The organism is Streptomyces sp. M41(2017) (assembly GCF_002078175.1).
In the GTDB taxonomy this organism is placed as follows: Bacteria; Actinomycetota; Actinomycetes; order Streptomycetales; family Streptomycetaceae; genus Streptomyces.
Window position 1 is genome coordinate 1,888,304 of sequence record NZ_MWFK01000001.1, and the last position, 115,343, is coordinate 2,003,646.

Annotated in this window: 92 protein-coding genes, 14 tRNA genes, 1 other RNA gene, 1 pseudogene and 1 riboswitch (2 of these 109 running past the window's edge); of the genes and pseudogenes, 52 read left to right on the forward strand and 56 right to left on the reverse strand. The window is 71.7% G+C overall.

Annotation, left to right across the window (positions count from 1 at the left end; all coding sequences use genetic code 11):
* Positions 1-1,369: the 5' portion of an asparagine synthase-related protein gene (locus B0675_RS08255; RefSeq protein ID WP_081218178.1), read on the reverse strand. Its footprint begins 737 nt before the window's first position; the window shows 1,369 of its 2,106 coding nt (coding positions 1-1,369); the start codon lies at positions 1,367-1,369; its stop codon lies beyond the left edge, outside the window.
* A gap of 875 nt (positions 1,370-2,244) precedes the next feature.
* Here B0675_RS08255 and B0675_RS08260 point away from each other — a divergent pair.
* The 4 genes from B0675_RS08260 to B0675_RS08275 all read left to right on the forward strand — a co-directional run bounded on the left by B0675_RS08260 (position 2,245) and on the right by B0675_RS08275 (position 7,356).
* Entirely contained in the window at positions 2,245-3,669 is a 1,425-nt protein-coding gene (locus tag B0675_RS08260) for an MFS transporter (protein WP_081218179.1), read from the forward strand.
* A gap of 92 nt (positions 3,670-3,761) precedes the next feature.
* Entirely contained in the window at positions 3,762-4,997 is a 1,236-nt protein-coding gene (gene lhgO / locus B0675_RS08265) for an L-2-hydroxyglutarate oxidase (protein WP_241539735.1), read from the forward strand.
* Positions 4,998-5,088: 91 nt separating this feature from the next.
* Positions 5,089-5,925 carry a tRNA (guanosine(46)-N7)-methyltransferase TrmB gene (trmB, locus tag B0675_RS08270; protein ID WP_081218181.1) on the forward strand — a complete coding sequence of 279 codons (837 nt, stop codon included), beginning with the start codon at positions 5,089-5,091 and terminating at the stop codon, positions 5,923-5,925.
* Positions 5,926-6,021: 96 nt separating this feature from the next.
* Complete coding sequence (locus B0675_RS08275; RefSeq protein ID WP_081218182.1) at positions 6,022-7,356, forward strand: PrsW family intramembrane metalloprotease; 1,335 nt, start codon at positions 6,022-6,024, stop codon at positions 7,354-7,356.
* A gap of 58 nt (positions 7,357-7,414) precedes the next feature.
* Here B0675_RS08275 and B0675_RS08280 read toward each other — a convergent pair whose 3' ends face one another.
* The 5 genes from B0675_RS08280 to B0675_RS08300 form a co-directional block, all read right to left on the reverse strand.
* The gene (locus tag B0675_RS08280; protein ID WP_081218183.1) at positions 7,415-8,359 is read right to left on the reverse strand and encodes an aldo/keto reductase; all 945 of its coding nucleotides are present in this window, start codon (positions 8,357-8,359) and stop codon (positions 7,415-7,417) included.
* Between the two features lie 172 nt (positions 8,360-8,531).
* A complete protein-coding gene (locus B0675_RS08285) occupies positions 8,532-9,569 on the reverse strand; it encodes a M23 family metallopeptidase (protein ID WP_081218184.1) in 1,038 nt (345 codons plus the stop codon).
* A gap of 11 nt (positions 9,570-9,580) precedes the next feature.
* Positions 9,581-9,738: riboswitch (cyclic di-AMP (ydaO/yuaA leader) on the reverse strand.
* 256 nt (positions 9,739-9,994) lie between these two features.
* On the reverse strand, positions 9,995-11,059 hold the full coding sequence (locus B0675_RS08290) for a PP2C family protein-serine/threonine phosphatase (protein WP_081221673.1): 1,065 nt from the start codon (positions 11,057-11,059) through the stop codon (positions 9,995-9,997).
* Between the two features lie 331 nt (positions 11,060-11,390).
* Positions 11,391-11,464 (reverse strand) — tRNA-Met (locus B0675_RS08295).
* A gap of 101 nt (positions 11,465-11,565) precedes the next feature.
* Entirely contained in the window at positions 11,566-12,726 is a 1,161-nt protein-coding gene (locus B0675_RS08300; protein WP_081218185.1) for a dihydrofolate reductase family protein, read from the reverse strand.
* Positions 12,727-12,791: 65 nt separating this feature from the next.
* On the opposite strand from B0675_RS08300, the gene B0675_RS08305 reads away from it, so the two are divergent.
* Positions 12,792-13,301, forward strand: coding sequence for a MarR family transcriptional regulator (locus B0675_RS08305; protein WP_081218186.1), 510 nt, complete (start codon positions 12,792-12,794; stop codon positions 13,299-13,301).
* A 165-nt stretch (positions 13,302-13,466) separates the two neighbouring features.
* Positions 13,467-14,117, forward strand: coding sequence for a GTP cyclohydrolase II (ribA, locus tag B0675_RS08310; RefSeq protein WP_081218187.1), 651 nt, complete (start codon positions 13,467-13,469; stop codon positions 14,115-14,117).
* A gap of 134 nt (positions 14,118-14,251) precedes the next feature.
* Here the strand turns inward: ribA and B0675_RS08315 are convergent, their stop codons facing one another.
* The 6 genes from B0675_RS08315 to B0675_RS08340 all read right to left on the reverse strand — a co-directional run bounded on the left by B0675_RS08315 (position 14,252) and on the right by B0675_RS08340 (position 21,002).
* Positions 14,252-15,232 carry a CU044_5270 family protein gene (locus tag B0675_RS08315; RefSeq protein ID WP_081218188.1) on the reverse strand — a complete coding sequence of 327 codons (981 nt, stop codon included), beginning with the start codon at positions 15,230-15,232 and terminating at the stop codon, positions 14,252-14,254.
* Entirely contained in the window at positions 15,222-15,842 is a 621-nt protein-coding gene (locus B0675_RS08320; protein WP_081218189.1) for an RNA polymerase sigma factor, read from the reverse strand. Before B0675_RS08320 ends, B0675_RS08315 begins: the two co-directional genes overlap by 11 nt.
* Positions 15,843-16,097: 255 nt before the next feature.
* Positions 16,098-16,170 (reverse strand) — tRNA-Lys (locus B0675_RS08325).
* 120 nt (positions 16,171-16,290) lie between these two features.
* Positions 16,291-17,826, reverse strand: coding sequence for an amino acid permease (locus B0675_RS08330; RefSeq protein WP_081218190.1), 1,536 nt, complete (start codon positions 17,824-17,826; stop codon positions 16,291-16,293).
* Positions 17,827-18,057: 231 nt separating this feature from the next.
* Positions 18,058-20,247, reverse strand: a complete 2,190-nt coding sequence (locus B0675_RS08335; protein WP_081218191.1) for a DEAD/DEAH box helicase — start codon at positions 20,245-20,247, stop codon at positions 18,058-18,060.
* Positions 20,248-20,483: 236 nt separating this feature from the next.
* Positions 20,484-21,002 carry a hypothetical protein gene (locus tag B0675_RS08340; protein ID WP_081218192.1) on the reverse strand — a complete coding sequence of 173 codons (519 nt, stop codon included), beginning with the start codon at positions 21,000-21,002 and terminating at the stop codon, positions 20,484-20,486.
* Between the two features lie 313 nt (positions 21,003-21,315).
* Here B0675_RS08340 and B0675_RS08345 point away from each other — a divergent pair, with 313 nt between their 5' ends.
* From B0675_RS08345 to B0675_RS08380, 8 genes are all read left to right on the forward strand, one after another.
* Positions 21,316-21,666, forward strand: coding sequence for a metallopeptidase family protein (locus B0675_RS08345; protein WP_081218193.1), 351 nt, complete (start codon positions 21,316-21,318; stop codon positions 21,664-21,666).
* Positions 21,667-21,765: 99 nt separating this feature from the next.
* Positions 21,766-23,343 (forward strand): metallophosphoesterase, encoded by a 1,578-nt coding sequence (locus B0675_RS08350; RefSeq protein ID WP_081218194.1) that lies wholly within the window; start codon positions 21,766-21,768, stop codon positions 23,341-23,343.
* An 80-nt stretch (positions 23,344-23,423) separates the two neighbouring features.
* Positions 23,424-23,496, forward strand: a tRNA-Glu gene (locus B0675_RS08355).
* Positions 23,497-23,544: 48 nt separating this feature from the next.
* Positions 23,545-23,619: transfer RNA gene (locus tag B0675_RS08360), tRNA-Asp, on the forward strand.
* Between the two features lie 24 nt (positions 23,620-23,643).
* Positions 23,644-23,717: transfer RNA gene (locus B0675_RS08365), tRNA-Phe, on the forward strand.
* 110 nt (positions 23,718-23,827) lie between these two features.
* Positions 23,828-27,805 carry an ATP-dependent RNA helicase HrpA gene (gene hrpA, locus B0675_RS08370; protein WP_081218195.1) on the forward strand — a complete coding sequence of 1,326 codons (3,978 nt, stop codon included), beginning with the start codon at positions 23,828-23,830 and terminating at the stop codon, positions 27,803-27,805.
* Between the two features lie 95 nt (positions 27,806-27,900).
* A tRNA-Asp gene (locus B0675_RS08375) sits at positions 27,901-27,975 on the forward strand.
* A gap of 226 nt (positions 27,976-28,201) precedes the next feature.
* Complete coding sequence (locus tag B0675_RS08380; RefSeq protein WP_081218196.1) at positions 28,202-28,393, forward strand: DUF6274 family protein; 192 nt, start codon at positions 28,202-28,204, stop codon at positions 28,391-28,393.
* Between the two features lie 468 nt (positions 28,394-28,861).
* Here the strand turns inward: B0675_RS08380 and bldC are convergent, their stop codons facing one another.
* On the reverse strand, positions 28,862-29,068 hold the full coding sequence (gene bldC / locus B0675_RS08385) for a developmental transcriptional regulator BldC (RefSeq protein ID WP_003949541.1): 207 nt from the start codon (positions 29,066-29,068) through the stop codon (positions 28,862-28,864).
* Between the two features lie 648 nt (positions 29,069-29,716).
* Positions 29,717-30,565: a hypothetical protein gene (locus tag B0675_RS08390; RefSeq protein WP_081218197.1), complete on the reverse strand. Its 849-nt coding sequence runs from the start codon at positions 30,563-30,565 to the stop codon at positions 29,717-29,719.
* Between the two features lie 222 nt (positions 30,566-30,787).
* Here B0675_RS08390 and B0675_RS08395 point away from each other — a divergent pair, with 222 nt between their 5' ends.
* Together B0675_RS08395 and B0675_RS08400 are read left to right on the forward strand one after the other, a co-directional pair.
* Positions 30,788-31,882 carry a Glu/Leu/Phe/Val dehydrogenase dimerization domain-containing protein gene (locus B0675_RS08395; protein WP_081218198.1) on the forward strand — a complete coding sequence of 365 codons (1,095 nt, stop codon included), beginning with the start codon at positions 30,788-30,790 and terminating at the stop codon, positions 31,880-31,882.
* Positions 31,883-32,183: 301 nt separating this feature from the next.
* Positions 32,184-32,438 (forward strand): DUF3073 domain-containing protein, encoded by a 255-nt coding sequence (locus tag B0675_RS08400; RefSeq protein ID WP_081221674.1) that lies wholly within the window; start codon positions 32,184-32,186, stop codon positions 32,436-32,438.
* Between the two features lie 157 nt (positions 32,439-32,595).
* Here B0675_RS08400 and purM read toward each other — a convergent pair whose 3' ends face one another.
* The 5 genes from purM to B0675_RS08425 all read right to left on the reverse strand — a co-directional run bounded on the left by purM (position 32,596) and on the right by B0675_RS08425 (position 38,099).
* Positions 32,596-33,696, reverse strand: a complete 1,101-nt coding sequence (purM, locus tag B0675_RS08405; RefSeq protein WP_081218199.1) for a phosphoribosylformylglycinamidine cyclo-ligase — start codon at positions 33,694-33,696, stop codon at positions 32,596-32,598.
* 43 nt (positions 33,697-33,739) lie between these two features.
* Positions 33,740-35,266 carry an amidophosphoribosyltransferase gene (purF, locus tag B0675_RS08410; protein ID WP_081218200.1) on the reverse strand — a complete coding sequence of 509 codons (1,527 nt, stop codon included), beginning with the start codon at positions 35,264-35,266 and terminating at the stop codon, positions 33,740-33,742.
* A gap of 61 nt (positions 35,267-35,327) precedes the next feature.
* The gene (locus B0675_RS08415) at positions 35,328-36,116 is read right to left on the reverse strand and encodes an META domain-containing protein (RefSeq protein WP_081218201.1); all 789 of its coding nucleotides are present in this window, start codon (positions 36,114-36,116) and stop codon (positions 35,328-35,330) included.
* A gap of 486 nt (positions 36,117-36,602) precedes the next feature.
* Positions 36,603-37,400 (reverse strand): maleylpyruvate isomerase family mycothiol-dependent enzyme, encoded by a 798-nt coding sequence (locus tag B0675_RS08420; protein ID WP_081218202.1) that lies wholly within the window; start codon positions 37,398-37,400, stop codon positions 36,603-36,605.
* 60 nt (positions 37,401-37,460) lie between these two features.
* Complete coding sequence (locus B0675_RS08425; RefSeq protein ID WP_081218203.1) at positions 37,461-38,099, reverse strand: TetR/AcrR family transcriptional regulator; 639 nt, start codon at positions 38,097-38,099, stop codon at positions 37,461-37,463.
* A gap of 351 nt (positions 38,100-38,450) precedes the next feature.
* On the opposite strand from B0675_RS08425, the gene B0675_RS08430 reads away from it, so the two are divergent.
* Complete coding sequence (locus B0675_RS08430; protein WP_081221675.1) at positions 38,451-39,941, forward strand: MFS transporter; 1,491 nt, start codon at positions 38,451-38,453, stop codon at positions 39,939-39,941.
* A 74-nt stretch (positions 39,942-40,015) separates the two neighbouring features.
* On the opposite strand, the gene purL is transcribed toward B0675_RS08430, so the two are convergent.
* From purL to purS, 3 genes are read right to left on the reverse strand one after another with little or no spacing between them, the layout of a single operon-like run.
* Complete coding sequence (gene purL / locus B0675_RS08435) at positions 40,016-42,274, reverse strand: phosphoribosylformylglycinamidine synthase subunit PurL (protein WP_081218204.1); 2,259 nt, start codon at positions 42,272-42,274, stop codon at positions 40,016-40,018.
* On the reverse strand, positions 42,271-42,951 hold the full coding sequence (purQ, locus tag B0675_RS08440) for a phosphoribosylformylglycinamidine synthase subunit PurQ (protein WP_081218205.1): 681 nt from the start codon (positions 42,949-42,951) through the stop codon (positions 42,271-42,273). The genes purL and purQ overlap by 4 nt, the downstream gene beginning before the upstream one ends.
* The gene (gene purS / locus B0675_RS08445; RefSeq protein WP_060898438.1) at positions 42,948-43,211 is read right to left on the reverse strand and encodes a phosphoribosylformylglycinamidine synthase subunit PurS; all 264 of its coding nucleotides are present in this window, start codon (positions 43,209-43,211) and stop codon (positions 42,948-42,950) included. The genes purQ and purS overlap by 4 nt, the downstream gene beginning before the upstream one ends.
* Before the next feature lie 361 nt (positions 43,212-43,572).
* Here purS and B0675_RS08450 point away from each other — a divergent pair, with 361 nt between their 5' ends.
* From B0675_RS08450 to B0675_RS08485, 8 genes and pseudogenes are all read left to right on the forward strand, one after another.
* The gene (locus tag B0675_RS08450) at positions 43,573-43,890 is read left to right on the forward strand and encodes an Lsr2 family protein (protein WP_081218206.1); all 318 of its coding nucleotides are present in this window, start codon (positions 43,573-43,575) and stop codon (positions 43,888-43,890) included.
* A gap of 144 nt (positions 43,891-44,034) precedes the next feature.
* Positions 44,035-44,106, forward strand: a tRNA-Gly gene (locus tag B0675_RS08455).
* 79 nt (positions 44,107-44,185) lie between these two features.
* A tRNA-Gly gene (locus B0675_RS08460) sits at positions 44,186-44,258 on the forward strand.
* A 327-nt stretch (positions 44,259-44,585) separates the two neighbouring features.
* Positions 44,586-45,629: an ABC transporter ATP-binding protein gene (locus B0675_RS08465; RefSeq protein WP_081218207.1), complete on the forward strand. Its 1,044-nt coding sequence runs from the start codon at positions 44,586-44,588 to the stop codon at positions 45,627-45,629.
* Positions 45,626-46,429 carry an ABC transporter permease gene (locus B0675_RS08470; RefSeq protein WP_081218208.1) on the forward strand — a complete coding sequence of 268 codons (804 nt, stop codon included), beginning with the start codon at positions 45,626-45,628 and terminating at the stop codon, positions 46,427-46,429. Before B0675_RS08465 ends, B0675_RS08470 begins: the two co-directional genes overlap by 4 nt.
* Before the next feature lie 19 nt (positions 46,430-46,448).
* A pseudogene (locus tag B0675_RS08475) lies at positions 46,449-47,678 on the forward strand (sensor histidine kinase); the annotation flags it as partial.
* Positions 47,679-48,091: 413 nt separating this feature from the next.
* Positions 48,092-48,694, forward strand: a complete 603-nt coding sequence (locus B0675_RS08480; RefSeq protein WP_081221676.1) for a response regulator transcription factor — start codon at positions 48,092-48,094, stop codon at positions 48,692-48,694.
* 22 nt (positions 48,695-48,716) lie between these two features.
* A tRNA-Gly gene (locus B0675_RS08485) sits at positions 48,717-48,789 on the forward strand.
* 98 nt (positions 48,790-48,887) lie between these two features.
* Here the strand turns inward: B0675_RS08485 and B0675_RS08490 are convergent.
* From B0675_RS08490 to ffs, 6 genes are all read right to left on the reverse strand, one after another.
* Positions 48,888-49,787 (reverse strand): phosphoribosylaminoimidazolesuccinocarboxamide synthase, encoded by a 900-nt coding sequence (locus B0675_RS08490; protein ID WP_081218210.1) that lies wholly within the window; start codon positions 49,785-49,787, stop codon positions 48,888-48,890.
* Positions 49,788-49,933: 146 nt separating this feature from the next.
* Entirely contained in the window at positions 49,934-51,463 is a 1,530-nt protein-coding gene (locus B0675_RS08495) for a N,N-dimethylformamidase beta subunit family domain-containing protein (RefSeq protein ID WP_081221677.1), read from the reverse strand.
* Between the two features lie 378 nt (positions 51,464-51,841).
* Positions 51,842-53,692: a hypothetical protein gene (locus B0675_RS08500; protein ID WP_081221678.1), complete on the reverse strand. Its 1,851-nt coding sequence runs from the start codon at positions 53,690-53,692 to the stop codon at positions 51,842-51,844.
* A gap of 368 nt (positions 53,693-54,060) precedes the next feature.
* A complete protein-coding gene (purD, locus tag B0675_RS08505) occupies positions 54,061-55,314 on the reverse strand; it encodes a phosphoribosylamine--glycine ligase (protein WP_081218211.1) in 1,254 nt (417 codons plus the stop codon).
* Between the two features lie 124 nt (positions 55,315-55,438).
* Positions 55,439-57,754 (reverse strand): DNA polymerase III subunit gamma and tau, encoded by a 2,316-nt coding sequence (locus tag B0675_RS08510; protein WP_081218212.1) that lies wholly within the window; start codon positions 57,752-57,754, stop codon positions 55,439-55,441.
* A gap of 143 nt (positions 57,755-57,897) precedes the next feature.
* Positions 57,898-57,996: signal recognition particle sRNA small type (ffs, locus tag B0675_RS08515), an RNA gene on the reverse strand.
* 71 nt (positions 57,997-58,067) lie between these two features.
* Between ffs and B0675_RS08520 the strand changes: the two genes are divergently transcribed.
* Positions 58,068-58,155 (forward strand) — tRNA-Ser (locus B0675_RS08520).
* 196 nt (positions 58,156-58,351) lie between these two features.
* Here B0675_RS08520 and B0675_RS08525 read toward each other — a convergent pair.
* From B0675_RS08525 to B0675_RS08535, 3 genes are all read right to left on the reverse strand, one after another.
* The gene (locus B0675_RS08525) at positions 58,352-60,163 is read right to left on the reverse strand and encodes a copper resistance protein CopC (RefSeq protein ID WP_241539914.1); all 1,812 of its coding nucleotides are present in this window, start codon (positions 60,161-60,163) and stop codon (positions 58,352-58,354) included.
* 132 nt (positions 60,164-60,295) lie between these two features.
* Positions 60,296-60,961: a GNAT family N-acetyltransferase gene (locus B0675_RS08530; protein WP_081218214.1), complete on the reverse strand. Its 666-nt coding sequence runs from the start codon at positions 60,959-60,961 to the stop codon at positions 60,296-60,298.
* Positions 60,948-63,011: a penicillin acylase family protein gene (locus tag B0675_RS08535; RefSeq protein ID WP_081218215.1), complete on the reverse strand. Its 2,064-nt coding sequence runs from the start codon at positions 63,009-63,011 to the stop codon at positions 60,948-60,950. The genes B0675_RS08530 and B0675_RS08535 overlap by 14 nt, the downstream gene beginning before the upstream one ends.
* Before the next feature lie 134 nt (positions 63,012-63,145).
* Between B0675_RS08535 and B0675_RS08540 the strand changes: the two genes are divergently transcribed.
* From B0675_RS08540 to B0675_RS41330, 4 genes are all read left to right on the forward strand, one after another.
* On the forward strand, positions 63,146-63,739 hold the full coding sequence (locus B0675_RS08540; RefSeq protein ID WP_081218216.1) for an HhH-GPD-type base excision DNA repair protein: 594 nt from the start codon (positions 63,146-63,148) through the stop codon (positions 63,737-63,739).
* Positions 63,740-64,011: 272 nt separating this feature from the next.
* Entirely contained in the window at positions 64,012-64,611 is a 600-nt protein-coding gene (locus tag B0675_RS08545; protein ID WP_107482586.1) for an HdeD family acid-resistance protein, read from the forward strand.
* A gap of 63 nt (positions 64,612-64,674) precedes the next feature.
* Positions 64,675-65,100 (forward strand): hypothetical protein, encoded by a 426-nt coding sequence (locus B0675_RS08550; RefSeq protein ID WP_107482587.1) that lies wholly within the window; start codon positions 64,675-64,677, stop codon positions 65,098-65,100.
* A 152-nt stretch (positions 65,101-65,252) separates the two neighbouring features.
* The gene (locus B0675_RS41330; RefSeq protein ID WP_179165266.1) at positions 65,253-65,402 is read left to right on the forward strand and encodes a hypothetical protein; all 150 of its coding nucleotides are present in this window, start codon (positions 65,253-65,255) and stop codon (positions 65,400-65,402) included.
* A 72-nt stretch (positions 65,403-65,474) separates the two neighbouring features.
* Here B0675_RS41330 and B0675_RS08555 read toward each other — a convergent pair whose 3' ends face one another.
* Positions 65,475-67,109, reverse strand: coding sequence for a helicase HerA-like domain-containing protein (locus tag B0675_RS08555; protein ID WP_081218217.1), 1,635 nt, complete (start codon positions 67,107-67,109; stop codon positions 65,475-65,477).
* Positions 67,110-67,214: 105 nt separating this feature from the next.
* Here B0675_RS08555 and B0675_RS08560 point away from each other — a divergent pair, with 105 nt between their 5' ends.
* Positions 67,215-67,511 (forward strand): type II toxin-antitoxin system VapB family antitoxin, encoded by a 297-nt coding sequence (locus tag B0675_RS08560; protein ID WP_003999914.1) that lies wholly within the window; start codon positions 67,215-67,217, stop codon positions 67,509-67,511.
* Between the two features lie 90 nt (positions 67,512-67,601).
* On the forward strand, positions 67,602-68,255 hold the full coding sequence (locus B0675_RS08565; RefSeq protein WP_239155393.1) for a LytR C-terminal domain-containing protein: 654 nt from the start codon (positions 67,602-67,604) through the stop codon (positions 68,253-68,255).
* 78 nt (positions 68,256-68,333) lie between these two features.
* Here the strand turns inward: B0675_RS08565 and upp are convergent, their stop codons facing one another.
* A complete protein-coding gene (gene upp, locus B0675_RS08570) occupies positions 68,334-68,969 on the reverse strand; it encodes a uracil phosphoribosyltransferase (RefSeq protein ID WP_081218219.1) in 636 nt (211 codons plus the stop codon).
* Between the two features lie 139 nt (positions 68,970-69,108).
* Between upp and B0675_RS08575 the strand changes: the two genes are divergently transcribed.
* From B0675_RS08575 to B0675_RS08615, 9 genes are all read left to right on the forward strand, one after another.
* Complete coding sequence (locus B0675_RS08575; protein WP_081218220.1) at positions 69,109-69,291, forward strand: hypothetical protein; 183 nt, start codon at positions 69,109-69,111, stop codon at positions 69,289-69,291.
* A gap of 437 nt (positions 69,292-69,728) precedes the next feature.
* The gene (locus B0675_RS08580; protein ID WP_081218221.1) at positions 69,729-70,271 is read left to right on the forward strand and encodes a hypothetical protein; all 543 of its coding nucleotides are present in this window, start codon (positions 69,729-69,731) and stop codon (positions 70,269-70,271) included.
* A gap of 406 nt (positions 70,272-70,677) precedes the next feature.
* Positions 70,678-71,109: a tRNA adenosine(34) deaminase TadA gene (gene tadA / locus B0675_RS08585; protein ID WP_081218222.1), complete on the forward strand. Its 432-nt coding sequence runs from the start codon at positions 70,678-70,680 to the stop codon at positions 71,107-71,109.
* Between the two features lie 101 nt (positions 71,110-71,210).
* Positions 71,211-71,298: transfer RNA gene (locus B0675_RS08590), tRNA-Ser, on the forward strand.
* Positions 71,299-71,727: 429 nt separating this feature from the next.
* A complete protein-coding gene (locus tag B0675_RS08595) occupies positions 71,728-71,907 on the forward strand; it encodes a hypothetical protein (protein ID WP_081218223.1) in 180 nt (59 codons plus the stop codon).
* Between the two features lie 31 nt (positions 71,908-71,938).
* Positions 71,939-72,232, forward strand: coding sequence for a Dabb family protein (locus tag B0675_RS08600; RefSeq protein WP_081218224.1), 294 nt, complete (start codon positions 71,939-71,941; stop codon positions 72,230-72,232).
* Between the two features lie 263 nt (positions 72,233-72,495).
* Positions 72,496-73,458 (forward strand): RNA polymerase sigma factor SigF, encoded by a 963-nt coding sequence (locus B0675_RS08605; RefSeq protein ID WP_081221680.1) that lies wholly within the window; start codon positions 72,496-72,498, stop codon positions 73,456-73,458.
* A 244-nt stretch (positions 73,459-73,702) separates the two neighbouring features.
* Positions 73,703-74,599, forward strand: coding sequence for an RNA polymerase sigma factor SigF (locus B0675_RS08610; RefSeq protein ID WP_081218225.1), 897 nt, complete (start codon positions 73,703-73,705; stop codon positions 74,597-74,599).
* A gap of 50 nt (positions 74,600-74,649) precedes the next feature.
* Positions 74,650-75,495, forward strand: coding sequence for a hypothetical protein (locus B0675_RS08615; RefSeq protein WP_081218226.1), 846 nt, complete (start codon positions 74,650-74,652; stop codon positions 75,493-75,495).
* Positions 75,496-75,567: 72 nt separating this feature from the next.
* Here the strand turns inward: B0675_RS08615 and B0675_RS08620 are convergent, their stop codons facing one another.
* Positions 75,568-75,768: a hypothetical protein gene (locus B0675_RS08620; protein ID WP_081218227.1), complete on the reverse strand. Its 201-nt coding sequence runs from the start codon at positions 75,766-75,768 to the stop codon at positions 75,568-75,570.
* Between the two features lie 306 nt (positions 75,769-76,074).
* On the opposite strand from B0675_RS08620, the gene B0675_RS08625 reads away from it, so the two are divergent.
* From B0675_RS08625 to B0675_RS08635, 3 genes are all read left to right on the forward strand, one after another.
* A complete protein-coding gene (locus B0675_RS08625) occupies positions 76,075-76,581 on the forward strand; it encodes a MarR family transcriptional regulator (protein WP_081218228.1) in 507 nt (168 codons plus the stop codon).
* 20 nt (positions 76,582-76,601) lie between these two features.
* Positions 76,602-79,133, forward strand: coding sequence for an MFS transporter (locus B0675_RS08630; protein ID WP_081218229.1), 2,532 nt, complete (start codon positions 76,602-76,604; stop codon positions 79,131-79,133).
* 101 nt (positions 79,134-79,234) lie between these two features.
* A complete protein-coding gene (locus B0675_RS08635) occupies positions 79,235-80,056 on the forward strand; it encodes a YceI family protein (RefSeq protein ID WP_081218230.1) in 822 nt (273 codons plus the stop codon).
* Between the two features lie 7 nt (positions 80,057-80,063).
* Here B0675_RS08635 and B0675_RS08640 read toward each other — a convergent pair whose 3' ends face one another.
* Positions 80,064-80,792: an ANTAR domain-containing protein gene (locus B0675_RS08640; protein ID WP_081218231.1), complete on the reverse strand. Its 729-nt coding sequence runs from the start codon at positions 80,790-80,792 to the stop codon at positions 80,064-80,066.
* A gap of 154 nt (positions 80,793-80,946) precedes the next feature.
* Here B0675_RS08640 and B0675_RS08645 point away from each other — a divergent pair, with 154 nt between their 5' ends.
* Positions 80,947-81,417 (forward strand): PPOX class F420-dependent oxidoreductase, encoded by a 471-nt coding sequence (locus B0675_RS08645; protein ID WP_081218232.1) that lies wholly within the window; start codon positions 80,947-80,949, stop codon positions 81,415-81,417.
* 314 nt (positions 81,418-81,731) lie between these two features.
* Here the strand turns inward: B0675_RS08645 and B0675_RS08650 are convergent, their stop codons facing one another.
* The 8 genes from B0675_RS08650 to B0675_RS08685 all read right to left on the reverse strand — a co-directional run bounded on the left by B0675_RS08650 (position 81,732) and on the right by B0675_RS08685 (position 92,697).
* Complete coding sequence (locus B0675_RS08650) at positions 81,732-82,505, reverse strand: TetR/AcrR family transcriptional regulator (RefSeq protein WP_081218233.1); 774 nt, start codon at positions 82,503-82,505, stop codon at positions 81,732-81,734.
* A 173-nt stretch (positions 82,506-82,678) separates the two neighbouring features.
* On the reverse strand, positions 82,679-84,205 hold the full coding sequence (locus B0675_RS08655; RefSeq protein WP_081218234.1) for an MFS transporter: 1,527 nt from the start codon (positions 84,203-84,205) through the stop codon (positions 82,679-82,681).
* A gap of 249 nt (positions 84,206-84,454) precedes the next feature.
* Positions 84,455-86,740 carry a glycosyltransferase family 39 protein gene (locus tag B0675_RS08660; RefSeq protein WP_081218235.1) on the reverse strand — a complete coding sequence of 762 codons (2,286 nt, stop codon included), beginning with the start codon at positions 86,738-86,740 and terminating at the stop codon, positions 84,455-84,457.
* Positions 86,737-88,260, reverse strand: a complete 1,524-nt coding sequence (locus tag B0675_RS08665) for a bifunctional glycosyltransferase family 2/GtrA family protein (RefSeq protein WP_081218236.1) — start codon at positions 88,258-88,260, stop codon at positions 86,737-86,739. The genes B0675_RS08660 and B0675_RS08665 overlap by 4 nt, the downstream gene beginning before the upstream one ends.
* A 13-nt stretch (positions 88,261-88,273) precedes the next feature.
* The gene (locus B0675_RS08670; RefSeq protein ID WP_081218237.1) at positions 88,274-89,869 is read right to left on the reverse strand and encodes a HAMP domain-containing sensor histidine kinase; all 1,596 of its coding nucleotides are present in this window, start codon (positions 89,867-89,869) and stop codon (positions 88,274-88,276) included.
* The gene (locus tag B0675_RS08675; RefSeq protein WP_179165267.1) at positions 89,866-90,606 is read right to left on the reverse strand and encodes a response regulator transcription factor; all 741 of its coding nucleotides are present in this window, start codon (positions 90,604-90,606) and stop codon (positions 89,866-89,868) included. Before B0675_RS08675 ends, B0675_RS08670 begins: the two co-directional genes overlap by 4 nt.
* Before the next feature lie 155 nt (positions 90,607-90,761).
* Positions 90,762-91,706, reverse strand: a complete 945-nt coding sequence (locus B0675_RS08680) for an amidohydrolase family protein (protein WP_081218239.1) — start codon at positions 91,704-91,706, stop codon at positions 90,762-90,764.
* A gap of 115 nt (positions 91,707-91,821) precedes the next feature.
* Positions 91,822-92,697 carry a DUF2797 domain-containing protein gene (locus tag B0675_RS08685; RefSeq protein WP_081218240.1) on the reverse strand — a complete coding sequence of 292 codons (876 nt, stop codon included), beginning with the start codon at positions 92,695-92,697 and terminating at the stop codon, positions 91,822-91,824.
* Between the two features lie 226 nt (positions 92,698-92,923).
* Between B0675_RS08685 and B0675_RS08690 the strand changes: the two genes are divergently transcribed.
* Positions 92,924-93,373: an STAS domain-containing protein gene (locus B0675_RS08690; RefSeq protein ID WP_081218241.1), complete on the forward strand. Its 450-nt coding sequence runs from the start codon at positions 92,924-92,926 to the stop codon at positions 93,371-93,373.
* Between the two features lie 616 nt (positions 93,374-93,989).
* Here B0675_RS08690 and B0675_RS08695 read toward each other — a convergent pair.
* Positions 93,990-94,062 (reverse strand) — tRNA-Arg (locus tag B0675_RS08695).
* A gap of 203 nt (positions 94,063-94,265) precedes the next feature.
* Positions 94,266-94,356: transfer RNA gene (locus tag B0675_RS08700), tRNA-Ser, on the reverse strand.
* Positions 94,357-94,524: 168 nt separating this feature from the next.
* Between B0675_RS08700 and B0675_RS08705 the strand changes: the two genes are divergently transcribed.
* The gene (locus B0675_RS08705; RefSeq protein ID WP_081218242.1) at positions 94,525-95,082 is read left to right on the forward strand and encodes an SSI family serine proteinase inhibitor; all 558 of its coding nucleotides are present in this window, start codon (positions 94,525-94,527) and stop codon (positions 95,080-95,082) included.
* A 234-nt stretch (positions 95,083-95,316) separates the two neighbouring features.
* Positions 95,317-99,663, forward strand: a complete 4,347-nt coding sequence (locus tag B0675_RS08710; protein ID WP_081218243.1) for a PAS domain-containing protein — start codon at positions 95,317-95,319, stop codon at positions 99,661-99,663.
* Positions 99,664-99,857: 194 nt separating this feature from the next.
* On the opposite strand, the gene B0675_RS08715 is transcribed toward B0675_RS08710, so the two are convergent.
* From B0675_RS08715 to B0675_RS08750, 8 genes are all read right to left on the reverse strand, one after another.
* A complete protein-coding gene (locus B0675_RS08715) occupies positions 99,858-101,501 on the reverse strand; it encodes a long-chain fatty acid--CoA ligase (RefSeq protein WP_081221681.1) in 1,644 nt (547 codons plus the stop codon).
* Between the two features lie 197 nt (positions 101,502-101,698).
* Positions 101,699-102,253: a SigE family RNA polymerase sigma factor gene (locus tag B0675_RS08720; RefSeq protein ID WP_081218244.1), complete on the reverse strand. Its 555-nt coding sequence runs from the start codon at positions 102,251-102,253 to the stop codon at positions 101,699-101,701.
* 238 nt (positions 102,254-102,491) lie between these two features.
* A complete protein-coding gene (locus B0675_RS08725; protein WP_081218245.1) occupies positions 102,492-103,658 on the reverse strand; it encodes a lipid-transfer protein in 1,167 nt (388 codons plus the stop codon).
* On the reverse strand, positions 103,655-104,167 hold the full coding sequence (locus tag B0675_RS08730) for a MaoC family dehydratase (RefSeq protein WP_081218246.1): 513 nt from the start codon (positions 104,165-104,167) through the stop codon (positions 103,655-103,657). Before B0675_RS08730 ends, B0675_RS08725 begins: the two co-directional genes overlap by 4 nt.
* A gap of 191 nt (positions 104,168-104,358) precedes the next feature.
* Positions 104,359-105,462, reverse strand: coding sequence for an acyl-CoA dehydrogenase family protein (locus B0675_RS08735; protein WP_081218247.1), 1,104 nt, complete (start codon positions 105,460-105,462; stop codon positions 104,359-104,361).
* Between the two features lies 1 nt (position 105,463).
* A complete protein-coding gene (locus B0675_RS08740) occupies positions 105,464-106,606 on the reverse strand; it encodes a bifunctional MaoC family dehydratase N-terminal/OB-fold nucleic acid binding domain-containing protein (RefSeq protein WP_241539915.1) in 1,143 nt (380 codons plus the stop codon).
* A 344-nt stretch (positions 106,607-106,950) separates the two neighbouring features.
* The gene (locus B0675_RS08745; protein WP_081218249.1) at positions 106,951-108,147 is read right to left on the reverse strand and encodes an acyl-CoA dehydrogenase family protein; all 1,197 of its coding nucleotides are present in this window, start codon (positions 108,145-108,147) and stop codon (positions 106,951-106,953) included.
* Positions 108,148-108,423: 276 nt separating this feature from the next.
* The gene (locus B0675_RS08750; RefSeq protein WP_081218250.1) at positions 108,424-108,732 is read right to left on the reverse strand and encodes a hypothetical protein; all 309 of its coding nucleotides are present in this window, start codon (positions 108,730-108,732) and stop codon (positions 108,424-108,426) included.
* A 382-nt stretch (positions 108,733-109,114) separates the two neighbouring features.
* Between B0675_RS08750 and B0675_RS08755 the strand changes: the two genes are divergently transcribed.
* Positions 109,115-109,990, forward strand: a complete 876-nt coding sequence (locus tag B0675_RS08755; protein ID WP_081218251.1) for a bifunctional DNA primase/polymerase — start codon at positions 109,115-109,117, stop codon at positions 109,988-109,990.
* A 112-nt stretch (positions 109,991-110,102) separates the two neighbouring features.
* On the opposite strand, the gene B0675_RS08760 is transcribed toward B0675_RS08755, so the two are convergent.
* Both B0675_RS08760 and B0675_RS08765 read right to left on the reverse strand, forming a co-directional pair.
* Positions 110,103-110,189, reverse strand: a tRNA-Ser gene (locus tag B0675_RS08760).
* A gap of 63 nt (positions 110,190-110,252) precedes the next feature.
* Positions 110,253-111,770: a trypsin-like peptidase domain-containing protein gene (locus B0675_RS08765; protein WP_081218252.1), complete on the reverse strand. Its 1,518-nt coding sequence runs from the start codon at positions 111,768-111,770 to the stop codon at positions 110,253-110,255.
* Between the two features lie 257 nt (positions 111,771-112,027).
* Here B0675_RS08765 and B0675_RS08775 point away from each other — a divergent pair, with 257 nt between their 5' ends.
* The 3 genes from B0675_RS08775 to B0675_RS08785 all read left to right on the forward strand — a co-directional run bounded on the left by B0675_RS08775 (position 112,028) and on the right by B0675_RS08785 (position 114,686).
* A complete protein-coding gene (locus B0675_RS08775) occupies positions 112,028-112,837 on the forward strand; it encodes a glycerophosphodiester phosphodiesterase (RefSeq protein ID WP_081218253.1) in 810 nt (269 codons plus the stop codon).
* Between the two features lie 125 nt (positions 112,838-112,962).
* Positions 112,963-113,592 (forward strand): ATP-binding protein, encoded by a 630-nt coding sequence (locus B0675_RS08780; RefSeq protein ID WP_081218254.1) that lies wholly within the window; start codon positions 112,963-112,965, stop codon positions 113,590-113,592.
* Positions 113,593-113,720: 128 nt separating this feature from the next.
* On the forward strand, positions 113,721-114,686 hold the full coding sequence (locus tag B0675_RS08785; protein ID WP_081218255.1) for a DUF5926 family protein: 966 nt from the start codon (positions 113,721-113,723) through the stop codon (positions 114,684-114,686).
* Between the two features lie 233 nt (positions 114,687-114,919).
* Here B0675_RS08785 and B0675_RS08790 read toward each other — a convergent pair whose 3' ends face one another.
* A protein-coding gene (locus B0675_RS08790) for a hypothetical protein (RefSeq protein ID WP_179165268.1) crosses the window boundary here: on the reverse strand, positions 114,920-115,343 show its 3' portion. It continues 86 nt past the right edge of the window; 424 of the gene's 510 nt are visible here — the last part of the coding sequence; the start codon falls outside the window, past its right edge; it ends in the stop codon at positions 114,920-114,922.

The following is a 115,343-nucleotide window of genomic DNA, read 5'->3' on the forward strand; positions in this document are numbered from 1 at the left end:
ACCGCCGGTGCAGGAGGCGGTCGGCGAGGGCGTCCACCCCGGTGCGGTACGGAGTCCGGGCGAGTTTGCGGGCGGCGCCGTACACGCGCGCGGGGACCATCACCGAGCCGTCGGCCTTGGTCAACGCGGCGACGGGTCGCACCAGGTGGCGCCGCTTGCGGTCCATCAGGAGGTCGGCGAGCCTCGCGGGATGGGCGTCGAGGACCTGCCGGGCGCCGTATCCGGTGAAGTGGTCGGCGCTGCCGGAGGCGAGCCGTGCCCGGTGCCGGGCCGCCGTCACCAGGGACGGCGCGGGCTCGTCGGTGAGGGGGCCCTCCAGGTCGGCGTAGGGCAGCGTCTCCTCGCCCCCGGCGACGACCACGTGGTGCAGCCGGGGGTTCGCGGCGAGCGTCCCGGCCCGCTCCAGTTCGGCCTCGCGGCCCGGTACGGCGAGGTCGTTGAAGGTCACGGCGAGCAGTCGCTCACCGGCGCCGGTGCCGTGTCCGAGGACCGTGCCGGGCGCGCCGGGAAGTCCGGCGGCGAGCAGGGCGAGGGTCCCCGAGGCGGGCCCCCCGGAGAGGTCGGCGCCGATCCCCGGAACCGGCATCCCCCGCGCGGCACGCCGTTCGGCGGGGCCCATGCCGGGCACGGGTCCGGGGTCCACGTCGGTGCCGGGCACATGGCGGGGTGCCGAGAGCCGTGTACGGACGGCCTCCACGAGGGCGTCCCGTACGGCGTCGACGGCGCGGTCGGGGTCGGCGGTGGGCGCGGCGACGGCGAGCGAGGCGACGGGTTCGTAGCCGGCGATCTCGCGGGCCCCGGCGCGCAGGATCAGGGTGTGACCCGGCGGGATGCGCCGCACGCCCTCGTAGGGGGTGGAGTCGTGCACGGCGGCCGGTACGTCGGGGGCGGCGAGCAGGGCCGCGAGATGTCCGAAGTCGAGGTTGGCCTCGATGAGGTCGGCGAGCGGGAGCGCGGCGGTCGCGTAGGCCGTACCGCCCGCCCAGGGGGTGTAGAACACGGGCCGGGCTCCGGCGAGGTCACCGCAGACGGTGACCCGGCGGCCGACCTGGACGACCGCCGTGTAGCTCCCGGGCCAGTTGGTGAGGTGGCGGAGCGCCCCGCCGCGCGCGGCGAACAGCCCGACCCGGAGTTCCTCGTCGGAGGCGCCGCAGGTGCCGAGGACGGCGATGCGGTTCTCGGGGTCGGCCTTCACGACGCGTACCTCGTCGGGGCGCCAGTCACCCACGGCCCACAGCGGATCGGGGTCTCCCCACAGGAGTTGGGATCCCACCGGGTGCACGGTCTCGCCGTCGTTCCCGGTGGCGCCCGCCGAGCCGATCACAGGCGCTCTGGCGACGGTGCTGCTCCACCCCACCAACCATCGCATCGCCGCCTCCACAGGCTGTGGACAACCAGTGCACGTACGAACTCGGCACCATGCTGCCACGAAGGAGGCGTGGGGGAGGGCCCCTGCGACGGCTTGCGCTCCCCGAAGTGCGCCCCCGTGCCGCCGCTCGCGCCGCCACGGGGTGCCACACTCCCGACAAATGGCCCTCGCAGACGGGCACTTCACAGGGCGCCGCGTGGCCGGACCGCCACGCACCGCCGAATCACCGGCGGCGTCACACCACTTGCCCGCGGCCCGGCCTCGCGCCGCCGTACGCTTCCCGGCACTTCGGTCACCGGACCGACGGCCACCCCGCGGCCTCGCGGGCATCGCCCCGTCCGCACTCCGCACGTCACGCACCCCCGCGGAGTCGACGTGAATGCGCCCCCGATACGCTCCCCCAAGACGCCCTTAGCGCCCTCAACTGTGGTGGTGAGAGGGCTGATCACTCGCAGAACCGACCGTCGATTTTCGGCCAAATCGGCGCTCGATGGACACGTTCGGACACGCTCCGTACAGGCCCTGCGCACCGCTTCGGCAACGCACAGTCCGGGAGGCGGAGTTCGCCTCCCGGACCGGTCCGCCGCCCGCGGGGATGTAGGCGGCGGTGTCCCCCAGCCCACTGGATCCAGTACAGCGGGCCGACCCACGCACGTTCCATGGAAGCGCTCCCCCGATGGCCGGAGAAGAGCGCACGCACAGGCGCACGGCCACACACCAGGAGCACGCCGCGACCGTCCGTACAGTCGTACGGACCACAATCCCGCCAACCGGACCTACGCCCCTTAACGCTGGGGATCGGGCGAACTACGCTGGGTTTACGAATGCCGCGTGGTTATGCCAGTGCGGCAGCCGTCTGTGTCGAGGGGTGGCGCATGTCCAGGGAGCAACGCGGGCCGAACGAAAAACTCGGCGCCGTTCTCGCCCTCGCGGGAATCAGCAACGCAGGACTCGCGCGTCGCGTCAACGATCTTGGCGCTCAACGCGGGTTGACACTTCGCTACGACAAGACGTCGGTGGCGCGCTGGGTGTCGAAAGGCATGGTGCCGCAAGGCGCCGCGCCGCACCTCATCGCGGCCGCCATCGGCCAGAAACTCGGCCGTCCGGTGCCGTTGCACGAGATCGGTCTGGCCGACGCCGATCCGGCGCCGGAGGTGGGTCTCGCCTTCCCCCGTGACGTCGGGCAGGCGGTGCGCTCGGCGACCGAGCTGTACCGCCTCGATCTCGCCGGGCGCCGGGCCGGCGGTGGCGGCATCTGGCAGTCGTTGGCCGGTTCCTTCGCCGTGAGCGCCTATGCGACCCCCGCGTCGCGGTGGCTGATAACCCCGGCCGACAGTTCGGTGGCGCGCGACGTGAGCCCCGGTGAGGACTCGGGCGCACCGCTGAAAGTCGGCCACAGCGACGTGCTGAAGCTGCGCGAGGCAGCCGAGGACGCCAGGCGCTGGGACTCCAAGTACGGGGGCGGCGACTGGCGTTCGTCCATGGTGCCCGAGTGTCTGCGGGTCGAGGCGGCGCCACTGCTGCTCGGCTCCTACTCCGACGAGGTCGGCCGGGCCCTGTTCGGCGCGTCCGCCGAACTCACCCGTCTCGCCGGCTGGATGGCCTTCGACACGGGCCAGCAGGAGGCGGCGCAGCGCTACTACATCCAGGCCCTGCGCCTGGCCCGGGCCGCCGCGGACGTGCCTCTCGGGGGCTATGTGCTGGCCTCCATGTCCCTCCAGGCGACCTACCGGGGCTTCGGCGACGAGGGCGTCGACCTCGCCCAGGCCGCCGTGGAGCGCAATCGCGGCCTCGCCACCGCCCGCACGATGAGCTTCTTCCGGCTCGTCGAGGCACGTGCCCACGCGCGCGCCGGTGACGCCCAGGCGGCCGGCACCGCCCTGAAGGCCGCCGAGGGCTGGCTGGAGCGCGCGCGTGACGGCGACCACGACCCGTCCTGGCTCGGCTTCTACTCCTACGACCGCTTCGCGGCCGACGCGGCCGAGTGCTACCGCGACCTGAAGGCGCCCCGCCAGGTGCGCCGCTTCACGGAGCAGGCACTGTCGCAGCCGACGGAGGAGTTCGTCCGGTCGCACGGACTGCGCCTGGTCGTCTCGGCGGTCGCCGAACTGGAGTCGGGCAACCTCGACGCGGCGTGCGAGCAGGGCGTACGGGCGGTGGAGGTCGCGGGCCGTATCTCGTCCGCGCGCACCACCGAGTACGTGAAGGACCTGCTGCACCGCCTGGAGCCGTACGGCGACGAGCCGCGTGTGGTGGAGCTGCGGGAGCGCGCGCGACCGCTGCTGATGGCTCCGGCGTAGCCGCGGCACCGCGTCCCGCTGCCGCCGCCCCTTCGACCGGGCGAGACGCGCGGGGCGTGAATCTCGGGTTTGAGGGCATTGTCAGTGGCGCAGTGCACTATCGAAGCCGGGAGGTGGTGCAGGTGCGGAGCGCGTACGACTGCGATGTGCTGGTGATCGGCGGCGGAATCGTCGGCCTGTCGACGGCCTATGCCGTCACGCGCGCGGCGCCGGGCACCCGGGTCACGGTGCTGGAGAAGGAACAGGGCCCCGCCCGCCACCAGACGGGCCGCAACAGCGGCGTGATCCACAGCGGTGTCTACTACCGTCCGGGCTCCCTGAAGGCGCGGTACGCGGTGCGGGGCGCCGCCGAGATGGTCAAGTTCTGCGCGGAGTACGACATCCCGCACGCCGTCACCGGCAAGCTGATCGTCGCGACGGAGAAGGCCGAGCTGCCCCGCCTGCACGCCCTGGTCCAGCGCGGCAGGGAGAACGGCATTCCGGTCAGGGAGCTGGGCCCCGCCCAGATCATCGAGGCCGAGCCCGAGGTGCGCGGCCTCGCCGCGATCCACGTGGGCACCACCGGCGTCTGCGACTACGGAGCGGTGGCCCGGCAGCTCGGAGAGGCCTCCGGCGCGGACATCCGGTACGGCGCGGACGTCGTGCGGATCGACCGGCGCCCCGATCTCGGCGCCGCGGTCCGCACGGCCGACGGCACGATCGTCCGCGGCCGGGTCCTGGTGAACTGCGCGGGACTCCACTGCGACGAGACGGCCCGTCTGGCGGGCGACGACCCGGAGATGCGGATCGTCCCCTTCCGCGGCGAGTACTTCACCCTGGCACGGCCGGAGCTGGTGCGCGGCCTGGTGTATCCGGTGCCCGACCCGGCCTTCCCCTTCCTCGGTGTCCATCTCACCCGCGGCATCGACGGCAGCGTCCACGTCGGCCCGAACGCGGTGCCCGCCCTCGCCCGCGAGGGATACGGCTGGGGTGTCGTCCGCCCCCGTGAGCTGGGCGCGACGCTGTCCTGGCCTGGTTCCTGGCGGATAGCCCGCCGCCACTGGCGGTACGGCGCGGGAGAGCTGCGGCGTTCGGTGTCGAAGGCGGCGTTCACCGAGGCGGTCCGCCGGCTGCTGCCCGCGGTCACCCCGGACGACCTGCTGCCGGCCGCGGCCGGTGTCCGCGCCCAGGCCGTCCTGCGGGACGGCACCCTGGTCGACGACTTCCTGATCAAAGAGGGCCCGCGCACGGTGCACGTCCTGAACGCGCCGTCCCCCGCGGCCACGGCGTCCCTCCCCATCGGCCGCGAGGTCGCCCGCCGGGCCCTGGCGGCTCTCGCGGCGAGCTGAGGGCGGCCCGCGCCGGGCCGCACCTCCCGCGGACCGACCCGCCCGGGTCCGGACACACCCCGCCGCGACCCCCCGTAAAATCGACCGCACTGTGTCTGACTTCCTCGACTCCTCCGAAGAGACCCGGCCCGCCTCCGCCGAGGACGGCTCGCCGCGTCACCACCGCTCCCAGCGCGCACCCCGCTTCCCCGACGGGCCGCAGGCCGACCCCGCCGGATCGCACTTCGAGCGGCGGATCCGGAGCTTCCAGCCGCGCCGGAGCCGGGTGACGACCGGACAGGGCGAGGCTCTGCAGCGCCTGTGGCCCACGTGGGGCCTGGACATCGACGGACAGCGCACGCTCGACCTCGCGGAGCTGTTCGGGGCCGACCTGCCCGTCGTGCTGGAGATCGGCTTCGGCATGGGTGAGGCCACCGCACAGATGGCGGCCGAGGACCAGGGGACCGGAATCCTCGCCGTCGACGTGCACACCCCCGGCCAGGGGAATCTGCTGGGCCTCGCGGAGCGCAGCGGCCTGACCAACATCCGGGTCGCGAACGGCGACGCGATCATCCTGCTCCGGGAGATGCTCCCGCCCGCGTCCTTGGACGGCCTGCGGGTCTACTTCCCCGACCCCTGGCCCAAGAAGCGGCACCACAAGCGACGGCTGATCCAGCCGGAGTTCCTGGACCTCGCCGCGACGCGCCTCAAGCCGGGCGCGCTCGTGCACTGCGCGACGGACTGGGAGCCGTACGCCGAACAGATGCTCGAAGTTCTGAGCGCCCACCCCGACTTCGAGAACACGCGGCCGGACGGCGGTTTCGCGCCGCGCCCCGAGTTCCGGCCGCTGACCCGTTTCGAGGGCCAGGGACTGGACAAGGGTCATGTGGTGAACGACCTCCTCTTCCGGCGCGTACAGCATCGAGACCAGCACGCCCCGGGCACCTGACCCGCGCACGGCCCTCCGACGTCCCCGGGATCCCGCACGCCAGGGCGACTCCGGCCACCGTCGCGAGTCCCGCCCTCCCTCGTTAGGGTCAATGCCGTGGCCATCAGTCCCTCGTACCCCCCGCAGCCCGGCGTCCCCGCCGGGCACGCGTTGCGACATCCGCACTGGTGGCAGCGACGATCGGTCCGGTACGGGGCACTGATCACCCTGTTGGTGCTGTCCGGTCTCGTCATCCTCGCGCTCGTCCGCGAACAGACGGGCACCGAGGGCTTCCTGGTCGGCCTCGGCCTCGCCGTGTTCCCCGTGCCGCTGCTCATAGCGGCCTTCCGGTGGCTGGACCGGGTCGAGCCCGGCCCCTGGCGCAACCTGGTCTTCTCGTTCGCCTGGGGCGCCTGCGCGGCCGCGCTCATAGCGATCGTCGCCAACAGCTTCGCCACGCGGTGGATAGCGACCGCGACCGCGGATCCGTCCAGCGCCGACACCCTCGGCGCGACCGTCATCGCTCCCGTCGTGGAGGAGTCGGCGAAGGCGGCGGCCGTCCTGCTGGTCTTCCTCTTCCGCAGACGGGACTTCACCGGGATCGTCGACGGCGTGGTCATAGCCGGAGTCACCGCCACCGGCTTCGCGTTCACCGAGAACATCCTCTACCTCGGCACCGCCTTCGGCACCGACCGGCTCAGCGGGAGCAGCGGGCTGACCTCCGTCACCGCCGCGACCTTCTTCGTCCGCGTGGTGATGTCGCCCTTCGCGCATCCCCTGTTCACCGTGCTGACCGGCATCGGCTTCGGCGTCGCGGCCCTGTCCGCCGAGCACCAGCACGTGCGCCGCGCACTGATCCCGTTCGCCGGGCTGCTGCTCGCGATGGGGATGCACTCGGTGTGGAACAGCTCGTCGGACTTCGGCGAGTACGGCTTCTTCGCGGTCTACGCGGCGTTCATGGTGCCCGCGTTCGGGCTGCTGACCTGGCTGGTCGTGTGGACCCGGCAGCGCGAGCTGCGCACCGTGCGCACGGAACTGCCCGCGTACACCACGGCCGGCTGGCTGGGCACGGCCGAGCCGTACGTCCTCGGCTCGATGCGGGCCCGGCGCCTCGCCCGCGAGTACGCCCGACATCACTGGGGCAAGGCGGCGGGTCGCTCGGTCGCCGAGTACGAGGCGTACGCGACCTCGCTGGCGTTCCTGCGCCACCGGGGGCGCCGGGGCCGCGCGGGCGCCGACTTCGTCGTACGGGAACGCGAGCTGCTGCACGAGCTGTGGCGGCGCCGGGAGATCGCCCGGCCGTCCCTCGCCTACGCGGCCCGCACCACCTCCCCGATCCCCGCACCGCCCCCCTGGCCGGCGCACGGCTACGGGTACGCGGCCCCACCGGCCCAGCCGTACGCGCCGCCGGTGCCGTACCCGACGTACGACTACAACCCCTACCGTTCCTAGCCCTCCGTCCGCGCGAGGCGGCGCATCACGCGGACGGAGGCCCGGGATCACACGGGTGTCAGGCCGACGCCTCGGTCAGGCGCGACAGTTCCGCGTCGGTCAGCGACAGGTCCGCGACACCCAGCAGGGCGGGGAGCTGCTCCACCGTGCGGGCCGAGGCGATCGGCGCGGCCACGGTGGGCTGGGCGGCGAGCCAGGCGAGGGCGACGGTCGCGACGGCGGCGTTGTGGGCCTCGGCGATCTCGTCGAGCGCGGTGAGGACCCGCTGCCCGCGTTCCGTCTCCAGGTGCTTGGACGCACCCGCGGCGCGGGGCGAGTCGACGGTCGCGCCCGGACGGTACTTGCCGGTGAGGAAGCCCGCGGCGAGCGCGAAGTACGGGACGGCGGCCAGTCCGGCGCGGGACGCGACGTCGCGCAGATCGCCCTCGTAGGTGTCGCGCGAGACCAGGTTGTACTGCGGCTGGAGCGCGACGTAGCGGGCGAGGCCCTCGCGGTCGGAGAACTCCAGGGACTCCTGGAGCCGTTCCGGGGAGATGTTGGACGCGGCGATGTTCCGCACCTTGCCGGCCTTCACCAGCTCGTCGAGGGCGCCGATGATCTCGTCGACCGGCACCTCGGTCTTGTCGAAGTGCGTGTAGTAGAGGTCGATGTGGTCGGTGCCCAGGCGACGCAGGGAAGCGTCGGCGGCGGCCTTGATGTTGGCGCCGGAGAGGCCCGGGAAGGCGGGGTGCTGGCTGACCTTGGTCGCGACGACGATGTCCGCGCGGTTGCCGCGGGCCTTCAGCCACTTGCCGATGATGGTCTCGGACTCGCCGCCCTCGTTGCCGTCGACCCACGACGAGTAGGAGTCGGCCGTGTCGAGGAAGTTGCCCCCGGCGGCCGCGTAGGCGTCGAGGACCGCGAAGGACTGGGTCTCGTCCGCCGTCCACCCGAAGACGTTGCCGCCCAGGGAGAGCGGGAAGACCTCGAGGTCGGAGGAGCCGAGCTTGCGAAGAGAAGTCATGTGTCGATTCAACGCCCGGTTCGGATGCCTGTATTCCACATGCGTCCGCACGGCTGCCGCATCCCGCACGGCCGGTACGGCGGACGAAACCGGCCGGTCGCGGAAGTCCCCACGACCGGCCGGCCGGCAATCCGTGCGGATCAGGGGCCGAGCCCCTGGTCCGGAAGACCCGTCAGGGGTTGAGGCCCTTGCCCTGGAGCCACGCCATCGGGTCGATGCCGGTGGCCGCGCCGCCGGGGTGGACCTCCAGGTGCAGGTGCGGCCCGGTGACGTTGCCCGTCGCGCCGACGCGGCCGATGACGTCGCCCGTGGCGACCTTCTGGCCGGCGCTGACACTGATCGACGACTGGTGGCAGAACCAGAGTTCGGTGCCGTCGTCGAGCGTGAGGATCGTGCGGTAGCCGTACGAACCGGCCCAGCCCGCCTCGGTGATGGTGCCGCTGTGGACGGCCTTGATCAGCGTGCCGGTGGGCGCGGCGAAGTCGAGACCCGTGTGGTAGCCCGAGGACCACAGGGCGCCGGCCTCGCCGAAACGCGAGGTCAGGGTGTACGAGGAGGTCGGCAGCGAGTAGCTCTTGGCGAGCTCGGCCAGGCGCTCGGCCTCGGCCTTCGCCTTGGCCTCCTCCTCCGCCTTCTTCTTCGCGGCGTCCGCCTTGGCCTCGGCGGCGTCCTGCTGCTTGGTGGCGAGCGCGACGGCCTGCTTCGCGGCGGCTGTCTCGGCCGCCTGCTGGGCGGCGCTGTCGACCTGGCTCTGCTGCGCTTCGGCCTGCTGCATGATGCGGGCCCGCAGCGCCTCACCGGCGTCCGCGGTGCCCTGGGCGGTGTCGGCGGTGGTCAGCCCCGCGCCGGTGAGCGGCGTCGAGGAGCCCTTGAGGGTCTCGGCGCCGTCACTGATCAGTGCCTTGGCCGAGTGCGTGACCGAGGACAGGTCGGGCAGCGAGATCGAGACCGGCGCCTTGCCGGGCGCTGCGGTGGCCATGCCACCGGCGCCGACGGCGGCGATCACGCCTACGCCGAGGACCGTGGAGCTGCGGGCGAGTCCTCCGCCGCGCTGCTTTCCCACGCGGTGCCGGCCACGAACGGGACGGACGGAATCCTCGGTGGGATTCCACTCCTCCCAGGGTCCCTCGTCCTTGCCGTGGGCGAAACCGAAGGACTGGGTGTCATTCGGTGCGAACGAGGTTGGCTGAGCAGGCCGGTTGGACGCCACGTGGGCGCACTCCTTTCCTTCCTTCTCGCCTACCGGGTTAGCTGACGGGTTCGGAGCAGGAAGGTCTCCTACGCGCGTATACCCACCGTGTCGCCACGGTGGAGGACGCTCGATTCACCCCAAGTTGGTGGTTCCCCGGTTCCCTTGCGGGATTCGGCGCGTGCGCACGGAGCCATCTCTTGTGACGGCTGGGACGACCGCGCTGCGTTATCGAACGTTAATAGACCTGGCCACCTGATTCCAAGCTGTTCAGACTGATCGTTAACGCTTTTTGGCCAGGACTTTGGGGTCATGCGCACTGAAAAACGGGCGAGTTGGCCTCATTCCGTCGCCACGGCCGCATGTGACGGTGTGTCAGTCGTTATGCGGAGGGACACGGTTCGGTCACTCCTCGTGACAGCGGTCGAGAAGGGCCTTCGAGGGTGTCAACCGCGCCGGACGGCGAGCAGCGCCATGTCGTCACTGAGGGCGCCGCCCGTGTGCTTGCGGACCTCGACCGCGAGGGTGTTCAGCAGCGCGTCGGGCCCCGGGAAGACCCGCCCGGCCAGCCGCGCGGCCGGATCGTAGAACTCCCCGCTCACATCCCGGGCCTCGGACAGCCCGTCGGTGTGCAGCAGCAGGATCGCGCCGCGCGGAAAGCGGGCCGGCACCGCCCGGTCGGGTGTGCTGCCCAGGTCGCTCATCCCGAGGGGCAGCGCGCCGGGTCCGCCGGTGAGCGGGACGAGTGTGCCGTCGGGGTGCAGCATCAGGGGCGTCGGATGGCCCCGGTTGACGATGCGGACGGTCTCCCCTTCGTGCGGGATCTCCGCGAGGACGGCGGTGGTGAACCCTTCGACGGCGTCGAGGTTGTCGCGCCGGGTGCCCTCGCGCTTCAGCGCCCGCTCCAGCCGCTGCGCGACCGCCTCCAGGGTCGTCTCCTGCTCCGCCGCCTCCCGGAAGGCACCGATGACCACGGCGACGGCGGCGACCGCGGTCATCCCCTTGCCCCGCACGTCCCCGACGACCAGCCGCACGCCGTACGGGGTGTCCTGCACGGCGTACAGGTCCCCGCCGATGGACGCGTCCGCCTGGGCCGCCTCGTAGCGCGCGGCGACGTCGAGGCCGTCGATGCGTGCCTGGGGTTCGGGCAGCACGGCCCGTTGCGCGAACTCGGCGATCTCTCGCACGGAGGCGAGCCGCTCGTCGCTGCGCCGGACGAGGATGTTGATGAGGATGCCCAGGACGGCCGCCGTGGCGACGGTGACGACCTCGGTGACCGCGTCGACCCGCAGGACGATGCCGAGGCGCAGGTGTAGGAGGATCAGCGCGCCGACGGCGGCGGCGCCGGTGAGGACGGTGCCGCGCAGCGAGTACAGGGGCGCGGCGACCAGGGTGGCGGCGGTGAAGAGGGGGGCGGCGGTGAACTCGCCCGGTGTGAAGTAGTCGTAGAAGGTCCCGCCGACGACCAGCAGCACCGGCAGGGCCCGTACAAGTGCACGCACGGCGGAGATACGGCCCGTCCGCCATCGCGCCGGACCGGTTCCGGGATCGCCCGCGGGTCCGGACGCACCCGAAGGACCGGCACCCCCCGTCGCCCGCGGATCACCGAGGGGCGGGCGGTCGGCCCGGTCGTCGAGTTCTCCGGTCCGCTCCTCACCTCCTGGCTGACCCACCCGTCCAGCAGACCCGGAGCGGGGACGGCGGGCGACCGGTGTGGCCCGACCGAGGGATTCCGCGACCCTCCGGAGCGAACACGGCGACGGGAAGGGCGGACGCTCAAGGCGCCCTGCCAACACCAAGGGCCGGAACTCGTGAATCCGAGTTCCGGCCCTTGGCCTTCAGTAGCGGGGACAGGATTTGAACCTGCGACCTCTGGGTTATGAGCCCAGCGAGCTACCGAGCTGCTCCACCCCGCGTCGTAAGAACCAGTGTACGGCATCCGCGGGGCCCTCGGCACACACGTACACCGGGGCCCCTTCCGTGCGGCCGAACCACGGCTTCGAGGGCCTCGGCCCCCTCAGTCCCTGCCGTGCGCGGCCCCGTCCAGGAGATGGCGGTTGGGTGCCTTGGCGCGCTGCTCGTACTCGGGCAGAAGGACGACGTCGGCGCCCGCGGCGGCGAGGAGTCCGTTGCCGTCGGCGTCGGTGACGAAGGTGTCCGGTTCGCGCCAGGCGGTGACGACCCGCCGCACGCCGGCGTCGAGGATGAGCCGGGCGCAGGGAGCGGGGCGGGAGGCGCGGCGGGCGCACGGCTCCAGGCTGCTGTAGACGGTGGCGGCGGGCAGCCGCGGATCGGCCGGGTCGATCTTGGCGAGGGCGGCCTCCTCCGCGTGCACCACGGGATCGTCGCCCTCGCGGGAGTGGCCGCGGGCCAGCTCGGTCCCGTCCGCGGCGACCACCACGGCGCCGACGCTGAACGCGGTCTCCGAGGGCGGGCAGGAGGCCGCCAGCTCGCAGGCGAGGGCCAGCCACTGCCGGTCGGCGGCGGACGCGGTCCGGCCGGTGCCGGGGGCGGTGGGGACGTAGCGGATGAGGACGACGTCCCCGACGGGCCGGGTCTCGACGAGTCGCAGCCGGCCGGGGGGATAGGCGCCGGGCCCGAACAGCCGCGGCGCGTCCGGCTGCCCGACGAAGAGGGGGGCGACGGCGAGCTGCAGCTCGTCGGCGAGCCCTTCCCGTACGAGCTGGGTGTGGACCCGTCCGCCGCCCTCGACCATCAGCCGGCGGACGCCCCGGACGTCGTGCAGGTGCTCCAGCAGCACGCGCCAGTCCAGCTCGGGTCCGGTCGCGACGATGTCGACGCCGGGCAGGCCGTGCAGCAGACCGGCGGCCCGGCGCGCGCCCTCGTCGGTCGTGTAGACGGCCTTCTCGCCGCCCGTGTGCCAGAACTGCGCCTCCGGGTCGAGGTCGCCGGAGCCGCTGACGGTGACCTTCAGCGGATAGGCCGGGCGCCCGTCGGTGACGCGGGCGGCGCGGCGTTCGGCGGAGTTCACCAGGAGCCGGGGGTTGTCGGCGCGCAGGGTGCCGGCGCCGACCAGGATGGCGTCGCAGGACGCCCGCACCTCGTCGACCCGGTCGAAGTCGGCCGCGCCCGAGAGCAGCAGCCGCTCGGGCCCGGTGTCGTCCAGGAAGCCGTCGAGGGAGACGGCGGCGGACAACAGGACGTGGGGACGGGGCATGGGGGCGTTTCCTCCGGTCGCAGCGCACAGTGGTTCAAGTTTTAAACAATACCTAGACTGACCCCATGACGACCCGCTGGCTCTCCCCCGCCGAACAGCGCGCCTGGCGCTCGTACATCTCCGCGAGCTCCCTCCTGGAGGACACCATCGACCGCGGACTCCAGGCCGAGGCGGGCATGCCCCACCTTTACTACTCCATCCTGGCGAGGTTGTCCGAGGCGCCCGAGCGGCGGCTGCGGATGACGGAGCTGGCCGAGACGCTGAAGATCACGCGCAGCCGCCTCACGTACGCCGTGACGCGACTGGAGAAGGACGGCACGGTGCGCCGTGAGGGCTGCCCGACCGACCGGCGCGGCCATGTGGCCGTGCTCACCGACGACGGCATGGACCTCGTGGAGCGGACCGCGCCCGGGCATGTCGCGACGGTCCGTGCGGCGGTCTTCGACCGGCTGACCCCCGAGCAGGTGGGCCAGCTGGAGGAGATCTGCGGGGCCATCACCCGGGCGATCCAGGACGAGGACTCGGCGGCGCGCGGGGAAGATCTGCCGTGGCGCCGACGTTCCTGCTCGTCATGAGGAGCGCGGACGACAGCACAAGGGCGAGGACGGCAAGGGCGGCCCTCCCCCTTATTGCTTGAACTTTGAAGCAGATGTAGTGTCTCGTCCTGGACGGTGTGCTTCAAATCTGAAGCACAATCCGTGAACGCCGTCCCGTACGAACCCGCTGGACGGAGAGACAACATGCGCGACCACCCCACCGCCACGGTGCGCACCCGTGTCCGCGTACCCCTGCGCTTCGGCGACGGCTACTCCGTCGACGCGGACCTCGTCACCTTCCACGGCCTCGTCGACGGCAAGGAACACCTGGCCGTCGTCCTCGGCGCCCCGGACCCGGGCACCGACCCGCTGGTGCGGCTGCACTCCGAGTGCCTGACCGGCGACGTCTTCGGCTCGGCCCGCTGCGACTGCGGACCGCAGCTGCGCGAGGCGGTGGAGCAGATCGCGGAGCGCGGCGGCGTCCTGCTGTACCTGCGCCAGGAGGGCCGCGGCATCGGCCTCTACAACAAGCTCGACGCGTACGCCCTCCAGGACGAGGGCCTCGACACGTACGCCGCCAACGCCGCCCTCGGCCTGCCCGAGGACGACCGCGACTACACGGCCGCCGCCCAGATGCTCCAGGCCCTCGGCATCGACACCCTCGACCTGCTCTCCAACAACCCCGACAAGGCGGAACAGCTGCGCGACCTCGGCGTCACGGTCGCCCACCGCGTCCCGACGGGCGTCTTCACCACCGCGCACAACGTCCGGTACCTGCGTGCCAAGGTCCTCCAGACCCAGCACACGCTGCCGCTGCCGGAGCTGACCGGCCTCACGGAGCTCTCGGCGGGCTGACCCCGCGCCCGGCAGCGGGAACGCCTCGGTGCCGTACGCCACGGCCGGGGGCGGCGGAACCGCCGCCCCCGATCCATCGGTGGAGACCCTGACCGTGGACGTGGACGTGGCCGTGGCCGAACGGAACGGCGAGGCTAGGGCAGTTGCCTCAGTCGGTCGACGACCGCCCAGTCGACCACGTGCGACAGCTGGATGTACGTCCTGTCTCCGGACGCCGAAGTCCTTTCGTCCCGGAAGCCCAGGAACTCGTAGGACTTCGGCGAGAAGATCAGGTACTTGCCCTGCGCCATCGGGCTCTTGGGGTAGGCGATCCCCACCCCGGTGCGCCCGGCGGAGTCCTTCACCCCCGGAAGCGCCTCGACCCCCGGCACCAGGGCCAGTGCCTCGTACGCCGCGGAACGCAGCCCCTCGGGCAGCACCGGCCACTTCAGGAGTTCGCCGAGCATGAAGTACGCCTGGTACCAGTCCTGAGCCGTGAAGTCACCGGTCGACCGCTTGGACGATCCGACGTCGGTGAGCACCGGGATGAGTTTCTCCGGGGCGGTGGGCAGCTTCTTCAACTCGCTCCATTTCCGGGGCGGCCACACGCCCTCGCCCTTCTTCATGGGCTCTTCCCAGATCACCCGGCCGAGTTCCATGGTCAGGGAGCGCCGGGAGCCGTCCACCGAGTCCCAGTTGACGTCCTCGTACGTCTTCACGGCGCCGGTCCCGCGCTCCGTCTCCCTGATGACCCGCTTCGAATAGATGAACTGGTCGTCGCGCGGTGCCACCCTCGCCTCCTGCCGGCCCGCCCGCGCCGCCGCCGTGTTCAGCACCGTCACGGCACTGACGTTGCTCATCCGCGGTGTCGCCGTGCCCGGTGCGCGGTCGGCACGGTGCGGACGATCGCCGGCGACCCCGTCGGCGATCAGCACCGCCGTTCCCGTGACGGCCACGGCGGCCGCGGCGGCCGTCGCCAGACGGAGCACGTGGCGGCGGCCGGGGCCGGCATCCGGGTGCCGCTCGGCGCGCGCGATCGTGTTGAGCAACCGGTGGCGCGCCCCGGATCGGGCCGGTCCGGTGAGGGGGGCCGCCTCCGCGTCCCAGTCCCGCAGGAGTTCGAGTTCATCGGTCATGGCGGGGTTCCTCTCGCAGAGTTGTCGGATCGGATCCGCCCAATGCCTCGCGCAGCCTGCCGCGCGCCCGGTGCAGCCGTGATCTGACCGTGCCTATGGGGACGTCGAGGGCCTGGGCCACTTCCTCGTAGCCGAGACCGCCCCAGGCCACCAGCAGCAGCACGTCCCGGTGCCGTGCGGGCAGGGCGGCCAGCGCGGCCGCCAGCTCACGGCCCACGGCCTGCGCCCCCGCGCGGGCCGCGGCACGATCGGCCACCGGGTCCTCGTGATCGGCCGGAGCCGGGACGCGGGCCAGCGCCCTGAAGCGGCGGGCCTCGGTCCGCCGGTGCCGTCCGGCCAGGTTGGTCGCGATGCCGAACAGCCAGGGCCGGGCGCCGTCACCCGTGGCACGCGCGGGGTCGTAACGGTGCCGCTGCTGGAACGCGGTGGTGAAGGTGTCCGCCATCAGGTCGTCGGCCGGCTCGCCACCGAGTCTGCGGGCCAGATAGCGGTGCACCTCGTCCGCGTACCGGTCGAAGAGCACGGCGAACGCCTCCGGCTCGTCCCGCGACCGTGCGATGACCGAGGCATCGCTCTCCGGCCCCGCGCGGACGCCTGGCTCCACGGTCATCGGGACTCCTCTCGTCCAAGGGAACAGGCTTCGAAAGCCTGGGCTTTCACCTCTCCTTCGCCGTTCGCCCCGGACGAGTTCCCTCAGGGCTCCGGGCCGCAGCACACGCGGGCCGGCTTCGGACACCGCGCCGCACCAACGGCTGACCCAGCGTTCGCTCAACACCCCGCAGACGAAGAAGTGCCCGAGTCGGCCGATGCCGTCCCGGGCACTTCCCAGCAGGTCAGAGGGGATGCACTTGCTCCCTCGTCCACGTAGACCCTGTGGGACTCGAACCCACAACCAATGGATTAAAAGTCCACTGCTCTGCCAATTGAGCTAAGGGTCCCCGCACCGGCCTACGCCGATGCGGCGCACCGGACGCGCCGATGCATCCCCGAGCATAGCCGGACGTGGCCGGGACGCCGATCGGGTATCGGTGACCCGGCCGCGCCGGATGCGCACAAGGTCAGGGATCCACCGGTTCGGGCGCTCCCTCGCGGAGGGCCTCACGGGCGATGTTGCGCTCGTGTCCGGGGTTGAGGAACCAGTGCCGGGCCGAGGCCAGCCACCAGACCGCGGCGAAGCCGAGTACGACGAGAACCGCGACCGGGGCGTAGTTGAACGTCTCCCAGGTCACCGGGGAGACCTGCGGCAGCATGAACAGGATCGTGATGACGACGACCCACCCGACCGCGATCACCCCGATCGGGCGGGACCAGCGGCCCAGGTGCCAGGGCCCGCGCTGGAAGTCCTCGCCCTTGCGCACCCGCAGGAACGTCGGGATGACGTAGGCGACATAGAGGCCGATGACCGCGATCGACGTCACGGCCGCGTAGGCCGCGTAGTTGATCAGGTACGGCAGTCCGAGCACGAGCGCCCCGAGGGCGGCCAGCCAGACCGCCGCGACGGGCGTCCGCGTGCGCGGGTTCACCGTGTGCCAGACGTTCGAGAAGGGCAGTGCTCCGTCCCGCGAAAAGGCGTAGATCATGCGGCTGTTGGCCGTCACCGACGCCATGCCGCAGAAGAGCTGGGCGCCGATCACGACGAGCAGCAGGAGTTTTCCGGACGTGGCGCCGACCGCGTCGAGGAGGATCTGCGCCGGAGGCGCCCCGGTCGCCGAGTTCAACTCCTTGTCGTACGACTGGATGGCGAAGGTGAAGCCGAGGAGCAGGACGAAGCCGGCGATCCACGAGGTCCAGATGGACCGCACGATGCCCTTCGGGCCGGCCGTCGAGGCGTCGTGGGTCTCCTCCGTCATGTGGGCGGAGGCGTCGTACCCGGTGAACGTGTACTGGGCCATGAGCAGTCCGATGAGGACGACGTAGACCCCGCTGCCCCAGCCCGTGTTGTTGACGAACTTCGTGAACACGAAGTCGGCCGACTGGTGCTGGTCGGGCACGAAGGTCAGCGCGCCGACGATGACGGCGACACCGACGACGTGCCACCACACGCTGATGCTGTTGAGCAGCGCAACGATCCCCACCCCGAACGTGTTGAGCAGTCCGTGCAGGATCAGAATCCCGGCGAACAGCAGGACCGTGCGGCCCGGCGTCACCTCGAAGTCGAACTGGAGGTTCAGGTAGGCGCCGAGGAACGACGCGGCGCCGAAGTCGATGCCCGCGGTCACGGCGACCTGGCCGAGGACGTTGAACCAGCCCGTGAACCACGCCCAGGCCGCCGCGCTGCGTTCCGGGGCGAGCCGGTGGGCCCAGAAGTACAGCCCGGCGGAGGTCGGATAGGCCGAACAGATCTCGGCCATCGCGAGTCCGACGAACAGCGTCATCAGACCGACCGCGACCCAGCCCCAGGTGATCACGGCGGGACCGCCGGTGTTCATGCCGAACAGATACAGCGTCAGACAGCCCGACAGGACCGAGATGATCGTGAAGGAGACCGCGTAGTTGGAGAACGCCGACATGCGGCGGGCGAGCACCTGCGTGTAGCCGAGCTGGGCGAGCCGTTCTTCGTCCGACAGCCCACTGCCCGTGGCGTCATTTGTCATGCCCCCAGCGATTCCCTCGCGGGAGGCACGACATGCGCGGGGCGGAACATCAAGTTGGCCAGAAAAGCCCCTTGCAGGTCCGCCGGCCACCGCTGATCTTCACGCGCGCCCCGAACGACCCCGTGCCGGTGCCTCGCCCTCGCCGCGAACAGGCGGGCGGCACCCGGGACGACGACGTGGCCCCCACCCGAATCGGGTGGGGGCCACGTCAGTTGGTCAGGTCAGCGGCGGTCAGCCGTTGCGCTTCCAGCGCGGCTTGTCGTCGCGGCGGAACGAACCGGTGCCGGTTCCGGTGCCGGTCGTGCGGTGGTCGTCGCGGCGACCGGTCGGGCGGTCGTGGCCGCCGGAGCGGAAGCCGCCGCCCGCGGGACGGTCACCCTGACGGTCGCGGTTGAAGGGACGGTCGCTGCCACGGTGGCCGCCACGCTCGTCACGACGCTCGAAGGAGCGGCCGCCGCGGTCGTCGCGGTTGAAGCCACCGCCGCGGTTCTCACGGTTGAAGCCGCCACCGCGGTTGTCGTCACGACGCTCGAAAGAACGGCCGCCGCGGTCGTCACGGTTGAAGCCACCACCACGGTTGTCGTCACGACGGTCGTTGTCACGGCGGAAGCCGCCACCGCGGTTGTCGTCACGACGCTCGAAAGAACGGCCGCCACGGTCGTCGCGGTTGAAGCCGCCACCACGGTTGTCGTCACGGCGGAAGCCACCACGGTCGTTGTCGCGGCGGAAGCCGCCACGGTCACCGTCACGGCGGTCGTCACGACGGCCACCGCGGTCGTCGCGGTTGAAGCCGCCACCACGGTTGTCGTCACGACGGAAGCCACCACGGTCGTTGTCGCGGCGCTCGTAGTTGCCCCGCTCGTCACGGCGCTGACGCGGCTCGTACGCGGGACGCTCGGCCGGGGCCTCGGCGACCGCGGACTCGGCGGCCGGCGCCTCGGCGGCGACAGCCTGCTCGGCGGCCTCGGCGGCGGCCGCGACGGCCACCTCCGGGTCGTCGCCCCGCTCACGGGCGGCACGGGCGACCAGACGATCGGCCTCGCCGCGCAGCTCGGCGGCGCGACGCTGCGCGCGCTCCAGCTCCTTGGTGAGCTGGGTGACCTCACGCTCGGCCTGCTGGGCGGCGTCGCCCGCGGACTGGGCCTGGACCTCGGTCATCGAGCGGGCGCCGGTGATCTCGGCGACCTCGGGCTCGAAGGCCGTACCGGAGTTGATGATGTGACGCGCGGCGTCGACGCCCGCGTCCTCCATCAGCCGGAAGATCTGGCGGCGCTGGTGCGGCAGCGACAGCGACACGACGGTGCCGGAGCGGCCGGCGCGGGCGGTGCGGCCCGAGCGGTGCAGGTAGTCCTTGTGGTCACCGGCCGGGTCCACGTTCAGGACCAGGTCGATGCCGTCGACGTGGATACCGCGGGCGGCGACGTCGGTCGCGACGAGCGCGTTGACGTAGCCGTCCTTGAAGTCGGCCAGCGTCCGCGTACGGGCGCCCTGCGTCATGCCACCGTGCAGCGCGTCGGCCTTCACACCGGCGTCACGCAGCTGCTCGGCGATACGGTCGGCGCCCAGCTGGGTGCGGACGAAGATGATCGTGCGGCCCTTGCGGGAGGCGATCGCGGCGGTGACCGGCGCCTTGTCCTTGGGCTTCACGATGAGGATGTGGTGCGACATGGTCGTGACGTTGCCCTGGGCGCTGTCGACCTCGTGCGTGACCGGGTTGGTCAGGTAGCGCTTGACCAGCGTGGAGATCTCGTTCTCCATCGTGGCGGAGAACAGCATGCGCTGGCCGCCGGCCGGGATCTGGTCGAGCAGCTCGGTGACCTCGGGCAGGAAGCCCAGGTCCGACATCTGGTCGGCCTCGTCGAGAACGGCGATCTGGGTGTTCTCCAGCGAGCAGGCGCCGCGGTTGATGATGTCGCGCAGACGGCCCGGGGTGGCGACGAGGACGTCGACGCCGCGCTCCAGGGCGTAGATCTGGTTGCCCATCGACGTACCGCCGCAGACGACCTTCATCTTCAGGCCGAGGACGTCGCCGTAGGGCTGCAGCGCGTCGGCGACCTGCATGGCCAGCTCACGGGTCGGCGTGAGGATGACGGCGCGCGGCTTCTTCTTCTCGGTGTGACCGCCGGCGAGCTGCGCCAGGGTCGGCAGACCGAAGGAGAGGGTCTTGCCGGAGCCGGTGCGGCCACGGCCGAGGATGTCCTTGCCGGCCAGGGCGTCCGGGATGGTCGCGGCCTGGATCGGGAAGGGGCTGGTCACGCCGTTCTGCGCGAGCTTGCGGACGACACCCTCGGGCAGACCGAGGTCGGAGAAGGTCATCTCGGGGGCGGACTCGACGGTCTCGACGACCTCGATGATCTCGTTCACGGTGTCGTTCTGGTCGTTCTCGGGCACGACGACGTGATCAGTACTGGAAACAGACATGCGAAATGCGAACCTTCCGGAGTTCTTCGGCACGCGCCCAAACTCCGTGAAGTCGCAATCGACCGCCTCTATGCGGTCCGGCCACGGCAAGGGAGAGTACGCGCCACGCGGCGCTCTCTTTGGCGGCGCCGGGCAAATGGGATCAAACGATCTACCACCATACGCACCCTCCACCCCTGAAGGCAAACCCGACCTCATACGCCCAGGTCAGGGCACCTTTGGTCGCCGCCAGGAGCCTAGACGGGCGAGCCGGCCTCGGGTGCCGGCTCCCGCTGGACGAGCTGGGTCGCGGGCTGCTCGTGCGCCGACGACGACGGTTCGGCGGATCCCGGATCGGACGACGGGGGCGTCGACACGGGCGGTGGTTCGGGGGTCGGTTCCGCCGTCGTGCGCGTGGGGGTCGGCTCACCGGGCGGCACCGGGTCCGTGGACGGGTCGCCGCCGCCCTTGTCCGTCGCCTTCGCGGACGGCTTGCCGCCCTTCGACGCGGACGCCGAGGGAGATGCGTCACCCGACTCCGACTCGCCCGGCTTCGGCGCCCCCTTGTGACCCTTGCCACCCTTGCCGCCGTGGGAGCCGATCCCGCCACCGCCCACCGAGGTCCCGCCGTCCGGTTCCTCGCCGGCCCGCCGCCCGGCCGAGTGCGAGGGCCCGGGCCGGTCGTCCCCGTCGTTCCCCACGCTCATGCAGCCGGCGGCGGCTGCGACGGCCATGACCGTGGCGGCCAGACGGACGGGTACGTACAAGGCGCGCACGGGCGGCCACCTCCGTAGGGGGCGTCCCCCGCTCGGGCGGAGCCGGGAGCGCGGGGAAGGAACGGGAGTACCCCCTGTCCAACTCCCGCCGCCCGCAAGAGGACACGCGCCCGCGGGCCCGGCCGGGGACGCGGGCGCACCCGGACCGCCGTTCCACCCGCTGACGACGCGTCACGCGGAGGGTCCGTCAGGACCGTTCGATGGACGGGAGCGCCCGGGGCCGGGGCGCGGTTCGAGGCCCCGCGCCGCATCCGGCCCCATCGGGCCCTCCGCCGGTACCCGCCGGGAGCACCTCGTCCCCGACAATGGCCCTGTGCTGGAGATGACGCGCGAAACCTTCGAAGAGCTCGTGAGCCAGGCCCTCGACAAGATCCCGCCCGAGCTGACCCGGGTCATGGACAACGTCGCCGTGTTCGTCGAGGACGAGCCCCCGGCCGACGATCCCGAACTCCTCGGCCTCTACGAAGGAACCCCGCTCACCGACCGCGGCGAGTGGTACGCCGGGGTGCTCCCCGACCGCATCTCGATCTACATGGGTCCCATCCTGCGGATGTGCGAGACCCCCGACGAGGTGGTCCACGAGGTCGCCGTGACCGTCATCCACGAGATCGCCCACCACTTCGGGATCGACGACGAACGGCTGCACGAGCTGGGCTGGGGCTGACCGGACGAAGGCCGGGCGGGCACGCGTCCGAGCCGACGGGTCCCCGCCGGGGCCGGCGCCCCCCGCATACCCGCCCCGGCACTTGGGCATACGGGACCAATGGTCCGCGCCCCCGCCGCCGCAACCGCCCTCGTCCGCCGTACCGCCGGCCTCGCCCGCCGGGCGCTCCCCACCCGCGGCACCCTCGGCCGCCGTCGCGCCCGCCGCTCGCGCACGGTGCCGGAGCTCGCCGCCCGGCCCAACCCGTACGTCCGCGCCCTCGGACTCCTCAGCGTGGTGCTGCTCGGCGCCTGGCTCGGACTGCTGGTCGTGGGCAACGTGCGGGTCCCCGTCGGCCCCATGAACACCACCATGACCCTGCGCCCCTCCCTCACCGGCGGCACGAAGATCAACGTCTCACCGCTCGGTGCCCTGGAGCTCGCGAGCCACCGGGCCCCGCTGCGCCTCGACGTGGACGTGGACCAGCTCGACCCGGACCGCGCCCAGGCCCTCGTCGACCACCCCGAACGGCTCTCCGGCCTCCAGGACGAGGTGGCCCGTGACGTCGAGGACGGCACGATCGACCTGGCCCTGCGCTCCTGCATAGCCGTGGTCGTCGGCGCCACCGCGCTCGGCCTCGGCGTCTACCGCCGGCCGCGCCGGGCCCTCGCCGCCGGCGGCCTCGCCCTGGCCCTCCTGGCCGCCTCCGGGGCGACCGCCTTCGCCACCTGGAACCCCAACTCGGTCCTGGAACCGAAGTACTCAGGGCTGCTGTCCTCCGCGCCCTCCCTGGTCGGCAACGCCCGCAACATCGTCAGCGAGTTCGACGTCTACCAGAAGGAGCTGGCGCGCCTGGTGACGAACGTGACGAAGCTCTACGACGTCACGTCCACCCTCCCCGCCTACGAACCCGACCCGACCACGATCCGGGTCCTGCACGTCTCCGACATCCACCTCAACCCGGCGAGCTGGAAGATCATCGCCTCGCTCGTGAAGCAGTACTCCATCAACGTGATCGTCGACTCCGGCGACACCATGGACCACGGCACGGCCGCCGAGAACGGCTTCCTGGACCCGGTCCCGGACCTGGGCGCCCCGTACGTCTGGGTGCGCGGCAACCATGACTCGCGCCTCACCCAGAGCTACCTGGAACGGATGAAGAACGTCCACGTCCTCGACGACGGGCGGGCCGTCTCCGTCGCCGGGCTGCGCTTCGCGGGCATCGGCGACCCCCAGTTCACCCCGGACCGCGCGGTCGCGCCCGGGGGTGACGCGGCGGAGGACCTCGCCGGCGCCCGCCTCGCCTCCGCCCTGCGCGACCAGCGCGCCGCGGGCACCCCGGCGGACGTCGCGATCGTCCACGAACCCGCCGCCGCGCGCGGGACGGACGGCGTGGTGCCGCTGGTGCTCTCCGGCCATCTGCACCACGAGGAGATGGAGGTCATGAAGTACGGCACCCGGCTGCGCGTCGAGGGCTCGACGGGCGGCAGCGGTCTGCGGGCGGTCGAGGGCAAGTACCCGGACCCGATCGAGGCCTCGGTCCTCTACTTCGACCGGGACACCCGGCATCTCCAGGCCTGGGACGAGATCAAGCTGGGCGGTCTCGGCCTCACGAGCGCCGAGGTCAGCCGCCATCTCCCCAAGGAGAACCAGCCCGGCGCGACCCCCTCCCCGAGCCCCGCCGGGACGGCTCGGTAAACCGTTTTGGCGATAGCCGCCGCCATCCCATATGCTTCTCACGTCCCCGACGCGCTGAGAAGCGAACAGGCGGGCCGATAGCCCTCATCGTCTAGCGGCCTAGGACGCCGCCCTTTCAAGGCGGTAGCACGGGTTCGAATCCCGTTGGGGGTACGCAACACCGTGTGCGAGACTTGCTTCGCTCGTTCGCACACAAAGCTTGGTCCTGTGGAGCAGTTTGGAGTGCTCGCCACCCTGTCAAGGTGGAGGCCGCGGGTTCAAATCCCGTCAGGACCGCTGAGGTTTCCCCGGAAGCCTCGTGGCTGGGTAGCTCAGTTGGTACGAGCGATCGCCTGAAAAGCGATAGGTCGCCGGTTCGACCCCGGCCCCAGCCACAGCAGAGGCCCCGATCTTCGGATCGGGGCCTTTTTCGTGCCCTCGGCGCGGGACCGGCGCGCAAAAGCGTTCGCCAGTCATTTCGCCGAGGTGAGATCCTGGACCGCGTATGTCTACGCACCCTGCCCCCGCCCTCGGCGATCTCGCCCCCCGCCTGGCCCAGCTGTCCCTGCGCGACGCGCACCGGCTCGGACGCAGGCTCGAAGGCGCGCGCAAGATCCGCAAGCCCGAGGCCCGCTCCGCCGTCTTCGCCGAGATCGAGGCGGAGGTCACCAGGGGCGAGGCCCGCATGGCCGAGCGCCGCGCCCGCGTACCCGCCATCACCTATCCCGAGCAGCTCCCGGTCAGCCAGAAGAAGGACGTGATCGCGGACGCCATCCGTGACCACCAGGTCGTGATCGTGGCCGGCGAGACCGGCTCCGGGAAGACCACGCAGATCCCGAAGATCTGCATGGAGCTGGGCCGGGGCGTGCGCGGCATGATCGGGCACACCCAGCCCCGTCGTATCGCCGCCCGCACCGTGGCCGAGCGGGTCGCCGACGAGCTGGACACACCGCTCGGCGAGGCCGTCGGCTGGAAGGTCCGCTTCACCGACCAGGTGAACCCGGACGCCACCTTCGTCAAGCTGATGACGGACGGCATCCTGCTCGCCGAGATCCAGACCGACCGCGAGCTGCGCGCCTACGACACGATCATCATTGACGAGGCCCACGAGCGGTCCCTCAACATCGACTTCCTGCTCGGCTACCTCGCCCAGCTGCTGCCCAAGCGCCCCGACCTCAAGGTCGTCATCACCTCCGCGACCATCGACCCGGAGCGCTTCTCCCGGCACTTCGGGGACGCCCCGATCGTCGAGGTGAGCGGCCGGACGTATCCCGTCGAGGTCCGCTACCGCCCGCTGCTGGAAGAGGACTCCGAGGACACCGACCGCGACCAGATCACCGCGATCTGCGACGCCGTCGAGGAGCTCCAGGCCGAGGGCAAGGGCGACATCCTCGTCTTCCTCTCCGGCGAGCGCGAGATCCGCGACACGGCGGACGCGCTGGACAAGAGGAACTACCGCTTCACCGAGGTGCTCCCCCTGTACGCGAGGCTCTCGCACGCCGAGCAGCACCGCGTCTTCCAGCAGCACACCGGCCGCAGGATCGTTCTGGCCACCAACGTCGCCGAGACCTCGCTGACCGTGCCGGGCATCAAGTACGTCATCGACCCGGGCACGGCACGCATCTCCCGCTACAGCCACCGCACCAAGGTGCAGCGGCTGCCCATCGAGCCGGTGTCGCAGGCCAGCGCCAACCAGCGCAAGGGCCGCTGCGGCCGTACGTCCGACGGCATCTGCGTCCGGCTGTACTCCGAGGACGACTTCCTGTCCCGGCCCGAGTTCACCGACGCCGAGATCCTCCGCACGAACCTCGCCTCCGTCATCCTCCAGATGACCGCGGCCGGCCTCGGCGACATCGAGAAATTCCCCTTCATCGACCCGCCGGACCACCGCAACATCCGCGACGGCGTCCAGCTCCTCCAGGAACTGAACGCGCTGGACCCGGCCGAGAAGGACGCCCGCAAGCGGCTCACCCCGACCGGCCGCAAGCTCGCCCAGCTCCCCGTCGACCCCCGCCTCGCCCGGATGGTCCTGGAGGCCGACAAGAACGGCTGCGCCCGCGAGGTCATGGTGATCGCCGCCGCGCTCTCCATCCAGGACCCTCGCGAGCGGCCCTCCGAGAAGCAGGCCCAGGCCGACCAGCAGCACGCCCGCTTCAAGGACGAGACCTCCGACTTCCTCGCCTTCCTCAACCTGTGGCGCTACCTGCGCGAGCAGCAGAAGGAGCGCGGCTCGTCCGCCTTCCGCCGGATGTGCAAGCAGGAGTACCTGAACTTCCTGCGCATCCGCGAGTGGCAGGACATCTACAGCCAGCTGCGGACCGTCGCCAAGCAGATGGGCATCCACCTGAACGAGGAGGACGCTCCCGAACAGAGCGTCCACGTCTCGCTGCTCGCCGGTCTGCTCTCGCACGTCGGCATGAAGGACGTGAAGGAGACCGGCGGGGAGAGCGGACGCGCTTCCGGCAAGAACGAGTACCTCGGCGCGCGCAACGCCAAGTTCGCGATCTTCCCGGGCTCGGCACTCTTCAAGAAGCCCCCGCGCTTCGTGATGTCCGCGGAACTCGTCGAGACCTCCCGGCTCTGGGCCCGTGTCAACGCCCGCATCGAGCCGGAGTGGATCGAACCGCTGGCCGGCCACCTCCTCAAGCGGACGTACAGCGAGCCGCACTGGGAGAAGGACCAGGCCGCCGTGATGGCGTACGAGAAGGTCACGCTGTACGGCGTGCCGATCGTCGCCCAGCGGAAGGTGAACTACGGGCGGATCGACCCGGAGGTCAGCCGCGAGCTGTTCATCCGCAACGCGCTGGTCGAGGGCGACTGGCGCACGCACCACAAGTTCTTCGCCGACAACCGCAAGCTCCTCACCGAGGTCGAGGAGCTGGAGCACCGCGCGCGCCGCCGGGACATCCTGGTCGACGACGAGACCCTCTACGACTTCTACGAGCAGCGGGTGCCCGAACACGTCGTGTCCGGGGCCCACTTCGACTCCTGGTGGAAGCACAAGCGCCATGAGGAGCCCGAACTCCTCGACTTCGAGCGCTCGATGCTCATCAACGACCGCGCCGGTCAGGTCACGAAGGACGACTACCCGGACTCCTGGCGGCAGGGGCCGCTGAAGTTGCGGGTGACCTACCAGTTCGAGCCGGGGGCGGACGCGGACGGCGTGACCGTCCATGTCCCGCTCCAGGTCCTCAACCAGGTCACGGACGAGGGCTTCGACTGGCAGATCCCGGGGCTGCGCGAGGAAGTGGTCACGGAACTGATCCGCTCCCTCCCGAAGCCGATCCGGCGGAACTACGTCCCCGCCCCGAACTTCGCGCAGAAGTTCCTGGAGCGGGCGGTACCTCTCCAGGAGCCGCTGACGCAGACCATGGCGCGCGAGCTCAAGCGGATGGTCGGGGTGCCGCTGACGGCGGACGACTTCGACTGGTCCCGGCTCCCCGACCATCTGCGGATCACCTTCAGGATCGTCGACGAGCGGCGCCGCAAGCTCGCCGAGGACAAGGACCTGGAGGCCCTCAAGCTCCGGCTGAAGCCGAAGGCGCGGCAGGCCATCTCGCAGGCCGCCGCGGCGACCGCGGAGCGCTCGGGCGGCGAGTCCCTGGAGCGCACGGGGCTGACGGACTGGACGATCGGCTCGCTCAGCCGTCTCTTCGAGACGCGCCGGGCGGGCCAGCCGGTCAAGGCGTACCCCGCGCTGGTCGACGACGGGCCCGCGGCGACCACCGTCTCGGTCCGGCTCTTCGACACGGAGGCCGAGCAGGCCGAGGCGATGTGGAAGGGCACCCGCCGGCTGATCCTGCGGAACATCCCGGTGAACCCCGGCAAGTTCGCCTCGGACAAGCTCACCAACGCCCAGAAGCTCGCCCTGTCCGCGAACCCGCACGGCTCGGTCCAGGCGCTCTTCGACGACTGCGCCATGGCCGCGGCGGACAAGCTGATCGGCGACTTCGGCGGCCCGGCGTGGGACGAGGAGTCGTATCGCAAGCTGTACGACAAGGTACGTGCCGAGATCGTCGACACGACCGTGCGCACCGTCGGGCAGGTGGAGCAGGTGCTGGCCGCCTGGCAGGCCTGTGAGCGCCGTCTGAAGGGCGTCAGGAGCCCGACCCTGCTCGCGAACCTCACGGACGTGCGCAAGCAGTTGGACGCCCTCGTGAAGCCCGGCTTCGTCACGGCGACCGGGCTGCGGCGGCTGCCGGACCTGATGCGCTATCTGGTGGCCGCGGACCGCCGGCTGCAGCAGATGCCGACCGGCGTCCAGCGGGACACCAGCCGTATGGAGAAGGTCCACGAGATGCAGGACGAGTACGCCTGGCTCCTGGAGCAGTTGCCGCAGGGCCGGCCGGTGCCCGCCTCGGTCCGGGACATCCGCTGGATGATCGAGGAGCTGCGGGTCAGCTATTTCGCCCACGCGCTCGGCACGGCGTACCCCGTCTCGGACAAGCGGATCGTGAAGGCGATCGACGCGGCGGCACCGTGACGGAGCCTGTACACGCGGTGAGTTCGACCCTGGGCCCACCCTCCTGTACAGTCTCTTTTCGCAGCACAGCGCACGAACAAGTCGCTGCGAAACCAGGTCCTGTGGAGCAGTTTGGAGTGCTCGCCACCCTGTCAAGGTGGAGGCCGCGGGTTCAAATCCCGTCAGGACCGCAGTAGAGAAGGCCCGGAGCTTCGGCTCCGGGCCTTCTTCTTTGCGTCGGCCGCCACTCCCTCCCCCTCCACGCCCGCCGCCGCTTTGCACCCCGCACCGCTTCGTGTGCGCCCGCCGGCGCCCCAACGGCCGCCCCCAGGACGCGTTCCCGCTTCTTGACGCCGTCACATTCCAGCGGGTACTCCGGAAGCCGGGGCTCGCGCCCTGTCGGCCCTGGAGGTGCGTATGGCGGTGTCCGCCCGGCACGAGACCCGGGCTCTGCTCCGAGCCCATCTGGCGGCCGCCTCCGGCTATCGCCACCTGACGCGGCACTGTCCGGTCTGTCATCGGCTCCTGCGGCTGGCCATGGAACCCGGTCCGTACGACGAGCAGGATCCCGACGGCGCCCCCGAGGACGAAAGCCCCTCCACCGCGTGACCGAAGACCCCGGCCAGGAGGTCCGCGCGGTGCGACCCTTGAGAAGGAGGAGCGCGCGTTCGGGCTCAACTCCCTTAGCGCAGAAGGCTCGCAGGCGACAAGGACTCTGGCATGTGACGGGAGTCACCGCATAGGTTTTCAGAAGTGCGGAACTTACCCCCCTCCTACAACGAGTCAATTTAATATGTGCAATTGCACTCGTCGTCGAGGCTGTTCACGGCCGATCCGACACCCGCCCCCAGACTTCGACAAGGCCGCTCACAGGCCGGTCATCGCGGTGCGCGGACCGCACAAAAAAGATCGCGCTGGACCCGGCGGAGTCCAGCGCGATCTACGACGCACCCTGTTCATATGGCGGAAAAGCTGGGGCGTGGGCCCTGTTGGGGCAGAACCCGCGTCGCTTGGAGCTGTGGTTCGGACGCCTCGGCGGATTGGGGGGTCCGTCGTCTTGTCCGGTTATGCGGGGTTTCAGGCCTCGCTGCGCTGCTGCGGAATACCCGCGAGCAGTGCGCGGACCTCAGCCTCGCGGTAGCGGCGGTGTCCGCCGAGCGTGCGGATGGACGTAAGCTTGCCGGCCTTCGCCCACCGTGTGACCGTCTTGGGGTCGACGCGGAACATCGTGGCGACCTCAGCCGGGGTCAGCAGCGGCTCGGCATCAGGGGTGCGAGCGGTCATGAGCGGCCTCCTCGGGAGAACCGAACCTTCTCGGTTCTTTCCTCTAAATTCTGCACCTTGACCCGCGTTGCCCGAAATGGCGGACGCGAGTCGAGTCGGTTATAGGACGAACGGCTTGTCCTCGGCACTACAACTACACCATCCGTCCAGCCGCGTCGGCCAAACCGATGGAATTGCCCTCCCAGGTGTTCATCAGCGACGGAAGCCGATGGACCATGCCATAGCGGACAGTCACGCCACTGTGACGATCAGTCACAGTGGCGTCAGGAGTCATCAGACCCCCCATAGCGTGCAATGCTGAGATTCCACCCATACGTGGACGGACGGAGCCCTCCCCCGGACTCCTTGTCCTATTTTGGCACGAGGAGGGGCAAGCGATGCAAGAGCCAGGTAAGTGCCATCCATCACGCTTGCGACCCGTTGACGCATAAGCCCGGATCGGGACCTACGTCCTGGAGTGAGGGTTCTTCAGCGTGTGAGGACCATACGCGAGTTCGACACCGTTCCTGTGAGAAGCAGATCACACTGCCCGGCGGCCGCAGGAGCCCCTTCCGTCCCACAGGAACCACCCGGAACGGCCCGTTGGGCCGAATCATCCGGAAGTGTCCCGCATGACCCGTTCGTGGATGCTGCTGGTGCGGTTCGCCGTCAGTTCGCCGAACGCCGGTCCCTGACCGTCCGCCAGCGCTCCACCAGCCGCCCGTACGCCTCGCCCGCCGTCGCCCCGTCCCCGGTGCGCAGCGCCTCGATGCCCTCCGCGACGTCCGCGGCCGAGTGGTCGTCCTCCAGGTGCCCGGCCGGCAGCGCGTGCACGAGCCCTCCGTAGTCCAGCTCGACCAGGGAACGCGGATGGAACTCCTCCAGCCAGCGCCCCACGTCCACCAGACCGTCGATCAGCGGCCCCTCGTCCAGGGCGTCCCGGAGCGTGCGCAGGGCCCGCGCCGTGCGCCGCCGGGCCTGCACCATCGGCGTCCGGTAGCGCAGCCGCGGCGCGGCACCTCCCGGGCCCGCCCCCTTCTCGTACTCCCGCTCCTCCTCGGAGACGAGCACGAACCAGTTCAGCGGCACCTGCCAGGTCGAGGTGCGGATCCACGGGCGGGCGTCGGGGTTGCGGGCCAGCCAGCGCTCGTAGTCGAGGGCGGCCTGACGGCGCACCAGCGGCGGCAGCACCGCGTCGAGGACCGGGGCCGGGAGTTCCTCGCCGATCTCGTCCAGGGCCTGCCAGCCGCGCAGCCGGGTGCGCCAGGGGCAGACGCAGACCACCCCGTCCACCTCGGCCACGAACGCGTCGGCGCTCTCGTGCACCGGGACGGGCACCGGCGGAGTGGGCAGCAAGTCGGCCAGCGACCGGCGCAGTTCGTCCTGGTACGAGGGGCGCTCGGTGCGCCGGGCGTAGCGCGTCCAGTGATCGCGCTCCGCCTCCGGGAACGCCACGAGTGGCTCGTACACGCGCAGATACGACGCGTACGGCACGATCACCGCGGACACCTTGGGCACGCCTGCTCCCTCCCCCGACGACCACCGGGAAAACCAGCGAGAACCACTCACGACCTGAAGAGAAATCTATGCAAATCGAACCATGGTCGTACCCCGTCGGTGGGTGATCCTGAACACTGCGCCGAAGGCGGGTCGGCGCAGGCCCTACTCTCATGCCCACGGAGCCCGCCATCCGCACGGGCCCCGCACCCAACCGCCGCTCATTACCTGGGAGTCACCACAGTGACCGACGTAACCGGCGCGCCTGCTGATGTACTGCACACCCTGTTCCACTCGGACCAGGGCGGTCATGAGCAAGTCGTGCTCTGCCAGGACCGCGCCAGCGGCCTGAAGGCCGTCATCGCCCTCCACTCCACCGCTCTGGGCCCCGCCCTCGGCGGTACACGCTTCTACCCGTACGCGAGCGAGGCGGAGGCCGTCGCCGACGCGCTCAACCTCGCCCGCGGGATGTCGTACAAGAACGCCATGGCCGGTCTCGACCACGGCGGCGGCAAGGCCGTGATCATCGGGGATCCCGAGCAGATCAAGACCGAGGAGCTGCTCCTCGCCTACGGCCGGTTCGTCGCCTCGCTCGGCGGCCGGTACGTCACGGCCTGCGACGTCGGCACCTACGTGGCCGACATGGACGTCGTGGCCCGCGAGTGCCGCTGGACGACCGGCCGCTCGCCGGAGAACGGCGGCGCGGGCGACTCGTCGGTGCTGACCGCCTTCGGTGTCTTCCAGGGCATGCGGGCCTCGGCCCAGCACCTGTGGGGCGACCCGACGCTGCGCGGCCGCAAGGTCGGCGTCGCGGGCGTCGGCAAGGTGGGCCACCACCTGGTCGACCACCTGCGGGCGGACGGCGCCGAGGTCGTGATCACGGACGTGCGCGAGGACTCCGTGCGGCGGATCCTGGACCAGCACCCCACGGGTGTCACGGCCGTCGCCGACACCGCGGCGCTGATCCGCACCGAGGGCCTCGACATCTACGCGCCGTGCGCGCTGGGCGGGGCGCTCGACGACACGACCGTGCCGGCCCTGACCGCGAGCGTGGTGTGCGGCGCGGCCAACAACCAGCTGGCGCACCCGGGTGTGGAGAAGGACCTCGCGGACCGCGGGATCCTGTACGCCCCCGACTACGTGGTGAACGCGGGCGGTGTCATCCAGGTCGCGGACGAGCTGCACGGCTTCGACTTCGACCGGTGCAAGGCCAAGGCGTCGAAGATCTTCGACACCACCCTGGCCATATTCGCACGTGCGAAGGAGGACGGGATTCCGCCGGCCGCCGCGGCCGACCGGATCGCCGAACAGCGGATGGCGGAGGCACGCTCTCACTGACCCTTTCGAGAGCCATATGTGCTTGTCAGGGACCCGCCGACGGCCGTCGGGGAGACAACTCTCACGTCTGTCGGCGGGTCGGACGCCAAGAAGAGGTTAAAATCGCGGTTGACCAGCGAGGACAGGGCACCTTGTTGGTTCTGGGCAAGGGCGCGTGCTGCGGGCGACGTACCGTATGGGCGCGGGCTCAGGTACCGTGGAAGCCCTACGGACCGGTCTCTCCATGGAGAGTCCGTTCCAGATCATGAACGCGTGTCAAGACTCTGGGGCCGTCGAGCCCCGTATCCGAGGGGGTCGAGCCATGGGGCGCGGCCGGGCAAAGGCCAAGCAGACGAAGGTCGCCCGCCAGCTGAAGTACAGCAGCGGCGGGACTGACCTCTCGCGTCTGGCCAATGAGCTGGGCGCTTCGACTTCGAGCCAGCCGCCGAATGGCGAGCCGTTCGAGGACGACGACGAGGAAGACGACCCGTACGCACAGTACGCGGATCTCTACAACGACGACGGCGAGGACGACGACGACCAGTCCGGTCCTCAGTCGCAACGTCGTGGCGCTTGACGCACCAGCGTCCCTCGCAGTTTCCGCGATCTTCTCCGCGGGTCTCCCTGAAGTGGTTTTCCGGTAGATCCCGCCTGGTGGATTTCACGTAGTGACTGCACTTCACCCGGTCCGGGGCCACAGCCACCGGACCGGGTTTTGTGCTGCCCGAGGGGCATCAGTTCGCGTAGTCGCCGATCAGCTCCGCGCCCGTGGCGTGGTCGCCGCGCTCGGTGATCTCACCGGCGATCCAGGCGTCCACTCCGCGGTCCGCGAGGGTGGCGAGGGCGACCTCGGCCGACTCCTCCGGGACGATCGCCATCATGCCGACGCCCATGTTCAGCGTCTTCTCCAGCTCCAGGCGCTCGACGTCACCCGTCCGGCCGACCAGGTCGAAGACCGGGGCCGGGGTCCAGGTCTCGCGGTCGACGACGGCGTGCAGGCCGTCCGGGATCACCCGGGCCAGGTTGGCCGCGAGGCCGCCGCCCGTGATGTGGCTGAACGCGTGCACCTCGGTGGTCCGCGTCAGGGCCAGGCAGTCCAGCGAGTAGATCTTGGTGGGCTCCAGGAGCTCCTCGCCGAGCGTGCGGCCGAACTCCTCGATGTGCTGCTCCAGGCCGAGCTTGGCCCGCTCCAGGAGGACATGCCGGACGAGCGAGTACCCGTTCGAGTGAAGACCGGAGGCCGCCATGGCGATCACCGCGTCACCCGTCCGGATGCGGTCCGGGCCGAGCAGCTGGTCGGCCTCGACCACGCCCGTACCGGCGCCGGCGATGTCGAACTCGTCCGGGCCCAGCAGACCGGGGTGCTCGGCCGTCTCGCCGCCCACCAAGGCACAGCCGGCGAGGACACAGCCCTCGGCGATGCCCTTCACGATGGCCGCCACCCGTTCGGGGTGGACCTTGCCCACGCAGATGTAGTCGGTCATGAAGAGCGGCTCGGCACCGCACACGACGATGTCGTCCATGACCATGGCGACCAGGTCGTGGCCGATGGTGTCGTACACGCCGAGACGGCGGGCCACGTCGACCTTGGTGCCCACACCGTCGGTGGCCGAGGCCAGCAGGGGGCGCTCGAACCGCTTGAGGGCGGAGGCGTCGAAGAGGCCGGCGAATCCGCCGAGGCCGCCGAGGACCTCGGGGCGCTGCGTCTTCTTCACCCACTCCTTCATGAGCTCCACGGCGCGGTCGCCGGCCTCGATGTCGACGCCGGCAGCCGCGTAGGAAGCACCGGAGGCACTGCCCGTCGCCGTAGGTGACTGATCAGACACAGAAGACATTGCCTGGGATCTTTCGGGTTGGTGAAACGGGGCTCTGCGGCACTTACGGGCGACGGATGGCGTCAGCCGCGGCCGTGGCTGCGGGACCCGCGGCCAGCTCGGTCTCCAGGAGCTGCTTACCGAGCAGCTCGGGGTCGGGAAGCTCCATCGGGTACTCGCCGTCGAAGCACGCGCGGCAGAGGTTCGGCTTGTCGATGGTCGTGGCCTCGATCATGCCGTCGATGGAGATGTACGAGAGGGAGTCGGCGCCGAGCGAGGTGCCGATCTCCTCGATGGTCATGCCGTTCGCGATCAGCTCGGCGCGGGTCGCGAAGTCGATGCCGAAGAAGCAGGGCCACTTCACGGGCGGCGAGGAGATCCGGATGTGGACCTCGGCGGCACCCGCCTCGCGGAGCATCCGTACGAGGGCGCGCTGCGTGTTGCCGCGCACGATCGAGTCGTCGACGACGACCAGACGCTTGCCCTTGATGACTTCCTTGAGCGGGTTCAGCTTCAGCCGGATGCCCAGCTGGCGGATGGTCTGCGAGGGCTGGATGAAGGTCCGGCCCACGTACGCGTTCTTGACCAGGCCGGCGCCGAACGGGATGCCGGAGGCCTCCGCGTAACCGATCGCGGCGGGCGTCCCGGACTCCGGGGTCGCTATGACCAGGTCGGCGTCGACCGGGGCTTCCTTGGCGAGTTTGCGGCCCATCTCGACACGCGAGAGGTACACGTTCCGACCGGCGATGTCCGTGTCGGGGCGAGCCAGGTACACGTACTCGAAGATGCAGCCCTTGGGCTTCGCTTCCGCGAATCGCGAGCTCCGGAGACCGTTCTCGTCGATGGCGACGAACTCGCCCGGCTCGATCTCGCGCACATAGCTGGCGCCGCAGATGTCGAGGGCGGCGGACTCGGAGGCGACCACCCAGCCACGCTCCAGGCGGCCGAGGACCAGCGGGCGGATGCCCTGCGGGTCACGGGCGGCGTAGAGGGTGTGCTCGTTCATGAAGACGAGCGAGAAGGCGCCCATGACCTGCGGGAGGACCTTGGTGGAGGCCTCCTCCACGGTCAGCGGCTTGCCGTCCTCGTCGACCTGGGCCGCGAGGAGCGCGGTCAGCAGGTCGGTGTCGTTGGTGGCCGCCACCCGGGTGGTGCGGCCCTCCTGCTTGGGCAGGTCGGCGACCATCTCGGCGAGCTGCGCCGTGTTGACCAGGTTGCCGTTGTGGCCGAGCGCGATGGAGCCGTGCGCGGTGGCACGGAACGTCGGCTGGGCGTTCTCCCACACGGAGGCACCGGTGGTCGAGTAGCGGGCGTGACCGACCGCGATATGACCCTGGAGCGAACCGAGCGAGGTTTCGTCGAAGACCTGGGACACAAGGCCCATGTCCTTGAAGACGAGGATCTGGGAGCCGTTGCTGACCGCGATTCCCGCGGATTCCTGACCCCGATGCTGGAGGGCGTAGAGCCCGAAGTAAGTGAGCTTGGCGACCTCTTCGCCCGGAGCCCAGACACCGAAGACGCCGCAAGCGTCCTGGGGGCCTTTCTCACCGGGGAGCAGATCATGATTGAGTCGACCGTCACCACGTGGCACGGCACCGAGTGTAGGCGAGATCGACCACTGGTCCGAATTGGGGATAGGGGCTCCCCACGGGTCACTCAGCAGCCACCGCTTGGACGATTGTGCCGTTTCCGCTGGTCAGCGTGATGCCACGATGATCCACCACGTACGAGGTGCGGCCGTCGAAGAGCTCCAGCAGGGCCTTCTCGGTCCTCATGAGTGAGCGGTCGCACATCATGCGGGTGGTCCTGGCCGGCCCGAGGGTGATATGTCCGTCGCTCACGGTGGCCCGGGCGGACGCGTGGTTGCAACCGAGGCGGCCGTCGAGGGTGCCCTTCTCTCCCAGGACGAAGTACGCGTCGGTGCCCTTGGGGAGCGACCGGGAGGTGTTCCTGTCACCGAGTGCCGTGACCGTCCACTTCGTCCCGCGCAGGGGTGCGTCCTTCTCCTTGGTGAGGCTGACCCGGTCGCCGCTGTCGGCGGTGAGGGTCAGCCGATCACCCTCGGTCCTGGCGGTGAACCCGTCCTGGCCGGCGATCGAGCGGCTCAGGTTCCGTTCGAAGGCGGTCGGGCCCTTCGCACAGCCCATCTCGGTCGTCCGGAGCGCGCCGAACGCGACCCGGTCGCCCCTGACCGTGGCCTTCGAGCCGAAGCCGTTGCAGCCGAGGTTGCCGCTGACCCGGCCGTCCTCGCCGATCTTCAGATACGCGCCGGCCGGCGCCTTCGCGGTCCTTCCGTCCACGGTGAGGCTGTCGACCGTCCAGTGGACTCCGGTCACCGGGGATCCCGTCCCGACGGAACCGCTTCCCGCCGTCTGGGTACCGCACGCCACGGCGAGGGGAAGCAGGGTCAGGACGCTGAGGGTCGTTCGCTGCTTGTCCATGCCGATGGGACGGGAGGGGTGGGGGATCCGGTTCCCCTCCCGGCACGAGGACCCCCGATCGAGCGGCGGGCGCGGCCGGGGTGACGGGCACGGACGCGGACGGTTCAGCACGTCAGGAGGCGGTGGACGGCGGGGCGTTCGGGACGTTCGGTCCGCGCGGACGGGATCGGCCTGGGGCGTCCCGGGAGCGTCGGACCGTTTCGGGCCGTGCAGAAGGCAGCGGCCCGCGGACGTCTGGGGGGGGAGGACGCGGTTGCCGCGGCGGTGGCCCGCAGTGGCTCGCTGACGTCCGGGGCGCTCTCCGACGTGGTGGCCGCGGCAGCGGCTCGCGGACGTCCCGGGGGGGGAGCGGACGTGGTTGGCCGCGGTGGCGGCTCGCGGACGTCCCGGGGGGGGCGGACGTGGTGGCCGCGGTGGCGGCCCGTAGGCGCCGGGCCTCTCGGGGTCGTCGAAGGAGCGCCGGGCGCCAGCGACCGACCCGGCGGTTCAGCTCATCAGGGGCAGCAGACCTGCGAGATCGGCGCGTTCGCCGCTGGCGCTGACCTTCGCCTCGCCGAGTGCCGTCTTCCACTCCGTACGTCCCGTCGCGAGCCGGATCCAGGTCAGCGGGTCCGTCTCCACCACATTCGGCGGAGTGCCGCGGGTGTGCCGCGGACCCTCGACGCACTGCACGACCGCGTACGGCGGGATCCGCACCTCCGTCGACGCGCCGGGCGCCTTCACGGCGAGCGCGTCGGCGAGGAGCCGGGTGCAGGCGGCGAGGGCCTGGCGGTCGTACGGGATGTCGAGGCCGGGAACCGCGCGGTTCAGGTCGTCGGTGTGGACGACGAGTTCGACGGTCCGGGTGACGAGGTAGTCCGCGAGCGTCATCGTCCCGGTGCGCGCGGCGACCAGCCGGCCGTCCCGTGCGGTGGCCAGGCGCTCGGTGATCCGCTGCTCGGTGCGGGCGAACAGGGCGTCGAGGTCCGTGTTCCCGGCGGCGAGCTCACGAGTGTCGTCCGCGATGTCGGCGGCCCGGGCGGCGGTGGCGAACGGCCAGTCGAGCAGGGACAGTTCCCTGGCGGTGGGCTCGGGTCCGTCGAGACCGCGGCTCACCGTCTCCAGGGCCGTCGTGACGTGCGCCGCGAGGTCGCGAACGGTCCACCCGCCGAGGTGCGTGGGACGCGCCGCCTGTTCCTCGCTCAGGGTGCGCACGCCGGCCCGTACGTTCCCGAACTGGGCGAGGACCGCCGCACGGATCTTGGCGGAGTCGTAGGCACGGGCGCGCTTCTTGGCGGGGGGCATGATCCTCACCCTAGGACCGGGGACCGCTCGGACGGGGGCCGGTGGGGGTTTTCCGCCGGTCTACTTCCGGACCGCGTATCCGGCGAGGCCGCTCTCGATCAGGTCGAACGCGCGGTTGGCCTGGTCGGCGGCGTCCTCGGCGACGGCTTCGGGACTCTCGCCGTCGTTGATACGGCGGTGGTGCGCCTCCACCAGAGCGTTGCGCGCGCTGATCAGCTGGGCGGCAGCGATGGCGGCGAGCACGGGGTCGTCGCTCTCCTCGGCAAGGGTCCGGACCAGCTCCTCCTCACCCCGGTGCGAGGCGATGAGCGCGCGCTCCCGCAGGGCGGGTGTCTCGCCCACGAGGGTGCGCAGCGTGCGGGCGAACGGCTCCGTGTTCAGACCGATCGAGGGATCACGCGCCTCGACCATTTCAAGGAACTGGCGCCGGACCGCGTCGACGGCGGATTCTCCGGGCTCGCGCTCGCGGACCGCGCGGGCGGCGTCCCCGAAGTGTTCCTCCATGGGCCGGAAGACCAAGTCTTCCTTGGTCCCGAAGTAGTTGAACACCGTCATCTTGGAGACCTCGGCCGCGTCCGCGATCTCCGCGACGGAGACGGCGTCGAACCCGCGCTCCACGAACAGCTCCACGGCGGTCCGCCAGATCCGCATGGCCGTCTGCCGCTTCTTGCGCTCCCGCAGTCCCATCGCCTCTGCCATAGCCATGACTGTACCAGGATGAAATTTGATCCGAGAAAAAACATTGACCCGATACATAAATATTGGGCATGATGGTGCCATCGCAGTCGGCGGGCCCAACCCACCGCCGGGGACGGGGAGTCACGCATGTCCACATCAGCCCGCAGGAAAGCGGCCGACACCGGGACGACGGGGCGCGGCGGCTCCGCGCCGGGGGTGAACACCGGCGCGGAGAGGAGCGACAGCACGGGAGCGACCGACAGCACGGCGAAGAAGTCGGCGCAGGGGCCCGGGAGGGCCGGCGACCCGGAGGGATCCACCACGAACAGCGCGGTCACGGAAGGGACCTCCGCCCCCGCGGCGGAGACCGGCATGACCGAGCGACAGCGCACGATCGGCTTCCTTGTCTGCCTGGTCACGATCGTGCTGGCCATCCTCGACCTGCAGATCGTCTCCGCGGCGACCGTCCCGATCGTCCGCGACCTCGACCCCGAGCACGGTGTCGACAAGATCCCCTGGCTGGTCAGCTCGTTCGCGCTGGCCTCGGCGGCGATGCTCCCGCTGTACGGCAAGCTGTGCGACGTCCTCGGCCCCAAGCGGGTCTTCACCGGCGCCATCGCCACCTTCCTGGTGGGCTCGGCACTGTGCGGCGCCGCCCAGTCGATGGGCCAGCTCATCGCGGCCCGCGCGGTCCAGGGTCTCGGTGGCGGCGGGCTGATGAGCGTGACCATGGTCGTCATCGCCCACCTCAAAGGCCCGGGCGAGAAGGGCGGCAAGGGGAACAACCTCGGCGGGGTCGTCGCCGGCGGGGGCATGGCCGTCGGCCCCTGGATCGGCGGCCTGCTCGCGGACCACGCGGGCTGGCGCTGGATCTTCTACGTCAACCTGCCGATCGGCGTCGCCGTCCTGGCCGCGTCCGCCTTCGCCCTCAAACTCCCCGAGCGCCCCGTCCGCCGCCCGATCGACTACGCCGGCGCAGCCCTTGTCGCGGCCTTCGCCTGCTCCCTGCTGCTCGTCACCGACTGGGGCGGCCAGGAGTACGCGTGGACCTCACCCGTCATCACGGGCCTGTTGCTCACCTCGGCCGCGACGCTCGCCCTGTTCCTGTGGCGCCAGACACGGGCGCCCGAACCGGTGCTTCCGCTCTCCCTGTTCCGGGTTCCGGAGCTGCGCCTCGGCTTCGCGATCCAGGGCCTCGTCGGGGCCTCGATGATGTGCGCCATCTATTACGTGCTGGTCTATCTCCAGGTGGCCCGAGGCATCGGCAGCTCCTCCGCCGGGCTCTATCTCCTGCCCATGGCGGCCGGAATGACCGCCGTCGGCATCCTCTCCGGCCGCCTCACGGACCGTGGCTGGTCGGCCCGCACCTTCACCATCAGCGGCACGGTGACCACCGCGCTCGCGTTCGTCGCACTGTCCACCACCGGTCCCGACACCTCCCTCTGGCTGATCCGCGCCGAACTCCTGCTGTTCGGGGCCGGGTTCGGACAACTCGTGGGCCAGCTGATCCTGCTCGTGCAGGACGCGGCACCCCGGCACCAGCTGGGCATCGCCACCACCGGCGTCCGCTTCTTCCAGACCCTGGGCAGCGCCCTCGGCACCGCCGTCTTCGGCACCGTCCTCGCCCGGCTGTACGCGGCCGACGGGCCCGGCGGCGGCATCGGTTCCCTCGCCCGGCTCACCGGCAGGGCCCACGCCGACGGGGTCGAGGCCTTCGTCTCCGGCATGGACGTCGTCTTCTGGGGGGCGGCGGCGGTCATGGTGGTCGGCGTGGTGCTGGCGCTGCGGCTGCCCCGGTCGGGCACCCGGCCCGGGACTTCCATACCCGAGCGGGCGCGGGAGGAACAGCCCGTCGCGGCCTGAGTCGAACACGACAGGCCAGGACGCGTGAAGGCCCCGCCCGGAGTCCGGACGGGGCCTTCACGCAGGTCAGCGCATCACGCCAGCAGCGCCGGGATGGTCTCCTCGTGAGCGGTGCGCAGTTCGGCCAGGGAGAGCGCGAACTCGCCTTGGACGTCGACCGCGTCGCCGTCGACGACACCAATGCGGGTCACGGGCAGACCCCGGGCACCGCACATGTCGTTGAAGCGCAGCTCCTCCGAACGCGGGACAGCGACGACCGCGCGGCCCGCCGACTCCGAGAAGAGGAAGGTGAACGCGTCGAGACCGTCCGGGACGATCAGCCGCGCGCCCTTGCCGCCCTGCAGCGCCGACTCGACCACGGCCTGGATGAGGCCGCCGTCGGACAGGTCGTGCGCGGAGTCGATCATTCCGTCGCGCGAGGCCGAGATGAGGATCTCGGCGAGCAGCCGCTCGCGCTCCAGGTCGACCTGCGGGGGCAGACCGCCCAGGTGGTCGTGGACGACCTGGGACCAGGCCGAACCGCCGAACTCCTCACGGGTGTCACCGAGCAGGTAGAGGAGCTGGCCCTCTTCCTGGAAGGCGACCGGCGTGCGGCGGGCGACGTCGTCGATGACGCCCAGCACGGCCACGACGGGAGTCGGATGGATGGCGGCCTCGCCGGTCTGGTTGTACAGCGAGACGTTGCCGCCGGTCACCGGGGTGCCCAACTGCTGGCATCCGTCGGCCAGTCCGCGGATCGCCTCGGCGAACTGCCACATGACCGCCGGGTCCTCCGGCGAGCCGAAGTTCAGGCAGTCGGAGACGGCGAGCGGCTTGGCACCGGTGGTCGCGACGTTCCGGTACGCCTCGGCGAGCGCCAGCTGCGCACCGGTGTACGGGTCGAGCTTGGCGTAGCGGCCGTTGCCGTCCGTCGCGATGGCGACGCCGAGCCCGGTCTCCTCGTCGATGCGGATCATGCCCGAGTCCTCGGGCTGAGCCAGCACGGTGTTGCCCTGCACGAAGTGGTCGTACTGGGAGGTGATCCAGGACTTGGAGGCCTGGTTCGGGGAGGAGACGAGCCGCAGGACCTGGTCCTTCAGCTCGGCGCTCGTCGCCGGGCGGGGCAGTTTGTTCGCGTCGTCGGCCTGGAGCGCGTCCTGCCACGAAGGGCGGGCGTAGGGGCGCTCGTAGACCGGGCCGTCGTGCGCGACGGTGCGCGGGTCGACGTCGACGATCTTGCCGCCGTGCCAGAAGATCTCCAGCCGGTCGCCGTCGGTGACCTCACCGATGACGGTGGCGATGACGTCCCACTTGTCGCAGATCTCGAGGAAGCGGTCGACCTTCTCCGGCTCCACGACCGCGCACATGCGCTCCTGCGACTCGCTCATGAGGATCTCCTCGGGCGAGAGCGTGGAGTCGCGCAGCGGTACGTCGTCCAGGGTGACGCGCATGCCGCCGGAGCCGTTGGACGCCAACTCGCTGGTGGCGCAGGACAGTCCGGCCGCGCCGAGGTCCTGGATGCCGACGACGAGCTTCTCGGCGAAGGCCTCCAGGGTGCACTCGATGAGGAGCTTCTCCTGGAAGGGGTCGCCGACCTGGACGGCGGGACGCTTCGACGGCTTGGCGTCGTCGAAGGTCTCCGAGGCGAGGATCGACGCGCCGCCGATGCCGTCACCGCCCGTGCGGGCCCCGTACAGGATGACCTTGTTGCCCGTGCCGGACGCCTTCGCGAGGTGGATGTCCTCGTGCCGCATGACGCCGATGGCACCGGCGTTGACCAGCGGGTTGCCCTGGTAGCAGGCGTCGAAGACGACCTCGCCGCCGATGTTCGGCAGGCCCAGGCAGTTGCCGTAGCCGCCGATGCCCGCCACGACGCCCGGCAGGACGCGCTTGGTGTCGGGGTGGTCGGCCGCGCCGAACCGCAGCGGGTCGACGACGGCGACCGGACGGGCGCCCATCGCGATGATGTCGCGCACGATGCCCCCGACGCCGGTGGCCGCGCCCTGGTAGGGCTCGACGTACGACGGGTGGTTGTGCGACTCGACCTTGAAGGTCACCGCGTAACCCTGGCCGACGTCGACGACGCCGGCGTTCTCGCCGATGCCGACGAGCAGCGCGTCGGACTGCGGGGCCTTCTCGCCGAACTGGCGGAGGTGGACCTTCGAGGACTTGTAGGAGCAGTGCTCGGACCACATCACGGAGTACATGGCGAGCTCGGCACCGGTGGGCCGGCGGCCGAGGATCTCGACGACCCGCTCGTACTCGTCCTTCTTCAGGCCCAGTTCGGCCCAGGGCAGCTCGACGTCGGGGGTCGCGGCCGCGTTCTCGACCGTGTCCAGAGGCGTGCGGCTCATGCGTTGACCAGCTTCTTGAGGATCGAGGTGAAGAAGGGGAGGCCGTCGGTGCGGCCGGAGCCGACGAGCGGCTCGACGGCGTGCTCCGGGTGCGGCATCAGACCGACGACGTTGCCCGCCTCGTTCGTGATGCCGGCGATGTCGCGCAGCGAGCCGTTCGGGTTGACGTCCACGTAGCGGAACGCGACCCGGCCCTCGGCCTCCAGCATGTCGAGCGTCCGCGAATCGGCGACGTACCGCCCGTCCATGTTCTTCAGCGGAATGTGGATCTCCTGGCCGGACGCGTAGTCGGCGGTCCAGGCGGTCTCCGCGTTCTCCACCCGCAGCTTCTGGTCACGGCAGATGAAGTGGAGGTGGTTGTTGCCGAGCATCGCGCCGGGAAGGAGGTGCGCCTCGGTGAGGACCTGGAAGCCGTTGCAGATGCCGAGAACCGGCATTCCGGACTTCGCCTGCTCGATGACGGTCTCCATCACCGGCGAGAAGCGCGAGATGGCGCCGGCCCGGAGATAGTCGCCGTACGAGAAACCACCGGGCAGCACCACGGCGTCGACCTGCTTGAGGTCCTTGTCCTTGTGCCAGAGAGCGACGGGTTCGGCACCCGCGAGCCGGATCGCGCGCTGCGTGTCGCGGTCGTCGAGGCTGCCCGGAAAGGTGACGACTCCAATACGAGCGGTCACTTTCCGGCCTCCGCGACTTCCTCGACCTTGACGGTGAAGTCCTCGATCACGGTGTTGGCGAGGAAGGATTCCGCAAGTTCGTGGATGCGGGCGAGCGCGGCGTCGTCCACCGGTCCGTCCACTTCCAGTTCGAATCGCTTTCCCTGACGTACGTCGGAGACACCGTCGAAACCGAGGCGCGGCAGTGCACGCTGCACCGCCTGGCCCTGGGGGTCGAGGATCTCCGGCTTGAGCATGACGTCGACTACGACGCGTGCCACTGGCACTCCCGGTGTGTGGTGCTGAGCAGGTCCCTTCAGACTACCCGTACAAAATTTCTACTCGCGTAGATTCGTAGAATCCTACGTGACCCCGATCACGATCCCGCATCGACAAGGGGTCTTCCGCGGAAAATCCTGGGAAAAACAGCAGAAGAGCGACGGGCGCCCATTGCCTCCGGACACGCGGAAGGATTTAGTCGGGCTTCACAATGCAATGCCGGGCACTGTACAAAGGAATTGGCATTAGCCGATACTTTGCCCAATAACAGCCGGACAGTCGACATCTCCCCGACAACTCCGTGACGTCCGCGCACGTCATGACCGTTGATCGCAGAGCTGTCGCGCGAAGGGACCGATATTCGTGGCGCAGCGTGTCGTGGTCACTCTCTTTGACGACATCGACGGCTCGGAAGCGGCGGAGACGATCGCCTTCGGACTGGACGGCAAGTCGTACGAGATCGACCTCAATCCAGCCAATGCCAAGAAACTGCGCAAGGTCCTCGCGCCGTACCTCGAGGCCGGCCGCAAGCAGTCGAAGTCCGGGAAGGCGTACACGCACACCGCGCTGACGCCCGACCCCGCCGCCGTCCGCGCCTGGGCCCGCTCCAACAAGATGGACGTGCCGCCGCGCGGCCGGATCCCCAAGAAGGTCTACGAGGCGTTCGCCGAGTCCCACTGAGCCGCCGCCCCCGCACCCGGGGACACCCGCGAGGGACCGCCACCGGACCCCGCAGACAGCCGACTTGCGCTGACCCCCCGCTGATCAGCTAGAGTCTGGAACACGCCGAGGGGCAAGGCCGAAAGCCGAAACCCACGGGGTCGCGCGGGTGTAGTTCAGTAGTAGAACATCCCCCTTCCAGGGGGAAGGCGCAGTGTGCAATTCCTGTCACCCGCTCTGCATCTCTTACCGATCGGTCTTGTCGATCAGGTAGGGTGGTGCTCGCGCCGATCGGTGGAAGCCGGTCGGAGGCAATGCGGACGTAGCTCAGTTGGTAGAGCGCAACCTTGCCAAGGTTGAGGTCGCCAGTTCGAACCTGGTCGTCCGCTCAGAAGACAAAGGCCCCGGTCAGTCGACCGGGGCCTTTGTCGTATGCCGTCCTGTGCTCATGGTCCCCCTCCGTTCGCGACAGCGGTGCACGTCACACCCGCACCCGCACCCGCACCCGACGGGCATCGGGCATCGGGCATCGGGCATCGGGCATCGGGCATCGGGCATCGGGCATCGGGCAACTCTCTCCGACCTCACCCGCGTCGCAGCTCCCTCTCCGTACGGCTCCCTTCCCGCCGGATCTCCCTCCGTCGTCTGACATTTGTCATGAGGAGTGATGACACCGCGCACTGCTGCGGGGTCACGTTCGCGGCGAGGCTGAATGCATGAACACGAACGGGCACGATGACGTGATCGAGGTCACTGACCTGCGGCGGGTGTACGGGGGTGAGGGCGGAGACTTCGAGGCGGTGCGCGGCGTCACGTTCTCGGTGGGCCGAGGCGAACTGTTCGCCCTGCTCGGGACGAACGGCGCGGGCAAGACGTCCACCGTCGAGCTGATCGAGGGCCTCGCACCTCCGGCCGGCGGGCACGTTCGGGTCCTCGGGCACGATCCGTACACGGAGCGGAGGGCCGTGCGGCCCCGGATCGGCGTGATGCTCCAGGAGGGCGGCTTCCCCTCCGAACTGACGGTCGCGGAGACCCTGCGCATGTGGGCGGGATGCACCAGCGGAGCGCGGCCTGTCGGAGAAGCGCTGGAGCTGGTCGGGCTCGCCCGCAGGAGTGCGGTCCGGGTCAAACAGCTGTCCGGGGGCGAGAAGCGGCGCCTGGACCTCGCGCTCGCGCTCCTCGGCCGCCCCGACGTCCTCTTCCTCGACGAACCCACGACCGGACTCGACGTGGAAGGCCGCCAGAGCACCTGGGAGTTGGTGCGCGAGCTGCGCGACGGCGGAACGACCGTCCTGCTGACCACCCACTATCTGGAGGAGGCGGAGGGTCTCGCCGACCGGCTGGCGATCCTCCACGAGGGACGGATCGCGGCCCTCGGCACTCCGGCCGAGGTCACCGCCGCCCAGCCCTCGCGCGTCTCCTTCGAGTTGCCCGAGGGGTACTTCCCGGGCGACCTGCCGCCGCTGGCCGAACTCGGCGTGAGCAGCCACGAGACAGCGGGCCGGGTGATCAGACTCCGCACGAACGAACTGCAGCGGACCGCGACAGCCCTGCTGGTGTGGGCGGAGCGGGCACGGGTCGAGCTGCGGGGGCTCGATGTGCGCTCGGCGTCCCTGGAGGAGGCGTTCCTGCGCATAGCGCGGGACGCGGCGGTGCACGACAGGCAGCGGCCCGAACCGGCGGGAGCGGGCATGTCCGCCGGACCGAGGCGGACGGGCCGGACGGGCCGGACACGGCAGACGAAGGGGACGGCGGCATGAGCGGGACAGCAGTCACGACGGGAGCCGGCCCGGCCCGGACCACGGCGTTGGGGCGGATGGGAGCTCTGGCCCGCGCCGAGCTGACCCTGCTCGGCCGTACGAAGGCGACGCTCGCGGCAGCGGTGTTCGTGCCGCTGATCATGCCCTTCACGCTCCGCTCGACCGTGGACCAGATGGATCTGAAAGGCACCGGGCTCACCGTCGGGTCGATCCTGCTCCCTTCCTCGATCGGGTTCGCCCTGCTCTTCGCGGTCTACAGCTCGCTGGTGAGTGTCTACGCGGCCCGCCGGGAGGAGCTCGTCCTGAAGCGGCTGCGCACCGGGGAACCACGCGACGTGGAGATCCTCCTGGGCGCCGCGCTGCCCTCGGTGACGATCGGTCTCGCCCAGTGCCTGATCCTGACCGCCGCCTATGCCGTGATGCTCGACATCGGGGCGCCACGGGCACCCCATCTCGTCCTGCTCGGGCTCCTGTTGGGGTTCATCACCTGGCCGGCGCTGGCAGCCGTCACCGCGAGCTTCAGCAAGAGCATCGAGGGAGCCCAGGTCGCGGCGATGCCGCTGACGCTGGTCTCCCTGGTCGGATCCGGGACGTTCATACCGCTGGAGGTGCTGCCCGACCGCGTCGCCTCGTTCTGCGAACTGCTGCCCCTCACTCCGGTGATCACCCTGATACGCGGCGGCTGGACCGGGCACCTCTCCGCCCACGACACCCTGGGAGCGGTCGGCACGGCGGTGGTCTGGGCCGCGATCGCGGTGTTTGCTGTACGGCGGTGGTTCCGCTGGGAGCCGCGACGATGACCACGGACACGGGGTGGGTATGAACGAGCCGACCGGTTGGTGGCGAGACAAGAGCACACCGGCCAAGGTCGAGGCGTACACGCGGTGGTCGTTCCACTTCTTCGCAGTGATCGAGGTCGTCACGTTCGGCCTGCCGATCTTCGGCAACGTCTCGTCCGCCCTGACCTGGCCGCTGTTCCTGCTGGTGTGCGCCCACGCCGTGCTCTGCGCGGTGACGGCCTCGCAGTCGCTGGACTGGACGCGCGGGACGCGACGGCAGCCCGGTCGGATGATGCTCGCGCTGGCCCTGGTCACCGCCGCGGTGGCCGTCGTGGCGCTGGCACTGTCGGGCACCGACTGGCGTCCGGCGACCGAGGACGAGATGCGGGTGTCGTCCTCGATCTTCGTCGGCGTCATAGCGTTCGGCACCGGCACGCTCGCCCTCGGGACCCGTGACCGCAGGCGGATGACCTCAGCCGTGGTCGGAGCGGCCGCGGGAGGCGGGGTGGTCTCGTTCCCGCTCGGTTTCCCCGGTCCCGCCGCGCTGATCACCGCCGTCGCCGTCCTGCTCACCGCCGGGTTCCTGACGTTCACCGCGGCGTTCTCGGTCTGGCTGCTGAACGCCGTCTACGAACTCGACGCGGCCCGCGAGACCCGGGCCCGGCTCGCCGTCGCCGAGGAGCGGCTGCGCTTCGGCCGCGACCTGCACGACGTGATGGGCCGCAATCTCGCGGTGATCGCCCTCAAGAGCGAGCTGGCCGTCCAGCTGTCCCGGCGCGGACGGCCCGAGGCCGTGGACCAGATGACCGAGGTACAGCGGATAGCGCGTGAGTCCCAGCGGGAGGTGCGGGCCGTGGTGCGGGGATACCGCGAGGCGGACCTGAGAGTCGAACTGGCGGGCGCCCAGGGCGTGTTGACGGCGGCGGGCATCGACTGCTCCGTCACCGGCGCGAGTACGGAGCTGCCCGTGGCGATCCAGTCGGCGCTCGGCTGGGTCGTCCGGGAGGCGACGACCAATGTGCTGCGGCACGGGGACGCCAAGAGCTGTGCGGTGTCGCTGCGGGCGGCCGCGGACGTGGTGACGCTGACGGTCGAGAACGACGGGGCGCCGAACACGGAAGGCCCGAGTCCCCGGAGCGAAGGCGGCTCCGAACCGATCGGGGGATCCGGGCTCGTGGGGCTGCGGGAGCGCCTGGGAGAGGTGGACGGGGTGCTGCGGGCCGGCACGAGCGGAGGGCGCTTCCGGCTGACCGCGGAGGTTCCCCTGCCCGTTCCGCGCGCCCCCGGCTCGTACCCGCACCCGGCCCCCGCCCCGGACACGGACACGGACACGGACACGGACCGCGGGAGAAGCACGCGGGCAGGGCGAGGGACGGGCCGACCGTCGATGGACACCGATCCTGACCGGGACGGGGAAGCAGACGCAGAGGCAGACACGGACAAGGGCAGGGACAAAGACGTGGACGTGGACAGAGGCGTGAGGACGGGCGTGGGTCGGGCCGGTCAGGACCGAAGAAGCCGTAGGGACGGCGAGGACGGTGGGGTCGGCGGGAACAAGGACAGAGTCCTGGAGGTCGGGACCGTCGGGCATGAGGGAGGGGCGGCCGCGTCCGTGCCGCACCAGGCAGGGGAGGTCACGCCGTGACATCCGTGCCGGAGGACGCGGCGGCGCCGACCGTTCCCGTGCGGCTGCTGCTCGCCGACGACGAGCATCTGATCCGGGGCGCGCTGGCCGCACTTCTCGGGCTGGAGGACGACCTGGTCGTGGTGGCCGAGGCGGCGACGGGACCCGAGGCGCTGGCGATGGCGCGGGCCCATGAACCCGACGTCGCCGTCCTGGATCTTCAGATGCCGGGAGCGGACGGTGTGAGGGTGGCCACATCCCTGCGGGCCGAACTGCCGGGCTGTCAGGTGCTGATCGTGACGAGTCATGGAAGGCCGGGTCATCTGAAGCGGGCGCTTGCGGCGGGTGTGCGCGGGTTCGTGCCGAAGACGGTCAGCGCACAGCGGCTCGCGGAGATCATTCGCACGGTGCACGCGGGAAACCGTTATGTGGATCCCGAGTTGGCGGCCGACGCGATCTCCGCCGGGGACTCGCCGCTGACCGCCCGGGAGGCCGAGGTGCTGGAATTCGCCGCCGACGGCGCACCGGTGGCGGAGATCGCGGAGCGGGCCGCGCTGTCCCAGGGGACCGTGCGGAACTATCTGTCGTCGGCCGCGTCCAAACTGGGGGCGGAGAACCGTCACGCGGCAGTGCGTCTCGCACGCCTGCGAGGTTGGGTATAGTAGCCGTCGCGCCACGGCGCATGCGGACGTAGCTCAGTTGGTAGAGCGCAACCTTGCCAAGGTTGAGGTCGCCAGTTCGAACCTGGTCGTCCGCTCAGAAAAGAAGCCCCCGATCTCCGATCGGGGGCTTCTTCGTGTCCGGGGGCGGTGCCCGGGTGGTCCGGGCCCGGCTGGGAGCCGGGCCCGGGCGGGGTCAGGTCCAGCTCATGCCCGTGAGGCGTTCGTAGGCCTCGATGTACTTGGCGCGGGTGGCCTCCACGACGTTCTCGGGGAGGGCGGGCGGCGGCTGCTCGCTCTTGCGGTCCCAGCCCGACTCGGCGGAGGTCAGCCAGTCGCGGACGTACTGCTTGTCGAAGGACGGCTGCGCGTGGCCCGGCTCCCACGAGTCGGCGGGCCAGAAGCGCGAGGAGTCCGGGGTCAGCACCTCGTCGGCGAGGACGAGCGTCTCCCCCTCGTAGCCGAACTCGAACTTCGTGTCCGCGAGGATGATGCCCCGCTCGCGCGCGATGTCGCGGGCCCGGCTGTAGACGGCGAGGGTCGCCTGGCGCAGTTCGGCGGCGGTGTCGGCGCCGACCTGACGGGCGACCTCCTCGTACGAGACGTTCTCGTCGTGCTCGCCGACGGCGGCCTTGGTGGCCGGGGTGAAGATCGGCGAGGGGAGTTCCGAGCCGTCGACGAGACCCTCGGGGAGGGCGAGGCCGCAGACCGTGCGGGACTCGTTGTACTCGACGAGACCCGAGCCGGTCAGATAGCCGCGGGCGACGCACTCGACCGGCGCCATCCGAAGGGACTTGCAGATCAGGGTGCGGCCGGCCCAGTCGGCGGGGGCGCCCGGCGGGAGGTCGGTGCTGAGCACGTGGTTGGGCGCCAGCTCGGCGAGCTGGTCGAACCACCACAGCGAGAGCTGGGTGAGCGTTCGGCCCTTGTCGGGGATCTCGGTGGGGAGAACCCAGTCGTACGCGGAGATGCGGTCGCTGGCGACCATCACGAGGTCGCCCGCCTCGTTCTGGTACAGGTCGCGCACCTTGCCGGTGTGCAGATGTACCAGACCCGGCACCTGAAGGGGCTCGGGCTTTTCGACGAATCCGGACACGGTTCCTCCCCGTGGTTCTGTCCTAGTGGCTCGATTCTCCCGTATGCGGCGAGCGGTCGCGGACAGGGGCCGCGTGGTCGCGAAGGAGAAAGGGACGGTTCCGTCGCCGGGTGCGGGCGCCGGGCGGGACACCCGGCCGGGCATCCTCAGTCGTGTTTGCAGATGCGGTCGAGGAGATTCGCCGTGGCGCGCTGGATACGAGGGTCCACGTGGCCGGGGCGGTCGAGCGCGGGAGACCACGCGAACGTTCCGGACGCGAAGACCAGGGCGCCGGACGGGGCGCGGTACAGCGAGGTCTCCTGATGGCGGGGGACGCCCTCGCTGTCCGGGTACGGGGAGTGCGCGAGCAGGATCCGGGCCTGGTGGTCGGGCAGGGGCGTGCGCGGGAAGTAACGGTCCGCCTCTCCGGCGACCATGCCCTCCACCTCGTCGCCCTCGTGCGCGCCGGTCGCCTCCCACAGCCAGTGGTCGGCGTTGCGGACGACCAGGGGGTGCGGCTCGGGCACCCGGCCCGCGTACTGGATGCCGATGAGCTGCTGCTCCGGACGGTCGATCTCGCGCCACAGGGCGGGCTTGCCCGGGCCCCGGCGCTTGCGGCAGGTCAGCAGGCGGTCGGGGACGCCGGACGGGGACGGCCCCAACTCGACCTGCCAGTACATGGTGTTGGCGGAGAGGAAGACGAGCGAGGTGCCGTGTTCGCGGGCGCGCTCCGTGGTACGGCGCATCTGCGGCGACCAGTACTCGTCGTGGCCGGGGAAGACCAGGCCCCGATAACGGGTGGGGTCGACGCGGCCGGCGTGCAGGTCGCGGGCGTCGGCGTAGGCGAGGTCGTAGCCGTAGCGCTCGGCCCAGCGGATGAAGTCGTAGGCGTGGCCCACGTGGAGGGGGAGGCCCGCGCCCGCGTACGGACGGTCGAAGGAGACGGTCGTCGCGGCGTCGGCCTCGCCGAGCAGCCGGCCGCTCTCGTCCCACGCGTGGTAGAGGCTGGCGCCGGTGTGGCCGTCCTCCGGATACAGGTTGTACGCCTGCCACGTGACGTCCGGGAGCAGCAGGAGCAGGTCTGCCGTCTGGTCGTTGCGGACGGTGAAGGGGACGTGGGAGCGGTAGCCGTCGACGGTGGTGAGGACGGCGACGTAGGCGCCGGTGCTCCAGTACGACGGGATCTGCAGGCGCCAGGACAGCCACCAGTGGTGGCAGGAGACCGTGCGGTCGGCGGTGAGCGGGGCGGGCTGCACGATGCCGGAGAGCCGGGGGCTCGTGGTGATCTTGCTGGCGCCGTCGCCGCCGTAGTGGCCGATGCGGTAGATGTCGACGCTGAATTCCTGGGGCGGGTCGACGGTGACGTGGAAGTCGATGGACTCGCCCGGGGCAGCGGCGCCCGTGGTGGTGAACCCCTTGATCTGGCGGTGGACGTCGTCCGCGGAGCGGGGGCCGCCGGAGCCGGAGCGGGCGCGGGTGCCCGAGGTGGCGCGCGGCGCCGGGATGCGGGATCCGCCGGACTCGCGATGCGGGGCCGGAGCCGTGTCCGCGTCCAGGTACCAGGGGACGACATGGCCGGTGTCGTCGAAGTACGTCTCGCTGCCGCGGAGCCAGGGGACGGGTCCCTGGCCGAAGGGATCCGTGACGGCGTGTGCGAGTGCGCCCGACTCCCAGCGGCGGATCTGCTCCGACCCCATGCCGGTCCCCTCCCTCGTGCCCCCGTCGTTCGGCAAGCCCTTGCCCTTGCGCGCGATCGGTCCCAGCACATCACATTACGCACGCAGTCCGTCACCGTTCGTCGCGAATTGACGTGAGTGGAACGGGGCGCTCCGTCTGGGGCTGAGACGGGCTGCGAACAGTGTGCGTCCGACCGGCCGGAAGAGCGCCGGGCCGGACAAACCGAATTCGGACGAAACCGGCCTCGCGCGGCCGCGAAGCCCACCGGACCGGCCGGTTCCGAAGCGGTCCCGCACGGCGTGGGTCGGGCTGTTCGGCCGGATCGGCCGACCTCCGCCGCAGCGGCCGCGGGCGTCGGACCAGGCCACGGCCGTCAGACCGGCCGGACCAACTGGCCGTCAGACCAGGCGGACCGGCTTCTCCGGGCGGACGCCGAGGCGCAGGAGCCATTCGCGCAGGGGTGCGGGGTCGCCGGTCTCTATGAGGGTGAGGACGCGGGGGCCGAGGTCCGCGGCGCGCTCCCCCGCGACGAGCAGGGAGGGGCCGTCCAGCCAGTCGAGTCCGGGGGTCGCTCCCGCGGTGTCCATGGCGGCGCAGCAGACCATCGCCGTGACGTGGTCGGCCAGCAGGTCACGGCCGGTGCGGGGCGGCTGGAGCGGGAACAGCGGAAGAGTCCCGTCGTCCCAGAGGGCGTGATCGGGCCCCTGCTGCTCCGCGCCCGCGACGGGCGGCGCCGGTACGGCCGCCTCCTCGCGGGCCACCTCCGCCGTGAGGCCGGCCGCGAGCGCCGCCGTGCGTTCGCTGCTCACCGCGAGGTCCGGATCGTCCTCGTCGCCGGGGACGCCGATCCCTTCGTACGCCTCCGCGCCGTGCACGCCGAGGGCCGCCTCCGGATCGAGGTCCGCGTCCGCGCCGGGCGCCGGCCGGTCCTCCACCGGGATGGCGAGGTGATCCAGCACCCGGGCCAGCGTGGGGCCGCCCGCCTCGGGCCGGCCGGGACCGGCCGGGTGCCGGACGCCGAGCGCGTCCAGAACGCGGTGCAGCCGGGCGGCGTCGGTGCGCCAGGTGCGGTCGACGACCTCGTCCGGATAGTCCTGCCAGTCGACCGGCGCCCAGTCGGGGCCGGCCTCCGCGGGGCCGCCGTGGAAGAGCCGGGCCGCCAGCAGCGAGGTCGCCTCGTCCACCGAACCGGGCTCTTCGAGCAGATCGCAGGCGGGCCGCTCGCCGAGCCGGGAGGTGAACCCCTCGGCCAGCCGGTCGCGCCGGGACAGCTCGGTCAGCGCGGCGACGACGCCCACGTCCAGCCGGGAGGGCCAGCGGCCCATCCGCCAGGCGGGCAGCGCGACCCGGGTGAGCAGCCGGTCCCAGCCCGCGTAGGCCAGGCCCACCTGTTCCTGGGCGACGATCCGCAGGCCGTAGTCCACGGCCTGTGCGCGCTCGGCCGCCGCCGCGGCGACACCCCGCTCCATCTCGGCGGCGTGGACGCGGCAGCTGCGCAGCAGCAGCCGGGTCACCCAGCCCGCCCCGGCCAGGACCGTGCGGGACAGCGGGCCGCGTCCGGGCTCCGAGGTCACGGCGACGGCCGCGTCCAGTCCGCGCACGAAACGGCGGGCGGCGGCTATGTCCGGGTGGGCCGACGGGCCCGTACCCGCGACCACCGGGGCGAGGACCGCGCGCAGTTCGCCGACGCGCATCCACCACAGGAAAGGGGAGCCGATGACGAGGACGGGGGCGGCCGACGCACGGCGCGCGCGGTGCGCCGAGCGCGTGGCACCGCGGCCTCCGGTCAGGGCCGCCCGGTCGGTGTCCGTGCCGTCCGTCCCGCCGCCCGTCGCGGAGCGGCCGTGCGCCCGGTGGGTGCGGTCCTCCAGCCAGCTGTCGCAGTCCGGGGTCAGGGCTATCGCGGAGGGAGCCGGGACGTCGAGACGGTCGGCCAGGTCGCGGACCATGCGGTACAGATCGGGGGCCGACGCCTCGGAGACCGGGACCGTGGGGCTCATCGCGGGCCGGGCTCGGGCGATCACGAGCGCGACGCCCGCCGCCGCGAGCAGGACGACGGCGGCGAGGACCGTCACGATCCAGCGCATGGTCCCCCAGTGCCCGCCGACGATGTGGCCGGTGGCGCCACCGGCCAGCAGCACGACGGCGACGGCCGCGGGCAGCAGGGCGACGGCCAACGCCCTGCTGCGGATCCGCAGCACGGCGAGAGCCCGGGAGCGCGCGGCCTGCGCGCCCACCTCCACACCCATACCGGTCACGACCGGACGTCACCCCCTACTGCCCGCCGTGCTCCGGCCTTCACGCGGCCGGTGCCGACGGATGTCCTGGCGTTGGTCACTCCCCCACTGTGGCACCCGCCACCGACATCGCAATGCCGGTGGGCCAAGTGCCGGAATGCTTTCGCCGCACCCTAGTTGGGGCCCCGGCCCCAGTCAGCCGGATGGGCCATCGGTCACTCGATGGAATGGCTCTGGGGAGAGGTGGATGACAGTGGGCGATGATCAGGCCCCCGGTTCCGTACAGAAACGGCCAGGCCGGGGAGGCCGGGTCCGGACACGACGGAACCCCGGACTCCGTCTGGAGTCCGGGGTTCGGTGACGCCGTGGGGGACCTGCGGCTATGCCTCGGCCGCGGCCTTCGCCGCGATGTCCGTGCGGTGCTGCGAGCCGTCGAGACCGATGCGGGCGACCGCCGCGTAGGCGCGCTCGCGGGCCTCGGCGAGGCCGGATCCCGTCGCTGTGACCGAGAGCACACGACCACCCGCGCTGACCACGGCGTCGCCGTCGTGCCGGGTGCCCGCGTGCAGGACGTACGCGTGCGGGGCGTCCTGCGCGGCCACCTCGTCCAGGCCGGTGATCGGGTCGCCCGTACGCGGGGTCTCCGGATAGTTGTGCGAGGCCACGACCACGGTGACCGCCGCGTCCCCGCTCCAGCGCAGCGGCTCCAGATCGGCGAGGGTGCCGGTCGCCGAGGCCAGCAGAGCGCCGGCCAGCGGGGTCTTCAGACGGGCGAGGACCACCTGGGTCTCCGGGTCGCCGAAGCGGGCGTTGAACTCGATGACCCGCACGCCACGGCCGGTGATCGCCAGACCCGCGTACAGCAGGCCGGAGAAGGGGGTGCCGCGGCGGCGCAGCTCGTCGACGGTCGGCTGGAGGACGGTCTCCATGACCTCGTCCACGAGCTTCGGGTCCGCCCAGGGCAGCGGCGAGTACGCGCCCATGCCACCCGTGTTCGGGCCCTCGTCGCCGTCCAGCGCCCGCTTGAAGTCCTGGGCGGGCTGGAGCGGGACGACGGTGGTGCCGTCGGTGATCGCGAAGAGGGAGACCTCGGGGCCGTCGAGGAACTCCTCGATGACGACCCGGTCGCAGGCGTTGGCGTGCGCCCGGGCGGCGTCGAGGTCGCCGGTCACGACGACTCCCTTGCCGGCCGCGAGTCCGTCGTCCTTCACGACGTACGGAGCGCCGAAGGCGTCGAGTGCCTCCTCGACCTCCTCGGGCGTCGTGCAGACGTACGAGCGTGCCGTGGGGACGCCGGCACCCGCCATCACGTCCTTCGCGAAGGCCTTGGAGCCCTCCAGCTGCGCGGCCTCCAGCGAGGGGCCGAAGCAGGGAATGCCCGCCGCGCGCACGGCGTCGGCGACACCGGCGACCAGCGGGGCCTCCGGGCCCACGATCACCAGTTCGGCGCCGAGCTCCGTGGCCAGCGCGGCCACGGCGGCGCCGTCGAGGGCGTCGACCGCGTGCAGCTCCGCCACGTCCGCGATCCCCGCGTTGCCGGGGGCGCAGTACAGGGCGGTGACGTCGGGGTCGAGGGACAGGGAGCGGCACAGGGCGTGTTCGCGGGCGCCGCCACCGATGACAAGGACCTTCACGGGGGTCAGCCTAGCCGTCGGCCGGGGCTGCCCTTGTAGGGGCTTCCGAGGACGGAGCCCCAGGGGGTTGGTGCGATCCTCCGAGGAGGGGGCGGTCCCGGGTGCCGGCACCCGGTCCGGCCGCTCACTCGTTCGAGAACTCCTCCATGACCGTGGCGCCCAGCTCGCGGACGATCAGGTCGTGGCCCGAGAGCGCGGACTCGTCCAGGTCGGGGTCGTCGTCCTCCGGGGTGTCGTCCTCCGGGGAGACCGGGTGCGGTTCGGGAGCCGGGGGCCGGGTGGACGCGGACGCGCCCCCGCCCTGGCCGTGCCCGCCCGACGGGCCGCTCTGCGAGGAGGGCGGCTGGGCGGGCGCTGCCGGGGACGCGGGGCGCTGACCGGACGGGGCGCCGCCGTACCCGCCGCCTCCTCCGCCGTCGCCGCCTCCATAGCTCCCGCCACCGCCACCGCCGCCGTAACCGCCGCCTCCTCCGCCGTAACCGCCTCCGGGCGGCGCGGTGGGCGGGGCCGAGCCGCCCGAGGCGTCGACGATCGCCTCGACCTTCCACTGCACGTTGAACTGCTCCGACAGCGCCTGGCGCAGCACGTCCTCGCTGCCGCTGCTCGCGAAGTTGTCACGCGCCCCCGCGTTCACGAAGCCGATCTGCAGGGTCGTGCCGTCGAAGCCCGTCACTTGCGCGTTCTGGCTGAGGAGGATCCAGGTGAAGCGGCGGCGGTTCTTCACGGCCTCCAGGATGTTCGGCCAGAGGGTGCGCGGGTCGGGGCCGCCCATGGCGGGTGCGGGCGCCGCGGGCGGGGCCTGCTGCGGAGCGGGGCTCGCGGTGGGCGCCTGCGCGGGCTGTGCGGATTGCGCGGGCTGCGCCGACGGCTGGCCGCCGCCCGCGGGTGTCGCCGTGGGCCAGCCGCCGGGGCGCCTGCCACTGCCGGCGGCCGTCGCGGTGGGCCAGGCGCCGGGCGCGGAGCCCGCGGGGGGACCGGCGGGCGGCTGCTCCGGTGCGGCGGGGGTCACGGGGGCCGCCGCCGGGGCCGACTGCGGCACGGACGCGGGAGGTGGCGTCGGGGCGACGGGCGCCGCGGGTTCGGGCGCCGGAACGGCTCCGGTCCCCGCCCCGGGTGCGGCTCCGCGTGCCGCGGCGCGGGCAGCGGCCGGGCCTCCGCCGGGCGGGACCACCGGCGCGGCCTGCGGTGCCGCCGGAGCGGGCTGGTAGGCCGGCGGCGCGGCGTGCGCCTCGGTCCCGGGCACGTATCCCATGGCCGGGGCCGCTCCGCCGCCGGAGAAGTTCACCCCGCGCTCGATGCGGTCGAGGCGGGCCATCACGGACCGCTCGTCCCCGTAGGCGGCGGGCAGCAGCACGCGCGCGCAGATCAGTTCGAGCTGGAGGCGCGGTGAGGTGGCTCCGCGCATCTCCGTCAGTCCGTCGTTCACGAGGTCGGCGGCGCGGCTCAGCTCGGCGGCGCCGAAGACCCCGGCCTGGGCCTGCATGCGCTCCACGACGTCGACCGGGGCGTCGATGAGCCCCTTCTCCGCCGCGTCCGGGACGGCCGCGAGGATCACCAGGTCGCGGAGCCGCTCCAGCAGGTCGGCGACGAACCGCCGCGGGTCGTTGCCGCCCTCGATGATGCGGTCCACGACCTCGAAGGCGGCGGCGCCGTCCCCGGCCGCGAACGCCTCGACGACCGAGTCGAGCAGCGAGCCGTCCGTGTACCCGAGGAGGGAGGTCGCCATGGCGTATGTCACACCGTCGTCGGCGGCGCCCGCGAGCAGCTGGTCCATCACGGACATCGAGTCACGCACGGAACCGGCGCCGGACCGGACGACCAGGGGCAGCACGCCGTCGGCGACGGGGATGCCCTCCTGGCCGCAGACCTGGCCCAGGTAGTCCCGCAGGGTGCCCGGGGGGACCAGCCGGAACGGGTAGTGGTGGGTCCGCGACCGGATCGTCCCGATGACCTTCTCGGGCTCGGTCGTGGCGAAGATGAACTTGAGGTGCTCCGGGGGCTCTTCGACGACCTTCAGGAGCGCGTTGAAACCGGCCGACGTGACCATGTGGGCCTCGTCGATGATGTAGATCTTGTAACGACTGCTCGCGGGGCCGAAGAAGGCCTTCTCGCGCAGGTCACGGGCGTCGTCCACACCGCCGTGCGAGGCGGCGTCGATCTCGATGACGTCGATCGAGCCCGGTCCGTTGCGCGCGAGGTCGCGGCAGGACTGGCACTCCCCGCACGGCGTCGGGGTCGGACCCTGCTCGCAGTTGAGACAGCGGGCCAGGATGCGCGCGCTGGTCGTCTTGCCGCATCCGCGCGGACCGCTGAACAGGTACGCGTGATTGACCCGGTTGTTCCGCAGCGCCTGCTGCAACGGGTCGGTGACATGCTCCTGCCCGATGACCTCGGCGAACGACTCCGGGCGATAGCGGCGGTACAGCGCGAGAGACGACACGTCTACGAGGTTATAGGCGCCCACTGACAAGCAGGACCGTCCGAAGCCCTTCGCGGACGTGACCCCCGACTCGGTACCGGCCCGCGTGGCGCACCCGGCGGATCGGCGTCCGCCTCGCACCCGCCCGGACACCCGGCCCCGGAAACGTGAGCGCCCCCCACGCACCCGCCAGAGCCAACCTACCCTTGCTGCCTTCCGGCCCTGGGGGAGTTCAGTCAGATAGCGCCACGTGAGGGGCTCCGCAAAGAGTACAGGATCCTGGGAGGGGGAACGAGTTCGCGAGCACTCCTCAACGTCTTGTATTGTTTGCCGCGGAGGATTCGCCTAGTGGCCTAGGGCGCACGCTTGGAAAGCGTGTTGGGGGCAACCCCTCACGAGTTCGAATCTCGTATCCTCCGCCAGTGCCTCACCGGGCACTAACGTCGAAGGGCCCCACCGCGAGGTGGGGCCCTTCGACGTTGGCGGCACCGTGCGCGGCGCCAACAGGCGTACGAGGCGTACGAGGTGAGGGAAGTCAGGCGTACGAGCCGCGGGGCGTACCGATCCGGGCCGTGCCCGGATCCCGGCCGTGCGACCGCCCGGCCGGGCTTCCCCGCCTCAGCTCACCCTCACCTTCCGCTCCACCGTGACCTGGTCGACGTCGGTGGTGCGGACCGTGGTCTTCATGGTCCAGGTGCCGGGGAGCGGGAGGGTGAGGGTGTCGGAGGTCCAGTAGCCGCCCTTGTCGGTGATCTCCGCGTCGATCGGGCCGACCTGCTGGGATTCCAGGGTGAAGGTGATGCGCAGTTCGGGGACGGTCGCGATGCCGCCGTCGGGGCCGAAGATCACGGCCTGCACCTCGTTCTCGCCCACCCGGCCCGGTGACAGTTCCACCTGGACCTTGCCGTGGCCGCCCGGGGTGCCGACGTCGAAGGGGACCGTCGTCGTCGACGAGGCGGGGTGGTCGGCCGCCGCGGTGGCGGCCGCGGTCTCCTCGGCGGCACGGCCCGGCTGGGTCCCCGTCAGCATCGTGGTGATCATGAGGACGAGGATGCCGACCGTGACCTCGGCGAGGACCGAACGCCGCAGTCCCTGGCGCTGTCCGGCGTCGATCGTCCCGCCCGCCGCGCCGTCGTGCCCGTCCTCGGTCCGTCCGTCCTGCCGGTCCTCCGCGGCGTCCGGCTCCGTCCCCCGCTCCTCCCCGGGGCCGTCCGTCCCCTCCCGCGTCCCGCCGGGGCCGCCGGCCGGCACCGTCACCGGCACGCGTCCGGCCGGGACCGTGACCGTGGCGCGCGGTGTCGCGAGCCGCGCCGTCCAGCGCCGAGAGAAGGCCGCGCCGGCGAGCAGCAGCGCCACGGCGGCGACCTTGACGAGCAGGAGACGGCCGTACGACGTCGAGGTCAGCGCGTCCCAGGAGCCGAGGCCGCGCCAGGACTGGTAGACCCCCGTGGCGGCGAGGACGGCGACCGAGACGAGGGCGAGCCGCGAGAAGCGGGTGACGACGGCCGGGGCGACGGGTTCGGCCGGGCGGTGGAGTGCGCTCAGCAGGGCGGTCAGACCGCCGAGCCAGACCGCCATGGCGAGCAGGTGCAGCACGGAGGAGACCATCGCCACCGGGACCTGGATGCCCGCGGACGCGTGCTCGGCGGCGGCCCAGGTGACCGCGAGGCCGAGGGCGAGGAGTCCGCCGGGCACCAGGACGGCGGGGCCCGGCGACCGGTCCCGCAGCGGCGCTCGCAGCGGGACGAGGACGGCGGCGGCGAGCAGCGCGAGACGGGCCACCAGCACGATGCCGGGACGGCTCGTCAGGGTGTCGCTCAGGATCGAGGGGTCGAGGGCGTCGCCGAGCCCGGTGCCGCGTTCGTAGGGCCCGCGCAGCAGGAGCAGGGCGAGGGTCGAGCCGAGCAGCGTCCACCAGCCGGTCAGCAGCAGCCGGCGTACGGAGCCGCGGTGGCCGCAGCCCAGGACGAAGGTGGCCGCGCCGATGAGCAGGGCGAGTCCGCTGTAGGCGGCGTAGCGGGCGATGTCGTAGAGGCCGGTGGAGGCGGGGTTGCTCGCGGCGGCGGAGGGCAGCGGCGCGGTGGTCGCGGAGGGTTTGCCGATGGAGAAGGTGAAGGCGCCCGAGACGGGGTGACTGTCCGCGGAGACGACGCGCCAGGCCACGGTGAACGTGCCGGTCCCGAGACCGCGGGGCAGGGTGACGCTCGCGGTGTCGGACCGGTCGTCGGCATGGCTCGGCTCGCCGGTGTGCACACGCCGGTTCTCCGGGGTGAGCACGCGGAAGGAGTCGTCGAGCAGCCCGATGGACTCGCTGAACGTCAGCGTCACCCGGCGGGGCTCCGACTTCAGCACACTGCCGTCCTGCGGGTCGGTGCCGGTGAGCGCCGCGTGTGCGGAGGCGCCGCTCACGCCCGTGAAGAGGACCAGCATCAGGACGCCGCCCAGGAGCGTCAGCACCCGGGCTCCGTACCGCCGGTTTCGCCGCCCGCTTCCGTTCACACGCCGTCTCCGTATTCGCATGGGCAGAGTCTCGGTTACGTACGGACCCGGGCGGCGTCCTGCTCACCCCGCCGAGGTCGAACCCTTCTCGAAGGACGCGCGGGTCAGGAAGAGGAGACGGGCGTGCTTCTCGGCCAGGTGGACCTCGGGCAGGTCGATCTCGGGGAGCACGATGTCGCCGGCGGGGACGAAGCCCTGCCGGGTCAGCCGTTCGACGGCCTTGGTGTTGCGGGCGTCGGGTTCCACGACGACGCGCCGCCGGCCGAGACCGGTCAGGGCGTACGCCGTGAACGCGTCCAGCAGCGCCGCCGACCAGCCCGGCAGGCGGCCGCTCCCGGGGGCCGGGGGGCCGATCAGCAGGTGGATGCCGATGTCGCCGGGCTCCACCTCGTAGCACTCGCCGACGCGGTCGGCCCCGGGCTCGTAGGTCTGGAAGAGCGCGGCCGGCACGCCGTCCCTGACCGCCAGGAAGGCGTGGTGGGTGTCGAGCGAGTCGAGGTGCAGGAAGGTCTCCAGGACCTGCTGCCTCGTGAACCCGGTCATGCCCCAGTACGCGGCACGCTCCGCGCTCACCCAGGCGTGGACGACGTCGAGGTCGGCGTGCGGGTCCACGGGCAGCACCCGGACCGTGCCGAAGCCCTCGACGGGCTGCTCGTGCACGGCGGCGCGGCCGGCGCCGTACGGCTCCGTGGTCGTGGCTCCGGTGTCCGTCGCGTCAGCGGCCGTCATCGCTCTCCTTGGTCAGCGTCTTCCAGTCGGTGGTCACCGGAGCGAGTTCTCCGGCGAGCCACAGGGCGAGTTGATCACGGTGGTGGCGGGCGCCGGGTACGCCGTCGGCGCCGAGGGGCACCACCCAGAGGCTGGCGTCGCGGTCGGCGAGGTCCCAGACGTAGCGGGCGGCGGGTCCGCGCGCGCTGAGGTCGGTGATGCCGGGCACCGACGAGGTGCACAGCACGCAGTCGTTGTCGCCGGAGAGCGCCGGTTCGTCGTACGCGGTGTCGGTGAGCGCGCGCCACGGGGCGAGGCGGTGGGTGTCGCCCCAGGTGCGTGCGGTGGGCCGGGCGGCCACCTCCTCGGCGGCCTCACGCACGACGGCGTCGCGGTCGATGCCGTACAACTCCCGTGCGGTCAGCAGATTTTCGAGCGCGAGGCCGACGCGGGGGGTGAGCGCGAGCCAGGGCAGGAAGACGTCCGGGTAGGCGGGCGGCTCGGCGAGGACGGCGAGCGCGGGGTGGGCGGCGAGCCGCCGGACGACCGCGCTCCGCAGCTCCGCGTACGCCGCGGCCGCGGTGCTTCCGGCGTCCATGTGCCGGTCCCAGCGCAGGAGTCGGTCCCTCAGCTCCGCGGCCGGGCCGGACAGGTCGAGGGCGGCGAGCCGGTCCAACAGGGGTGCCGCGGAGGCGAGATGGGTGTCCATGTGCAGGGCCGGCATGTCCGCGGCCGTCCACTCGCCGCCCGTGCCGAGGAGCTGCCGGATGCGGGCGGCGCGGTGCGGCGGGGCGAACTCGATGCCGAGCGGGGCCGCGGGACCGCGCTGGTTCGCCATCACGGCGACACCGTCCTCGACGGAGCCGTACGGCATCGTGTGCCAGCCCGTCCACGCGTGCCCGGGCTCCCAGGCGGGCACGATCCGCACGCGGTTGTCCGTGGCGCGCACCGGGACGCGGCCCGCGACGCGGTGCAGCAGCCCGCCCTCGGTGTCGGCCGCCTGCACGACGTTCACCGGCTCCGCCCAGTGGTCGAAGGCCCGGTCCACGTCGGCGACCCGGCGGGCCCGCAGCAGCGGCAGGAGCGCGCCGAAGCCGAGGTCGTGGGTGACGCGTGGCGGACAGCGGAGGCTGACGCCCTCCCCGGCGCGGGCGTCGCCGATCACCACGGGTCCACGGGCCGTCTCGACCACCTCGACCTCGACGGACGGTCCCCCCGCCACCTCCACGCGCTCCACGTGCCGGGCGGCGGCCCGCCACACGCCGTCCGGGTCGAGGGCCTCCACGGCGCCGCCGTCCGCGCTGCGCAGGCGCTCCCGGTAGAGGTCCTGGTAGTCGGCCATCGCGTTGGTGATGGCCCAGGCGACGGTGCCGGTGTGGGCGAAGTGGGCGATGCCCGGGACGCCGGGGACCGCGATGCCGACGACGTCGAACTCCGGGCAGGCCAGGCGTATCTGCTGGTAGACGCCGGGGTCCTCGATGTAGCGGTGCGGGTCACCGGCGATGACCGGCTGCCCGGTGCTGGTGCGCTCGCCGCTCACCAGCCAGCCGTTGCTGCCGGCCGTGCCCGGCCCGTCCATGGCGAACAGGCCGACCGCGTCCGCGCCCAGCCGGCGCACGACCTCCTCGCGCCACAGCTTCGCCGGGAAGCCGGCGAAGAGGATGTGCGTGCCGAGCCAGACCCCGAGCGGGCTCCACGGCTCCCAGCGGCCCGGGGCGAGCCCGGTCGCGCCGAACTCGGGTGCGCGCCGGGCGCCTTCGGCCAGACCGGCGTTGACCCCCTCGACGTACGCGACGATCCACGCGGCGGTCTCGGGGTCCCGCTCCTCCAGGGCCGCGAAGCAGCGCCGGGCCGTGTCGTCGAGGCGGGCCTGCCGGGCGAACCGGTCCCAGCCCACCGCCTCCGCGCCGAGGAACGCGGCCGAGGTGCCCTGTGAGCGGTGCCGTTCGACCTCCAGCTGCCAGGCCCGGTCCACGGCCGTGACCCGTCCCTGGGCGTGCGCCAGCTCCTGCGCGCTCTCGGCACGCAGGTGCGGGATGCCCCAGGCGTCACGGTAGATCTCGGCGGTCACGATCCGTCCCCACTCTTCTCAGGTTAGGCTCACCTAACTAGCATGCCCCGCGATCGTACGTGCCTGGTGAGGGCCCCGCGGACCCGGGCGGCGGCGACCGAGCGGCCCGTCCCCGCACGCGGGATCATCGGTCCATGGACGTCACTCTTCACCTCGCCCAGCAACCCGAAGCCGACGAGCTCCTCGGCCGCAGTCCGCTCGCCGCCCTGATCGGCATGCTGCTGGACCAGCAGGTGCCGATGGAGTGGGCCTTCGCGGGGCCGTACACGATCGCGCAGCGGATGGGGTCGGACGATCTCGACGCCCACGAGATCGCGTCGTACGACCCGGAGAAGTTCGCCGAACTGCTCTCCGCCAAGCCGGCCGTGCACCGATACCCCGGTTCCATGGGCAAGCGGATCCACCAGCTGTGCCAGTACCTCGTCGAGCACTACGACGGGGACGCCTCCGCCGTCTGGAAGGACGCCGACGACGGCGCGGAGCTGCTCCGCCGCCTCAAGGACCTCCCCGGCTTCGGTCCCCAGAAGGCCCAGATCTTCCTGGCGCTGCTCGGCAAGCAGCTCGGGGTGCGGCCGGCGGGGTGGCGGGAGGCGGCGGGCCCCTACGGCGAGGCGAAGTCCTTCCGCTCCGTCGCCGACATCACCGGGCCGGAGTCGCTCACGAAGGTGCGGGCGCACAAGCAGGAGATGAAGGCGGCGGCCAAGGCGGCGAAGGCCTCCGGCAAGTAACCGGGTCCCAGCGAACCGGGGTTCCCTCTCCCCGGCGCCGGTGCCGGCCCCGTGAGCAGACCTCTCTTCGCCCCCTCCGCCCCTGCCCGTCCCGTACCCGGGGCTCCGCCCCGGACCCCGCTCCTCAGACGCCGGAGGGGCTGAATTCTGACGAGCGCCGGAGGGGCTGACTTTTCACGGGCGCCGGAAGGGCTGGTTCTCTCTCCACCGCCGGAGAACCCGTTCGGGTCACCCGGGTGGCTCCCCGCCCCGCCCGTTCACAGCATGGGCCCATGACCCAGGCAACCATCGATCCGGACGGCCCCCTCCTCGAAGGGCCGCTGCACCTGCTCTCGCGCAGTGCCTGGCAGGCCGTCCTCGCCGCCGGTGTCGCGGCCCTGGCGCTCGGCGTCATCGTCCTGATCTGGCCCGGTGCCTCACTCCTCGTCGCGGGCATCCTCTTCGGCCTCTACCTGGTCGTCAGCGGCATCCTCCAGCTCGTCGCCGCGTTCGGCACCCATGTGGCGACCTCGCTGCGCGTGATGGCCTTCATCAGCGGCGCCCTGTCGATCGTGCTCGGCCTCTTCTGCTTCCGGGGCGCGACGCAGTCGATCCTGCTGCTCGCCCTGTGGATCGGCATCGGCTGGCTGTTCCGCGGCATCACGCAGACCCTGGCGGCCGCGTCGGACCCGAGCGTGCCGGCCCGCGGCTGGCAGATCGTCCTCGGGATCATCAGCTTCCTCGCGGGCGTCGTGCTGATCGTGTCGCCGTTCGAGTCCGTCGCCGTCCTGACCGTGGTCGGCGGGATCTGGCTCATCGCGGTCGGCGTCACCGAGATCGTCGTCGCGTTCCGCATCCGCTCCGGTGCCCGGGCGATCCCCCGCTCCCTCTGAGGTGTACGCCGACCGGGTGCATCTCGCCACCGACCCGGTGAGCTCCCCGCCTCCGGTGGGGACATGACGCTCATGAGCCCCACCCCGCGCCACCCGCACCCGCTGCGCCGCCGCGGGCGGACGCGGGGAGGGGCTCGCGCCGGAAGGAACGGAGCGAACACAGGGGCCCGGAACAAGGTCGCCCGGATCCTCGTCCTGCTCGTCGTCGCGCTGCTCGCGACGGGCCCGCACCCGGAGGCGTTCACCGCCCCGATGGCGTCCGCCGCCGTCTCCGGCGGTGCGGAAGGCGCCGCGGAGCACGACGCGCCCGACACGGCGCTCCGCCCGCCGCACCGCCAGGCCCACCGGCCCCTGGCACCACCGCGCCCGGCCGCACCGCGCCACTCGGGACGACACCCCCGCCCGACACGGGCAGCCGCGCCCACCGGCCCCGCTCCCGCTCCCTCGCCCACCCTGAACACGCTCCGCTGCGTGGTCCTGCGCTGCTGACGGATCCGGCCCCGCCGATCGGCCCCGGCCCCGGGCCCGAGCCCCCGGCCCGGTCTCTCACAGCGAACCCCGGCAGTCCCGCCTTCCGGCCACGGCGTGCCGCCATCCCCGCGCACCGCCGTCCCGGAACCGAGGAACAGGACAGGACCCCCATGCCCACGGACCCGTACGCGGTCCTGCGCGCCCTTCTGCGCGCGGAAGCCGCCCGCGATCACGCCCCCGAACCGAATCCGCGCCCCGTGCCGCGCTCGGACCCGGACGAACAGCACCCGGGCTCACCCCCGGACACCCCGCGCACCTGACGTCAGGAGGCGGCCGCCCCGCCCGGGACGGCCGCCTCCGGCGCTGTCGCGCCGCGCTCCACCCGCCGCGCGCTACCGCCGCCTGCGGGCCGTCCCGAAGAGCGACCGGGTGATCTCCCGTCCGATCTGGGTGCCCACCGACCGCGCCAGCGACTTGAACATCCCGCTGCCGACGACCTGCTCGACGACCGAGGCGTCCTCCTTCGGCGCCCGGCCCCGGCCACCGCCGGAGCGCGCGGGCCGCGGAGCCTCCTGCTCGCCCCGCCCGGCGGTACCGGCGGCCGCGGCGCCGGCGGCCTGCGCGGCCGTGAGCTTCTCGTAGGCGGACTCCCGGTCCACCGCCTGCGCGTAGCGCGCGTGCAGCGGCGACGCCTGGACCGCCCGGTCGAGCGCGTCCGGCGCCACCGGCCCCATCAGCGACCGCGGCGCCCGCAGGCGGGTCGCGGCGACCGGCGTCGGGGCGCCCTTCTCGCTCAGCACGGTGACGACGGCCTCGCCCGTGCCGAGGCCGGTGAGCACCTCTTCGAGGTCGTACGGGGAGTTGGGGAACGTCTTCACCGTCGCCTTCAACGCCTTCTGATCGTCCGGCGTGAAGGCGCGCAGCGCGTGCTGGACGCGGTTGCCGAGCTGGGCGAGGACATCACCGGGCACGTCCTTCGGCGTCTGCGTCACGAAGAAGACGCCGACCCCTTTCGAGCGAATCAGCCGCACGGTCTGGGTGATGGAGTCGAGGAACGCCTTGGACGCGTCGGTGAAGAGCAGATGGGCCTCGTCGAAGAAGAAGACGAGCTTCGGCTTGTCCGAGTCGCCGACCTCCGGGAGGTCGTGGAAGAGGTCCGCGAGCATCCACATGAGGAAGGTCGAGAAGAGCTGCGGCTTGTCCTGCACGGCGGGCAGTTCGAGGACCGACACGACGCCCCGGCCGTCCTGCGCCGTCCGGGTCAGCTCGCTCGTGTCGAACTCCGGCTCGCCGAAGAACGGGCTCATGCCCTGGGCCTCGAAGGCGGTGAGGGAGCGCAGGATGACGCCCGCCGTGGCGGTGGAGAGTCCGCCGATCCCCTTCAGCTCCTGCTTGCCCTCGTCCGAGGTCAGGAAGGCGACGACCGCGCGCAGGTCCTTGAGGTCGACGAGCTCCAGGCCCTTCTGGTCGGCGTAGTGGAAGATCAGGCCGAGCGACTGCTCCTGGGTCTGGTTGAGCTGGAGCACCTTGGACAGCAGGACCGGTCCGAAGCTGGTGACCGTGGCGCGCAGGGGGATGCCGTGGCCGAGGCCGCCGAGCGCGTAGAACTCGGCGGGACAGCCGCCCGGCGTCCACTCCTGGTGGACCTCCGCGGCCCGCTCCCGGACCTTGTCCCCGGGCTCGCCCGGCGCCGAGATCCCCGAGACGTCGCCCTTGACGTCGGCGAGGAACACCGGAACGCCCTGCGCCGACAGCTGCTCGGCGATGAGCTGGAGCGTCTTGGTCTTGCCGGTGCCGGTGGCGCCCGCGACCAGGCCGTGCCGGTTGAGCATCGGCAGCGGCACGCGGATCTGCGCGTCGGGCAGACAGGCTCCGTCCCAGAGCAGCGCGCCGAGGTCGAGCGCCGGCCCGGCGAAGGCGTAGCCGGCAGCGATCTCCAGGGCCTCCTGCGGGAGTGCGGGGGCGCCGCCGGGCCCCTCGGGACCGGCCCCAGCGGCAGCCGACGGCACGGTCTCGCTGTCACTCATATCAGACCCCTGTTTCCGGTTTGCACGGCTTTGCGGCGGCTTTTCCAGCGTCGCACTCCGTCGCCGTGGCTGCGCCCGGAAGGTCTTGACCGGTAGGCTTTCCGTGTGATCTTCAAGCGCATCGGAAACGGCCGGCCGTACCCCGACCACGGCCGGGAAAGCACCCGGCAGTGGGCGGACGTCGCGCCGCGCCCGGTCCGCCTCGATCAGCTCGTGACGACCAAGGGCCAGCTGGACCTGGAGACCCTCCTCGCCGAGGACTCCACCTTCTACGGCGACCTCTTCGCCCACGTCGTCAAGTGGCAGGGCGATCTGTACCTGGAGGACGGCCTGCACCGCGCCGTCCGCGCCGCGCTCCAACAGCGCCAGGTGCTGCACGCGCGCGTCCTTGAACTGGACTAATGGCCACGGCTTGACCCCAATGGGTTGAACTGAGCGCCGAGCAATGATCATTTAGTAGGCATCGCCGTCCGGGCGCACTACGCTGCGCCCATGAGCATGCTCACTCCCCCTGGCATGGGTGGCCAGTACCGGATCACGGGGGACAAGTACCCGCGGATGCGCCGACCCCGGGGGCGCCGCAGGCTCGCGTTCCTGGTCGTCGCCTCCGTCGCCGCACTCGGGCTGATAGGGTGGGGAACCCTGCAGCTCATCGACGTCTTCACCGGTGGCGGCAAGGCCAGCGCCGCGGGCACGAAGGCGGACTGCGGGTCCAAGGCCTCCCCGGCGGCGAAGGCCTCCGCGGCGGCCGCGGTCGCGGGCACCCTTCCGAAGCCGGGCCAGATCACCGTGAACGTCCTCAACGCGACGCCCCGCAGCGGGCTCGCCAAGCAGACCGCGGACGAACTGAAGAAACGCGGCTTCAAGATCGGTGACGTGGGCAACGCCACCGCCGCCTACGACAAGAAGGTCGAGGGCGCGGGGCTGCTGCTCGGCGCCAAGGACGCCGACCGGGCCGCGCTCCCCGTCCTCAACACCCAGCTCTCCGGCGCCCAGCTGAAGACCGACGGCCGCAAGCAGGCGACCACCGTCGACCTCATCATCGGCAACGGCTTCAAGACCCTCACGACAAAAGAGGACGCCGACAAGGCGCTGACCGTCCTGGCCCAGCCCGTGCCGACGCCCTCCGCCAAGAAGAGCTGCTGACCCCTCGGAACGGAACCCGGGGCTCTGCCGAACACCCGTTCCGCAGAGCCCGTTTCCGGGGAGCCGTCCGTGCCGTCGTTACTCGGCGGCGCCGTACATCCGGTCCCCCGCGTCGCCGAGGCCCGGCACGATGTAGCCGTGCTCGTTCAGGCGCTCGTCGACCGAGGCCGTGACGACGGTGACCGGCGTGCCCGCCAGGTCCCGCTCCATCACCTCGACGCCCTCCGGCGCGGCCAGCAGCACGACCGCGGTGACGTCGTCGGCGCCCCGCTTGATCAGCTCCTGGATCGCCGCGACGAGCGTGCCGCCGGTGGCCAGCATCGGGTCCAGGACGTACACCTGGCGGCCCGAGAGGTCGTCCGGCATGCGGGTGGCGTACGTGGAGGCCTGAAGCGTCTCCTCGTCGCGCACCATGCCCAGGAAGCCCACCTCCGCCGTCGGCAGCAGCCGGACCATGCCGTCGAGCATGCCGAGGCCCGCGCGCAGGATCGGCACGACGAGGGGACGGGGGTAGGAGAGCTTGACGCCCGTGGTCGGGGAGACCGGGGTCACGATGTCGACCTGCTCCGTCCGCACGTCACGGGTGGCCTCGTAGGCGAGCAGGGTGACCAGCTCGTCGGCGAGCCGCCGGAAGGTCGCGGAGTCGGTGCGCCGGTCGCGCAGGGTGGTGAGCTTATGGGCGACCAGAGGGTGGTCGACGACGTGGAGACGCATGTCCACAACAGTAGCCGGGCCCCGGACGCCCGCCACTGCCCCGTCCCGCACGCCCCGGCCCGCCGCGTCACCCGTCCGCTGGCATCAAACCGACCATCGGAGGGAAGGTGGGAGGGACGGACCTGGGGTGGTGTGCCAAATGCGGAACCCGGAAGAGGAGACCTCCGAGCGGCAGGAGAGCGAGGCCGAGCGCAGGAGGCGACGGGCCCAGTTCCTGCGCGACCTGGCCGAGGCGCGCGAGCTGCGCGACCGGGTCCAGCCCCGCCGGGCCAAGACGGCCCGCCTGCGCCACGCCATGCGGATGCGCACGTTCCGCTGGTAGACGGCCCGCTCGGCGGGCCCGCCCCGCACCGCCGCCCCGCCGACGGGCACGGCACCGAGCGACACCGCGGGCGACGCGCCCGCACCGGGCCGGCGCCGCGACCGCCCGGCCGCCGCCAACTCGCCCAGCGCGAGGCCCGGATCACGGCCCGGTCCGGTGCCCGCGACGCGCCCGTCACGCGGGCGGCATCGCACCCCGCGCGCCCTCGGCGGCACGCCGTCGTGTCGGGCCGGGAGGTGCCTGCGCGGCGGGGGCATCCGCGTACGATCCGCTGTTAGCGATCAAAAGAGGCAGACACAGCAGGCCGAAGACGTCCCCTGAGCGCTCTGTTTCTGCCACGATTCCGAGTGGGCGGGGCTCAGCGCAACACTCCCCGTCCACAGCCTCCGCCGGGGGGAACCCCAACCGGCACACCTATGACCAGTGGGAGAGTCACGGTGTACTTCGCCGCACTGCTCGCGCGCACCGAAGACGGGTGGGAAGCGAGCGACACAGAGCTCGACGATGTGGAAACCCTGTCGGATCTGACCGACCTGGCCCGTGAAGTCTCGGACGAGGACACGGTGCTTCTGCTCATCGAGCAGGAGGACGCGTGGTTCGGTGTCGTCCGCGTGGACGGCGAGGAGGACCCTCGCATCTACGTGTCGGACGCCGCCGCCGCAGCCCGCAGTTCGTACGGCGAGATCCTGCTCACGGACGAAGTGCTGGGACGGGAACCGGGCGGCGACGACGCCGACCTGGACGCCCTCGACCTGGACGGCACGGAGGACGGTGAGCCCGCGGACTCCGAGGACGACGAGGAGGAAGAAGAGGGGAGTGTGTCCGGCGAAGCCGTGTCGCACAGCCCCGTCGGGGACCGCTACATCCTCGCGGACCTCGGAGTGAGCGAGAGGGAACTGCTGGCCCTGGACGAAGGCGAGGCGCTCAGCACGATCGCCGAGTCGCTGGGGGCGGCCGAGGTCCTGGAGACCGTCCGCTAGGCCCAGGGACGGCGGGCAGGTCCTCCGTACCGGCGAGCCAGGCCCCCGCTCCCGGACCCGACGACGCGGTAACGGCATCAGCAACGACAACAGTCGCCGGGCCGGCGCGTACGACGCGGCCGGCTCCACAGTCCTGTCCGCACGCGGCAGGACGACGACACCGCCGGTGGACGGCCCCGGCCTCGCACGGGATCGGTGACCCGGCCCCGGGCGGGGCCGGGTCACCCCTGTCCGTCCGGTCTCGGGACCCCCACGCTCCCGGACCGCTCCCGCCTCACCGCACCCTCGGTGCCCTCGGGCCGCTCTCCGCGCCTCGGCCCGGAGGGGGTTCCGCTAGGTTCCCGGGGTGAGCACCTCCCATCAGGCACCCCGGCCCGACCCCGTACGCGCCCCCTGGCGGGACCCGATGCGGCTCGCTCTGGACGAGGCACGGCTGGCCGTCCGGGACGGGGACGTTCCCGTCGGAGCCGTCGTGCTGGCGCCGGACGGGACGACCGTTCTGGCGGCCGGGCACAACGAACGCGAGGCCACCGGCGACCCGACGGCGCACGCCGAGGTCCTCGCGCTGCGCCGGGCCGCCGCACGGCTCGGGGAATGGCGGCTGACCGGCTGCACGCTCGTCGTCACCCTGGAGCCCTGCACGATGTGCGCCGGCGCGCTCGTGCAGTCCCGGGTCGAGCGGGTGGTCTACGGCGCGCGCGACGAGAAGGCGGGCGCGACCGGATCCGTCTGGGACGTGGTCCGGGACCGACGGCTGAACCACCGGCCCGAGGTCGTCGAAGGTGTCCTCGCCGACGAGTCCGCCGCGCTGCTCACCGACTTCTTCCGCGGCCGCTGACCGCGCCCCGGGTGGGCTCGTGGGCCCCTGCCCCGCGCGGCCGTTCCGGGGTCCCGAAACGGATTTCAGACCATGGCCCACCTTGGGGTAGGGTCTTCCTCGGTAGCGTGTCCGAGCGGCCGAAGGAGCTCGCCTCGAAAGCGAGTGTGGCGTAACCCGTCACCGAGGGTTCAAATCCCTCCGCTACCGCTTCAGAAGGGCCCCGTCGAAAGACGGGGCCCTTCGTGCGTTCCTGGTCGGACGGTGCCTTCCGGGGCTCCGGGCACGGAAAAGCCCCGGCGTCCGCTCAGTCGCCGGGGCTCACCTTCCGCACCCACAAGGGGCGGAGGAGGCGGCATCGGGGGGACAGCCGCCTCCCCCGTTCCAAGGACCCTCAGGTCCACGCCGCCGTCTCGGGGGAAAGCTGCGGCGCGGACCCCGCAATGAGGCTCCTCCGGGCCCCGCGGAGTTCCTGCCGGTTCCGCCGGGCTCTCTTCCATCCTGACCTGCGGCCGCGCGCCCCGGGCCCGGCAAAAGACCTCGACCAGTGGGCCGTTGGTCCCTAAAGAGCGTGTGAAGGTTAAACTCACCGCCGTCACAGGGGGCCCACCGGGCGCAGCAGGCACAGGGGAGGCCGCCATGGCGGTGAATTCGAAGAAGATCGCGATCTACGTCATCGTGGTCTTCGCGCTCTACGTGATCATCACGGATCCGGCCAAGGCCGCCGATTACGTCCAGATAGGCTTCGAGGGCATATCGAGCGCCGCCCAGGCGGTGGGCGACTTCATGACCTGGGTCGCCGACGGAGCCCAGAACTGACGCCCGGCGCCGACACCACCAAGGAGTTCCCGTGATCCGCCATCTGGTCCTCTTCAAGCTCAACGACGGCGTCGAGCGGGACGAGCCCCGTGTCGTCGAGGGCGTCGCGGCCTTCCGCGCGCTCGGCGACCGGATCCCCGAGCTGCGGTTCTGGGAGTGCGACTGGAACATCACCGACCGGCCCATCGCGTACGACTTCGCGATCAACTCCGCCGTCGAGGACACCGAAGCGCTCACCCGCTACCTGGAACACCCGGCCCACCAGGCGGGCGTCGCCCTCTGGCGCGAGTTCGCCACCTGGGTGATCGCCGACTATCCGTTCTGATCCATACGCCCGCTCCGCGCCGGTTTTCCGCTCGTTCGATCAGAACGATCCGATGGGTGCGACCGGCCGCGGCGCCCTCATTTCCCGCCCCTGACCGCAACCGGTCAGGGGTTTTTGGTGTCTTACGCCCCAACTCACCCCCAACACGGCAATATGCGGTGCTTGCACACAGTGCACATGTCTTGTGATGCTATGACCGCTTTTGACGGATGAGTTGACGGATACGTTGACGGACGTTGACGAATGACGAGGTGGCGTTGACCGTGTCGGCCAGTACTGCGCCGCCCCAGGAGGAAGCCCCGGCCCCGGCCCAGGCACCGGCCCCCACGCATGCCCCGGCCCAGGTCCCGCCCTCGCCCCCGGCGCAGAGCACCGCACCCGACGCCGCAGCAGGCACCGCGACGAGCACCGCACCCGTGGCGCCCGTCGTCGAGACCGCCCCGGAGGTCGCACCCGAGCGACGCCGCGGCGCCGACACCCGCGCCCTGACCCAGGTGCTCTTCGGCGAGCTCAAGGTGCTGGAGCCCGGCACCCCCGAGCACAACCGGGTCCGCGGGGCGCTCATCGAGGCCAACCTCCCCCTCGTCCGGTACGCGGCGGCCCGCTTCCGCTCCCGCAACGAACCGATGGAGGACGTGGTCCAGGTCGGCACGATCGGTCTGATCAACGCGATCGACCGCTTCGACCCGGACCGTGGCGTGCAGTTCCCGACGTTCGCGATGCCGACGGTCGTCGGCGAGATCAAGCGGTACTTCCGCGACAACGTGCGCACCGTCCACGTACCGCGGCGGCTGCACGAGCTGTGGGTGCAGGTGAACTCCGCGACGGAGGACCTGACGACCGCCTTCGGGCGCTCGCCCACCACCTCGGAGATCGCCGAGCGGCTGCGCATCACCGAGGAGGAGGTGCTCTCCTGCATCGAGGCCGGCCGCTCGTACCACGCGACCTCCCTGGAGGCCGCCCAGGAGGGCGACGGGCTGCCGGGGCTGCTCGACCGGCTCGGCTACGAGGACCCCGCGCTCGACGGGGTCGAACACCGTGACCTCGTACGGCATCTGCTCGTACAGTTGCCCGAACGCGAGCAGCGGATCCTGCTGCTGCGCTACTACAGCAACCTCACGCAGTCGCAGATCAGCGCGGAGCTGGGAGTGTCCCAGATGCACGTGTCAAGGCTGCTCGCCCGTAGTTTCGCGCGTCTTCGATCCGCAAACAGGATCGAGGCGTAACCGACAAGAGCGAATCGCTCAAGGTCACTTTTTCCGGCGGTTGAGCGCTGAAAAACCGTCAGACCCCCTTTTTCCAGGGCCTATTCACCCTCACCATGTCGACATGTCACTACAGCGTGTTGCCGACATGTGACATTCTTCCGGAAGCGCGTTTGCCGCGGCCCCGCCTCCGGTATTCAGGTGGAGGCTGCGTTCCTCCGACGGGAGCGATTGCCGCGACCGTCCGCGACCCAAAGGGGGTGGCATGTCCGCAGATCAGGGCAGCTCGAAGGTGCTCACGCTCACGAAGAGCGACGCAGTGCCCGAGGCGCACGCCGCGCTTCCCGATGTCCCTGCCGCCGAGGCCCCGGAAGCCGTTCTGGTCCCCGAGTCCTCGGGCGCCATCGACACCCGGACCCTGTCCCGCTCCCTCTTCCTGCGGCTCGCCGCACTCGGCGAGAACAGCCCGGAGCGTGCCTACGTCCGGGACACCCTCATCGAGCTCAACCTCCCGCTCGTCCGGTACGCGGCGGCCCGCTTCCGCTCCCGGAACGAACCGATGGAGGACATCGTCCAGGTCGGCACGATCGGCCTGATCAAGGCGATCGACCGCTTCGACTGCGAACGCGGCGTGGAGTTCCCGACGTTCGCGATGCCGACGGTCGTGGGCGAGATCAAGCGCTTCTTCCGCGACACCTCCTGGTCGGTGCGTGTCCCGCGCCGGCTTCAGGAGCTGCGGCTCGCCCTCACGAAGGCCAGCGACGAGCTCTCCCAGAAGCTCGACCGCTCGCCGACGGTCGCCGAACTCGCCACCGTGCTCGGGGTGTCCGAGGAGGACGTGGTCGACGGTCTCGCCGTCGGGAACGCGTACACCGCCTCCTCGCTCGACTCGCCCGCGCCCGAGGACGACGGCGGCGAGGGCTCCCTCGCGGACCGCCTCGGCTACGAGGACACCGCGCTGGAGGGCGTGGAGTACCGCGAGTCGCTCAAGCCGCTGCTCGCCAAACTGCCGCCCCGTGAGCGCCGGATCATCATGCTGCGCTTCTTCGCGAACATGACCCAGTCGCAGATCGGCGAGGAGGTCGGCATCTCGCAGATGCACGTCTCCCGCCTCCTCACCCGCACGCTGTCCCAGCTGCGTGAGGGTCTCATCTCCGACTGAACATCCCACGCAGGGTTCATAATTGACGGTCCGTCAGTCACACTGGCGCGATGCGTCACGAGTCGATACCCGGCCGCCGGGGTGCCCTCTGGGGCGCCTCGGCGGCCGTGCTGTGCCTGGGCGGAGTCCTGGCCGCGTGCGGCAGCGGCGGAGCCGGTGGCGGCTATGTCGCGGTCGGCCCCGGGGGCGGTCCACCAGGAGGTTCGGGAGCCGCGGTGGCCCCCTCGGGCGACGTGTCCTTGGTGCCGCTGGACGGCTCCGGGAAGCGGGACACCGGGGCGGACGGCGCCAAGTCCGGTGACGGGCGGGCCGGTTCGGGCACGGACGGATCGACGGCGTCCGGCAGCGGCCCGGGCTCAGCCGCGGGCGACGGAATCGGCGGCCCGGGGAGCACGAGGAAAGCGGGCGGCGGCAAGGCCGGGACCGGCGGCAGCGGCTCCGGGGCGGGCGGAACCGGTTCCGATGCGTCTTCCGGGTCCGACTCGGGCCGCACGGGCGGGAGTTCGGGGGGAGGTCCGGGCACAGGTGCCGGCGGTGGCGCCGGGCGGCCTTCCGCTCCGGTCACGCCCGTGCCGTCGGCGAGCGCCCGGCCGGCGGCGCTCGGGGTGACGGACACCCGGCGGACGTCCACCGATCACCGGTGGTGCGAGAAGGTCACCGTCTCGTTCCGCAACACCGGTGGGACGGCAGTGCGTTCGGGCACGGTGACGTTCGGGACGCACATCATCGGGTCGCTCGGGATCGACTGGGCGACGATCACGTCGGCCGAGGCCCTTCCCGCACCGATCGCCGCCGGCGCGAGGAAGGACGGCACCTGGACGGTGTGCGTCGACGCGTGGCGGGTGCCGTTGGGCATGCACATCGAGACGCGGGACGTGTCCGTCCAGTGGAAGTAGGACCACGGAGCGGCGCGGAAAGGCGTGCCGCGGAAAAGCGCGCGTGGTGGCCGGGGTGCCCGGCCGGCCTGCCTACTTGAACGCGAGCCAGGCCACCGCGGCGACGACCACGACGGCGACGATGACGCCGACGATCAGACCCACACGGGGACCGGCGGGAGCCGCCGCCTGCTGCTGCTGCCGGCCCTGGGGGGACTCGTCGACGAACGCACGGAACATCTGGGTGCTGCCCGCGGGGTCGTAGTTGCCCTCGGGGCCCTGGGTGTTTGCCATAGGCCAGGACACTAGCGAATCCGCCGGGTCTGCCCAAGTGCAGGGTTCCGCTTTCCCGCCGGACCAGGGGCGGTTCGACCGGAACACCCGTTCCGTGGGCATCCCGCGCGACGCCGAACGCGCGTCCGGCGGGCGCTCCGGACCCCGTCACAGCGAACCCATAGCCTGACGACCGCCCTCACCTGCGGGTTTACATTCGCCAACGCTTGCCTTTGCCAAGTTTTTAGCCCTGAAGCCCCGAACTCGTTTGCCTGCGGCAACCAACTGCTTTTATGGTTGCCCTAAGCAACGAATAGGGGAGGTGTGATGGCCGAGCAGGCGCAGTACGAGGAACTGGCTCGTCAGCTCAGCGCCATCGGTGCCGTGAAGAGGGACATGGGGCGGATCCTGCCGCCCGACTGTCCCGGAGGCTCCGCGGCCGTGCTCACGCTGCTCGGCCGGTACGGCGAGATGCGGATGAGCAGACTCGCGGAGCTTCTCTCCGTGGACATGTCGGTGACCAGCCGCCATGTCGCGCATGTCGCCGACCGGGGCTGGATCGAACGGTTCCCCGACCCCGCCGACAAGCGCTCACGCATCCTGCGCCTCACCGGCTCCGGCCAGGAGCAGCTCGACGAGCTCTCCCTGCGCAGCTCCCGGCTGCTGGCCGACCGGCTCAGCCACTGGTCCGACGACGAGGTCGGGCTCCTCATCGAGCTGATGAGCAGGCTGCGCGAGAGCTTCGGCGACTGCCGCTCCACCCAGCGGACCCCGGCGCACCCTCCCCCGTACGCGACAGACGTATCAGAACTGACCACCCGTACACCCGCTTAGTACGTAAGAAAAGGAAGCCCATGGCAACGACCACACCAGCCGGTGTGCGGGGCTCTCACGCCAAGCACGGAGGCGCCGCCGACGGCGCTCCGATGACGCACCGGCAGATCATGGAGGCGCTCTCCGGGCTGCTGCTCGGCATGTTCGTCGCGATCCTGTCGTCGACGATCGTCTCCAACGCGCTCCCCGAGATCATCGGCGACCTGGGCGGCGGCCAGTCCGCGTACACCTGGGTCGTCACCGCCGCGCTGCTCTCGATGACCGCGGCCACGCCCCTGTGGGGCAAGCTCTCCGACCTGTACAGCAAGAAGGCGCTCGTCCAGATAGCGCTCATCATCTACGTGCTGGCGTCGGCCGCCGCCGGTCTCTCGCAGAACGCCGGCATGCTCATCGCCTGCCGTGTCGTACAGGGCATCGGCGTGGGCGGTCTCTCCGCCCTCGCGCAGATCGTGATGGCCGCGATGATCTCCCCGCGTGAGCGCGGGCGCTACTCCGGCTACCTCGGCGCGACGTTCGCTGTCGCGACGGTCGGCGGCCCGCTGCTCGGCGGTGTCATCACCGACACGAGCTGGCTCGGCTGGCGCTGGTGCTTCTACGTCGGCGTTCCCTTCGCGATCATCGCGCTCATCGTGCTGCAGAAGACCCTGCACCTGCCCGTCGTGAAGCGCGAGGTCAAGGTCGACTGGGGCGGCGCGTTCTTCATCTCCGCCGCGGTCTCCCTGCTCCTCCTGTGGGTCACCTTCGCCGGTGACAAGTACGACTGGATCTCGTGGCAGACGTACGTGATGGTCGCGGGCGCGGTCGTCCTCGGTCTGCTGTTCGTCCTCGTCGAGTCCAAGGCCAGCGAGCCGATCATCCCGCTGCGGCTGTTCCGCAACCGGACGATCACGCTGTCCTCCCTCGCCTCGCTCTTCGTCGGCGTCGCGATGTTCACCGGCACCGTCTTCTTCAGCCAGTACTTCCAGCTGGCGCGGGACAAGTCCCCGACGATGTCGGGTGTCATGACGATCCCGATGATCGGCGGCCTGTTCATCTCGTCCACGGTCTCCGGTCAGGTCATCACCAAGACCGGACGGTGGAAGTACTGGCTCGTCACCGGCGGCTTCCTGGTCACCGCGGGCCTCGGCCTCCTCGGCACGATCCGCTACGACACGACCTACTGGCACATCGCGATCTTCATGGCGCTGCTGGGTCTGGGCATCGGCATGATGATGCAGAACCTGGTGCTGTCCACGCAGAACCAGGTGGCGCCGTCCGATCTGGGCTCCGCCAGCTCCACGGTCACCTTCTTCCGTTCCCTCGGTGGTGCCATCGGTGTCTCCGCGCTCGGCGCGGTCATGGCCACCCGGATCACCGACTACGTGAAGGACGGGCTGACCGACCTCGGCCCCAAGTACGCCTCCCTCGGCTCCGGTTCGGATTCCAGCTCCACCATCCCGGACATGGACAAGCTCCCCGCACCGCTGCGCACCGTGATGGAGAGCGCGTACGGCCACGGCATCGCGGACGTCTTCCTGATCGCCGCGGGCATGGCGCTGGTCGCCTTCCTGATCGTGCTGTTCATCAAGGAGGTCCCGCTGCGGACGTCCGGCGCGATGGCCCAGGCCGCCGCCGAGCAGTCCGGCGCCCCGGCCACGGAGACGACCGTCGCCGAGTCCGTCGAGGTCCCGGCCGACGACGAGCGGATCCCCGCCCAGGCCGTCGCGGCCACCGAGGCGGGCCCCGAGGGCACGCAGCGCCTCGCGGCCGTCGCCACGGCGACGCGGGAGAGCGTCCCGCAGCCCGCGTCCGGCGGCATCCCGGTGCGCGGCCAGGTCCGCGGCAACGAGAGCGCGCCCGTACCGCAGGCCGCGGTCACCCTGATCTCCCTCGCGGGACGTCAGCTCGGCCGCTCGGTCGCCCAGGCCGACGGCTCCTACGCGGTGGACGCGCCCGGCGTCGGTTCCTACGTCCTGATCGCCTCCGCCGACGGCTTCCAGCCGCAGGCCTCGACGATCGTCGTCAACGACGAGCCGCTCACGTACGACATCCTGCTGAGCGGCACGAGCGGGCTGAGCGGTGTCGTCCGGGCGGCCGACGGCGGCACCCCCGTCAAGGACGCGATGGTCATCGTGACCGACGTCCGCGGTGACGTGCTCGCCACCGGAACCACCGGTGAGCAGGGCGAGTTCGCCTTCGCCGAGCTGGTGCCCGGAATCGTCACGGTCGCCGTGAACGCGGCCGGCCACCGGCCGCGCGCGCTGCCCGTCGAGGTGGGCGGCGCCGGGGTCACCCGGATCGAGGTCGACCTCGACTCGGGTTCCCAGGTCCAGGGTGTCGTCAATGCACCGCACGGCCCCCTGTCGGACGCCCGCGTGACGCTGGTCGACGCGGCCGGCAACGTGGTCGGCACGGCCAGGACGGGTGCGGACGGCGCCTACGCCTTCACCGACCTGGACGGCGGCGAGTACACCGTCATCGCGACCGGCTACCCGCCGGTGGCGACGGCCCTGACCGTCGGCGGCCGTGGCGTGGACGACCACGACATCGAACTCGCCCACCCCGGCGAGTAGTCCGGAGCCCCGGCCCGTGGGGAGCGCGCACTCTGAGCGGAGGTGCGCCCCCCACGGGCCGGTTTCATTGCTGCATGCTGCATCGCAAGGAGTTACTGCACATGGGACTGACCGCGAAGATCCGTACGCGGGACGGATGGGCCGTGTCGCACGCGGTCGTCACGGTGACCGACATGACCGGCACGCAGGTGCTGCGGGCCGAGGCGGACACCGACGGGGCCGTCCACGACACGACGAGCCTCACCCCGGGCGCCTACACCGTGATCGTGACCGCGGTCGGGTACGCGCCCGCCGCGTCCAGCGCGATCGTCACGGCGGCCGGCCGGGCCGAGGTCGGCCAGGTGACGCTGGCGCGCCAGGGCGGCACCGAACTGCCCCCGCCCGGACCGTGGACCATCGACCCGGCACATTCCTCCATCGGCGCCGTCGCCCAGCATCTGGGCATCTCCAGCGTGCACGGCCGCTTCACGGACTTCGCCGGCCGCATCGAGATCGCCCCCGACGACGTGGCCGGGTCCCGCGTCGAGGCGACCATCTCGGCCGCCTCCATCGACACCGGCAACGGCATGCGCGACGGCCACCTGAAGTCCCCGGACTTCCTGGACGTCGAGAAGTACCCGCACATCACCTACCGGTCGACGGGCGTGACGCCCGCGGGCTCCGACCGCTGGACCGTGCACGGCGAGCTCACCATGCACGGCGTCGTACGGCCCGTCGACCTCGCTCTCGCCTACCTCGGCACCGGCGCCGACCCCTGGGGCGGCACCCGCGCCGCGTTCCGCGCGACCGTGGAGCTGCGCCGCGAGGACTTCGCCATGAACTACAACCAGGTCGTCCAGGCGGGCATCTCCGCCATCGGCACGACGCTGAAGGTGGAGCTGGACATCCAGGCCGTGCAGGGGGAGTCGCTGCCGGCCGTCTGAGCCCGGCTCATTCGCCCTCGCTGGCGTCGACGATCCGTCGGGCCAGGTCGCGGAGCTTGACGTTCTCCCGCTGGGAGGTGCGCACGAGGCTGTCGAACGCCTCCGACGCGTCGATGTCGAGCCGCTCCATCAGGATGCCCGTGGCCTGCCCGATCAGATCCCGGGTGCGCATCGCCTCGGTGAGCTGCTCGCGCATCGTCGCCGTCTCCAGCGCGATGCTGACGTGGGCGGTGAACAGCCGGCCGACCCGGGTGGCCCGGTCGTCGAAGGCGCGCGGCTTGCCCGCGTACGCCGTCAGGACGGTCAGCCGGCGCCGGTCGGCCCTGAGTCTGAGCGACAGCACCGATCTCAGCCCGAGGCTCGACAGCGCGAGGTCCCCGTCCTCCTCCACGGAGGCGCTGTCCTCGATCCGGGCCACCGGAGCCGTCCACAGCCGGTTCCAGTACGGCAGGTGCTCGCGGCCCGCGTTCAGCGCGTCGGCGGAGCGGACGACCTCGTCCGTCCAGGCCAGCGTCTCCCGGTGGGCCTTGCGCTCGATGACGGAGATCCCGGCGTGCTCGGCGCCCGGCAGGACGTGCACGGCGAGCCGTACGGCGGTCTTCAGGGTGCTGTGGGTGCTCACGGTGTCGTGCAACTGCTGAGCGGCGACCGTCAGGGCATCCGCCAGCTCGAAACCCGCAGCAGAACGGGGCAATTCAGAAAACTCGGACGCAGCCACCACGAACCTCTTCGGCATGCACGGCCAAACGGCCATGCGCAGGAGAGCTCCGCAGCACATTCCCGACTGCGAGCACAGGACGAACAGCACTTTAGCTGTTCGGATGGGGTGCGGTGGCGTGCACGGTCACAGCCCGGGGGCGACAGGGGCGCACGCGGCCTACGCTGATCGCATGGCACCCAACATCGCGACGAACACCACCGTCTCCCTCGACGAGTTGCTGGACTTCGTACGTCCCCGCCACCGGGCCGTCCTGCTGACCCGCCGCGCCGACGGCGGCCCGCAGGGTTCCCCGCTGACCTGCGGTGTCGACGACTCGGGGCGCATCGTCCTCTCGACGTACCCGGAGCGGGCGAAGACGCGCAACGCCAAGCGGGACGAGAGGGTCTCCCTCCTGATCCTCAGCGACGACTGGAACGGGCCCTGGGTCCAGGTCGACGGGACCGCCGAGGTCCTCGACTCCCCCGACTCCGTCGAGCCGCTCGTCGAGTACTACCGGAACATCGCCGGGGAGCATCCCGACTGGGACGAGTACCGGGCGGCCATGCTCAAGCAGGGCAAGTCGATCATCCGGGTCACCCCGACCCGCTGGGGCCCGGTGGCCACCGGCGGCTTCCCGGCCCACCTGGCCCCCCAGGAGTAGCCACCCGGCCGGGTACAGCGGTTGCCCGCCCCCTCCGCCCCTGCCCTTCCCGTACCCGGGGCTCCGCCCCGGACCCCGCGAAAGGGCCGCGCCCCGGCCACGCACGGCCCGCACCCGGCGTCCGACGGAAGGGGCCGTGCCGGTACATCAGATGCCCGTCGCTTACGTTCGGATCGAGCAGCTCCCACCTCTCGACCTACGTCTGATTCCGCGGCGACGGGCGGATGTACCGGCACGGCCCCGACCCACCCACCGCACCGGAGCCGGAGCCGGAGCCGGAGCCGGCGCCGGAACGCCCGGCGCGCAGCCGAGCCTCAGCCTCGTGCCACCATCGCCTCGATCCCCGCGACCAACAGCTCCAGCGCGAACCCGAAGTCCCGGTCCCGCATCTCCGAGACGGTGTCGCCGCCCCGGGCCTCCATCAGATCCGCCGCGCCGGCGAAGTCCGCCGCCAGCTGCGGCTGTTCGCTGATGGTGCTCATGGCCTCGCGGAAGTACTCGTCCTGCGACACCCCCGCCGTGGCGCACCGCTGCACGAAGTGGCCCTCGATCGTGCCGAACCCGTACACGAACTGGAAGACGGCCGACATCGCCCCGGTCTGCCCGCGCGGCGGCAGCCCTGTGTTCCGGATCACCCGCTGTACGCACCTGGAGAACGCCATGGAGTGCGGCCCGATGTTCAGGAAGCTCCCGACGAGCGGCGACACCCACGGATGGCGCACGAGCAGCGCTCGGTTGCCGACAGCCAGCGCCCGCAGTTGATCCCGCCAGTGTTCCGCCGACTCGACGTCCGGCAGGTCCAGTTCGCCGAACACCGCGTCGAGGGCGAGCTCCAGGAGGTCGTCCTTGGTGTCGACGTACCAGTACACGGACATGGCCGTGACGTTCAGCTCGGCGGCCAGACGCCGCATCGAGAACTTCGCGAGTCCCTCCGCGTCGAGCAACCGCACGGTGGCCTCGGTGATCCGCTCCCGGTCGAGCCCCGTCGGCTGCCCGCCGTTCCGCGCGGCCCGGCCCCGGGGGGCCTTGCCCTCCAGCCAGACACTGGTCCGCGCCGGACGCTTGGCCCTGTCGGCTGCCCTCACCATGGCGCACCTTCCTCGGAACTCGAACCACGGCATGGACCGGAGGCTCCCCGGTCCGTCACCCTGACGATGCTAAGCGGGCGCTCGACGGCGCTCGACGGGCACCACCGCGCCGTCTCTGTCCGATGTGTCCTCCGGGCAGCCGCCGAAACGCCTTGGCGCGGACCCGTCCGCCCTCACACGGTGACCGCCACGGTGGAGTCCCTCTCGGCCCGCCGCAGCAACGCGGCGGCGAGGAGCCCTCCGAGCAGGACGGCGACGGCGCCCACCAGCTGGCTGGTCTCCAGGCCCGAGGAGAACGCGTCGGTGATCCGCCCGCGTTCCTCGGCCGACCCGGCGGAGGCGAGCGCGGCCGGCAGCGAGGCCGCGGCGACCGGAACCAGCGCCGCGAACCGCGCGTTGAGCACCGCGCCGAGCACGGCCACGCCCAGCCCGTTGCCGAACTCGGCGAGCGTGCCGTTGATCCCGGCGCCGACGCCCGCTCGCTCGCGCGGGATGGCGCTCATGATGGCGTGCGCCATCGCGGGATTGGCCACCGCGCAGCCCGCGCCGATGAGGAGCAGTCCGGCGAGTGTCCCGGCGTATCCGTGGCCGGTGAGCGTGGCGATCGACACCAGGCCCGCGGACATCAGCGTCATGCCGGTCACTATGGAGAGGGGCGTGCCGAGCCGCGCGGTCCAGCGGGCCGACAGTCCTGAGAAGTTCAGCGCGACGACGGCGAGCGCGAGCGGCGCGGTCCGCAGGCCCGCCTCCAACGGCCCGTAACCGAGCACGAACTGGAGGTGCTGGGTCAGCAGGAACAGCGCACCGCCCATCCCGAACGTGATGAGGACGGCGCCCGCGACGGCACCGGTGAACCGCTGGTTGCGGAAGAACTGCAGGTCGAGCATGGGGTACGGGATCCGGCTCTCCCAGGCGGCGAAGGCGCCGAGGACGACCACGGCGAGCGCGGCCGTGGCCGCCACCCGCGCCGATGTCCAGCCGTGCTCGGGGCCCGAGATGATCGCGAACACCAGGGCGGTCATGCCGACCGTCGAGAGGAGGGCGCCGACGATGTCCGGCCGGTCCGCCCGGCGCGGTTCGCCCGGGGCCCCGGGGACGGCGGTGACGCGCGGCGCGGCCTTCGACTCGGGGACGAGCGCGACCACCGCGACGAGGCCGAGTGCCACGACGGGCAGGTTGATGAGGAAGATCGCCCCCCACCAGAAGTGGTTCAGCACGAAGCCGCCGATCAGCGGCCCCGCGGCGAAGCCGACCGCGTTGACCGCGCTCCAGACGCCGATCGCCTTCGGGTGCTCGTCCGGGGTGAAGATCTGCATGGCGACGGCGAGGGTGGTGGTGAGCAGCAGCGCCCCTCCCACGCCCATGCCGGCCCGCGCGGCGATCAACTGGCCCGTGGAGTCGGCGAGTCCGGCCACCAGCGAGCCGACCCCGAACAGGGCGAGTCCGCCGACCAGCATCTTCTTGCGGCCGTAGCGGTCGGCGGCGCTGCCCGCGGTGAGCAGCAGTCCCGACTGCACCAGCGAGTACGCGTTGATCATCCACTGGATGTCGGAGGTCGCCGCGCCCAGCTCGCGGGTGAGGGAGGGGATGGCGACGTTCAGGACGGTGTTGTCGAGCAGCACGGTGAGCTGGGCGAGACAGATGACACCGAGGATCAGCCAGCGCTGGGGGTGCCCTTGGAGAGGGGACGAGATTGACATGCTGTACACCGTAGAACAGTCGCCATACGGCGTACAACGCGGTTTTCCGGGGCTCGGCAGCCGCTGGGACGGCCCGCTCGCCGCCCCGCCCCGAGCCGGTCCGCCGCCTTCCCCGGAGCCGGTCCAGGACAGGCGTCCCGGAGCGGGTCCGCCGCCGTCCTCGACCGGTACGAACGGGCGGTGGCCCGGAGCGGGTCCGCTCCGGGCCACCGCCCGCCGTCCGGCGGGACGGTGCCGTCGGTCGAGGAGTCAGCTGCTGCTCGTCGGCTGCGTCAGGTCGTAGAAGGTGGCCGAACCCACCGTCACCTTCTTGAAGTTCGCCGTGACCCAGGAGCTGATCCGGGACGAGGTCGAGGAACTCGCGCCCCCGCCGCCACCCATACCGCCGCCCGAGATGAAGTAGTGGATCTTCCCTTCGGTCACGTACTTCTTGAACTGGGCCAGGGTCGGCGACGGGTCGGTGCCGTTGAAGCCGCCGATCGCCATCACGGGCTTGCCCGTGGCGAGCTGGTAACTCGCCGAGTTCTGGGAGCCGATGGCCGCCGCCGCCCACGTGTAGTCGCCGGCGTTCTTCGACAGCAGCGCCTTGGCCGCGGAGCCGACGTTCGCGCCGTTCAGCAGACCACCCGCGCCACCGCCTCCGCCCATGCCGCCCTCACCCGGGCCACCGCCGGGCATGCCGCCCGGCTGGTTCCCGCCCCGGGTACCGCCGTTGCCCTGCGTGTTCCCGTTGCCCTGCTGGTTCTGGCCGGGGAAACCGCCGGTGCCGCCCGTCGGGGGTCCGCCCGTGCCGCCGCCCTGCTGCCCGTTCTGGGCACCGTTGCCGTTCTGCTGGTTCTGGCCGCCGCCGGGGAAGCCGCCGCGCATGCCGCCACCGCCGCCGGGTCCGCCCATCGTGCTCGCCCCGGACGGGCCGGCCGTCACGATGGAACCCGAGTGCCCGGTGTTCACCGTGGAGAGCGTGTACGCGGTCGGTCCCGCGCTCGCGGCCGCGAAGCTCAGCGCCGCCGCCGCGAGCGCCAGCCGGCGGCCGAGCCGCGTCACGAAGATCAGACCGAGGGCGCCGGTCAGACCGCCGACGAGGACGAGCCACTTGAGCCAGGGCAGGTAGTCGGAGGTGCGGTCGAGGAGGACGTACCCCCAGGCCGCGGACGCGGTGGCCGCTCCGGCCAGGGTGAGCGACACCCACACCCTGCCGCGCTCCTCCCACAGCACCGTCGCGCCCATGCCGACCACGGCCGCGATGTAGGGGGCCAGCGCCACCGTGTAGTACTGGTGGAAGATGCCGGCCATGTAGCTGAAGACGAGCGCGGTCATCAGCAGCGCGCCGCCCCATGCGAGGAACGAGCCACGGGTCAGGTCGGTCCGGCTCGCCTTCCGGGTCAGGACGAGGCCCGCCACCAGCAGGATCAGGGCCGCCGGGAGCAGCCAGGAGATCTGGCCGCCGATCTCGGAGTTGAACATCCGGTTCCAGCCGGTCTCGCCCCACTGCCCGGTGCCGCCCCCGCCGCCACCGCCGCCGACGCTGCCGGTCTCGTCGCCGTTGATCCGGCCGAGCCCGTTGTAGCCGAAGGTCAGCTCCAGGAAGGAGTTGTTCTGCGAGCCGCCGATGTAGGGGCGCGAGGACGCGGGCCACAACTCGACGATCGCGACCCACCAGCCGCCCGCGACGACCATCGCTCCCGCCGAGAGACCGATCTGCGCGAACCGCTTCCGCAGGCTCACCGGCGCGCACACCGCGTACAACACGGCCAGCGGCGGCAGGATCAGGAACGCCTGGAGCGTCTTGGCGAGGAACGCGAAGCCGACCGCGACGCCCGCCCAGACGAGCCACTTCGTCCGGCCGTCCTCCAGACCCCGGATCACGCAGTAGACCGTGACGGTCATGAGCAGCGCGAGCATCGCGTCCGGGTTGTTGAACCGGAACATCAGGGCGGCGACCGGAGTGAGCGCGAGCACCGCGCCCGCGATCAGTCCCGCGGCCGGGCCGAAGCGGCGGCGCAGGGCGGCGTACAGGACGCCGACCGTCGCCACGCCCATGAGCACCTCGGGGACGAGGATCGCCCAGGAGCTGAGACCGAAGATCCGAACCGACAGGGCCATCGGCCACAGCGAGGCCGGGGGCTTGTCGACGGTGATGGCGTTGGCCGAGTCGAGCGAACCGAAGAAGAACGCCTTCCAGCTCTGGCTGCCCGCCTGGACCGCCGCGGAGTAGAAGGAGTTGGCGTACCCCGAGGCGCTCAGGCCGTACAGGTACAGCACCGCGGTGGCGAGCAGCAGGGCGAGGAACGCGGGGCGCGCCCAGCGCGGGTCCTCGGGCCTGCCCCGCCAGGCACGGTGGAGGAAGGGCCGTGCGGGCTCACCGGCTCCGGGCGCGGCCGCGGGACGGACCGGCTCGGCCGGGAGCGTGGGGGCGGGCGGGCCCCAGGAGGGGGCGGAGCTGGTGGCGAACCGGGCGTCCGTGCCGGGGCTCGGTTCTCCGGCACCGCTCGGGCCCGTACCGTTCCCGGTACTCGTGTCGGGCTGCGTCGTCATCGCGCGTTCCTCGGGTCGTGGTCGTGCGGGCGCACTGCCTGCATCTGCATGGTCGAGTCCCCCCGGCCCCGGTCCGCGGCGTCACCGGCGCGGAACGGGGCCGTGTCGTACGAGGTCGCGGGCTGGGTGGGGGAGGGCGCCGTCGGCCGCTGCGGCAGCGGCCGGTACTCCGGCGGGCCGGGCCGTACGGGCATCGGGTGGGGCGCCGCCGGATGTGCGGCGTGTGCGCCCGGCCGGTGCGAGGCCACCACCGGCGACGGAGCCGACGTCGAGGGCTCGTCGCGCCGGTCCGGGAAGACCCAGGCGCGGAAGAGCAGGAACCGCAGGACGGTCGCGGCGAGGTTCGCCGCGATCAGGACGGCCAGTTCGGTCGAGTGCGCGGGATCGTTCGTCGCCGCGTTCAGGGCGGCGAGGGATCCGCTGGTCAGGACGAGCCCGATACCGAAGACGACCAGTCCCTGCGCCTGGTGGCGGACGGCGCCGCCCCGGCCGCGGACCCCGAAGGTCAGCCGCCGGTTGGCCGCGGTGTTGGCGACGGCGGAGACGAGCAGCGCCAGCGCGTTGGCGACCTGGGACCCGGAGAAGGAGCGGAAGCCGCTGTAGAGCAGCAGGTAGAAGAGCGTGGACAGGCCGCCCACGACACAGAAGCCGACGAGCTGGCGGGCCAGCCCCCTGGGCACGTCGGTCAGTTCGCGGTCGCGCGGATCGTCCCCGAAGGGCCGGGCGAGCCGGTCGAGCGAGAGCGATCCGCCGGCGAGGGCGCGTCCCACCCGCCACACTCCCTTCAGGTCCTCCGTCGCGGTCCTGACGATGTGGACGGTCGAGTCCGGGTCGTCGACCCAGTCGACCGGCACCTCGTGGATGCGCAGCCCGGCCCGCTCGGCCAGCACGAGCATCTCGGTGTCGAAGAACCAGCCGGAGTCCTCGACCAGGGGCAGCAGCACCTGGGCGACGTCACGGCGGATCGCCTTGAACCCGCACTGCGCGTCCGAGAAGCGTGCCTGGAGCGAGCCGCGCAGGATCAGGTTGTACGAGCGGCTGATGAACTCCCGCTTGGCGCCGCGCACCACCCGCGAGGAGCGGGCGAGCCGCGAACCGATCGCGAGGTCCGAGTGTCCGGAGATCAGCGGCGCCACCAGCGGCAGCAGGGCGTTCAGATCGGTGGACAGGTCGACGTCCATGTACGCGAGGACCGGCGCGTCGGACGCCGACCACACGGTCCGCAGCGCCCGGCCGCGGCCCTTCTGCTCCAGCCGGCGGGAGACGACCTCCGGGAGCCGGGCCGCGAGGCGCGCCGCCACCCGGGGAGTGGTGTCCGTCGACGCGTTGTCCGCCACCGTGATGCGGAACGCGTACGGGAACGTGCGCTTGAGGTGCTCGTGGAGTCTGAGCACACACGGCTGGAGGTCCTTCTCCTCGTTGTAGACGGGGATCACTACGTCCAGGACAGGCGTACCGGCGTCTGTGGCCGGGAGATGCTCCCGCGCCGGCAGGTCGCCGGGAGAAGAGTCGGTTCGCATGGAACGACTGTCGTCACGCGCCCTGTTGTGCCCATGTGGTGGCGCTGTGCTGTGCCTGTGAGTGCTGTCGCCACGTCGTCTCGGGTGCGGACGCGGGCAGGTGCAGGGTGAACACGGTCCTGCCGGGGACGCTGTCCACGGTCACCGCGCCCCCGTGCGCGGCCGCCACGGCCTGCACGATCGCGAGCCCGAGACCGGTGGAGCCGGAGGCCCGGGAGCGCGAGGAGTCGCCGCGCGCGAACCGCTCGAAGACGCGGGGCAGCAGGTCGGCGGGGATGCCGGGCCCGTCGTCCTGGACGTCGACGCACAGCCACGGCCCGTGCCGGTGCACCCGCGCGGTGACGGTCGTGCCCGGCGGGGTGTGCGTCCGGGCGTTCGCGAAGAGGTTGACCATGACCTGTTGCAGCCGTGCGGCGTCCGCCGCCACCAGCGCGGGTTCCTCGGGCAGTTCGAGCCGCCAGTAGTGGTCCCGCCCGGCCGCCCGCGCGTCACTCACGGCGTCGATCACCAGCGGGACGAGGTCGGTCTGCTCGTACTGGAGGGGCCGTCCGGCGTCGAGCCGCGCGAGGAGCAGCAGGTCCTCCACGAGCAGCGTCATCCGCCCGGCCTCGGACTCGATCCGCCCGAGCGCGTGCCGGGTGTCGGGCCCGGTCTCCTCCCGGCCGCGCCGGGTGAGTTCGGCGTATCCGCGGATGGAGGCGAGCGGGGTGCGCAGCTCGTGACTGGCGTCCGCGACGAACTGCCGTACGCGCATCTCGCTCTGCTGGCGCGCGTGCAGCGCTCCGTGGACGTGGTCGAGCATCCGGTTGAGCGCCGCCCCGACCTGTCCGACCTCGGTGTGCGGATCGGACTCCGACTCCGGCACCCGCTCGTAGAGCGTGACCTCGCCGGTGTGCAGGCGGAGTTCGGAGACACGGGTGGCGGTGGCCGCGACCTTGCGCAGGGGGCGGAGGGCCAGCGTGACGATGGCCGCTCCGGCGAGGGAGGCCGCCACGAGGCCCGCGGCGGTCACGCTGATCTCGACGTAGATCAGCGTGGTGAGGGTGTTGGTGACGTCCTTGGTCGGCAGGGCCACGTAGAAGGCGCCATTCCTGCCGGACTGGTACTGGACCTGGTACTCGCCACGGCCCGGGACGTCCACGGTGTGTGGGTCCCCGTCCTTCGCGACCGAGGCGAGGGCGGCCAACTGGCTTTCGCCGAGCTTGACCTGCGTGGGCTGCTTCGCGCCGCTGGAGTCCTTCTTCGCCACACTGACGACGCCCTTGGTGACCTCGCCGTTCTTCACGATCGCGCCGATGGCGCCCATGGCCTGACCCCAGGTGACGAAGTCCAGTGGATCCTTGACGATGCCGTCGCCGCTCGGCGGGCGCGGAGCCCCGCCACCGTCCGGCGGATCGCCCACCCGACCGCCGGCCGCGCGCATGGCCGCCTCGCCGACGTTGTCGTTCAGCTGGTCGTACAGATGGGAGCGCAGCGCGATCGTCGTCACCGTGCCGATCACGGCGCACACGACGGCGATCAGCGCGACGGACGCGACGACGAGCCGCGTCCGCAGAGTGCGCGGCTGTCCTCGCCTCCCCTGCGTCCGCGGCCGTCGTCGTCCGCTCATGACGCGGCGGGCTTGATCAGGTAGCCGGCCCCACGCCGGGTGTGGATCATCGGCTCGCGCCCGGCGTCGATCTTGCGGCGCAGGTACGAGATGTAGAGCTCGACCACATTGGCCTGGCCACCGAAGTCGTAGGACCACACGCGGTCGAGGATCTGCGCCTTGCTCAGCACCCGGCGCGGGTTGCGCATCAGGAACCGCAGCAGCTCGAACTCGGTCGCGGTGAGGTGGATGTTGGCGCCGCCCCGGGACACCTCATGGCTGTCCTCGTCGAGCGTGAGGTCCCCGACGACGAGCACGGACTCGGAGCGCCGGTCCGAGGCACCCGCACGTCGTATGAGTCCCCGCAGCCGGGCCACGACCTCTTCGAGGCTGAACGGCTTGGTGACGTAGTCGTCGCCACCGGCGGTGAGCCCCGCGATCCGGTCCTCGACCGCGTCCTTGGCGGTCAGGAACAGCACCGGCACGTCCGGCATGTCCCGGCGCAGACGCCCGAGGACGGCCAGCCCGTCCATGTCCGGCAGCATCATGTCGAGAACGACGGCGTCGGGCCGGAACTCGCGCGCGGTCTGGACCGCGCCCGTCCCGTCGCCCGCGCTGCGGATCTGCCAGCCCTCGTAGCGGAGGGCCATGGACAGCAGCTCGGTGATCGACAGCTCGTCGTCCACCACCAGCACGCGGACGGGGCTCCCGTCCGGCCTCAGCAGTTCGGTGCGCCCCTGGGGCGAGGTCGTGGTCATAGCGGACACCTTGGCCGGTGCCGCTGAGAGCATCCTTTCGGCAACCTGTGATTTATCTGAGAAACGCACAGCCGCCTCTCAGGAACCTCCTGGAAAGGTCATGTGCCGCTCTTACCTTCGTGGGTTCCCGGCGGCCGCCGGCGCGTCCCGGCGCCTCACAGCCCGAACAGCCGCACCCCGTTCCCGTGGCAGACCGCGCGCAGCCAGTCGTCCCCCAGGCCGAGCCGTTCCAGGGCGCGCAGTTGGTGGACGTAGGGGTAGGGGATGTTCGGGAAGTCGGTGCCGAGGAGGACCCGGTCGCCGAGGTCGGCGAGGCGGGGCAGCAGTCCGGCGGGGAACGGCGCGAGCCGCTCGCTGAAGTCCGTGAACGCCATCGTCGTGTCGAGCCGCACCTCGTCGTACCGCTCGGCGAGGGCGAGGAAGTCCTCATACTCGGGCATGCCGAGGTGCGCGACGACGAGCCGCAGCCGGGGATGGCGGGCGAGGACGCCGGCGACCGGGCCGGGTCCCGTGTGCTTGCCGGGCGAGGGACCGGATCCGCAGTGGATCACCACGGGAGTGCCCGCCTCGGCGAGCGTTCCCCAGACCGGGTCGAGGAGTTCGTCCCCCGGGTCGTACGCCCCCACCTGCACATGGGCCTTGAAGACGCGTGCGCCTGCCTCGACCGCCTCGCGCACGTACCGGTCGACGCCCGGCTCGGGGAAGAAGGTCGAGGTGTGCAGGCAGTCCGGGGTGCGGCGCGCGAAGTCGACGGCCCAGGAGTTGAGCCACTCGGCCATGCCCGCCTTGTGCGGGTAGAGCATGGCGGTGAACGCACGGACCCCGAACTCCCTGATCAGTGCGAGCCGTTCGTCCTCGTCGGCGCGGTAGGTGATGGGCCACTCGACGCCGCCGGTCAGCTCCCCGACGCGGTCGAAGTAGTCCCACACCTTGCGCAGGACCCGCTCGGGCATGAAGTGCGTGTGGACGTCCACGAGTCCGGGCAGCCCGAGTCCCTGCCAGAACGCGCGGACCTCCGCGGCCTCACCGGGCACCGCTGCCGGGGCGGGCGCCCGCTCTCCCGACCGTGGCCCGGCGGGTACGTCAGAGTGATCGCTCATGTCCGCCACTCTCCGTCCGCCGGTCCCCCGGCGTCCAGCACGTCCCCCGTGGAGCAGGCACGGACGGGACGCCGGACAGGCCCCGGGCGCGGAACCCGGCCACCGGCCCAGGCCCTCAGAAGAGCCCGTCCTGGACCACCGACTCCATGGGCAACTCCCTTACGGGGAAGGCCCGTACACCGCTCCCCTCCGTGACGCCGGTCAGCTCCCATCCGGTCAGCAGCCGGGTGTCGAGGACGACGACTCCGCGCCCGGTCGCCAGGTGCAGATCAGGTCCCGCGGCACCGCACAGTTCACCGCTGATCGCCCCTCCCGCCACCAGCTCACCGACGACCCCCTGTGCGGGGGGCATGCCGTCGAGCCCGAACACGTCCGTGTGGTCGACGGGTTCGAAGGGCTCGCGGCGGAGGGACTCGGGCCAGTCGTCGAGCAGCCCCACCCGTGCGTGCAGCTCTCCGATGCCGGCGATCCGCTCCTCGGGCCCCGGCAGCGTGGCCCGCACCGCCCGCTTGGCGGCGTACGGAATCCGGTCCGGCACCCCGAGCGCGGCGCGCAGCAACTCCTCGGCCCGTCGCGCCGCCATCAACGGCCCCTGCCCCAGCCAGCTGAAGGTGACGGCCCCCTGCTCCAGGAGCCGTGCGGAACCCCGCTCGACCCGGGTGATCCCCACCTTCACCAGGCCCGGTCCGAACCACGCCAGATACACGCGGTAGGGCCGTGGGTCGTCGGCCATCGTGTCGGCGGCCACGGAGTGCGCCCGGTCCAAGCGGGCGCAGTCCTCGCAGCGCGCGCCCGTACCGCGCGCGGAGACGACGGCGCGCACGGCACACGCGTTCCCCCTGGCCCCGACGCATGTCCGCACACCCCCGTCCACGACCCCGAACGCCACGCGCCGCCCGCGGACCAGCGGGCTCTCCCGCCCACCGCTCCACACGAGCACCGGCCCGTCGGCCGACCACCGCAACCCCGAACACGCCCACACCTGCCGCACCCCACCGACAGTAGAGCCCGGCACTGACATCGACCGGACCGGACCGGCAGGGGAGGGAGGTGACCATCGGGCGTCACCACTCGGGCGCAAGCGCCGTTCACCCACACGGGTGACACATCGGGCGTCTGGGCGTTTCCTCCTCCCTCGATGTTTCTACGGTGGTCGGGCGTCGCCCCTGCCCCCGGTGACATTCCGACCACGCCACAGCTCCCGCCAGGGATCTCGTATGAGGAACGCCAGGAACGCCATGGGCATCAAGGACAGGCACACGGACGCCACCCCGCTCGGAGGCGCGGCGCCCCTGGGGCCCCTCCCGCCACCGGGCCCGCACGCGCGCAGCCGTCTCGACCGGGGAGTGACGGTGGTGGAGCTGCACGGCACCGTCGACCTGAACGTCGTCCCCGACATCCGGGTGCACACGGACGCCGCGAGCGCCGACCGGGGCTCCCGGGTGGTCGTGGACCTGCGGCCGGTGGAATTCCTCGACTGCTCGGGACTCGGTGTGCTCTGCCGGACCCGGCGCCGGGTCATCGAACGCGAGGGCCGCCTGGCGCTGGTGTGTGTCCGGCCCTGGCACCTGCGGATCCTGAGGGCCGCCGGACTCGGCCCGCACTTCGAGGTCCTCACCACGGTGGAGGAGGCGATCCGGCACACGACGACCGCCAACGGCGCTTAGGGCGTGAGGAGTTCGCGCGCCGGGACGGTTCAGGCCACCCGCGCGCGAGCGCCGGGGACCGCCTGCCGCGGATCCTCCGCCCGCGGCACTCCGGACGGGTGGACACAGGCCCCCACCGCCCCCTCAGCAGCACACCCCTGCCGTGGACCCCCGCCCACATCGGCCGAATCACGCGCTGCTGCCGCTGCGGGGGCCCGGTATACGCTGCACGCAACAGGGCCCGTCGCATCCGGTTCCGACCGGTGACGGCGACGCCTCCCTGTCTTCAGGCCCCCGGCCCCGGGTCCTCGTGACCGTCCGACCACCGTGAACGGCCGGGTCACCTCCCGGCCCTCGTCCTCTCCGGCCTTTTTGGAGTCCGGGACGCGCTCCCGCACGCCCGGGTGGGCGGTGAGGACGATCGGTGCGAGCCGCCGACGGGAGGGGAGCCCGGACCCGTCTCGCACCCACGGCCGTCGCCGCCGCGTTCACCGCGAACGGCGGCGGCCGTCGGCCCGTACGACCGGCCCACCGGACGCAGCACGAACCGGCCTTCGATCCCGGCCCACGCCGACGTCGATGTCATGACCAACGCCGAAGGCCCCGCCGGTTCACCCGGCGGGGCCTTCGATCTATGTGCACTCGGCAGGATTCGAACCTGCAACCTTCTGATCCGTAGTCAGATGCTCTATCCGTTAAGCTACGAGTGCTTGTTTTGTTGTTCTTCCGTCTTCGCTTCCCGGGGTTTTCCCCCGCTCGCGGCGACAGGAAGAACATTACATGACTGCCGCCGCCATGTGAAATCCGTTTGCCTCACCCCTTGTGAGCTGCGAAAACGCCGTTCTGGGCGGTTCGAGGCGGCCTGGGAACGACGAAGCCCCGGTCCAGTGGACCGGGGCTTCGGATCTTCGCGCGGAGGCGGAGGGATTTGAACCCTCGATGGGCTTGAAGGCCCAAACCGCATTAGCAGTGCGGCGCCATAGACCGGACTAGGCGACGCCTCCCGCACAACCGCTCACGCGAGCGCGAGTGGTGCGTGCAGATGATGACACAGACGAGCGCCGCGTCACCAATCGCCCCCTACGGTACTAGGCAGGCAGGCCGGAGGGCAAAGCCCGCCACCGGCGCGCGACCGCGCGCAACCAGGGAGGACGCGTCGCGTTAGGCAGCACATGTTGCGCCGACTGCTCCTCACCGCCGCCGCGTCCGCCACCGCCGCGCTCACCGCCGTGCCCAGCGCATCGGCCGGTACCCCCGCACCCCCACCGGCCGCGTCCCTCCTTCCCACCGCTGCCCCCGCACCCCCGGCCGCCGCTCCCGTCGGCCTGTCCTCTCTCTACACCGCCGCACGCGGTGGCATGGAGCCCGCCGCCATGCCACCGCCGGCCCGCCCCGAGGACTCCGGGGACAAGCTGACGGTGACGGTCCAGGACGCGGGCAGCGGCGCGGACGGCACGTACGAGCTGGGCTGTCATCCCGCGGGCGGGAGTCATCCGCGGCCCGCCGAGGCCTGCGACCTGCTCGACGGGAACACCACCTGGGGCAAGGACCTCTTCGCCCCGGTACCGCCGAGCGCCCTCTGCACCATGCAGTACGGCGGCCCGGCCACCGCGCACGTCACGGGCACCTGGGCGGGACGGCCCGTCGACGCCCGCTACGACCGGACGAACGGGTGCGAGATCTCCCGCTGGAACACCATGGTCCCGTTCCTGCCCGACCTGATGTCCTGACCCGTCGGCGGACCGGACGGGGCGACCGCGCGGGGAGCCACCGCGCGGTTGGGCGAAAACACGTGGTCACAGCTTCTTCGTCGCTTCTGCGTGTGTTCTGCGTGCGACCTCCCTCTCATCCGGCACCGTCGGCGGGACCTCTGCCCGTAGACTCCCTCGCGTGACACGCCGCGGGCAGGTTGGCAAGATGGCATCCGCGGTCGGCAAGGTGCGGTAACAGGGAGGAAGCGTCTCGTGAGCAGCAGGCCATCCCGAGGCGCTGCTCGCCTCGCAGCCATACTGGATGCCCTTCCCGACGCGTTGCTGCTGGTCAACGCCAACGGAACCGTCGTCAACGCCAACACCATCGCCCTGGAGGCCTTCGAGACCCCGGGTACGGCTCTGGTGGGCCGCGGGCTCCTGGACCTGCTGCCCGAGTTCGACTCCCGGCTGATCCCCGGATCCATGCGCCGGCCCGACACCATCGACCAGCGCGGGCGCACCAAGCCGACCCGGATGATCGCGCGGCGCACCGACGGCTCGGAGTTCCCGGTCGAGGTCACCAGCGCGAACCTGGAGGACGGCCAGCAGGCCTACGACAGCTACGGCCCGACCCCCGACGAACTGCTCATGCTCGTCGTCCGCGACCTCTCGGGCACCGTCGACACCGAGGCGGAGCTCGCCCGTTCGCAGCGCCAGACCGAGATGATCCTGCGCGCCGCGGCCGAGGGTGTCGTCGGGACCGACACCGAGGGCCGGGTCGTCCTGGTCAACCCCGCCGCCGCCCAGATCCTCGGCTACCGCGCCAGCGACCTCGGCGGCAAGGACCTGCACGCCCTGATCCTGCACTCGCGGGCCGACGGCGAGCCCTTCCCCTATCCCGAGTCGCCGCTCGCCGACACCCTGCGCTCCGGGCGCAAGCACCGGGTGCGCGGCCAGGTGCTGTGGTCGAAGTCCGGCGACCAGGTGCCGGTCGACCTGACGACCTCTCCGGTACGCGACGGGGACCAGCTCGTCGGCGCCGTCATGACCTTCACCGACCGGCGGCCGTACGACACCCTCGTCGAGGAGAAGGACGCCGCGGCCGCCCGGCACACCGAGGAACTGGAGCGGATCGGCGAGGAGCACACCGCCGAACTGGAGGCCCTGCGCGAGCGGCACACCGCCGAGGTCACCGAGCTGACCGAGCGGCACGAGGAGGAACTCGCCGCGGGGGACGAGCGGTACGCGTCCCTCGGTGAGCGGGAGAAGGACCGCTACGAGGCACTGACCGCCCGGCACGAGCAGTTGCTCGCCGTCCTGGACCAGTCGCTGCGCGGACCGCTCGACCAGCTGCGCGGCGAACTCTCCAAGCTCGCGGCCGACGACGCCGGGCAGCTGTGGCCGGAGGCCAACCAGGTGCTCCACCACCTCGCGGCCGGCTACTCGCGGATCACCACGCTCGTCGACAACGTGCTCGGCTACCAGCGCCTCGACGCCGGCGACGAGACCATCGCCCGTACGAACGTCATGCTCGACGCCGTCGTCGCGGCCGGTGTCGACGGGGCCGTCGACCTGATCGGGCCGGGTCGCGTCCAGTTCGCGGTGCACGCGCCGCCCATCGAGGCCGAGGTCGACCCGCAGCGGCTCGCGCGCGCCCTCGCCCACCTCATCGCGGACGTCGCCGGAGTCGACGCCACCGGCAACGCGCCCGTCTCGGCGGGCGGTTACATGGACAACACCGTGGTCGTGGCGGCGGCGCAGCGCGGCGAGGTCGTCCGGATCGAGGTGCGCGGGCCGTACGCCGGGGGCGACCCGGTGCACGAGCCGATCGTGCGCGGGATCGTGCGCGCCCACGGCGGCGTGCTCCAGACCCACGAGGTGCCGGGGATGAGCGGCAGCGCCTTCGTCCTCGAAGTGCCGATCGGGGGCGGTGCCGGAGCGGTCGCGCCCGTGATCGGGGCGCCGGTCTCCACCGAGGTCGCGCTGCCCGAGCAGGCCGCGCAGCAGAGCGGTGGCCGGCGACGGGCCCGGCGCTCTTCGGTCGATGCCTTCCTGGACGGCGACGCCGCCGCCGAGTCCGACACGCAGTCCGGGGACAGCACCGGGGCCGGCGGGGCGGTTCCCACCGGTCGGCGCCGTCGGCGCGCGGCGGGCGAGCCCGTGGTCGGCGAGGTTCCGGTGCCCGCGCAGGGGACCGCGGCCGAGGCGGCCGGTGAGGGCTCGGGCGGTACCGGGCGCCGTCGTGGCCGGCCGAGTCCGGTCGAGGGCGCGGGCGACGCGGCGGTTCCGGGCGCGGACGACGCCGTCTCCGAGGGCGCGGTCGTCATGGCGGGCGAGCACGGCGCGGGAACGGCGGCCATCGGATCGGGACTGGGCGGGACGGTGCCTCCGCAGGGGGTGCCGGTGCCCTCCGGACGACGTGCCCGCCGCGACGGTGAACAGCAGGCACTTCCCGCCGCGTTGCCGGCCGCCGCCGGTGCGCAGGCAGGATCCACGGGTCCGGCCGGTCCGGACGCCGACGCCTCGGACGCGGAGCAGCCGACCGGACGGCGCCGTCGTGCGCTGGCCGCGGCAGCCGAGCGGGCCGCGGCACAGGAGACGGGCGCCCGTACGGTGTTCGCGCTGCCGCCCGCGGAGGCGGACCGTTCACCGGAGTACGTCCAGGCCGAGGCGCAGGCGCAGGCCGCCCAGGCCCAGGCGGTCCAGGCGCAGGCGGCGCAGGTCCAGGCACTCCAGGCGCAGGCCGCCCAGGAGGCGCAGGCTCAGGTCGCCCGGGCCCAGCAGGCCGCCGGTCCGGTCGGGGCCGGTCGCGGTCAGGCCGACGACGGCCGCCACGACGCGGTGCCGCAGGCCGGCGCCGACGACGACCACACCCCGCCGCAGCCGCATCCCGTGTCCGGCCCGGGCCGCCGTCGCGCCCGCCAGATCGCGACGCCGGGCCGGCCCGGTCAGCCGGTCGCCCCCACGGGGACGACGACTGGGACGACGGTTGGGACGACGGGGCAGACGGGAACGCCCGGCGTCCCGGGGGCTCCTGAGGTTCCCGGGGCTCCTGCGGCTCCTGCGGTTCCTGGGCAGGGCATCCCGGGACAAGGGGTTCCGGCGCAGGGTGTTCCCGCGCAGCAGGTACCGGGGCAGCCGGTCCCCGGACGCGGTGTTCCGGGGCAGCCTGTTCCCGGCCAGGCCGTTCCCGGGCAAGGGGTTCCCTCTGCGGGCGTTCCCGCGCCGGGGGCTCCCGCTCACAGCGTTCCCGCTCAGGGCCGCCCCCCGCAGGCATGGCCCGACGCGAGCACCGCCACCGGTGCCGACGACACCTCGGGCGCGAACACCCCGGCGCCCGGCGCCGGACGCCCCGTACAGCCCGGTGTTCCCGGTGCCGCACCGGCCGCCCAGGCCGGGCCGTCCGCGCCGCAGCCGGTCACCGCGCCGCTCCCGCCGGAGCGGCCCGCCCCGCGGGTCGCGCAGCCGCTGCCCGCCGAGGCGTCGGCGGCGTCCGCCGCCGCGGACCCCAACTCGACGCAGGGCCGTGCCATAAGCGTGCGCACCCTCGGCCAGGGCGTCCCGTTCGCCCGCCAGGTCGCCGCGGCCCAGCCGGGTGGCGGTGTCCAGGCGCCGACGCCGCCCCCGCACCAGACGAACGGTTCGGGCCGCCGCCGCAAGCTCGGCACGCCGCCCGAGCCCGTCGTCGAACGCCCGGAGAACGGCACCCGGTCGCCCCAGCAGGCCGGTCAGCCCGGGACCGGGCCCCGGCGGCCCGGGGCCACCGAAGGCGCCGGCCGGTCGTACGCCATAGGAGCACCGGACGAGAACGCCGCCGAGGGCCCCGAGCCGCTCGACGGGCCGGGCGGTGCCGTCGAGGTCGCCGACCAGCCCCAGCCCCGGCCGGTGGACGACGAGTTGCCCCCGGAGCCGCTGGACAACCCGCGGCGCCTGCTCGTGTGGCCGGCGCCGGACGTCACCACCCAGCAGGCGCTGAGCGACCGCGGCTACCGTCCCGTCATCGTGCATTCGCGCGAGGAGGTCGACGCGCAGATCGCCGCGTTCCCCGCCGCCCTGTTCGTCGACCCGCTGACCGGGCCGATCACGCGAACGGCCCTCCAGTCCCTGCGGCAGGCGGCCGTGGCCGCCGAGGTGCCCGTCCTCGTGACGGCCGGACTCGGACAGGCGACGCGCGAGGCGGCGTACGGTGCCGACCCCGCCGTCCTCCTGAAGGCCCTCGCGCCGCGCGACTCCGAGCAGCATCCGCCGCGCGTCCTGCTCATCGAGGAGCACGCGGAGATCGCGCTCGCCCTCACCGCGACGCTGGAGCGGCGCGGGATGCAGGTGGCGCGGGCGTCGACGGACGAGGACGCCGTCACGCTGGCCGCGCAGATGCGGCCGAACCTCGTGGTGATGGATCTGATGCAGGTACGTCGTCGGCGCGCCGGGATCGTCGACTGGCTGCGGGCGAACGGGCAGTTGAACCGCACGCCGCTGGTCGTCTACACCGCCGCCGTCGATCCCGCGGAACTGCCGCGGCTGGCCGCGGGGGAGTCCGTGCTGTTCCTCGCCGAGCGCTCCACGAGCGACGAGGTCCAGGACCGGATCGTCGACCTGCTGGCGCGCATCGGTACCAACTAGCGTCCGACCAGCGCCCCGCGCACATCCCGTCGTGCACATCCCACCCCGCGGCGGAGGTGGCACCGAGCCGGTCGGGGCCGCTCGGGGCTGCTCGGGGGCCGGCTCGCCGCTCCGGGGCCGGGACAGCGGTACGCCGGGCAGGGCCGTGAGGCGCCCGCCCGGCGCAGGTGTCGCGATGCGTCCGGAGCGATCGGTCAGAGCCGGGTCACGTCCAGGCCGCCCTCGGCGTACTGGCGGCGGAGGACCTTCTTGTCGAACTTGCCGACGCTCGTCTTCGGCACCGCCTCGACGATCGTCCAGCGCTCCGGCAGCTGCCACTTCGCGATCTTGCCCTCGTCGGCGAGGAAGGCGCGCAGCGACGCGAAGTCGGCGGTGGAGCCCTCCCTGAGGACGACGGTGGCCAGCGGGCGCTCGCCCCACTTCTCGTCGGGGACGGCGACGACCGCGGCCTCGGCCACGTCCGGGTGGGACATGAGGGCGTTCTCCAGGTCGACCGAGGAGATCCACTCGCCGCCCGACTTGATGACGTCCTTGGCGCGGTCGGTGAGGGTCAGGAAGCCGTCGGGGCTGATCGTGCCGACGTCACCGGTCTTGAGCCAGCCGTCGGGGCTGAACTTGTCGGCGGGGCGCAGCGGTTCCGCGCCGGCGCCGCCGTAGTAGGCGCCCGCGATCCAGGGGCCGCGCACCTCCAGCTCGCCGGCCGATTCGCCGTCCCACGGCAGACGTTCGCCGCCGGGGCCGGTCAGCCGCGCCTCGACACCGGCCGGGAAACGGCCCTGCGTGAGCCGGTACGCGAACTCCTCGTCCGTGCCGACGGCGTGGGCCGGCGGGCGGGCGACGGTGCCGAGCGGGGAGGTCTCGGTCATGCCCCAGGCGTGGCAGACGCTCATGCCCAGCTCGTCGAAGGCGGCCATCAGGGAGGGCGGACAGGCGGAGCCGCCGATCGTCACCTGGGTGAGGGAGGAGACGTCCCGCGGCTTGGCGGTCAGCTCGGCGAGCAGACCCTGCCAGATCGTCGGGACGGCCGCGGCGTGCGTCGGCCGCTCGCTCTCGATCATCTCGGCGAGCGGCGCGGGCTGGAGGAAACGGTCGGGCATCAGCATGTTGACGCCGGACATGAAGGTCGCGTGCGGCAGACCCCAGGCGTTGACGTGGAACTGCGGGACCACGACCAGCGTGGTGTCCTGGTCGGTGAGCCCCATCGACTGCGCCATGTTGACCTGCATGGAGTGCAGGTAGATCGAACGGTGCGAGTACACGACGCCCTTGGGGTCTCCGGTGGTGCCGGAGGTGTAACACATGGCCGCGGCCTGCCGCTCGTCCAGCTCCGGCCACGCGTACTCCGTCGGCTTCCCGGCGAGCAGTTCCTCGTACTCGTGCACCCGCACGCTCGCCCCGTCGAGCAGCGAACGGTCACCGGGGCCGGACACCACGACGTGCTCCAGCGTCGACAGGTGGGGAAGGAGCGGAGCGAGCAGCGGGAGCAGCGAGCCGTTGACGATGACCACGCGGTCGGCGGCGTGCTTCACGATGAACACGAGCTGTTCGGCCGGGAGACGGAGGTTCAGCGTGTGCAGCACGGCGCCCATGGAGGGGATCGCGTAGTACGCCTCGACGTGTTCCGCGTTGTTCCACATCAGCGTCGCGACCCGCTCGTCGCCCGTCACCCCGAGGTCGTCGCGCAGGGCGTGGGCGAGCTGGTTGGCGCGGGCGCCGGCCTCGCGGAAGCTGCGCCGGTGCGGCTCGCCCTCTCCGGTCCAGGTCGTGATCTGCGACTCTCCGTGGATCCGCGCCCCGTGCACGAGAATGCGGGTCACAGTCAGCGGTACGTCCTGCATCGTGCTCAGCACGGCGTCCTCCCGGGGGCGACATTGCCTACGCGGTGGTAATGGGTTCCGCTGATTCTGCTCACATACCGCGTGGTATGTCACTAGGCGCAGGAATGATCGATCAGCGCCACGCCTGCTCGGGCACGGTACGGAGCACGGGAGCGGGCTCCACGTCCTCGCCGAATCCGCCGGACCGGGCCCGCGGACTAGGCGGCGGGGGCCAGCTCCGGGTCCTCCCGCATCTTGCCCAGCGCGCGCGACACCGCCGACTTGACCGTGCCGACGGAGACGCCGAGCACTTCCGCCGTCTGGACCTCGCTCAGATCCTCGTAGTAGCGCAGCACCACCATCGCCCGCTGGCGCGACGGCAGCTTCATGACCGCCCGCCACATCGCGTCGCGCAACGCCTGCTGCTCGGCCGGGTCCGCCGCGGGCAGCGCCTCCTGCTCCGGCAACTCGTCGCACGCGAACTCGTCGACCTTGCGCTTGCGCCACTGCGACGTCCGCGTGTTCAGCAGCGCCCGCCGCACATAGCCGTCCAGCGCCCGATGGTCCTCGATGCGGTCCCAGGCGACGTACGTCTTCGTCAGTGCCGTCTGCAGCAGGTCCTCGGCGTCGCTGGGGTTCGCGGTGAGCGATCGGGCGGTCCGCAGCAACACCGGCTGGCGCGCCCTCATGTAGGAGGAGAACGACGGGTACGAACGGGTCTGCGTCGCCGGAGTGGCGGCGTCCCAGGCGCTGGTGCAGACGAGTGTGGTCATGGCTCCACGCTAGGTTCGCCCCCTCCTCCCGCGGATCGGCCGCAGGTCCCGAAGCCATGTCCGCCTCAGGTTGTAGGAAGGGGGGTGGCCCCACCTCCTGAAGGTGGACGAGCGCCCACCACCCCGTGAGGGTTCACCCCTGACAACGGCCGTCGGGGGAGGCGGCAGGTGAGGCGGAGGGAGGTGGCAGGGAGACTGCTGGAGCCCCGGAGACGCGTGGCCGGGGCGGACGCCTCCCTCAGCCGTCGGAGGCCAGGATCAGGCCCGACGTGGGGACCCCTGTGCCCGCCGTGACCAGGACCCGTTCGGCTCCGGCCATCTGGTTCACGGACGTGCCCCGCAGCTGCCGGACGCCCTCCGCCACTCCGTTCATCCCGTGCAGATACGCCTCCCCGAGCTGTCCTCCGTGCGTGTTCAACGGCAGCCGCTCCTCCGCGACGAAATCGGCCGCCTCCCCCGGCTTGCAGAACCCGAACTCCTCCAACTGCGTCAGCACGAACGGGGTGAAGTGGTCGTACAGGATCCCCACGTCGATCTCCGCCGGCCCGAGTCCCGCGGTCCGCCACAGCTGCCGGGCCACCACGCCCATCTCCGGCAGCCCGGTGAGATCGTCCCGGTAGAAACTCGTCATCTGCTCCTGTGCCCGGCCGGCCCCTTGCGCGGCGGCCGCGACGACCACCGGCGGACGGGGCAGATCGCGGGCCCGCTCCACGGAGGTGACGACCAGCGCCTGACCGCCGTCGGTCTCCTGGCAGCAGTCCAGCAACCGCAACGGCTCCACGATCCACCGGGACGCCGCGTGCTCGGCGAGCGTGATGGGTCTTCCGTGGAAGTACGCCGCCGGGTTCGTCGCCGCGTACTTCCGGTCCGTCACCGCGACGTGCGCGAACGCCTCCGGGCTCAGACCGTAGGTGTGCAGATACCGCTGGGCCGCCATCGCCACCCAAGAGGCCGGGGTGAGCAGTCCGAACGGCAGGGCCCAGCCCAGCGCAGCGCCCTCCGCCGACGGCTCCCGCCGCTGGACGCCCGAGCCGAATCTGCGGCCCGACCGCTCGTTGAACGCCCGGTAGCAGACGACGACGTCGGCCACCCCGGTCGCCACCGCCAGCGCCGCCTGTTGGACGGTCGCACAGGCCGCACCGCCGCCGTAGTGGACGCGGGAGAAGAAGGACAGCTCCCCGATCCCGGCCGCCTGGGCGACGGTGATCTCCGGGCTGGTGTCCATCGTGAACGTCACCATCCCGTCCACGTCGTCCGGCGTCAGCCCCGCGTCGTCCAGCGCGGACCGCACCGCCTCCACCGCCAGCCGCAGCTCACTGCGCCCCGAGTCCTTCGAGAACTCGGTGGCCCCGATCCCGACGATCGCCGCCCGCCCTCCGAGGTCGTCCCGCCTCCGCACGCTCACGAGGCACCACCCTCAGCCGACGCCTTCCCGGAGGCGGTGGGCGAGGGGGACAACCGGGCAGAGGAGGCAGCGACCGGGGCTGAGAGTGGTGCCGTCGTCCTCGGGCCGTGAACGGTCACCGTCACCGTGCCCATGACGTGCCGGCCGATCTTGTTGGTGCCGAGGACGCGCACCGTGACCGTGTCCCCTTCGACCTTCTCGATCGAGCCCGTCATCACCATGGTGTCCCCCGGATGGTTCGGGGCGCCGAGCCGGATGGCGACCGCGCGCAGCACGGAGGCCGGGCCGAAGTGATCGGTCACGTACCGTCCGACCAGGCCGTTGGTCGTCAGGATGTTCATGAAGATGTCCGGAGAGCCCTTCTCCCGAGCCAGCTCCACGTCGTGGTGCACGTCCTGGTAGTCCCGCGACGCGATCGCCCCGGCCACGATCAACGTACGGGTGATCTCGATCTCCAGCGGCGGCAGTGCGTCACCGGCCTTGTAGGCCGATTCCGTGCCGCCGGACACAGCTGCCGCACCTCGGTCGCCATGACTGAGGTCTCCACGCCCAGGGTCTCCCTGGCCTGGATCTCCAAGCCCGGGGCCTCCGTGGCCCGGATCTCCAAGCCCGGGGCCTCCGTGGCCAGCTTCTCCGAGTCCAGGCGTCGGCCCGGAACCGCCGGCCCGGGTCGCCGACCCCGCAACGGTCCGCTCCCCCCTCATGTCTCCACCTCCCCGTCCACCGTCGGCCCGCCCTCGACCATCGCTTCGCCCTCGACGATCAACTCGCCCAGTTCCTGCAGCACTTCGCCCCCGCCTCCCAGATACGCGTCCAGCTGCCGGCCCCACAGGAAGTGCCGGTGCACCGGATGGTCGAGGTCGGCCCCCGCCCCGCCGTGCAGATGTTGGCCCGCGTGCACCACGCGCTGCCCGGCTTCGGACGCCCACCAAGCGGCGGTCAGCGCATGCGTCCGGTACGGCAGCCCCTCGTCCCGGCGCCACGCCGCCTCGTACGCCGTCACCCGTATCGCCTCGATGTCCATGTGCGCGTCGGCGGCGCGCAGTTGGACTCCCTGCTTGGCGGCGAGCGGGCGTCCGAACTGCTCCCGCTCGTTCGTGTGCGCGACGGCGCGCGCCAGCGATCCCGCGCACACCCCGGCCTGCAGTCCCGCGAAGGCGGTGCGCGCCGTGGCCAGCACGTCCTCGTACGCCCCCGTCGTGCCGAGCGGCTCGCCCGGCGTCCCCTGGAGGATCAGGCGGGCCGCCGACCAGGGCGCCGTCAGCTCGACGGGTTCGCCGGCCGGCGCCTCCGCGGTGCGCACCAGCCAGAGCCGGCGCCGGTCGTCGGCCACGAGAACATGCGTCGCGTCCCGCAGCCAGGGCACCGCCGGGACGACCCCTGTCAGCAGCGGCCGTCCCGCTTCAGCAGCGGGCGAGGACGGGCCGGCCTCGGTGCAGACGACCGAACCCGACCCCCGCAGCGCTCCGGCCACCACCACGGTCCCGTCCGCGATTCCCGGCAGCAGCCGCTCGCGCTGCTCGGGAGACCCGTGCGCCGCGATCGCGAGCAGCCCGTACACGCAGCTCGCGGCGAACGGCACCTGCGCCGTGGTGCGGCCCTGCTCCTCCAGCAGCAGCACCAGGCCGAGGAGCCCGACGTCCTCGACGGCCGCCACGAGCCCGGCGGCACACAGTTCCTTCCACAGTCCCGCGTCACTGTCCGTCCCGGCCGCGGTGAACCGCTCGGGCGTGGACAGGTCGCGGAAGATCCGGGCGGCCAGGTCCCGGGCTGCCGCCTGTTCCTCGGTGGGCGTGAAGTCCATGTCAGCTCACCCCGCCCGAGGGGACGCCGACACCGCCGGGCGTGGCCGCAGAAGTGGCTGGTCCGCAGACCGTACCGCCGCCCTCGCGTCCCGTGCCGGCCCGGAACACCGGCAGGAGCAACTCCTCGTCGTACTGCCGGAATTCGAGGCGCACCGGCATCCCGACCCGAACGCGGTCGTGCGGCACGCCCACCACGTTGCTCACCATGCGCACGCCCTCGGCGAGTTCGATCAGGCCGACGGCGTAGGGCGGGTCGAAGGCGGGGAACGACGGATGGTGCATCACGACATACGAGTAGACGGTCCCCTCGCCGCTCGCCTCCACGGTGTCCCACGCCGGGTCACCGCACGCGTTGCACCCCGGCAGCCACGGGAACCTCAGCGTCCCGCACCCCGTGCAGTGCTGGATCAGCAACCGCCGGTGTCCGACTCCCTCCCAGAAACCGGCGTTGTCCCGATTGACCACGGGGCGCGGACGACTGCTCCCCGGCCGGGGCGCGGCGCCGGTGCCGATCGGTTCGGCTGAGCCGACCGGTACGGCGGAGCCGGTGGCGCCGACAGGCTCCGCGGGCCCGACCGGTGCAGCGGGGGCGGGGGCGGCGGCGCTGGCCGCTGCCGCAGAGTCGGCCGTGCCGGCCGTGCCGGCCGTGCCGGCCGTGTCGGCCGTGTCGATGGTGTCGACGGTCCGCCCGGCGCCCTTCGTGGCGCTCACCCCGGCGGAACCTTCATCGCCCCGCGGATTCCGCTGCGCCGGCGCGTACTTGAGGATGCGGAACCGGTGTGTCCCGGCGAGTTCTCCCCCCGCGCGGACGTCCATGCGCGTCGTGATGAAGTACCCGGTGCCCAGCTTGGTCGTCTTGCGTTCGGAGACGGACTCGATCATCGAGTCGAAGGTGATCTCGTCCCCGAGCCGCAGCGGACGCAGGTACTCCTGCTCGCAGTCGGTGGCGACCACCGAGGTGCAACCCGCTCCGTCGAGGAGCGCGAACAGCTCGTCGTTCGTGTCCGAGCGGCCGGGCCGACCGGCGTGACCCGCGAGGCCGCCCATCGTCCACGCCTGGAGCATGGTGGGCGGAGCCACCGCGTCCGGACCCCGGTAGCCCGGGTGGGCGTCTCCCATCGCCTCGCACCAGTGCCGGATCATCGGTGCGTTGACCGGGTCCCTGCCGACGCCTCCGACCGTGGCGGCGCGCCCTTCGAACTCCCGCAGCTTCACGAGAAGTTCGTCGCCCCCATCCCCACGCGCACCGACTCCGGCGCTCACCGTGAAGCCCTGGTCACCCGCCGCACCCCCTGCACCCGTATCCGCACCCGTATCCATCTCCGCCCCAACCCGAACCTCAGCCCCAACCCCAGCTCCAGCTCCGGCTCCGGCTCCGGCTCCGGCCAGACGGTCGCCCCCCGTGCCGCCGCCATCCGCCGCCAGTCCGCCCCCACCGCGGCCACGACCGTCCGCCGAGGTGTCTCCCGGTCCCCTCCCGCGCCCGCTCATCGCCGCCCCCTCTTCATCCCGAGCCGCATCGTCGCGACGATCTCCCGCTGCACCTCGCTCACCCCGCCCCCGAACGTGTTGATCTGCGCCGCCCTGTTCATCCGCTCCAGCTCGCCGGCCCCGAACGCCCCCGGTGAACCGGAGCGGACCAGTGCGTCCTCTCCCACAATGTGCTGACACATTCGGTACACCGCGACCGCGGATTCGGTTCCCACGACTTTCACGCCGCTGGCGTCTCCCGGCGCCAGCCGGCCGGCCCCCACATCCCCCACCAAACGCCAGTTGAGCAGGCGTGATGCCGCCAGTCGGGCATGCACCTCGGCCAGCTGGAAACGGACCCACGGCTCGTCAACCCGCCGTCGCCCCGTCACCGGATCGGGTGTCCTGGCCGCCGCCAGCGCGGTCGCGTAGAAGTCCTCGGCCTGCATGCCGATCGCGGCGAGGGCGACCCGCTCGTGGTTCAGCTGGTCGGTGATGAGTCCCCAGCCGCCGTTCTCCTCGCCGACCAGGTTCGCGGCCGGGACGCGGACGCCGTCGTAGTAGGTCGCGGTGGTCGTCTGGCCGCCGACCGTCTCGATCGGCGTCCATGAGAACCCGGGCGCGGCTGTGGGGACGAGGACGATCGAGATGCCCCGATGCTTGGGCGCCTCCGGGTCGGTCCGGCAGGCGAGCCAGATCCAGTCGGCGTTCTGGGCGTTGGAGGTGAAGATCTTCTGCCCGTCGATCCGCCAGTACCCGTCCCCGGGGCCGTCCGGATCCGAGGACGCACCCGGCTCCCGTACGGCGCGCGTTCGCAGGGAGGCGAGGTCGGTGCCGGCCGACGGCTCCGAGTAGCCGATGGCGAAGACGAGGTCGCCGCTCAGGATGCGGGGCAGGAAGGTTTCCTTCTGCTCCTCGCTGCCGTACTTCATGAGGGTCGGGCCGACGGTGTTCAGCGTGACCATCGAGACGGGCGCGCCCGCCCGGTAGGCCTCGTCGAAGAAGACGAACTGTTCGTCCGCGCCGCGCCCCTGTCCGCCGTACGCGACCGGCCAGCCGAGACCGAGCAGTCCGTCGGCGCCGATGCGTCGGAGCAGTGCGCGCTGCCGTGCCGGGTCGTCGGCGGGCGGCGGTCCGTCGGGCATCAGGTCCGTGAAGTACGCGCGGAGTTCGGCACGCAGCCGCTGCTGGCGTTCGGTGGGAGCGAGGTGCACCGCGGCGGCCTCCCGGACCTCGTACGGACAGGGGTTTCTGACTGTCCGTCAGATACCGTGCACTGTCAAGGTCACGGACACCGCCCCCGGCGCCTCGACGGTGAGCCTGCCGTGGGACCTCGAACGGCCGGGCACGCGCCTGCCCGTCGGAAGGAAGCCACCGGAAACACGGCTGCGCGACGGCGCCGAAGCACCGTCGCGCAGCCGCTGTGAACCCCACAGAGCGCTACCCCCCACGAAAGTCCCGGGGCCGATGAGAGCGCATCGGCCCGTGGCTCACCAGAGGTTGACGAAGTTCACCAGGACGTTCGAGTTGCCCTGATTGATGGCCGTGAAGGCGGATCCGTTCACCTGGGCGGTGTTGTTCTGGTTCGAGGCTCCGGCCCCGACCGCCTGCTGCTGGGTGGTGGAGGAGTTGCCGTTGTTGTCGTGTCCGACACCGCCACTGACGGTGGCCGCTCCCGCGTTCGATCCGTTGCTCGCGAAGCCACCGTTGTCCGCCGACGCGACGCCCGTGCAGAGGGCGGCGGCCAGTGGAAGGGCCGCGACGGCGGCGAGGACGCGAGCGGTACGGATGCCTGCCATGTGAATTCCTCCAGAACCGGGGTGTACGTACCGGCGACGAACCGGGCTGTACGGGAAGTACGGCTTGTCCCAAGGCAGTTGGCCGACCGCCTCGGTGAAGTGCACGACGTCGCGATTCCAGAGTTGCCCACGGGACCCCGGTGAACCACCCCGGAAGCAATGATTCCCCCTCAAGCGTGATGACAAGTCGATAAACCCGCTTCCATCGGACAAAACCCCTGTTCAGCACTGGGGTGACTCCCCAGCCCCGCCTCTCCCCAGGTGCCGCATCGGGTGAAGCGTTCCGGCACATTTTCGGCCAATCTCACCCATCGGCGACTTCGGGTACCCCCACGCTCGGCGGGCCCTTCCTTTTTTCGAACACTCGTACGAACATAGAGCCATGGCCACCATCGACCGGCAGGCCACCACCCTGGCCCTGGCCCACGCCCTGTCCGCCGCCGAGCGCGGACTGGCGGTGATCCCGCTGTCCCGAACGAAGCTCCCGGCCCTGCGTTCCCCTCACCGCGACGACCCCGAACCCACCCCCTGCCACGGCGAGTGCGGGCGCTTCGGACACGGCGTGTACGACGCGTCGACCGAGCCCCGGCGCATCCGCGAACTCTTCGCCGCCGCCCCGTGGGCCACCGGCTACGGCATCGCCTGCGGCCTCGACCCGCACCACCTCATCGGCATCGACCTCGACACCAAATCCGGTACGGACTCCTCCACCGCCCTGCGCGAACTGGCCCTGCGCCATCTGTTCACGATCCCGGAGACGGTCGTGATCCTGACCCCGAGCGGCGGCCGGCACCTGTGGCTGAGCGGCCCGCCGGACGTCGTCGTCCCCAACTCCGCGAGCAGGCTGGCCCCCGGCATCGACATCCGCGGCGCCGGCGGCTACCTCGTCGGCCCCGGCTCACGCACCGAACACGGCGTGTACGGCACCGCTCCCGGCACCGCACGGCTCGCACCCGCACCCTGCCCGCGCGAGCTCCTGGACCTGCTGCTGCCACCGCAGCGCAGGCACCACCCGACCCCTTCCGCCACCGGACAACAGGGCCAGGGACTGATCCAGTTCGTCCTCGCCGCGCACGAGGGCCAGCGCAACACGCGCCTCTTCTGGGCGGCCTGCCGTGCCTACGAGAACGGCATCGGGCCCCAGCTGACCACCCCGCTCGTCCGGGCCGCCGTCCGCACCGGCCTCACCGAGCACGAGGCCCGCTCGACGATCGCCTCCGCGGCCCGTATGACGGCTCCTTCACCCCGGCAGCGCTGAGGGCGCGCCATCGCCGGGGGCCACGCGTGACGGCCGCGCACCCGGCGGCGCCGGAACCGAGGAGCACGCGAACGGCCCCTGACCGAAAACCCGGTCAGGGGCCGTTCACCTGCGGTGGGTGTGGGATTTGAACCCACGGTGACATCGCTGCCACGACGGTTTTCAAGACCGTTCCCTTAGGCCGCTCGGGCAACCCACCCCGCGCTGCCGTTGATCGGCGGCGCGGGGACAAGAGTAACGGGTCCCGTGCCCGGTCCGTGGGTCAGCTGTCGCCCTCTCGCGAGGCGAGGGTGACGTCGGTGGTGCGGGTCTTGCCGTCGCGCGTGTAGGTGAGCTTCACCGTGTCGCCCGGCTTGTGCGTCCAGATCTCACCGATGAGGGTCGGGCCGCTGTCGATCACCATGTCGTCCAGCTTGGTGATGACGTCGCCGGGCTTGAGACCGGCCTTGGCCGCGGGACCGCCGGACTCGACGGCCGCCGCGCCGCTGGCACCCTGCTCGGTGATCTTCGCGCCGCTCGTGCCCTCCTCCAGGGAGACGGAGGCGCCGATCTTGGCGTACACCGGCTTGCCGTTCTTGATCAGCTGCTGCGCGACGTTCTTCGCCTGGTTGATCGGGATCGCGAAGCCCAGTCCGATGGAACCGGACTGGCCGGAGCCGCCGAGGCCACCGCTGCTGGACGACTGGATCGCCGAGTTGATGCCGATGACAGCGCCCGATGCGTCCAGCAGCGGACCGCCGGAGTTGCCCGGGTTGATCGAGGCGTCGGTCTGCAGGGCGCTCATGTACGAGGCCTTGCTGCTCGCGCTGCCGTCACTGGAGGCGACGGGGCGGTTCTTGGCGCTGATGATGCCGGTGGTCACTGTGTTCGACAGACCGAAGGGCGCGCCGATCGCGATCGTGGAGTCACCGACGGCCACCTGGTCCGAGTTGCCCAGGGTGAGCGGCTTCAGCTCTCCCGAGGGCGCGTTCTTCAGCTTGATGACCGCGACGTCGTAGCCCTGCGCGTGTCCGACCACCTCGGCGTCGTACTTCTTGCCGTTCGGGAAGGTCGCGCTCAGCTTGCCGCCGTCGACGGCCTCCGCCACCACGTGGTTGTTGGTGAGGATGTGGCCCTGGGTGTCGAAGACGAAGCCCGTGCCGGTGCCGCCCTCGCCGCTGGTGCTCTGCGCCTCGATGGTGACGGTGCTCGGCAGTGCCCTGGCGGCCACGTTCGCGACGGTGCCCGAGGCGCGCTTGACCTGCCCGCTGGTGCTGGGGGCGGAGACCGTCGTCGAGCCGGTGGAGTCGTCGTTGTTCTTGGCCAGGCCGTAGCCGATGCCGCCGCCGACTCCGCCGGCGACCAGTGCGGCCACCAGGATCGCGGCGACCAGGCCGCCGCGGCCGTTCTTCGGCTTCGGAGCGGGCTGCTGGTACGAGGAGCCCCAGCCGCCGGTTCCCGAGCCGCCGCCGTCGGCGTACGAAGGGGTGGCGGGCGGCGGAGGCGGCCAGCCCGCCTCCGGGGCGGAGCCCTGGGCTCCGGTGCTCTGTGCGTAGGGGTCGGCGCCCTGTCCGTAGGGGTCGGCTCCGTGCCCGGCGCCGGTCGAGGCGTACGCCGGAGCGCCCGCGGGCGCCGACGCGTGCTCCGATGCGCCGGGGGCGCCGTGCGGAACGGCGGGGATCGGAGCGGTCGGTGCGCTCCCGTCGTGCGGGGCCTGCGCGGAAACAGCGGGAGTGTCCACCGGCACAGGAGGTGCGGACGGGGCCGGGGGTACCTCGGTGCCCTCGTTCTCGGTGCTCACAGCTCTTCTCCTCGATCCACGGCTGTTGTTCTCGGTCGCACTCGGTCACACCCACTCACGCTTGCTGATGGCCCGGCGCGATTCAGCTGTGCATGTGCTTTTGTACGCCGTCAGCTTTTCCCACCGGGCGTCAGAGCACCATAAGCGGTGCCTGTGCGTCCGGGGCGACTCTTTATAACGGACTTCTATGACTAAAAAGGAGGAAGTGCGATGTCTCCCACCTCACGCCTACCCCGCGACGGTGGCACCATGACGCGGTGACCCTCGCACGACAGCATCCGATCCAGGTGGTCGCCCACCGCGGAGCCTCCGAAGAGGCCCCGGAACACACACTGGCCGCGTACAGGAAGGCGATCGAGGACGGTGCGGACGCCCTTGAGTGCGATGTGCGCCTGACCGCCGACGGCCATCTCGTCTGTGTGCACGACCGCCGCGTCAACCGTACGTCCAACGGACGCGGCGCCGTCTCCGCCCTGGAACTCGCGGATCTCGCCGCCCTGGACTTCGGCTCCTGGAAGAACCGCGACGAGTCCCCCGACTGGGAGCACGTCCCCGGAGACCCCGAGGACACCTCCGTCCTCACACTGGAGAGACTGCTCGAACTCGTCGCCGACGCCGGCCGCCGCGTCGAGCTGGCCATCGAGACGAAGCACCCGACCCGTTGGGCGGGCCAGGTCGAGGAACGGCTGCTGGTCCTGCTGAAGCGCTTCGGCCTGGACTCCCCCACGTCCGCCGCCGACTCCCCGGTCCGTGTGATGAGTTTCTCGGCGCGCTCCCTGCACCGCGTCCGGGCGGTGTCCCCGACCCTGCCCACGGTGTATTTGCTCCAGTTCGTCTCCCCGCGACTGCGGGACGGGCGACTGCCCGCGGGTGTCCGGATCGCGGGCCCCTCGATGCGGATCGTACGCAGCCACCCCGGGTACATCGAGCGCCTCAAGCGGGCCGGGCACCAGGTGCACGTCTGGACCGTGAACGAGCCCGAGGACGTGGATCTCTGCGTTGAGCTGGGGGTCGACGCCATCATCACCAACCGCCCGCGCGCGGTACTGCGTCAACTGGGCCGCTGAATCGGCTCCTTGCAGCTCCGGACACCTACGTAAAGCACCACGATCGCCCCTCAAAAACCATCGAAAACCGGACGCCCGTCACAGGGAGTGCACCGGCGCGTTCGCTCCGTGTTCGATCGTTACAAGTGCGTCAGCAGACGTCGATTGGCCGGTTTCCGGTCCAGTCCAGAGGGGCATCCACTCCGTGGCGTGGGGCAAAGGAGGTCTCGGGGGTGGCGTTGGTGGTGGCACAGGAGGTGCCCACGTCGTCGAGCATGGCCGTACCCCATGGCCCTGCGGGCGTGGGGGAAGCAAGGCATCGGATGCGGGATCACCTGCGCTCCGGTGGCGTGGCGGAAACGGTCATCGACGACGCGGTACTGATCCTTTCCGAACTGCTCAGCAATTCCTGCCGGCATGGCAGGCCCCTGGGCGACGCCCTCTCCGGCGACGGCGACGTGCGGGCGACCTGGCGCGTCGAACCGGCGGGGCGGCTGACGGTCGAAGTGACGGACGGCGGTGGTCCGACCCGCCCTGCCCCGTCGACGCCCTCGGTCACCGCTCGTGGCGGCCGTGGGCTGAACATCATCACCGCGCTGGCCAAGGACTGGGGTGTCCGGGACGACATCCACGGCGAGGTCACCGTGTGGGTGGTCCTCCAGGACGACGTGGAAACGGCCCGCAGACGCGACGATTTCGCTACGCGCGTCGCGTCACCGACGGTGTCCGGGATGCCCGGCCTGGACTTCGCGGACGCCTTCGACGACCTCGGCTGAGGCACGCGCGGCCCGAATCACAGGTTCCGGTGCGACGCGGTGCGTTGTCCACAGGGTCCCGTCGGCCCCCGTACGAACGGCTAGGCTCGCGCCCGTACGAGACGAGCCGTGATCGGGAGACGCCCACGATGGCCAAGAAGCGACCTCAGACGAGGGCCAAGCAGCAGCAGCCGAAGGACGGAGAGATCCCGGTCGTCGGCGCTCGCGAGCCCTGCCCCTGCGGCAGCGGCCGCCGCTACAAGGCCTGCCACGGCCGAGCCGCAGCGCACGCCGTGACCGAGCTGGTGCACCGCCCCTTCGAGGGTCTGGCGGGCGAGGGGGACTGGGTCGCGCTGCGCGAGCTGGTGCCCGCCGCGACGGTCGAGCTGAAGCTCAGGGAGAGCCTGCCGGAGGGAGTCCCCTCGGTCACGCTCGCCACCGTCCTGCCGATGGCCTGGCCCGCGCTGCGCCGCGACGACGGCTCGGTGCTGCTCGGCCTGCAGAACGACACGGCCTCCGGCGACATCAGCCGCGACCTGGCCGACACCCTCCAGCGGGCGCTCACCTCCCAGCCGGGCACCCCGGTCGAAGGCCGCCGCGCCCCGGCCGAGGGTCCGCGCCTGCAGGACCTGCTCGACCCGGAAGGCGCCTTCGAGCCAGTTGTGCACAGCGGCTTCGAGTTCTGGGTCCCGGACGCGGAGAACGCGACGGCGGAGGTGACCGCCTCTCTGGAGCGGGCCAACGCCGCGGCCATCCCGACCGTGAAGCTCTCCGGGGTCGACGCGGCCTACTGGTGCGAGACGCCCGACAAGAACCACCTGCGCTGGGTCATGCCCCACGAGGAGGAGCAGCTTCTGGACGCCCTCGCGCGCCTTCACGCGGCGGGCCGTTCGGGTCTCGGTGAGGGCACCCGGCTGGTCGGTTCCTTCCGCGCGCACGGGCTCACCGTGCCGGTCTGGGACCTGCCGACGGGGGTCACGGCGGACGACGTCGAGAAGCCGGCGGCGGAGTTCGCCGAGCGCCTCGCCAGCGCTCTGGCCACGGACGAGCCGCTGACGGCGGACGAGCGTCGCGCGCGCGGCGGACTCACCAACCGACAGGTGACGCTCAGCTGACGCACAGACTCGGACACTGACCGACCGGTCAGCTGGTCGCGACCTCGGAAGCGGGTGACTCCTGTCACAACTCCCCGTTGTGACAGGGAAATCCGTGTCCGAATAGCCGAGATCGAATTTGCGAACCGCCGATCTCTTGTTACCGTTCGAGTAGCCCGGTTGCTGGTGCATCCCCCGTCGCCAGCAACCGGGTCTTTTCATGCCCGCTGTCAGACACGCGGTCAACAGCCTTGCTACGAGGCCGAGTTGCTCCCCGAGCGCAGCAACAGCGGCCCGTCGGGCCCGGATCCCTTCGCGAACTCGGCGATCGCCGTGTACGCCCCCGCGCCTCCCGCGGTGCGCTCCCTGGGCGTCTCGCACGCCCCTGGATCGTCCTCGGCGTCCACCGCGCAGTTGATCTGCACCGTGCGCCCTCCGGGGCCCATCAGGCTCAGCAGGGAACTCAGCTCTTCACCGGTCGCGTTGCGGTAGTAGGTGCGCGCCCAGGTCTCCTCGCCCTGCGTCAGGACACAGGTCTGTGCCTCGACGCCGTCGGGCGAGGACAGTTCGGGACCGCACCGCGCGGCGGTGGCCAGTCCGAGGCCGAGCAGCAGCGGGGAGCGGGAGGGTGCGGGAGAGCGCGGCCGGTCGTCGGTGCCCACCGTCCCGCGTTCGGCG

What these genes read in the sequence shown, in the direction of transcription:
- B0675_RS08260 (WP_081218179.1), top strand. Translation starts at nt 2,245, where the DNA reads ATGTCCAGGGAGCAACGCGGGCCGAACGAAAAACTCGGCGCCGTTCTC.
- B0675_RS08280 (WP_081218183.1), bottom strand. Translation starts at nt 8,359, where the DNA reads ATGACTTCTCTTCGCAAGCTCGGCTCCTCCGACCTCGAGGTCTTCCCG.
- B0675_RS08300 (WP_081218185.1), bottom strand. Translation starts at nt 12,726, where the DNA reads ATGCCCCGTCCCCACGTCCTGTTGTCCGCCGCCGTCTCCCTCGACGGC.
- B0675_RS08305 (WP_081218186.1), top strand. Translation starts at nt 12,792, where the DNA reads ATGACGACCCGCTGGCTCTCCCCCGCCGAACAGCGCGCCTGGCGCTCG.
- ribA (WP_081218187.1), top strand. Translation starts at nt 13,467, where the DNA reads ATGCGCGACCACCCCACCGCCACGGTGCGCACCCGTGTCCGCGTACCC.
- B0675_RS08315 (WP_081218188.1), bottom strand. Translation starts at nt 15,232, where the DNA reads ATGACCGATGAACTCGAACTCCTGCGGGACTGGGACGCGGAGGCGGCC.
- B0675_RS08320 (WP_081218189.1), bottom strand. Translation starts at nt 15,842, where the DNA reads ATGACCGTGGAGCCAGGCGTCCGCGCGGGGCCGGAGAGCGATGCCTCG.
- B0675_RS08330 (WP_081218190.1), bottom strand. Translation starts at nt 17,826, where the DNA reads ATGACAAATGACGCCACGGGCAGTGGGCTGTCGGACGAAGAACGGCTC.
- B0675_RS08335 (WP_081218191.1), bottom strand. Translation starts at nt 20,247, where the DNA reads ATGTCTGTTTCCAGTACTGATCACGTCGTCGTGCCCGAGAACGACCAG.
- B0675_RS08350 (WP_081218194.1), top strand. Translation starts at nt 21,766, where the DNA reads ATGGTCCGCGCCCCCGCCGCCGCAACCGCCCTCGTCCGCCGTACCGCC.
- hrpA (WP_081218195.1), top strand. Translation starts at nt 23,828, where the DNA reads ATGTCTACGCACCCTGCCCCCGCCCTCGGCGATCTCGCCCCCCGCCTG.
- B0675_RS08380 (WP_081218196.1), top strand. Translation starts at nt 28,202, where the DNA reads ATGGCGGTGTCCGCCCGGCACGAGACCCGGGCTCTGCTCCGAGCCCAT.
- bldC (WP_003949541.1), bottom strand. Translation starts at nt 29,068, where the DNA reads ATGACCGCTCGCACCCCTGATGCCGAGCCGCTGCTGACCCCGGCTGAG.
- B0675_RS08400 (WP_081221674.1), top strand. Translation starts at nt 32,184, where the DNA reads ATGGGGCGCGGCCGGGCAAAGGCCAAGCAGACGAAGGTCGCCCGCCAG.
- purM (WP_081218199.1), bottom strand. Translation starts at nt 33,696, where the DNA reads ATGTCTTCTGTGTCTGATCAGTCACCTACGGCGACGGGCAGTGCCTCC.
- B0675_RS08415 (WP_081218201.1), bottom strand. Translation starts at nt 36,116, where the DNA reads ATGGACAAGCAGCGAACGACCCTCAGCGTCCTGACCCTGCTTCCCCTC.
- B0675_RS08420 (WP_081218202.1), bottom strand. Translation starts at nt 37,400, where the DNA reads ATGCCCCCCGCCAAGAAGCGCGCCCGTGCCTACGACTCCGCCAAGATC.
- B0675_RS08425 (WP_081218203.1), bottom strand. Translation starts at nt 38,099, where the DNA reads ATGGCAGAGGCGATGGGACTGCGGGAGCGCAAGAAGCGGCAGACGGCC.
- B0675_RS08430 (WP_081221675.1), top strand. Translation starts at nt 38,451, where the DNA reads ATGACCGAGCGACAGCGCACGATCGGCTTCCTTGTCTGCCTGGTCACG.
- purL (WP_081218204.1), bottom strand. Translation starts at nt 42,274, where the DNA reads ATGAGCCGCACGCCTCTGGACACGGTCGAGAACGCGGCCGCGACCCCC.
- B0675_RS08465 (WP_081218207.1), top strand. Translation starts at nt 44,586, where the DNA reads ATGAACACGAACGGGCACGATGACGTGATCGAGGTCACTGACCTGCGG.
- B0675_RS08470 (WP_081218208.1), top strand. Translation starts at nt 45,626, where the DNA reads ATGAGCGGGACAGCAGTCACGACGGGAGCCGGCCCGGCCCGGACCACG.
- B0675_RS08495 (WP_081221677.1), bottom strand. Translation starts at nt 51,463, where the DNA reads ATGGGGTCGGAGCAGATCCGCCGCTGGGAGTCGGGCGCACTCGCACAC.
- B0675_RS08500 (WP_081221678.1), bottom strand. Translation starts at nt 53,692, where the DNA reads ATGGGTGTGGAGGTGGGCGCGCAGGCCGCGCGCTCCCGGGCTCTCGCC.
- B0675_RS08525 (WP_241539914.1), bottom strand. Translation starts at nt 60,163, where the DNA reads ATGCTGGTCCTCTTCACGGGCGTGAGCGGCGCCTCCGCACACGCGGCG.
- B0675_RS08530 (WP_081218214.1), bottom strand. Translation starts at nt 60,961, where the DNA reads ATGACGGCCGCTGACGCGACGGACACCGGAGCCACGACCACGGAGCCG.
- B0675_RS08540 (WP_081218216.1), top strand. Translation starts at nt 63,146, where the DNA reads ATGGACGTCACTCTTCACCTCGCCCAGCAACCCGAAGCCGACGAGCTC.
- B0675_RS08545 (WP_107482586.1), top strand. Translation starts at nt 64,012, where the DNA reads ATGACCCAGGCAACCATCGATCCGGACGGCCCCCTCCTCGAAGGGCCG.
- B0675_RS08550 (WP_107482587.1), top strand. Translation starts at nt 64,675, where the DNA reads ATGACGCTCATGAGCCCCACCCCGCGCCACCCGCACCCGCTGCGCCGC.
- B0675_RS41330 (WP_179165266.1), top strand. Translation starts at nt 65,253, where the DNA reads ATGCCCACGGACCCGTACGCGGTCCTGCGCGCCCTTCTGCGCGCGGAA.
- B0675_RS08555 (WP_081218217.1), bottom strand. Translation starts at nt 67,109, where the DNA reads ATGAGTGACAGCGAGACCGTGCCGTCGGCTGCCGCTGGGGCCGGTCCC.
- B0675_RS08565 (WP_239155393.1), top strand. Translation starts at nt 67,602, where the DNA reads ATGAGCATGCTCACTCCCCCTGGCATGGGTGGCCAGTACCGGATCACG.
- upp (WP_081218219.1), bottom strand. Translation starts at nt 68,969, where the DNA reads ATGCGTCTCCACGTCGTCGACCACCCTCTGGTCGCCCATAAGCTCACC.
- B0675_RS08575 (WP_081218220.1), top strand. Translation starts at nt 69,109, where the DNA reads ATGCGGAACCCGGAAGAGGAGACCTCCGAGCGGCAGGAGAGCGAGGCC.
- tadA (WP_081218222.1), top strand. Translation starts at nt 70,678, where the DNA reads ATGCGGCTCGCTCTGGACGAGGCACGGCTGGCCGTCCGGGACGGGGAC.
- B0675_RS08595 (WP_081218223.1), top strand. Translation starts at nt 71,728, where the DNA reads ATGGCGGTGAATTCGAAGAAGATCGCGATCTACGTCATCGTGGTCTTC.
- B0675_RS08610 (WP_081218225.1), top strand. Translation starts at nt 73,703, where the DNA reads ATGTCCGCAGATCAGGGCAGCTCGAAGGTGCTCACGCTCACGAAGAGC.
- B0675_RS08615 (WP_081218226.1), top strand. Translation starts at nt 74,650, where the DNA reads ATGCGTCACGAGTCGATACCCGGCCGCCGGGGTGCCCTCTGGGGCGCC.
- B0675_RS08620 (WP_081218227.1), bottom strand. Translation starts at nt 75,768, where the DNA reads ATGGCAAACACCCAGGGCCCCGAGGGCAACTACGACCCCGCGGGCAGC.
- B0675_RS08625 (WP_081218228.1), top strand. Translation starts at nt 76,075, where the DNA reads ATGGCCGAGCAGGCGCAGTACGAGGAACTGGCTCGTCAGCTCAGCGCC.
- B0675_RS08630 (WP_081218229.1), top strand. Translation starts at nt 76,602, where the DNA reads ATGGCAACGACCACACCAGCCGGTGTGCGGGGCTCTCACGCCAAGCAC.
- B0675_RS08635 (WP_081218230.1), top strand. Translation starts at nt 79,235, where the DNA reads ATGGGACTGACCGCGAAGATCCGTACGCGGGACGGATGGGCCGTGTCG.
- B0675_RS08640 (WP_081218231.1), bottom strand. Translation starts at nt 80,792, where the DNA reads ATGCCGAAGAGGTTCGTGGTGGCTGCGTCCGAGTTTTCTGAATTGCCC.
- B0675_RS08645 (WP_081218232.1), top strand. Translation starts at nt 80,947, where the DNA reads ATGGCACCCAACATCGCGACGAACACCACCGTCTCCCTCGACGAGTTG.
- B0675_RS08650 (WP_081218233.1), bottom strand. Translation starts at nt 82,505, where the DNA reads ATGGTGAGGGCAGCCGACAGGGCCAAGCGTCCGGCGCGGACCAGTGTC.
- B0675_RS08655 (WP_081218234.1), bottom strand. Translation starts at nt 84,205, where the DNA reads ATGTCAATCTCGTCCCCTCTCCAAGGGCACCCCCAGCGCTGGCTGATC.
- B0675_RS08660 (WP_081218235.1), bottom strand. Translation starts at nt 86,740, where the DNA reads ATGACGACGCAGCCCGACACGAGTACCGGGAACGGTACGGGCCCGAGC.
- B0675_RS08665 (WP_081218236.1), bottom strand. Translation starts at nt 88,260, where the DNA reads ATGCGAACCGACTCTTCTCCCGGCGACCTGCCGGCGCGGGAGCATCTC.
- B0675_RS08670 (WP_081218237.1), bottom strand. Translation starts at nt 89,869, where the DNA reads ATGAGCGGACGACGACGGCCGCGGACGCAGGGGAGGCGAGGACAGCCG.
- B0675_RS08675 (WP_179165267.1), bottom strand. Translation starts at nt 90,606, where the DNA reads ATGACCACGACCTCGCCCCAGGGGCGCACCGAACTGCTGAGGCCGGAC.
- B0675_RS08680 (WP_081218239.1), bottom strand. Translation starts at nt 91,706, where the DNA reads ATGAGCGATCACTCTGACGTACCCGCCGGGCCACGGTCGGGAGAGCGG.
- B0675_RS08690 (WP_081218241.1), top strand. Translation starts at nt 92,924, where the DNA reads ATGAGGAACGCCAGGAACGCCATGGGCATCAAGGACAGGCACACGGAC.
- B0675_RS08705 (WP_081218242.1), top strand. Translation starts at nt 94,525, where the DNA reads ATGTTGCGCCGACTGCTCCTCACCGCCGCCGCGTCCGCCACCGCCGCG.
- B0675_RS08715 (WP_081221681.1), bottom strand. Translation starts at nt 101,501, where the DNA reads ATGCAGGACGTACCGCTGACTGTGACCCGCATTCTCGTGCACGGGGCG.
- B0675_RS08720 (WP_081218244.1), bottom strand. Translation starts at nt 102,253, where the DNA reads ATGACCACACTCGTCTGCACCAGCGCCTGGGACGCCGCCACTCCGGCG.
- B0675_RS08735 (WP_081218247.1), bottom strand. Translation starts at nt 105,462, where the DNA reads ATGGACTTCACGCCCACCGAGGAACAGGCGGCAGCCCGGGACCTGGCC.
- B0675_RS08740 (WP_241539915.1), bottom strand. Translation starts at nt 106,606, where the DNA reads ATGATCCGGCACTGGTGCGAGGCGATGGGAGACGCCCACCCGGGCTAC.
- B0675_RS08750 (WP_081218250.1), bottom strand. Translation starts at nt 108,732, where the DNA reads ATGGCAGGCATCCGTACCGCTCGCGTCCTCGCCGCCGTCGCGGCCCTT.
- B0675_RS08755 (WP_081218251.1), top strand. Translation starts at nt 109,115, where the DNA reads ATGGCCACCATCGACCGGCAGGCCACCACCCTGGCCCTGGCCCACGCC.
- B0675_RS08785 (WP_081218255.1), top strand. Translation starts at nt 113,721, where the DNA reads ATGGCCAAGAAGCGACCTCAGACGAGGGCCAAGCAGCAGCAGCCGAAG.